The organism is Allonocardiopsis opalescens, from assembly GCF_003002095.1.
Lineage (GTDB): Bacteria > Actinomycetota > Actinomycetes > Streptosporangiales > Streptosporangiaceae > Allonocardiopsis > Allonocardiopsis opalescens.
The window spans coordinates 286,473-401,815 of sequence record NZ_PVZC01000001.1 but is presented as its reverse complement, the minus strand read 5'-3'; the positions used below and the strand labels follow the sequence as shown (position 1 = coordinate 401,815).

General features: G+C 74.5%; 91 protein-coding genes (1 of these 91 only partly in view). 52 read left to right on the top strand and 39 right to left on the bottom strand.

All coding sequences use genetic code 11. The annotated features are described in order from the left end of the window. From CLV72_RS01680 to CLV72_RS01665, 4 genes are all read right to left on the bottom strand, one after another. Positions 1-669 carry the 5' portion of an ACP S-malonyltransferase gene (locus CLV72_RS01680; protein ID WP_146159313.1) on the bottom strand. It extends 279 nt beyond the left edge of the window, so only the first 669 of its 948 coding nucleotides appear in the window; its start codon is at positions 667-669; its stop codon lies beyond the left edge, outside the window. A gap of 162 nt (positions 670-831) precedes the next feature. Then, positions 832-2,157, bottom strand: a complete 1,326-nt coding sequence (locus CLV72_RS01675; RefSeq protein ID WP_245929808.1) for a methylaspartate mutase — start codon at positions 2,155-2,157, stop codon at positions 832-834. After that, positions 2,154-2,675 carry a cobalamin B12-binding domain-containing protein gene (locus CLV72_RS01670; RefSeq protein WP_170140841.1) on the bottom strand — a complete coding sequence of 174 codons (522 nt, stop codon included), beginning with the start codon at positions 2,673-2,675 and terminating at the stop codon, positions 2,154-2,156. Before CLV72_RS01670 ends, CLV72_RS01675 begins: the two co-directional genes overlap by 4 nt. Further along, positions 2,676-3,596 carry a proline iminopeptidase-family hydrolase gene (locus CLV72_RS01665; RefSeq protein ID WP_245929807.1) on the bottom strand — a complete coding sequence of 307 codons (921 nt, stop codon included), beginning with the start codon at positions 3,594-3,596 and terminating at the stop codon, positions 2,676-2,678. A 348-nt stretch (positions 3,597-3,944) separates the two neighbouring features. Here CLV72_RS01665 and CLV72_RS01660 point away from each other — a divergent pair, with 348 nt between their 5' ends. Together CLV72_RS01660 and CLV72_RS01655 are read left to right on the top strand one after the other, a co-directional pair. Beyond that, entirely contained in the window at positions 3,945-4,574 is a 630-nt protein-coding gene (locus CLV72_RS01660) for a dTDP-4-dehydrorhamnose 3,5-epimerase family protein (RefSeq protein WP_106237990.1), read from the top strand. A gap of 23 nt (positions 4,575-4,597) precedes the next feature. Next, positions 4,598-5,731 (top strand): DegT/DnrJ/EryC1/StrS family aminotransferase, encoded by a 1,134-nt coding sequence (locus CLV72_RS01655; RefSeq protein WP_106237986.1) that lies wholly within the window; start codon positions 4,598-4,600, stop codon positions 5,729-5,731. 81 nt (positions 5,732-5,812) lie between these two features. Here CLV72_RS01655 and CLV72_RS01650 read toward each other — a convergent pair whose 3' ends face one another. From CLV72_RS01650 to CLV72_RS01640, 3 genes are read right to left on the bottom strand one after another with little or no spacing between them, the layout of a single operon-like run. After that, positions 5,813-6,532 carry a class I SAM-dependent methyltransferase gene (locus tag CLV72_RS01650; protein ID WP_106237982.1) on the bottom strand — a complete coding sequence of 240 codons (720 nt, stop codon included), beginning with the start codon at positions 6,530-6,532 and terminating at the stop codon, positions 5,813-5,815. Positions 6,533-6,541: 9 nt separating this feature from the next. Continuing rightward, positions 6,542-7,816 (bottom strand): activator-dependent family glycosyltransferase, encoded by a 1,275-nt coding sequence (locus CLV72_RS01645; protein ID WP_106237979.1) that lies wholly within the window; start codon positions 7,814-7,816, stop codon positions 6,542-6,544. Between the two features lie 37 nt (positions 7,817-7,853). Further along, complete coding sequence (locus CLV72_RS01640) at positions 7,854-9,104, bottom strand: cytochrome P450 family protein (RefSeq protein ID WP_106237975.1); 1,251 nt, start codon at positions 9,102-9,104, stop codon at positions 7,854-7,856. Between the two features lie 780 nt (positions 9,105-9,884). Here CLV72_RS01640 and CLV72_RS01635 point away from each other — a divergent pair. The 9 genes from CLV72_RS01635 to CLV72_RS01595 all read left to right on the top strand — a co-directional run bounded on the left by CLV72_RS01635 (position 9,885) and on the right by CLV72_RS01595 (position 31,722). Next, positions 9,885-11,327: a sensor histidine kinase gene (locus CLV72_RS01635; protein ID WP_146159312.1), complete on the top strand. Its 1,443-nt coding sequence runs from the start codon at positions 9,885-9,887 to the stop codon at positions 11,325-11,327. Between the two features lie 116 nt (positions 11,328-11,443). Beyond that, positions 11,444-11,857, top strand: a complete 414-nt coding sequence (locus CLV72_RS01630) for a roadblock/LC7 domain-containing protein (protein ID WP_106237966.1) — start codon at positions 11,444-11,446, stop codon at positions 11,855-11,857. A 52-nt stretch (positions 11,858-11,909) separates the two neighbouring features. Beyond that, positions 11,910-12,269 carry a DUF742 domain-containing protein gene (locus tag CLV72_RS01625; protein ID WP_106237964.1) on the top strand — a complete coding sequence of 120 codons (360 nt, stop codon included), beginning with the start codon at positions 11,910-11,912 and terminating at the stop codon, positions 12,267-12,269. 7 nt (positions 12,270-12,276) lie between these two features. Further along, a complete protein-coding gene (locus tag CLV72_RS01620; RefSeq protein WP_106237961.1) occupies positions 12,277-12,840 on the top strand; it encodes a GTP-binding protein in 564 nt (187 codons plus the stop codon). A 94-nt stretch (positions 12,841-12,934) separates the two neighbouring features. Next, complete coding sequence (locus tag CLV72_RS01615) at positions 12,935-14,179, top strand: styrene monooxygenase/indole monooxygenase family protein (RefSeq protein WP_106237959.1); 1,245 nt, start codon at positions 12,935-12,937, stop codon at positions 14,177-14,179. A gap of 555 nt (positions 14,180-14,734) precedes the next feature. Beyond that, entirely contained in the window at positions 14,735-21,868 is a 7,134-nt protein-coding gene (locus tag CLV72_RS01610) for a type I polyketide synthase (RefSeq protein WP_146159311.1), read from the top strand. Then, complete coding sequence (locus CLV72_RS01605; protein ID WP_106237952.1) at positions 21,865-25,230, top strand: type I polyketide synthase; 3,366 nt, start codon at positions 21,865-21,867, stop codon at positions 25,228-25,230. Before CLV72_RS01610 ends, CLV72_RS01605 begins: the two co-directional genes overlap by 4 nt. Before the next feature lie 71 nt (positions 25,231-25,301). Beyond that, the gene (locus tag CLV72_RS01600; RefSeq protein ID WP_245929806.1) at positions 25,302-31,481 is read left to right on the top strand and encodes a type I polyketide synthase; all 6,180 of its coding nucleotides are present in this window, start codon (positions 25,302-25,304) and stop codon (positions 31,479-31,481) included. Positions 31,482-31,530: 49 nt separating this feature from the next. Then, positions 31,531-31,722 (top strand): hypothetical protein, encoded by a 192-nt coding sequence (locus tag CLV72_RS01595; protein ID WP_106237947.1) that lies wholly within the window; start codon positions 31,531-31,533, stop codon positions 31,720-31,722. A gap of 123 nt (positions 31,723-31,845) precedes the next feature. On the opposite strand, the gene CLV72_RS01590 is transcribed toward CLV72_RS01595, so the two are convergent. Genes CLV72_RS01590 through CLV72_RS01550 form a run of 9 tightly spaced genes read right to left on the bottom strand, consistent with a single transcriptional unit; the run spans position 31,846 to position 41,252 of the window. Then, the gene (locus CLV72_RS01590) at positions 31,846-33,228 is read right to left on the bottom strand and encodes an alkaline phosphatase family protein (RefSeq protein ID WP_106237943.1); all 1,383 of its coding nucleotides are present in this window, start codon (positions 33,226-33,228) and stop codon (positions 31,846-31,848) included. Continuing rightward, positions 33,228-34,403 carry a metabolite traffic protein EboE gene (eboE, locus tag CLV72_RS01585; protein WP_106237940.1) on the bottom strand — a complete coding sequence of 392 codons (1,176 nt, stop codon included), beginning with the start codon at positions 34,401-34,403 and terminating at the stop codon, positions 33,228-33,230. Before eboE ends, CLV72_RS01590 begins: the two co-directional genes overlap by 1 nt. Positions 34,404-34,406: 3 nt before the next feature. Beyond that, positions 34,407-35,318 (bottom strand): TatD family hydrolase, encoded by a 912-nt coding sequence (locus CLV72_RS01580; RefSeq protein ID WP_106237937.1) that lies wholly within the window; start codon positions 35,316-35,318, stop codon positions 34,407-34,409. Continuing rightward, positions 35,318-36,202, bottom strand: coding sequence for an EboA domain-containing protein (locus CLV72_RS01575; protein ID WP_245929805.1), 885 nt, complete (start codon positions 36,200-36,202; stop codon positions 35,318-35,320). The genes CLV72_RS01580 and CLV72_RS01575 overlap by 1 nt, the downstream gene beginning before the upstream one ends. After that, positions 36,199-37,089: a sugar phosphate isomerase/epimerase family protein gene (locus CLV72_RS01570; RefSeq protein ID WP_106237934.1), complete on the bottom strand. Its 891-nt coding sequence runs from the start codon at positions 37,087-37,089 to the stop codon at positions 36,199-36,201. The genes CLV72_RS01575 and CLV72_RS01570 overlap by 4 nt, the downstream gene beginning before the upstream one ends. Next, positions 37,086-37,988 (bottom strand): SCO3242 family prenyltransferase, encoded by a 903-nt coding sequence (locus CLV72_RS01565; RefSeq protein ID WP_106237930.1) that lies wholly within the window; start codon positions 37,986-37,988, stop codon positions 37,086-37,088. The genes CLV72_RS01570 and CLV72_RS01565 overlap by 4 nt, the downstream gene beginning before the upstream one ends. Continuing rightward, entirely contained in the window at positions 37,985-39,157 is a 1,173-nt protein-coding gene (locus CLV72_RS01560; RefSeq protein WP_106237926.1) for an inositol-3-phosphate synthase, read from the bottom strand. Before CLV72_RS01560 ends, CLV72_RS01565 begins: the two co-directional genes overlap by 4 nt. After that, entirely contained in the window at positions 39,154-39,960 is an 807-nt protein-coding gene (locus CLV72_RS01555) for a hypothetical protein (protein ID WP_211302656.1), read from the bottom strand. The genes CLV72_RS01560 and CLV72_RS01555 overlap by 4 nt, the downstream gene beginning before the upstream one ends. Beyond that, positions 39,957-41,252, bottom strand: coding sequence for an ROK family transcriptional regulator (locus CLV72_RS01550; protein WP_211302655.1), 1,296 nt, complete (start codon positions 41,250-41,252; stop codon positions 39,957-39,959). The genes CLV72_RS01555 and CLV72_RS01550 overlap by 4 nt, the downstream gene beginning before the upstream one ends. A gap of 647 nt (positions 41,253-41,899) precedes the next feature. Between CLV72_RS01550 and CLV72_RS01545 the strand changes: the two genes are divergently transcribed. The 3 genes from CLV72_RS01545 to CLV72_RS01535 all read left to right on the top strand — a co-directional run bounded on the left by CLV72_RS01545 (position 41,900) and on the right by CLV72_RS01535 (position 47,052). Beyond that, the gene (locus CLV72_RS01545; protein WP_106237922.1) at positions 41,900-42,880 is read left to right on the top strand and encodes a sugar phosphate isomerase/epimerase family protein; all 981 of its coding nucleotides are present in this window, start codon (positions 41,900-41,902) and stop codon (positions 42,878-42,880) included. Between the two features lie 157 nt (positions 42,881-43,037). Beyond that, entirely contained in the window at positions 43,038-45,857 is a 2,820-nt protein-coding gene (locus CLV72_RS01540; protein WP_211302654.1) for a PQQ-dependent sugar dehydrogenase, read from the top strand. Between the two features lie 217 nt (positions 45,858-46,074). Further along, positions 46,075-47,052, top strand: coding sequence for a hypothetical protein (locus tag CLV72_RS01535; protein ID WP_106237919.1), 978 nt, complete (start codon positions 46,075-46,077; stop codon positions 47,050-47,052). 90 nt (positions 47,053-47,142) lie between these two features. On the opposite strand, the gene CLV72_RS01530 is transcribed toward CLV72_RS01535, so the two are convergent. The 9 genes from CLV72_RS01530 to CLV72_RS01490 all read right to left on the bottom strand — a co-directional run bounded on the left by CLV72_RS01530 (position 47,143) and on the right by CLV72_RS01490 (position 61,925). After that, positions 47,143-48,663: an AAA family ATPase gene (locus tag CLV72_RS01530; protein ID WP_106237915.1), complete on the bottom strand. Its 1,521-nt coding sequence runs from the start codon at positions 48,661-48,663 to the stop codon at positions 47,143-47,145. 50 nt (positions 48,664-48,713) lie between these two features. Next, complete coding sequence (locus tag CLV72_RS01525) at positions 48,714-50,195, bottom strand: ATP-binding protein (RefSeq protein WP_106237911.1); 1,482 nt, start codon at positions 50,193-50,195, stop codon at positions 48,714-48,716. Positions 50,196-50,225: 30 nt separating this feature from the next. Then, positions 50,226-51,419, bottom strand: coding sequence for an ROK family transcriptional regulator (locus CLV72_RS01520; protein ID WP_106237908.1), 1,194 nt, complete (start codon positions 51,417-51,419; stop codon positions 50,226-50,228). Between the two features lie 231 nt (positions 51,420-51,650). Then, positions 51,651-55,973 (bottom strand): ThuA domain-containing protein, encoded by a 4,323-nt coding sequence (locus CLV72_RS01515; protein ID WP_170140839.1) that lies wholly within the window; start codon positions 55,971-55,973, stop codon positions 51,651-51,653. A gap of 184 nt (positions 55,974-56,157) precedes the next feature. Continuing rightward, entirely contained in the window at positions 56,158-57,060 is a 903-nt protein-coding gene (locus CLV72_RS01510; protein WP_245929804.1) for a sugar phosphate isomerase/epimerase family protein, read from the bottom strand. Continuing rightward, positions 57,057-58,268, bottom strand: a complete 1,212-nt coding sequence (locus CLV72_RS01505) for a substrate-binding domain-containing protein (RefSeq protein ID WP_106237905.1) — start codon at positions 58,266-58,268, stop codon at positions 57,057-57,059. The genes CLV72_RS01510 and CLV72_RS01505 overlap by 4 nt, the downstream gene beginning before the upstream one ends. A 2-nt stretch (positions 58,269-58,270) precedes the next feature. Then, positions 58,271-59,266 carry an ABC transporter permease gene (locus tag CLV72_RS01500; RefSeq protein WP_245929899.1) on the bottom strand — a complete coding sequence of 332 codons (996 nt, stop codon included), beginning with the start codon at positions 59,264-59,266 and terminating at the stop codon, positions 58,271-58,273. 77 nt (positions 59,267-59,343) lie between these two features. Next, positions 59,344-60,357 carry an ABC transporter permease gene (locus tag CLV72_RS01495; protein ID WP_245929898.1) on the bottom strand — a complete coding sequence of 338 codons (1,014 nt, stop codon included), beginning with the start codon at positions 60,355-60,357 and terminating at the stop codon, positions 59,344-59,346. A gap of 92 nt (positions 60,358-60,449) precedes the next feature. Beyond that, entirely contained in the window at positions 60,450-61,925 is a 1,476-nt protein-coding gene (locus CLV72_RS01490; protein ID WP_106237900.1) for a sugar ABC transporter ATP-binding protein, read from the bottom strand. Between the two features lie 594 nt (positions 61,926-62,519). Between CLV72_RS01490 and CLV72_RS01485 the strand changes: the two genes are divergently transcribed. From CLV72_RS01485 to CLV72_RS01465, 5 genes are all read left to right on the top strand, one after another. Further along, positions 62,520-64,262, top strand: a complete 1,743-nt coding sequence (locus CLV72_RS01485) for an ABC transporter substrate-binding protein (protein WP_106237897.1) — start codon at positions 62,520-62,522, stop codon at positions 64,260-64,262. Between the two features lie 72 nt (positions 64,263-64,334). After that, a complete protein-coding gene (locus CLV72_RS01480) occupies positions 64,335-65,330 on the top strand; it encodes an ABC transporter permease (protein ID WP_106237894.1) in 996 nt (331 codons plus the stop codon). After that, entirely contained in the window at positions 65,327-66,295 is a 969-nt protein-coding gene (locus CLV72_RS01475) for an ABC transporter permease (protein WP_106237890.1), read from the top strand. Before CLV72_RS01480 ends, CLV72_RS01475 begins: the two co-directional genes overlap by 4 nt. A gap of 4 nt (positions 66,296-66,299) precedes the next feature. Further along, a complete protein-coding gene (locus CLV72_RS01470; RefSeq protein ID WP_106237886.1) occupies positions 66,300-67,247 on the top strand; it encodes an ABC transporter ATP-binding protein in 948 nt (315 codons plus the stop codon). Positions 67,248-67,249: 2 nt separating this feature from the next. Then, on the top strand, positions 67,250-68,212 hold the full coding sequence (locus CLV72_RS01465; RefSeq protein WP_106237882.1) for an ATP-binding cassette domain-containing protein: 963 nt from the start codon (positions 67,250-67,252) through the stop codon (positions 68,210-68,212). Here CLV72_RS01465 and CLV72_RS01460 read toward each other — a convergent pair. From CLV72_RS01460 to CLV72_RS01445, 4 genes are all read right to left on the bottom strand, one after another. Next, positions 68,209-68,580 (bottom strand): hypothetical protein, encoded by a 372-nt coding sequence (locus CLV72_RS01460; RefSeq protein WP_106237878.1) that lies wholly within the window; start codon positions 68,578-68,580, stop codon positions 68,209-68,211. The two genes, CLV72_RS01465 and CLV72_RS01460, sit on opposite strands and share 4 nt — an antisense overlap. Further along, the gene (locus CLV72_RS33850; RefSeq protein ID WP_425428004.1) at positions 68,577-68,978 is read right to left on the bottom strand and encodes a BldC family transcriptional regulator; all 402 of its coding nucleotides are present in this window, start codon (positions 68,976-68,978) and stop codon (positions 68,577-68,579) included. The genes CLV72_RS01460 and CLV72_RS33850 overlap by 4 nt, the downstream gene beginning before the upstream one ends. A 163-nt stretch (positions 68,979-69,141) precedes the next feature. Continuing rightward, complete coding sequence (locus CLV72_RS01450; RefSeq protein WP_170140838.1) at positions 69,142-69,540, bottom strand: ATP-binding protein; 399 nt, start codon at positions 69,538-69,540, stop codon at positions 69,142-69,144. A 71-nt stretch (positions 69,541-69,611) separates the two neighbouring features. After that, positions 69,612-69,905, bottom strand: coding sequence for a hypothetical protein (locus CLV72_RS01445; protein ID WP_106237871.1), 294 nt, complete (start codon positions 69,903-69,905; stop codon positions 69,612-69,614). Between the two features lie 225 nt (positions 69,906-70,130). Here CLV72_RS01445 and CLV72_RS01440 point away from each other — a divergent pair, with 225 nt between their 5' ends. From CLV72_RS01440 to CLV72_RS01430, 3 genes are all read left to right on the top strand, one after another. Beyond that, positions 70,131-70,946 (top strand): helix-turn-helix domain-containing protein, encoded by an 816-nt coding sequence (locus tag CLV72_RS01440; RefSeq protein ID WP_106237868.1) that lies wholly within the window; start codon positions 70,131-70,133, stop codon positions 70,944-70,946. Further along, entirely contained in the window at positions 70,939-71,115 is a 177-nt protein-coding gene (locus tag CLV72_RS01435; RefSeq protein ID WP_106237865.1) for a DUF397 domain-containing protein, read from the top strand. Before CLV72_RS01440 ends, CLV72_RS01435 begins: the two co-directional genes overlap by 8 nt. Positions 71,116-71,251: 136 nt before the next feature. After that, complete coding sequence (locus CLV72_RS01430; protein ID WP_342755645.1) at positions 71,252-71,446, top strand: DUF397 domain-containing protein; 195 nt, start codon at positions 71,252-71,254, stop codon at positions 71,444-71,446. A gap of 76 nt (positions 71,447-71,522) precedes the next feature. Here CLV72_RS01430 and CLV72_RS01425 read toward each other — a convergent pair whose 3' ends face one another. Further along, positions 71,523-72,008 (bottom strand): helix-turn-helix domain-containing protein, encoded by a 486-nt coding sequence (locus tag CLV72_RS01425; RefSeq protein ID WP_106237861.1) that lies wholly within the window; start codon positions 72,006-72,008, stop codon positions 71,523-71,525. 135 nt (positions 72,009-72,143) lie between these two features. Between CLV72_RS01425 and CLV72_RS01420 the strand changes: the two genes are divergently transcribed. Then, complete coding sequence (locus CLV72_RS01420; RefSeq protein ID WP_106237857.1) at positions 72,144-73,247, top strand: serine hydrolase domain-containing protein; 1,104 nt, start codon at positions 72,144-72,146, stop codon at positions 73,245-73,247. A gap of 312 nt (positions 73,248-73,559) precedes the next feature. Next, entirely contained in the window at positions 73,560-73,784 is a 225-nt protein-coding gene (locus tag CLV72_RS01415; protein WP_106237853.1) for a hypothetical protein, read from the top strand. Positions 73,785-73,821: 37 nt separating this feature from the next. Here the strand turns inward: CLV72_RS01415 and CLV72_RS01410 are convergent, their stop codons facing one another. Next, positions 73,822-74,823 carry a LacI family DNA-binding transcriptional regulator gene (locus CLV72_RS01410; RefSeq protein WP_106237849.1) on the bottom strand — a complete coding sequence of 334 codons (1,002 nt, stop codon included), beginning with the start codon at positions 74,821-74,823 and terminating at the stop codon, positions 73,822-73,824. A gap of 337 nt (positions 74,824-75,160) precedes the next feature. Between CLV72_RS01410 and CLV72_RS01405 the strand changes: the two genes are divergently transcribed. From CLV72_RS01405 to CLV72_RS01360, 10 genes are all read left to right on the top strand, one after another. Beyond that, a complete protein-coding gene (locus CLV72_RS01405) occupies positions 75,161-76,648 on the top strand; it encodes a sugar ABC transporter ATP-binding protein (RefSeq protein ID WP_106241014.1) in 1,488 nt (495 codons plus the stop codon). A 173-nt stretch (positions 76,649-76,821) separates the two neighbouring features. Next, positions 76,822-77,874, top strand: coding sequence for an ABC transporter permease (locus CLV72_RS01400; protein WP_245929803.1), 1,053 nt, complete (start codon positions 76,822-76,824; stop codon positions 77,872-77,874). Further along, on the top strand, positions 77,864-78,910 hold the full coding sequence (locus CLV72_RS01395; RefSeq protein ID WP_245929802.1) for an ABC transporter permease: 1,047 nt from the start codon (positions 77,864-77,866) through the stop codon (positions 78,908-78,910). Before CLV72_RS01400 ends, CLV72_RS01395 begins: the two co-directional genes overlap by 11 nt. Then, positions 78,907-79,980, top strand: coding sequence for a rhamnose ABC transporter substrate-binding protein (gene rhaS / locus CLV72_RS01390; protein WP_106237841.1), 1,074 nt, complete (start codon positions 78,907-78,909; stop codon positions 79,978-79,980). The genes CLV72_RS01395 and rhaS overlap by 4 nt, the downstream gene beginning before the upstream one ends. Before the next feature lie 19 nt (positions 79,981-79,999). Further along, positions 80,000-80,314 carry an L-rhamnose mutarotase gene (locus CLV72_RS01385; protein WP_106237835.1) on the top strand — a complete coding sequence of 105 codons (315 nt, stop codon included), beginning with the start codon at positions 80,000-80,002 and terminating at the stop codon, positions 80,312-80,314. A 67-nt stretch (positions 80,315-80,381) separates the two neighbouring features. After that, positions 80,382-81,587, top strand: coding sequence for an L-rhamnose isomerase (rhaI, locus tag CLV72_RS01380; RefSeq protein ID WP_106237832.1), 1,206 nt, complete (start codon positions 80,382-80,384; stop codon positions 81,585-81,587). Positions 81,588-81,591: 4 nt separating this feature from the next. Continuing rightward, on the top strand, positions 81,592-83,049 hold the full coding sequence (locus CLV72_RS01375) for a BNR repeat-containing protein (protein WP_106237830.1): 1,458 nt from the start codon (positions 81,592-81,594) through the stop codon (positions 83,047-83,049). 102 nt (positions 83,050-83,151) lie between these two features. Then, a complete protein-coding gene (locus CLV72_RS01370; protein ID WP_106237827.1) occupies positions 83,152-85,224 on the top strand; it encodes a bifunctional aldolase/short-chain dehydrogenase in 2,073 nt (690 codons plus the stop codon). Then, positions 85,221-86,687 (top strand): rhamnulokinase, encoded by a 1,467-nt coding sequence (locus tag CLV72_RS01365; protein ID WP_106237824.1) that lies wholly within the window; start codon positions 85,221-85,223, stop codon positions 86,685-86,687. Before CLV72_RS01370 ends, CLV72_RS01365 begins: the two co-directional genes overlap by 4 nt. Before the next feature lie 659 nt (positions 86,688-87,346). After that, complete coding sequence (locus CLV72_RS01360; RefSeq protein ID WP_106237820.1) at positions 87,347-88,081, top strand: (Fe-S)-binding protein; 735 nt, start codon at positions 87,347-87,349, stop codon at positions 88,079-88,081. 56 nt (positions 88,082-88,137) lie between these two features. On the opposite strand, the gene CLV72_RS01355 is transcribed toward CLV72_RS01360, so the two are convergent. After that, on the bottom strand, positions 88,138-88,815 hold the full coding sequence (locus CLV72_RS01355; RefSeq protein ID WP_245929801.1) for an AAA family ATPase: 678 nt from the start codon (positions 88,813-88,815) through the stop codon (positions 88,138-88,140). A 365-nt stretch (positions 88,816-89,180) separates the two neighbouring features. Between CLV72_RS01355 and CLV72_RS01345 the strand changes: the two genes are divergently transcribed. Beyond that, positions 89,181-90,005, top strand: a complete 825-nt coding sequence (locus tag CLV72_RS01345) for an alpha/beta hydrolase (RefSeq protein WP_106237813.1) — start codon at positions 89,181-89,183, stop codon at positions 90,003-90,005. Between the two features lie 6 nt (positions 90,006-90,011). Here CLV72_RS01345 and CLV72_RS01340 read toward each other — a convergent pair whose 3' ends face one another. Next, the gene (locus CLV72_RS01340; RefSeq protein ID WP_106237809.1) at positions 90,012-91,394 is read right to left on the bottom strand and encodes a helix-turn-helix domain-containing protein; all 1,383 of its coding nucleotides are present in this window, start codon (positions 91,392-91,394) and stop codon (positions 90,012-90,014) included. A 253-nt stretch (positions 91,395-91,647) separates the two neighbouring features. Here CLV72_RS01340 and CLV72_RS01335 point away from each other — a divergent pair, with 253 nt between their 5' ends. The 9 genes from CLV72_RS01335 (at position 91,648) to mgtE (ending at position 102,271) form a co-directional block, all read left to right on the top strand. Then, a complete protein-coding gene (locus CLV72_RS01335) occupies positions 91,648-93,090 on the top strand; it encodes a lactate utilization protein B (protein ID WP_106237806.1) in 1,443 nt (480 codons plus the stop codon). Continuing rightward, entirely contained in the window at positions 93,087-93,761 is a 675-nt protein-coding gene (locus CLV72_RS01330; protein ID WP_245929800.1) for a LutC/YkgG family protein, read from the top strand. Before CLV72_RS01335 ends, CLV72_RS01330 begins: the two co-directional genes overlap by 4 nt. Positions 93,762-93,877: 116 nt before the next feature. After that, on the top strand, positions 93,878-94,702 hold the full coding sequence (locus tag CLV72_RS01325; protein ID WP_106237799.1) for a hypothetical protein: 825 nt from the start codon (positions 93,878-93,880) through the stop codon (positions 94,700-94,702). Between the two features lie 510 nt (positions 94,703-95,212). Continuing rightward, a complete protein-coding gene (locus tag CLV72_RS01320) occupies positions 95,213-96,217 on the top strand; it encodes a chitinase (protein ID WP_106237796.1) in 1,005 nt (334 codons plus the stop codon). 126 nt (positions 96,218-96,343) lie between these two features. Then, entirely contained in the window at positions 96,344-97,366 is a 1,023-nt protein-coding gene (locus tag CLV72_RS01315; RefSeq protein ID WP_106237792.1) for a polyprenyl synthetase family protein, read from the top strand. Continuing rightward, complete coding sequence (locus CLV72_RS01310; protein WP_106237789.1) at positions 97,356-98,252, top strand: deoxyribonuclease IV; 897 nt, start codon at positions 97,356-97,358, stop codon at positions 98,250-98,252. Before CLV72_RS01315 ends, CLV72_RS01310 begins: the two co-directional genes overlap by 11 nt. 301 nt (positions 98,253-98,553) lie before the next feature. Further along, positions 98,554-99,642: an adenosine deaminase gene (add, locus tag CLV72_RS01305; protein ID WP_106237786.1), complete on the top strand. Its 1,089-nt coding sequence runs from the start codon at positions 98,554-98,556 to the stop codon at positions 99,640-99,642. Between the two features lie 182 nt (positions 99,643-99,824). Then, on the top strand, positions 99,825-100,838 hold the full coding sequence (locus CLV72_RS01300) for a hypothetical protein (RefSeq protein ID WP_106237783.1): 1,014 nt from the start codon (positions 99,825-99,827) through the stop codon (positions 100,836-100,838). Between the two features lie 152 nt (positions 100,839-100,990). Continuing rightward, positions 100,991-102,271, top strand: coding sequence for a magnesium transporter (gene mgtE, locus CLV72_RS01295; RefSeq protein ID WP_211302736.1), 1,281 nt, complete (start codon positions 100,991-100,993; stop codon positions 102,269-102,271). Positions 102,272-102,290: 19 nt separating this feature from the next. On the opposite strand, the gene CLV72_RS01290 is transcribed toward mgtE, so the two are convergent. After that, positions 102,291-103,256, bottom strand: coding sequence for a glycerophosphodiester phosphodiesterase family protein (locus CLV72_RS01290; protein ID WP_211302653.1), 966 nt, complete (start codon positions 103,254-103,256; stop codon positions 102,291-102,293). A gap of 39 nt (positions 103,257-103,295) precedes the next feature. Then, the gene (locus CLV72_RS32575) at positions 103,296-103,466 is read right to left on the bottom strand and encodes a hypothetical protein (protein WP_211302652.1); all 171 of its coding nucleotides are present in this window, start codon (positions 103,464-103,466) and stop codon (positions 103,296-103,298) included. Positions 103,467-103,491: 25 nt separating this feature from the next. On the opposite strand from CLV72_RS32575, the gene CLV72_RS01285 reads away from it, so the two are divergent. Next, positions 103,492-104,025, top strand: coding sequence for a CGNR zinc finger domain-containing protein (locus tag CLV72_RS01285; protein WP_106237778.1), 534 nt, complete (start codon positions 103,492-103,494; stop codon positions 104,023-104,025). An 11-nt stretch (positions 104,026-104,036) separates the two neighbouring features. Here CLV72_RS01285 and paaN read toward each other — a convergent pair whose 3' ends face one another. Beyond that, positions 104,037-105,728: a phenylacetic acid degradation protein PaaN gene (paaN, locus tag CLV72_RS01280; protein WP_106237775.1), complete on the bottom strand. Its 1,692-nt coding sequence runs from the start codon at positions 105,726-105,728 to the stop codon at positions 104,037-104,039. A 120-nt stretch (positions 105,729-105,848) separates the two neighbouring features. On the opposite strand from paaN, the gene CLV72_RS01275 reads away from it, so the two are divergent. Then, positions 105,849-106,457 (top strand): TetR/AcrR family transcriptional regulator, encoded by a 609-nt coding sequence (locus CLV72_RS01275; protein ID WP_211302651.1) that lies wholly within the window; start codon positions 105,849-105,851, stop codon positions 106,455-106,457. Positions 106,458-106,464: 7 nt separating this feature from the next. On the opposite strand, the gene CLV72_RS01270 is transcribed toward CLV72_RS01275, so the two are convergent. Then, positions 106,465-107,442 (bottom strand): SDR family NAD(P)-dependent oxidoreductase, encoded by a 978-nt coding sequence (locus CLV72_RS01270; RefSeq protein WP_106237773.1) that lies wholly within the window; start codon positions 107,440-107,442, stop codon positions 106,465-106,467. A 122-nt stretch (positions 107,443-107,564) separates the two neighbouring features. Here CLV72_RS01270 and CLV72_RS01265 point away from each other — a divergent pair, with 122 nt between their 5' ends. Further along, positions 107,565-108,191, top strand: coding sequence for a TetR family transcriptional regulator (locus CLV72_RS01265; RefSeq protein WP_106237770.1), 627 nt, complete (start codon positions 107,565-107,567; stop codon positions 108,189-108,191). 29 nt (positions 108,192-108,220) lie between these two features. Here the strand turns inward: CLV72_RS01265 and CLV72_RS01260 are convergent, their stop codons facing one another. Further along, a complete protein-coding gene (locus CLV72_RS01260; RefSeq protein ID WP_106237768.1) occupies positions 108,221-108,904 on the bottom strand; it encodes an endonuclease V in 684 nt (227 codons plus the stop codon). A gap of 230 nt (positions 108,905-109,134) precedes the next feature. Between CLV72_RS01260 and CLV72_RS01255 the strand changes: the two genes are divergently transcribed. Together CLV72_RS01255 and CLV72_RS01250 are read left to right on the top strand one after the other, a co-directional pair. Next, the gene (locus tag CLV72_RS01255) at positions 109,135-111,459 is read left to right on the top strand and encodes a fused MFS transporter/spermidine synthase family protein (protein WP_211302650.1); all 2,325 of its coding nucleotides are present in this window, start codon (positions 109,135-109,137) and stop codon (positions 111,457-111,459) included. A 21-nt stretch (positions 111,460-111,480) separates the two neighbouring features. Beyond that, positions 111,481-112,143, top strand: coding sequence for a hypothetical protein (locus CLV72_RS01250; RefSeq protein WP_106237765.1), 663 nt, complete (start codon positions 111,481-111,483; stop codon positions 112,141-112,143). 16 nt (positions 112,144-112,159) lie between these two features. Here the strand turns inward: CLV72_RS01250 and CLV72_RS01245 are convergent, their stop codons facing one another. Beyond that, on the bottom strand, positions 112,160-113,227 hold the full coding sequence (locus tag CLV72_RS01245) for an SGNH/GDSL hydrolase family protein (RefSeq protein ID WP_106237762.1): 1,068 nt from the start codon (positions 113,225-113,227) through the stop codon (positions 112,160-112,162). Positions 113,228-113,482: 255 nt separating this feature from the next. Between CLV72_RS01245 and uraD the strand changes: the two genes are divergently transcribed. From uraD to pucL, 3 genes are read left to right on the top strand one after another with little or no spacing between them, the layout of a single operon-like run. Then, positions 113,483-114,034, top strand: a complete 552-nt coding sequence (uraD, locus tag CLV72_RS01240; protein WP_245929799.1) for a 2-oxo-4-hydroxy-4-carboxy-5-ureidoimidazoline decarboxylase — start codon at positions 113,483-113,485, stop codon at positions 114,032-114,034. Continuing rightward, positions 114,031-114,369, top strand: a complete 339-nt coding sequence (gene uraH / locus CLV72_RS01235) for a hydroxyisourate hydrolase (protein ID WP_106237758.1) — start codon at positions 114,031-114,033, stop codon at positions 114,367-114,369. The genes uraD and uraH overlap by 4 nt, the downstream gene beginning before the upstream one ends. 2 nt (positions 114,370-114,371) lie before the next feature. Then, positions 114,372-115,265: a factor-independent urate hydroxylase gene (gene pucL, locus CLV72_RS01230; RefSeq protein ID WP_106237755.1), complete on the top strand. Its 894-nt coding sequence runs from the start codon at positions 114,372-114,374 to the stop codon at positions 115,263-115,265. Positions 115,266-115,343 lie beyond the last annotated feature (78 nt).

Below are 115,343 nucleotides of genomic sequence, written 5' to 3'. Positions count from 1 at the left end.
GAAGTCCGCGAAGACCTCCTCCTCGGCCCGGCGCCGCAGCCCGGCGAAGGCGGCGGAGTGCAGCGGCGGGCGCATCGAGTACAGCGGCAGGCCGCCGACGGCGCGCAGCCGCGCCTGCATCCGCTCCAGCCCGCCCTCCCGCAGCGTGACCATGTGGAAGTCCTCGTCGATGCGGCAGGCGATGTCGTACCACTCGCCGCGCTCGTCCATCTCGGCCAGGATCTCCGCCAGCGCCGGCTCCGGAGTGCGGACGAAGGAGAGCGTCACCGCGTCGCGGTGCTCGCGGCCGAAGTAGTCCTCCATCAGCCGGGCGAGCCGCGCGGTCAGCCGCACCGCGTCCGGGAAGGCCAGCGTGCCCGCGTGGGCGGCGGCCGCCTTGCCGCCGAAGCTCGGCCCCGCGCACAGCTCGGGTTCGACGCCGAGCGCGTCGCGGGCCCACTCGGCCAGGGCGAGGCAGTTGACCAGGAAGGCCACCTGGGCGTACTCGCTGTAGTCCCCCTCGGCCTCGCGGTAGCGGTCGACCAGTGAGTAGCCCAGCGCCTCGCCGGCGGCCGCGACCAGGCGGCGGGCCACCGGGTTGACCAGCATGAACCTGCTGACGTCGGCGTACTGCGAGGGGCCCATCCCGGGAAAGACCACGGCCGTGCGGGGCCGGGCGTCGGTCTCCATGTCTGCGCTGTCCCCTCGCCTGTCTGCGTGTCGTCCGCCGCGGCCGCTCGCGCCTGCCCGCGTCGCCGCCCGCACGGCCCGCGGCCGCTCCGGCGCGGTGCGGCGGGTGCGGCGGCCCGGCTCGATCCGGAATCTAGTTCGCGGCCACCGGCCGCAGAACCCCTAGCGATCCCCTACACCGCCGGGCCGCGCCGGGTCCCCGGCCAGCCGCCCCCGCCGGTCTTCCGGCCCGGCCAGGGCGTCGAAGCTGCGCTGCATGTAGGACAGCGCGTGCAGCAGGTCGGCGGAGGAGACCGAGCGGCGCCCGCGCCCGCGCACCGAGCCGAGCGGGAGTGAGCCGGTGTCGGCCCAGCGCAGCCGGCCGTCGGTGTCGATGTAGCTGCGGGCGCGCCCCATGTTGTCGGGGTGCAGGCAGTAGGGGATGTCCAGGTAGCCGTGCTGGAAGGCCAGGAACAGCGCCCGGCCGATGTCGCCGTCGAGGTTCAGCACCGCCTCCACCAGGGCGCGGGCCTCGGCGTAGGTCTCGGTGCCGGCGTCCGGGCGCACCGCGTCCGCCGCGGTGCGGCGGGCCACCGCGGCGGCGCGCTCCAGGGCCGCGACGTTCTCGGCGATGGTGGGGATCCGCACCGACTCGGCGACCGTCTTGACGATCAGCCGCTCCGAGCCGGTCGCCACCGCCAGCTCGGCCGCCTGGTCGAGCAGCCGGGTGGCGCCCTCGCGGGTGCTCGGGTACACGCCCATATAGGCGTAGACCACGACGTGCCAGTCCGTGTCGGGCAGCAGTTCGGCGCACAGGTGCCGCAGCGCCGCGATCGCCTCCCGGTCCTGGCCCGGGTGGGTCTGCTGGGCGTAGCTGACCGAGACGCTGCGGATGCCGTGGTGGCGGAAGAAGAGGGCCTCCAGCACGCTGATGGCGACCAGCTGGCTCGGCGGGCACAGCTGGCCCAGCATGCAGCCGCCGAAGGTCTCCAGGTGGGGGTCCAGGCCCGCCTCGCGCAGCAGCGCGAAGTGCCGGCAGGACCTGGCCCAGTTCTCCACCGACTCGTGCAGCGGGATGCGCCCATACGGCAGGCAGTAGGAGACGGGGCCGCCCTCGGTCGCGTCGATCCCCACCGACATGGCCGCGGCGAAGATGTCGAACGGGGTCGCCGAGCCGTGCCTGACCTGCACCGGAAAGCCCTCGCCGCGCACCCCCTCCAGCACCGTCCGGGTGGTGTCGGCGCTGTGGCTGACGATCGGGTAGCCGTTGAGCCGGGTGCCCTCGCGCAGCGCCTCGGCCACCGCCGCCAGATCGCCGACCCGGGTGTAGCTGTCCAGGGTGATGGTGCCGACCGTGGTGGCCGCGGCCTCGCGGGTGGCCAGCAGCCCGGCGCGCATCTCCTCGGGCGGGCTGAAGCCCATCCGGGGCTGCACCACCAGCGAGCCGGCCCGCCCGGCCGCGCGGACGAAGGCGCCGAAGCCGGCCGGGCGCGGTGTCAGCGCGCTCACGAGAGCGCGTCGCGCGGCGGTGCGGGAGTGCCGGGCAGCGAGGCCAGCAGCCGGTGGAAGGAGCCCATCTCGTCGGCGCCGTCCTGGAAGACGGCGGTGAAGCCGGCCGCGACCAGGTCGTGGCCGCGCTCCAGGTCGGCGGAGCCGGAGACGCCGAGCTTGCCGCCGATCACCACCGGGGTGCGGGCCAGCTCGGGGCGGGCGCGCAGCTTCCCGATCACCCGCAGGCCGTCCTGGTGGCCGTGGCCGTTCACACTGCTGATCACCACCAGCGCCGGGCGGTGCTCCCGGCACTCGGCCACCAGCAGCTCGTCGGGCACGCACGGGCCGAGGTTGACGACCTCGTAGCCCAGTTCCTCGATCAGCAGCTGGAGGTAGACCAGGTTCCAGGTGTGGGAGTCCGACGCCACGCTGCTGACGATGACCGTCGGGCGGCGGCGGGACGGGGGCGGCGCCCCGGCCGGCCCGGCGGGCCGGCGGTCGCGTACGGGGGACAGGCCGGTCGGGCGATCTGCCACTTATCCCTCCGGTGCTTCGAGGCCGCCGAGGAACTCCGCCATGACCGCGTGGAAGCGCTCCGGCTCCTCCAGGTGCGGGACGTGGCTGGACTCCTCGAACACGGTCCACCGCGCGCCGGGGATGCGGTCCTGGTACGGCCGCACCGTGGCGGGCGTCGCCTCGTCGTGGCGGCCCGACAGCAGCAGGGTGGGCACGGCGATGTCGGGGAGCAGGTCCTCGACGGACCAGTCGCGGAGGGTCCCGGTCACGTGGAACTCGGTGGGCCCGTTCATGGTGGCGTAGACGGTGGAGTCGTTGTAGATCTCCATGAAGGTGGCCGCGTAGTCGCGCGGCCAGGGCACGACCCGGCACACGTGCCGGTCGTAGAAGACGCGCAGCGCGGTGTAGTACTCCTCGCTGTCGGTGGTGCCGGCCGCCTCGTGCCGGCGCAGCACCGCGTCGACCTCGGGCGGCAGCTCGGCCCGCAGCACCTCCATCTGCTCCCGCCACAGCGGCATCGAGGCCGGGGAGTTGGCGATGACGAGCCCGCGCAGGCCGGGCGGGCGGCGGGCGGCGTGGGCGGCCGAGAGCATGCCGCCCCAGGAGTGCCCGAACAGCACGTAGTCGCCGGCGATGCCGAGGTGCCGCAGCAGGTTGTCCAGCTCGGCCAGGAAGAGGTCCACGGTCCAGAAGTCGGCGCCGCGGTCCGGCAGGTGCGTGGAGCCGCCGTTGCCGATCTGGTCGTAGTGCACCACCGGCCAGCCCTCGTCCGCGAGGGAGGTGAGCGCGAGCAGGTAGTCGTGGGTGCTGCCGGGCCCGCCGTGCACCACGACGACGGGCGGCCGGCCGGCGTGCAGCCGGCCGGTGACCCGGTGCCAGGTCTGGTGGGCGCCGAAGGGGATAGGGCCCTTCGCACTCGGGGCTTGCGGAATCGGAACCACCTCAACGGATCGGCGCGCCGGGCCCGCACCCCGGGGGTGCGGCGGCGGAGGGCCAGGGGTGCCGGGTGTGCGTCCTGGGGGTCCCGGCGGTGCGCGGCGCCGTCCATCGTCCGGCCGGGCCGAGGAGCACGGTGCGAACACTAGGCGAGGGCCCGCCGGCCGAAGACCCCTAAATATGGGCGGCCGCCCCCAGGCCGCCGCGGCGCCGCGGCCCGGTCCGGCCGCCCGCCGGGGCCGCCAAGCTAGGGGTTGTCCGCCCGCCCGGCCCTTGGCACCGTCGTGCACTGGCGGCACCGGGTCCGCGGGCCGCCCCACGTCGAATGCGGCTGCCGGGAAAGGGCGCGAGACATGCGGATCGACCCGCTCAAGCTGGACGGCTCCTACCTGGTCACCCCGAAGATCCATCCCGACGACCGTGGCTCCTTCCTGGAGCTGTTCAACGGGCCCGCCTTCGAGGCGGCCGTCGGGCACCCGCTGGTGGTGCGGCAGGCCAACTGCACCTCCACCCGCCGCGACGCGATCCGCGGCATCCACGCCTTCGCCCTCCCGCCCAGCCAGGCCCGGTACGTGGCCTGCCCGCGCGGGGCCGTCAGCGCGGTGGTGGTCGACACCCGGACGGGCTCGCCGACCTTCGGCGAGTCGGTGCCGGTGGAGCTGGACGACCAGGGCCGCCAGGCCCTCTACGTGGCGGAGGGGCTGGGACTGGCCTACATGCCGACCAGCGAGGACGCGACCGTCGTCTACCTGTGCTCCAGCACCTACGCGCCGCAGCGGGAGATCCTGGTCAATCCGCTGGACCCCGACCTGGAGCTGCCCTGGCCGCGCGACCGCGAGTACGTCCTGTCGGCCAAGGACCGCGCCGCGCCGACGCTGCGCGAGGCCGAGAAGGCCGGGCTGCTGCCCGACTACGCCGCCTGCCAGGAGTGGTACGCGCGGCTGCGCGAGCCCGGCGCGGGCCGCGACGACACGCACGACTGAGCCCTGACCCGAGGAGACCAGCGGTGATCCCGATTCTCAAAGTGCCCATGTCCGACGAGGCGACCGCGGCGGTGGGCAAGGTGCTGGCCAGCGGGATGGTCGGTCAGGGGCCGGTGGTCGACGAGTTCGAGGCGGCGCTGGCCGAGCGCGTCGGCAACCCCCGGGTGGCCACCGTCAACAGCGCCACCTCGGGGCTGCACCTGGCGCTGCACATGGTGGCCGGCACGGAGCCCGAGGGCGGCCCCGGCGGGCAGCCCGGCGAGGTGCTGACCACCCCGCTGACCATGGTGGCCACCAACTGGGCGATCCTGGCCAACCGGGTGCGGCTGCGCTGGGTCGACGTCGACCCGGGCACCCTCAACGTCGACCTGGACGACCTGGCCCGCAAGATCTCCCCGGCCACCCGCGCGATCGTGATCGTGCACTTCACCGGCTACCCGGTGGACCTGGCCCGGCTGAGCGGGATCCTGGACGAGGCCGAGCGGCGCTTCGGCTTCCGGCCGATGGTGATCGAGGACTGCGCGCACGCCTGGGGGGCCCGCTACCGGGGCGAGCCGCTGGGCAACCACGGCAATGTCTCCGTCTTCAGCTTCCAGGCGGTCAAGCACCTGACCTGCGGTGACGGCGGGCTGATGGTGCTGCCCGACGACGAGCTGCACCGCCGCGCCAAGCTGCTGCGCTGGTTCGGCATCGACCGGGAGGCCAAGGGGCGCGGCCTGGTGCGCGACGACGTCGCGGAGTGGGGCTTCAAGTTCCACATGAACGACATCAACGCCGCCATCGGCCTGGCGAACCTGGACCACGCCGACGAGGTGGTGCGGCGGCACCAGGACAACGCCGCCTTCTTCGACCGCGAGCTGGCCGGCGTCCCCGGGCTGGAGCTGACCGAGCGCGCCGAGGACCGTACCTCCTCCTTCTGGGTGTACCCGGTGAAGGTCGACGACATGGCGGGCTTCATGGCCCGGATGAAGGAGGCCGGGATCACCGCGGGCCCGGTGCAAGAGCGCAACGACCGGCACAGCTGCGTGCGCCAGTACGCCGCGCTGCTGCCGGGCATGGACGAGGTGTCCGAGCGCCTGGTCTGCCTCCCGGTGGGCTGGTGGGTGACGGAGCAGGACCGCCAGCACATCGTGGACACGGTCAAGGCGGGCTGGTGAGCGGCCGGGCGCGCCGCCCCTGAACGAGGGGCCGGGCCCGGGTGGCGGCCACCCGGGCCCGGCCTCGGCCCGCGCCGCGGCTCAGCTCTTGACGCCGACGAAGAGGCCGCGCCCGGACAGCCTCCCCGGCAGGAACTCCGCCGGGCAGCCGGCGTCGGCGAAGGCGGCCAGGTACTCGTCCCGGGTGAACAGCGACAGCACCTCGAACTCGGTGAAGGACTCGATGCCCTCGGGCCGGCCCACCAGGAAGCGCACCTCCATGTGGGTGGCGCCCTCCCGGCGCACCGAGTGCGACATCCGCACCACGGTGAGGTCGTCCTCGCGGGCCGTGTCGCAGGCGACGTAGCCGTCCAGGAAGTTCTCCGGGAACCACCACGGCTCGATGACGAGCACGCCGCCGGGTTCGAGGTGGCGGACCATGGCCGCCACGGCCCGCCGCATCTCCGCCAGGGCGCCCACATAGGCGATCGAGCAGAACATGCAGGTGACGACGGCGAAGCGGCGGCCGAGCTCGAAGTCGCGCATATCGCCCTCGTGCACCGCCGTGCCCGGCAGCCGGCGCCGGGCCAGCTCGCGCATCGGCTTCGCCATCTCCAGGCCCTCGACCCGGTCGAACAGCGTGCCGAAGACCTCCAGGTGCGCGCCGGTGCCGCAGGCGACGTCCAGCAGCGAGCGCGCGGGCGCCGCGCCCGCGTACCGCTCCCGCACCAGCCGCGCGACCTCGTCCGCCTCCGCGGCCCAGTCCTTCCCGCGCCCCCGGTAGATGAACTCGTAGACGCGGCTCAGCTGCTCGGTGTACATCGGCGCCGGTCACTCGCCCCGGTCGGCGGAGCGGCCGCGGTGCCGTTCGACCAGCCGTTCCAGCTCGGGCACCAGCTGCGCCGGGGTGGGCAGCGCGTGCAGCTCCTCGCGCAGCCGGGCCGCCTCCTCGGTGAACGAGCTTTCCGCCAGCATCCGCACCACACCGGCGCGGACCTGCTCGACGTCCAGCCCCTCCGGGTGGAAGGCCAGGCCGGCGCCGCGCTCGGCGAGCCCCCGCGCCTTGAGCGGGGCGTCCAGCAGGTCGGCGATGAGCAGCTGGGGCACCCCGTTGTACAGGGCGGTGTTGAAGCTCCCCGCGCCCGCGTGGCTGATCACCAGCGAGCAGCTGGGCAGCAGCGCGTGCAGCGGGACGAAGTCCACGATGCGCGTGTTGTCGGGCACCCGCTCCAGGGAGCCGCGCTGCGACTCGTCCAGGGTGGCGATCAGCTCGATGTCGAGATCGGCCAGCGCCTCCACCAGCAGCGGCGGGCTGAAGGAGTCGCCGGGCAGCGTGGTGCGGCCCGTCTCCCCCAGCGTGAGGCAGACGCGGGGCCGCTTGGCCGGCTCGCGCAGCCAGTCCGGCACCACGGCGGCGCCGTTGTAGGGGATGTAGCGCATGTCCAGCACGGGCAGGTCCACCGGCAGCCGCAGGCTCGGCGGCATGGTGCTGATCGTCCACTGGCCGGTGACCAGCTCCTCGTCGAAGTCGCCCCCGTAGCGCTCCACCGTCCAGGTGAGCCATTCGGCCAGCGGGTCCTCGCGGTGCGCCTCGGGCTGGCGGTCGCGCAGGGTGGTGAAGGTCTGCCTGGCCATGCCGAGGAAGTCCAGCGACCACAGCATCCGGGCGTGCGCGGCGCCGGTGACCCGCGCCGCCACGGCGCCGGCCGGCGTCCACGGCTCCCACAGCACCAGGTCGGGCCGCCACTGTCGGGCGTAGGAGACCACGTCGTCGATGAAGCGGTCGTCGTTGAAGAGGGTGGGGAAGGCGATCATGATGTTCTCCAGCCCCAGCGCCCCCTCCCAGGTCGCCTCGTCCGGGGTGGCCCCGTACAGCCGCGCCTCGGGCGGCAGGGCGGCGCCGCCCTGCATCTGCGCCTCAGCGATGGCGAGGAAGTCGTCGGTGCCGACCGGGACGGCGGTCAGGCCCGCGCCGGTGACGGCGGCGGTCAGCGCGGGCTGGCTGAGCACCTGCACCTCGTGCCCGGCCGCGCGCAGCGCCCAGGCCGGCGGCACCATGCAGCCGAAGTGGGAGGAATGGGCGAACGACGTCACCAGGACGCGCATCGGGTCGTTCTCCTTTGCCGGAAGTGCGGGGGCTCGGTCAGGGACGGGCGGCGGCGGGCAGTTCGAGCGGCCCGCGGGTGACGGGCGCGCGCCTGCGGTACAGCGGCGGCCCGTCGAGCCGCAGCCCGGGCAGCCGGGCGGCCAGGGTGCGCAGCGCCACTTCGGCTTGCAGCCGCACCAGGCGGGCGAGCAGTTCGTAGTGCAGCCCGCGCAGGGCCAGGTGCCGGGCGGCGTCGGGCCGCTCCAGGTCGAAGCGGTCCGGATCGGCGTGGACGCGGGCGTCGCGCCCCACGGCGGCGACCACCGCGGCGACCTGCCCGCCGGCGGGCACCGGCATGCCGCCCAGCTCGGTCGCCTCCCGGGCCACCCGCGCCTCGATCTGCACCGGCGGGTCGTAGCGCAGGGTCTCCTCGACGGCGGCGGCGGCCAGGTCGGGGGCGTCCACCAGCGCCTCCCACTGCTTGGCCTCGCCGAGCAGCGCGAGGACGGCGTTGCCGATGAGGTTGGCGGCGAGCGCGGTGCCCAGGGCGGACACGAGGGTGCGCACGGTGCGCACCGCCCGCGGGTCGCCGTCCGCGGGCGCGGGCAGCGCCGCCAGCAGCCCGTCCAGTTCGGCCATCGCGGCGTCCAGTTCGCGGACGCGGGTGATCTGCTGGCCGGCCAGCATGGCGTCGGGCAGCACCGCCAGCCGCCGGCAGCAGTCCGCGAAGGCGGGACGGGCGGATTCGGGCAGCCCGAGCAGTTCGGCGGTGACCGAGGCGGCGGCCGGCCAGGCGAAGCCGGCCATCAGCTCGAAGCCGCCGTCCGGGTCGCCTACGGCGTCCAGCGCGGCGGCGTGCAGCCGTTCGGCCGCCGCCCGGTGGTCCGCCGCGGCCCCCGGCCCGAAGGCGGGCTCCCACACCGGGCGGAGCCGGTCGACGTCGGCCCGCCCCAGACCGGGCAGCCCGTCGAAGAAGGGCAGCAGCTGCGGCGGCGCGGGGGCGCCGTCCGCGGTCGCGGTGCCGAAGCCGGGGCCGTCCACCACCGCGGCGGCCACCGCCTCCTCGGCTGTGACGAAAGCGCCGGTGGCGCTCGGCATCAGCGGACCGACGTGCCGCAGCGGCTCGTAGAAGGGGTAGGGGTCGTCCGCCTGCCCGCGCAGGATCCGCGCGTAGGGCTCGCCGAAGCTGCCCATCACCCACTGCACGCCGCGGGCGTTGAGCAGGTGCATCCCCAGTTCGGTATCGGTCGCCTCGGCGATCGGACGGTCCAGCGGCCCCAGCCGCATCGCTTCTTCGCGACTCTTCATCCGTCTTGCGGCGCGCAGCCCGGCCCTCGGGGCGGAGCTGAGGACGCCTTCCTCCCTACGTGAACCAGGTGCGGCCAGCGCCCTGCCCGCCCGCCGTTTCCTGGATGCTAGGGAGCCGCCCCCGCCCGTCCCACCCCTATCCGGCCCTATTCGGCGGCCGGCGCCCCGGGAGAGCGGCGGCCCGCCGCCGCCCGGCTAGGGGTCCGCGGCCCGGGGCGGCGGCGAGCCACTCTGTTCCCAATCTCACAGCGCCGGCCCCGGCGGGGCCGGCGGCCGTCCGGCGGACTCGGCCTTGTTCTCAATGCGCACACTTCGGCGTGCGAACGGGCTACCGGAAATCGCCCACATTGCCTCACTGCTTACAAATGTTATATTTCGGCCTCGGCCCGGCCTCGTGGCGCGCACCTGCGCAGGCCCGAACGGGTCGGTTACCTTTGCTCGGATTTCCGCCGATGTGCTGAACCCCCTGCCCAGTACGGGCCGCTGCGCTAGGCTGGCCGCCGGAATCGCCGTTTCCCGCGACTCTGCCGACAATCCATTGAGTTGCGCGTGCGGACATTTCCCGTGATCGGCGGCGCACCCGGTCGCCCACGAAGGCGGGTCGCGCGGTACCCCTGAGAGCGGGCCGCGGCAGGCCGCCGTCGGACTTGTCCACCGCCCCGGTTCCCCGGCACGGCGCCGCCCGCGGGCGCGTCGTGATCGATCGCCAACCTGACGAGGAGACGTGTTGTGGCACAGGCGCCGTCACCGGATGGTCGCAATGGCTACCCGCTGGCGCAGATGATGACATCCGATCAGTCCCGTCCCCCGCAGCAGGGACGGTTCCGCCGCTTCCTGAGCCGCATCGGGCTCGCCCGGCGGCCCGAGCCGCAGCGGCAGGTCACGATGCCGCATCCCACCCAGCAGGCGCACCCCCAGCAGGCCCCCGCCTGGCCGGGCCAGCCGGCGCCGCAGCAGCAGCTGCACCACCAGTACGCGCAGCCGGTCGCGCCCCATCCGGCCGCGCCCTACCCCCACCCCAACCAGCTCCAGCAGCCGCAGTACCAGCCGGTCCCGCCGCAGCACTACGCGCCGGCCCCCCAGCCCGCGCAGCAGCCGGCGCAGGTCCAGCAGGCCCCCGCGCCGCAGCCCGAGCAGCGGCCGCAGCCCGTCGCCGCCGCGCAGCCGGTCGCCGAGCAGCCCCCGGTACCGGTGCCCGCCGAGCAGCGGCCGCTGACGGACGCGCTGGCCAGCCTGGCCATCCGCGACCTCACCCTGGTCGACTCGATGCTGGCCATCGTGGAGGACCTGGAGGAGACCACCGACGACCCCGGGCTCCTGGACCAGCTGTTCAAGATCGACAACCTCGCCACCCGGATGCGGCGCAACGGCGAGAACCTTCTGGTCCTGGCCGACCAGGAGACCGGCGACCCCCGGAGCGGCCCGGTGCCGCTGCTCGACGTGGCCCGCGCGGCCGTGTCCGAGATCAAGGACTACAACCGGGTCAACGTCGGCCGGCTGCCGGAGACCTTCCTGTCCGGCATGGCCGCCGACGACATCAGCCACCTGCTGGCGGAGCTGCTGGACAACGCCACCGCCAAGTCCCCCGACCACGCCCAGGTGGTGATCAGCGGGCAGCCGATGGACGACGGGCGGCTGCTGCTGGTGGTCGAGGACGAGGGCATCGGCATCCCCAAGGACCAGCTCACCAACCTCAACTCGCGGCTCTCGGGCACCCCCGAGCTCGACGAGGACGTGATCCGGCACATGGGCATCTACGTGGTCAGCCGGATCGCGCACCGCCACGGGCTGGAGGTCCAGCTGGAGCCGCGGGCCTTCCGCGGCACCAGCGCCTTCGTCGTGGTCCCCGCCGATCTGCTGCACGCGACCGGACCGGCCCCCGAGCCGGAGCCCGTGCCCGCGGCGTCGATGTCCACGATGCCGACGGTCAGCCGGTCCACCCCTCCCCCCGTCTCCCGAGCAGCGTCGACTATGAGCTCTTCCCTCCCGGACCGGCAGGGTCCGCGTCCACACGACTCGTCGGGCTCCGCCGTCACCGCGGCCGGACTCCCCCGGCGCAGCGCCAACAGATCCACCACCCCGCTGCCAATGGCCGACCAGCAGACCGAGCAGGCCGACGAGCGGCCGCAGGAGTCGGCGGAGGACCGCGCGGAGCGGATCCGCGCCGACCTCGACGGCTTCCTGGAAGGCGAGCGCGCGGCGCTGGAGAAGGACGACGGCTAGGCCGACCGGTCGGCGGCCGGCCAGCGGTCCGGCGACCCGTCCCTCCTGTGCCGTCCCTGAGCTCAACCGTCCTGCACAACGCCTAGCAAGAAGCTGGAAACCCCATGAATCACCAGATGAGTGATAGCGCGGAGAACTTCACCTGGCTCATCTCGAACTTCGTCAACGAGGTCCCCGGGGTCGAGCACGCGATCGTGGTGTCCTCCGACGGGCTGCTGCTCACCGCGTCCCGCGACTTCCCCGAGGAGCACGCCGAGCAGTTGGCCGCCATCACCAGCGGCCTGCACAGCCTGGCCCTGGGCGGGGCGCGGCTGTTCAACAAGGGCGACTGCGAGCAGCTGATCGTCCGGATGAAGCGCGGGCACCTGTTCGTGATGTCGATCAGCGACGGTTCCTGCCTCGGGGTGCTGAGCTCCAGCGAGGCGGACATGAAGATCGTCGCCTACCAGATGGCGCTGCTGGTGGAGAACGCGGGCCACGTGCTCACCCCGCAGCTGCGCTCCCGGCTCCGCGAAGTGATCGGAAACTGACCGTGGCCGTCCCGAAAGCCTTGAGCCAACGGATGAAGAGGTTGCCCCACTGATGAGCTACCGAAGGCGCAGGAGCACCCGCATCCGGCCGTACACCTTCACGGGTGGGCGGACGCGGTCGCGGCACCCGCTCATGGTGCAGACGCTCGTTTCGGTCGCGGACCCCATGGCGAGTCCGCCCCGGAACATGATGCCGGAGTCGCGCGACATCTACGAGCTGTGCCGGGAGGCGCGGTCCGTGGCCGAGGTGTCGGCCGAGCTGAAGATCCCCCTCGGCGTCACCCAGGTCCTGCTGAGCGATCTCGCCGACCAGGGCATCGTGTTCATCCACCCGACAATCACGGGTCACAGTCCATCGGAAAACCAGGTTCTCGAGAGGGCGCTTCGTGGTCTCGAACGACTCTTCCAGTGACGCCAACATGAAGGTCTCGACCAAGATCGTGATCGCCGGCGGCTTCGGCGCCGGCAAGACGACCCTGGTCGGCTCGGTCTCCGAGATCCCCCCGGTGACGACCGAGGCCATCATGACCGCGGCGAGCAACGACGTCGACGACACTTCGGCCACGCCGAACAAGACGACCACCACGGTGGCGATGGACTTCGGCCGGATCACCATCGACCAGCAGCTGATCATGTACATGTTCGGCACGCCGGGGCAGTCCCGGTTCTGGTTCATGTGGGACGACCTGGTCAGGGGCGCGGTCGGCGCCGTCGTGGTGGTCGACTGCAACCGCCTCGCCGAGAGCTTCGACGCGGTCGACTACTTCGAGAACAAGCAGATCCCCTACGTCGTCGCCCTGAACCGCTTCGACGGACAGCTCGCGTACACCGTCGACCAGGTCAGGGAGGCGCTCGAAATCCCCGAGAGCGTCCCGGTCATCGACTTCGACGCACGCGACCGCCGCTCCTCCGGGCGGGTGCTCGTCACGATGCTGGAGTACGCCATGGCCAGCGGGAAGCGAGACGCCGAGCTCGTCGGCTGACCGAGTCTCCGGCCGCACCCCGCTCGCCGGCGGTCGTGCCGCCAGCGGCGGCTCCGTCCCACTCCCTCCGACCGTTCCCGGGAAAGTCATCAGGATGCGCAAAATCCTCATCGTCGGCGCGGGTCAGTCCGGTCTGCACCTGGCCCACGGGCTGCTGAGCCACGGCTACGACGTCACCCTGATCACAGGGCAGACGTCCATCGAGATCCGCACCGGACGGCCCTCGATCACCCAGTTCACCCTGCCGACCGTGCTGGGCTACGAGCGCGAACTCCAACTGGACTTCTGGAGCTCGGTCGCGCCGCACATGGAGAAGTTCAACGTCCACATGTACCCGCCGGGCTCGCCGCCGATGGTGATCCAGGGGCGCAACGACGGCTACATCCTCTCGGTCGACCGGCGGGTCAAGATGGCCGACTGGCTGGAGTACTTCGAGGACCGCGGCGGCAAGGTCGTGATCCACGGCGTCACCCTGAGCGACCTCGACTACTTCTCGCGCATGTTCGACCTGGTCGTGGTGGCGGTCGGCGCCGGCGAGCTCGGCGCGCTCTTCGACCGCGACCCGAGCCGGATCAGCGCCGCCCGCGAGCGCGTGCTGGCGCAGGTGTACATCGACGGTGTGGCGTCGACCGGCGACTCCGACGACACGACCGGCTGGGTCGCCACCACCCCGGCGGGCAACGTCTTCCTGGTGCCGGTGCTCACCGCGCAGGGCCCGTGCCACTCCCTCTTCCTGGTGGGCGAGCCGGGCGGCGCGGTCGACACCTGGCACGACAAGCCGAGTCCGCAGCAGCAGCTGGACCGGATGAAGGACCACCTCAGGCAGCACATGCCGGAGTACTACGAGCGGTGCAGGAACGCGGTGCTCATCGACGGCAAGAGCCGGCTGATCGAGCGGCTGCACCCGCAGGTGCGGCAGCCGGTGGGGCGGCTGCCCTCCGGCGGCCTCGTCCTGGGCATCGCCGACGTGGTCGTCACCACCGACCCGTTCGGCGGCCAGGGCTGGAACAACTCCACACGCTGCGCGAAAAGCTATCTCACCAGCATTCTGGACCGCGGCGACCGACCCTTCGACGAAGCCTACCTCCGGCGGATGTTCGAGGATTTCTGGTCCTACGGGCAGAGTGCCGAAATGTGGGCGCAGATGATCTCCACGATGTGGGACACGGAACTGCCCGAGCACCTGCAGGAGGTCATGGGCGCCGCCATGGTCTACCCCGAGGTCGCGGACCGGTGGATCCAGGGCTGGGACTACCCGCCCGACTACCAGAACTGGCTGCTGGACCCGGTGCTGGCCCGCAAGTACCTCGCGGAGGTGGCCGCGACCCGCGGGCGGTGAGGCCGCCGCGGCGCGCGGGCGCGCGGCGACGGAGAGTAATTGGGATGGCCCCGAAGTGCCGGAGCGCACTTCGGGGCCATACGCTTTTAAAACGCGAATTTGTGCGCCATACGCACGACCGTATTGATTGCGGAGAGTGCGCAAAAATGCAGGATCTTGCTGCTTTCACCCGGTGGAGTTAGACTATTCGGGATGATCGTTCCCATCAGTCACACATATGCCCTTATGTAACTAATGTTACGAGTATGCCGTCTCCTGATGTCGTCGCCCGGCCAGTGACCCTCCGACCAGATCCTGGACACAGCATGCAAGGCATCGGGAGCAGCCGCCTCCCCCTTCCCTTCGCCCTTCCGCGACCTCTTCGCAGTCCGGCCACGCGGGCCGCCACCGGCCGGACTCCGCGCTCGGGGTGAGCCCGCCCGGTGCTCCTGCGTACCGGCGCCGCCGTCCCGATCCCGGCTTCCGGTATGCCGCGCACCGATCGACGTTCACGGCAGATCCGGCATCCGCGCCCCACGGGTAGCGCCGCGCCATGAGGTAGAGCCAGGAGAGCTTGTGCGAGGGAATGACGTGCGGGCGGATTCCGTCCCGCCCGCCGGCGACGCTCCGACCGCCCTGACCCCGCTGTCCTCGATCATCCGCGCCCTCCCCGCCTGGGGCGGCCCGTCGCTCCCCGGGGTGGTGCCGTGCGTGCTGTCGGGCGCGAGCCCCGGCGAGCTGCGGGAGCGCGCCGGGCGGCTGCGCGAGCACATTGCCACCGCGGCCGGCGGCCCGCCGGCCGCGGTGGCCGACACCGCCCACGCGGTCACCTCCGCCGACGACGGCCGCGCGCACCGCGCCGTGGTGCCGGCGGCCGACCGCGCCGGCCTCCTGGACGGGCTCTCCGCGCTGGCCGAGGGGCGCGACGCCGCCCACATCCTGCGCGGCCGCGCCGGCACCGCGCCCGGGGCGGTGTTCGTCTTCCCCGGGCAGGGCTCGCAGTGGCCCCGGATGGCGGCCGACCTGCTCGACTCCTCCCCCGTCTACGCCGCCGCGATCGCCGCGTGTGAGCGGGAGCTGGCCCCCTACGCCGACTGGTCGCTCACGGAGCTGCTGCGCGGCGCCCCCGGCTCGCCCGCGCTGGAGCGGGCCGATGTGGTGCAGCCGGCGCTGTTCGCGGTCATGGTCGGGCTGGCGGCGCTCTGGGAGGCGAGCGGGGTCCGGCCGCGCGCCGTGCTCGGCCACAGCCTGGGCGAGGTCGCGGCGGCCTACGTCTCCGGCGCGCTCTCCCTCGCCGACGCGACGCGGGTGGTCGCCCTGTGGAGCAGGGCGCAGGCCACCCTGGCCGGACGCGGCGACATGGCGATGGTCGCGCTGGATCCCGAGCGGCTGGCGCCGGTACTGGAGCGCTGGTCGGGCCGGATCTCGCTGGCGGCGGTGAACGGGCCGCGCTCGTCGGTCGTCTCCGGCGACGCCGGCGCCGTCGCCGAGGCCGTGGCGGCGCTGACCGCCGAGGGGGTGACGGCGCGGGTGATCCCGGTCGGCCTCGCCGCGCACTCCCCGCACATCGACGCGCTGCGCGAGCGGCTGGCGGCGGAACTGGCCCCGGTCGAGCCGCGCCGGCCGCTGCTGCCGTACTACTCGGGACTGGCGGGCGGCCTGCTCGACGAGCCGGCCGACGCCGGATACTGGACCCGCAATCTGCGGTCCACCGTCCGCTTCGCCGACGCGACCCGCGCCGCGCTCGCCGCGGGCGAACGGGTGTTCATCGAGGTCAGCCCGCATCCCGTCCTCACCATGGCCGTCGAGGAGACCGCGGAGGCGACGGCAGCGGGCGACGCCACCGCCCTGGGCACGCTGCGGCGCCGGAGCGCGGGCGGCGAGCAGTTCCTCACCGCGCTGGCCGCCGCGCACGTCCAGGGCGTCCCGGTCGACTGGGAGTCCGCCTTCGCGGGCCGCGCGACCCGGCCGGTGCGGGTTCCCGCGCCGGCCCCCGCCGCCGGGGCGGCCGCCTCGCCGGACTCCTCGCCCGCCGACGCGCTGCGCGAGCGGCTGGCGGCGCTGCCGCCGGCCGAGGCCGACGGCCTGCTGGTCGAACTGGTGCGGACGGGCCTCGCCTCGGTACTCGGTGAGGCCGCGGCCGGGGAACTCGGCGCCGACAGCGCCTTCCGGGACCTGGGCCTCGACTCGGCCGGTTCGGTGGAGCTGCGCAACCGGCTGCGGGCGACGACCGGGCTGCGGCTCAGCGCCACGATGGTCTTCGACCATCCGACGCCGGGCGCGCTGGCGCGGCTGCTGCGGACCGAACTGCTCGGCGGCGCCCCGGCTCCCGCGCCCGTCCCGGCCCGCCGGGCCGTGGCCGAGGAGCCGGTCGCCGTGGTGGGCATGGCCTGCCACTTCCCCGGCGGAGTGGCGAGCCCAGAGGACCTGTGGCGGCTGCTGATCGAGGAGCGCGACGCCATCACCCCCTTCCCCACCAATCGCGGCTGGGACCTCGACCGGCTCCACCACCCCGACCCCGACCACCCCGCCACCACCTACGTGCGCGAGGGCGGCTTCCTGCACGACGCCGACCGCTTCGACAACGCCTTCTTCGGCATCAGCCCCCGCGAAGCCCTCGCGATGGACCCCCAGCAGCGCCTGCTGCTGGAGACCACCTACCACGCGCTCGAACACGCCCGGATCGACCCCGGCTCCCTCACCGCGACACCCACCGGGGTGTTCGTCGGCGGGATGGCGACCGACTACGGCCCGCGCCTGCACGAGGCGCCCGCGGAACTCCAGGGCTTCGTCCTCACCGGCACCCACAACAGCGTGCTCTCGGGGCGGATCGCCTACGCCTTCGGCGCGGAGGGGCCCGCGGTCTCGGTGGACACGGCCTGCTCCTCCTCGCTGGTCGCCATGCACCTGGCCCGCCAGGCGCTGCGCGACGGCGAGTGCGGCCTGGCGCTGGCCGGCGGCGTCACCGTGGTGCCCAATCCCGGCATCTTCGTGGAGTTCGCCCGGCAGCGCGGCCTGGCCCCCGACGGCCGCTGCAAGCCCTTCGCCGCCGCCGCCGACGGCACCTCCTGGGCCGAGGGCGTCGGCATGCTGGTGCTGGAGCGGCTGTCGGACGCGCGCCGCAACGGGCACCGGGTGCTGGCGCTGCTGACCGGCTCGGCCATCAACCAGGACGGCACCTCCAACGGGCTGACCGCGCCCAACGGCCCCGCCCAGCAGCGCGTCATCCGCGCCGCGCTCGACAGCGCCGGACTCGTGCCCGGCGACATCGACGCCGTGGAGGCGCACGGCACCGGCACCCGGCTGGGCGACCCCATCGAGGCCCAGGCCATCCTGGCCGCCTACGGCGCCGACCGGCCCGCCGGCCGGCCGCTGTACCTGGGCTCGCTGAAGTCCAATGTCGGGCACACCCAGGCCGCCGCGGGCGTCGGCGGCGTGATCAAGATGGTGCAGGCGATGCGGCACGGCGTCCTGCCGGCGAGCCTGCACATCGACGCGCCCAGCCCGCACGTCGACTGGCACGACGGCGTCCGCCTCCTGGACCGCGCCCACCCCTGGCCCGCCACCGGCCGGCCCCGCCGCGCCGCCGTCTCCGGCTTCGGCATCAGCGGCACCAACGCCCACGTCATCGTGGAGCAGGCGCCCGAGGCCGACCGGGAGCCACCCGCCGCGGCGGACCCGCAGGCGCCGCAGGTGCCGGTGCCGGTCCCGCTCTCGGCCAAGGACCCGTCGGCCCTGCGCGCGCAGGCGGCCGGGCTGGCCGCGCACCTGCGCGCCCACCCGGACCACCGGCCCGCCGACCTCGCGCTCGCCCGCGGCGCCCGGGCGGCGCTGCAGGAGCGGGCCGCGGTGGTGGCGGCGGACCGCACCGAACTGCTGCGGGGGCTGGACGCCCTGGCCGCGGGCGGGTCCGACCCGGCCGCGGTGCGCACCGAACAGGACCCGCCGGGCGGCCTGGCCTTCGTCTTCTCCGGCCAGGGCAGCCAGCGCCCGGGCATGGGCCGCGAGCTGTACGACGCCCACCCGGTCTACGCCGCCGCGCTGGACGAGGTGTGCGCGCAGCTCGATCCGCACCTGGACCGGCCGCTGCGCCCGATCATGCACGCCCCCGACGAGCACCCCGACGCGCGGCTCGTGCACCGCACCGCCTACACCCAGCCCGCCCTCTTCGCCCACCAGACCGCGCTCGTCAGCCTGCTCCGCCACTGGGGGATCACCCCCGACCAGCTCGTCGGGCACTCCGTCGGCGAGATCACCGCCGCGCACATCGCCGGCGCCCTGGCGCTCCCCGACGCCGCCGCGCTGGTCGCCGCCCGCGGCCGGCTGATGGACGCCCTCCCCGCCACCGGCGCGATGGCCGCCGTCGCGCTCTCCCCCGAGGACCTGGCCCCCCACCTCGCCGCCCACCCGGGCGTCTCCGTCGCGGCGGTCAACGGCCCGGCCGCCACGGTCGTCTCCGGCGACCGCGAGGCCGTGCGCGCGCTGGCCGACGCCCTCAAGGCGCAGGGGCACCGGACCACGGCGCTGCGCACCAGCCACGCCTTCCACTCCGCGCACATGGACCCCGTGCTCGACCCGCTGGCCGCGGCGGTGCGCGGCCTGCGGCCCGGCCGCCCGTCGGTCCCGGTCGTCTCCGCCCTGACCGGGCGGGAGGTCGGCGCCGAACTGGCCACGCCCGAGTACTGGGTGGACCAGGCCAGGAACACCGTCCGCTTCGCCGACGCGGTGGCCGGCCTGCTCGCGGCCGGAGCGCGCACCTTCCTGGAAGTGGGGCCGGACGCGGCGCTCAGCCCGATGGTCGGCGCCTGCCTGCCCGAGGGCGTCCAGGCCGCCGTGGTGGCCGCCCAGCGGCGCGGCCGGCCGGAGGCGGGCGCGCTCGCTGCGGCGCTCGCCCGGCTGCACACCGGCGGGCGCGACCCGGACTGGGCGGCCGTGCTCGCCGGGCGCGGCGCCCGCCGCGTCGACCTGCCCGGCTACCCCTTCCAGCGGCGCCGCTTCTGGGCCGCCCCGGCGCGCTCGACCGATCTCGCCGCGGCCGGACTGCGCGGCGCCGACCACCCGCTGCTGAGCGTCTCCGTCCCGCTCCCCGACGGCGGGCTGCTGCTCACCGGCCGGCTCTCCGCCCAGGCCGGCGGCTGGCTCGCCGACCACGCCGTACTGGGCGAGGTGCTGCTGCCGGGCGCCGCCTTCGCCGAACTGGCCGCCGCGGCCGGCGCCCGCACCGGCTGCCCGAGGGTGGCGGAGCTGACCCTCGCCGCCCCGCTCACCCTTCCCGCGGGCGGCGCGGCCGCCGTGCAGATCGCGGTCGCGGCGCCCGGGGCGGACGGAGCCCGCGCCTTCACCGTCCACTCCCGCCCCGAGGACGCCTCCGACACCGATCCCGGCGCCTGGACGCGGCACGCCGCCGGGGTGCTCGCGCCCGGCGCGGACGCGGACGCGGCCGAGACGGCGGCCGAGCAGGCGTGGCCGCCGCCGGACGCCGCGGCCGTCGACCTGGCCGGCGGATACGAGCGGCTGGCCCGCCTCGGCTACCGCTACGGCCCGGCCTTCAGGGGCCTGCGCGCGCTGTGGCGGCGCGGCCCCGAGATCCTGGCCGAGGTGGCGCTGCCCGAGCCGGTGCGGGCGGGCGCCGGCCTCTTCTCCCTGCACCCCGCCCTGCTGGACGCCGCCCTGCACGCCCTGCTGCTGGCCGGGGACGCCGCCGACGACGGCGTCGTCCTGCCCTTCGCCTGGACCGACGTGCGGATATGGGCGCCCGGCGCCGCCAGCGCCCGGGTGCGGATCGCCCCGGCCGGGCCCGGCGCGGTCTCGGTCCTGCTGAGCGACGCGGCCGGCGAGCCGATCGCGTCCGTGGCGGAACTGGCGCTGCGCCCGGCGGCACGGGGGGCGCGCGACCTGTACGCGCTGGACTGGCCGGAGGCCGCGGCGCCCGGCGGTGCCGCGCCGGTGCGCCTGGCGGTCGTGGGCCCGCGGCGGGCGGCCGCCGCCGTGTTCGGCCCCGGCGGGCCGCCCGCCGACCGCCACCCGTCCCTCGCCGCGCTCGCCGCGGCCGTGGCGGCCGGCGCCCCCGCCCCCGATGTGGTGATCGCGCCGGTCGCCGGCGCGCACGGGCCGCTGCCCGGCGCGGTGCGCTCGACCCTGCACGAAGCGCTCGGCCTGGTGCGGTCCTGGGCCCTCGGGGCGGCGCCGGCCGGAACACGCCTGGTGGTGGCCACCCGGGGCGCCGTGGCGGCCGGGCCCGGCGAGGAGGTGCCCGATCCGGCGGCGGCGCCGGTGTGGGGCCTGCTGCGGACCGCGCAGACCGAGCATCCGGGCCGCTTCGGCCTGGTCGACCTGGACGGCACCGACGCCTCGGCCCGCGCGCTGCCCTCGGCCCTGGCGGGCGGCGAGCCGCAGCTCGCGCTCAGGAACGGGAGGGCGCGGGTCCCCCGGCTGAGCCCGGTGCGGGGCGGCGGCGCCGCTCCGGTGCTGGACCCGGACGGCACCGTGCTGGTCACCGGCGGCACCGGCGCCCTCGGCCGCCTGCTGGCCGAGCACCTGGCCCGAGCACACGGCGTGCGGCGGCTGCTGCTGGTGAGCCGCCGCGGCGCCCAGGCGCCGGGCGCGGCCGCGTTCGCCGCCGAACTGGCGGCTCTCGGCGCGGAGGCGAGCCTGGCCGCCTGCGATCTCGGCGACCGCGCCGAGCTGGCCGCGCTGCTCGCGGGCGTGCCCGCCGAGCACCCGCTCACCGCGGTGGTGCACGCCGCCGGGGTGGTGGACGACGCCGTCCTCACCGCGCTGACGGACGAGCACGCCGACCGGGTGCTGCGCGCGAAGGCCGACGCCGCGGTCCACCTGGACGAGCTGACGGCCGGGGCGGACCTGGCCGCCTTCGTGCTGTTCTCCTCGGTCGCCGGTGTGCTGGGCAGCGCGGGCCAGGGCAACTACGCGGCGGCCAACGCCTTCCTGGACGCGCTGGCCCACCGGCGCCGGGCGTCCGGCCGGCCGGCCGTCTCGCTGGCGTGGGGCCCCTGGGCCGAGGACGGTATGGCGGCCCGCCTGGGTGGCGCCGACCGCGCCAGGCTGGCGCGCGGCGGCCTGCTGCCGCTGGCGGCCGAGGACGGCCTCGCCCTCTTCGACGCGGCGCTCCGCCAGGACCTGGCCCTGGCCGTCCCGGCCAGGATCGACCCGGCGTCGGTGCGCACCGGCGGCGTGGAGCCGCCCGCCGTGCTGCGCGGGCTGGTCCCCGCACCGGCGGCGCCGCCCGAGCGCGCGGGGCGGGCGCTGGTCGAGCGGCCCGCCGACCCGGTCGAACTTCAGCGGCGCCTGCTCGAACTGGTGCGCGAGCACACCGCCGCGGTGCTCGGCCACCCGTCGGTGCGCGATGTGGCGGCACGGCGGCCCTTCACCGAGATCGGTTTCGATTCCCTCACCGCCATCGAGTTGCGCAATCGATTGAACGGCGCCACCGGGCTTCGGCTGCCCGCCACACTGCTGTTCGACCGGCCCACCCCGCAGGCCGTGGCGGAACTGCTCGCCCGCGAGCTCCGGCCCGAGCCCGCGGCGGCGCCGGCCGGCGAGGCCGAGCGGCGCGGCCCCGCGACCGCCCCCGCGGCCGCGGCGGGCGGCCTCTCCGACTCGATCGACGCGATGGACGTCGACACCCTCGTCCACCTGGCCCTGGGCGGAGACGACGCCGGCGGACCGGCCGGCCCCGGAGGACCGAGATGACGACTGACGGCGAACGGCTGGTCGAGGCGCTGCGCTCCTCGCTGAAGGAGGCGGAGCGGCTGCGGCGGCAGAACCGGGAGCTGGCCGAGGAGCTGGCCGCCCGGTCCGCCGAGCCCATCGCGGTGGTCGGGATGGCGTGCCGCTTCCCCGGCGGGGTGGAGACCCCTGAGGACCTGTGGCGGCTGCTGATCGAGGAGCGCGACGCCATCGGCCCGTTCCCGGCCAACCGGGGCTGGGACCTGGAGGGCCTGCACCATCCCGACCCCGACCACCCGGGCACCACTTACGTGCGCGAGGGCGGCTTCCTGCACGACGCCGACCGCTTCGACCCCGAGTTCTTCGGCATCAGCCCCCACGAGGCCCTGGCCATGGACCCCCAGCAGCGCCTGCTGCTGGAGACCGCCTACCACGCGCTCGAACACGCCCGGATCGACCCCGCCGCCCTCGCCGCGACGCCCGCCGGGGTCTACACGGGGCTGATGTACCACGACTACGCCGCCGGCCCGACGAGCCGGCCCGACGAGCTGACCGGCTACTTCGGCAGCGGTACCGCGGGCAGCGTCGCCTCGGGCCGGATCGCCTACGCGCTCGGCCTGGAGGGCCCGGCCGTCACCCTGGACACCGCCTGCTCCTCCTCGCTGGTCGCCCTGCACCTGGCCTGCCAGGCGCTGCGGGCCGGCGAGTGCACGCTCGCCCTGGCCGGCGGCGCCACCGTGATGGCGACCCCCGACCCCTTCGTGGTCTTCGGGCGGCAGCGCGGCCTGGCCCCAGACGGCCGCTGCAAGCCCTTCGCCGCCGCCGCCGACGGCGCCGGCTGGGCCGAGGGCGTCGGCATGCTGGTCCTGCGCCGGCTCTCCGACGCCCAGCGCGAGGGCCACCCGATCCTCGCGGTGGTCCGGGGCAGCGCGGTGAACCAGGACGGCGCGTCCAACGGGCTGACCGCGCCCAACGGCCCCGCCCAGCAGCGCGTCATCCGCGCCGCGCTCGACACCGCCGGGCTCACCCCGGGCGACGTCGACGCGGTCGAGGCGCACGGCACCGGCACCCGGCTGGGCGACCCCATCGAGGCCCAGGCCATCCTCGCCACCTACGGCGCCGAGCGCCCCACCGGCCACCCGCTCTACCTGGGCTCGCTGAAGTCCAATGTCGGGCACACCCAGGCGGCGGCCGGGGTGGGCGGCGTCATCAAGACCGTGCTGGCGCTCCAGCACGGCGTCCTGCCGGCGAGCCTGCACATCGACGCCCCCACCCCGCACGTCGACTGGCACGACGGCGTCCGCCTCCTGGACCGCGCCCACCCCTGGCCCGACACCGGCCGGCCCCGCCGCGCCGCCGTCTCCGGCTTCGGCATCAGCGGCACCAACGCCCACGTCGTCCTGGAGCAGGCGCCCGAGCCGGCCCCCGCCGCGGCGGGGGGCCCGCCCGGGCCGGTCCCCGTACTGCTGTCCGGCCGCACCCCGCAGGCGCTGGCCGCCAAGGCGCGGCAGCTGCGGCTGCACGCCGAGGCCCGGCCTGACCACACCGCGGCCGACATCGGCTACGGGCAGGCCACCGGGCGGGCCCGCCTGGCGCACCAGGCCGTCCTGGTGGCCGGCGACCGCGCCGAGCTGCTGAGCGGACTGGACGCCCTGACGCCGGCCGATCCCGACCTGGTGCGCACCGATCCGGACGCGGCGGGCGGCCTGGCCTTCATGTTCTCCGGCCAGGGCGGCCAGCGCCCGGGGATGGGCCGCGAGCTGTACGACGCCCACCCGGTCTACGCCGCCGCGCTGGACGAGGTGTGCGTCCAGCTGGACCCGCACCTGGACCGGCCGCTGCTGGGTGTGCTGCACGCCCCCGACGAGCACCCCGACGCGCGGCTCGTGCACCGCACCGCCTACACCCAGCCCGCCCTCTTCGCCCACCAGACCGCGCTGGCCCGGCTGCTCCGCCACTGGGGGGTCGTCCCCACCCACGTCATCGGGCACTCCGTCGGCGAGATCACCGCCGCGCACATCGCCGGCGCCCTGGCGCTCCCCGACGCCGCCGCACTCGTCACCGCCCGCGGCCGGCTGATGGACGCCCTCCCCGCCACCGGCGCGATGATCGCCCTCGGCCTGCCCCACGAGCAGGTCGCCGCGCGGCTCGCCGAGTACCCCGGTGTGTCGGTGGCCGCCGTCAACGGCCCCGCCGCCACCGTCGTCTCCGGCGACCGCGACGCTGTGCACGCCCTGGCCGCCGAGCTCGCGGCGCGGCACCCGGGGCTGCGCAGCACGGTCCTGCGCACCGCGCACGCCTTCCATTCCGCGCACGTCGACCCCGTGCTCGGCGAGCTGCGCCGGGCCGCCGCGGCACTGCGGGCCGCCGAGCCCGCCGTGCCGCTGGTCGCCAACCTCACCGGCCGCCCGGCCGGCGCGGAGCGGCTGGGCTCGCCGGACCACTGGGCCGAGCACGCCCGCGAGCCGGTGCGCTTCGGCGAGGGCGTGCGGTGGCTGCGCGAGGAGGCCGGCGTCACCGCCTTCCTGGAGATCGGCCCCGACAGCGCGCTGACGGCCGCGGTGCGGGAGCGCTCGGCCGGCGACGCCGAACTGCTGGCCGTGCCCGCGCTGCGCCGCGACCGGTCCGAGCGGGCCGTCCTCGCCGCGGCCCTGGGACGGCTGCACGCCCACGGCGCGTCCGTCGACTGGGACGCCTACTTCACCGAGCACGGCGCCCGCCGGGTGGACCTGCCCGGCTACCCCTTCCAGCGGCGGAGCTTCTGGCTCGCCGAGCCGCCGCGCACCGCCCCGGAGCCCGCGCGGGGCGCCCACCCGCTCGCTGCGGAGCCGCCCGAGGCTCCGGCGGCGGCCGCGCCGGGCGCCGGACTGGCCGCCCTGCCCGAGTCCGAGCGCGGGCCCGCGCTGCTCGCCCTGGTACGCACCGAGACGGCCGCCCTGCTCGGGTACGCATCGGCGGACGCCGTCCACCCCGAGCAGGGCTTCCTGGCGGCCGGCGCCGACTCCCTCACCGCGATCCAGCTGCGCGACCGGCTGGCCGCGGCGACCGGGCTGGCCCTGCCGAGCACGGTCGTCTTCGACCACCCCTCCCCGGTCGCCCTCGGGCGCCACCTCGCCGAGCTGCTGGCGGCCGACTCCGCCGCGCAGGACCCGGCCGACCCGCTGGCGGAGCTGCGCCGGCTGGAGGAGGCCGTGACCGGCCGGGCGGCCGGCGTCCTGGACGGTCCCGCACGCGCGGAGCTGGCGGAGCGGCTGCGCGCCCTGCTGGCCTGCCTGGAGAGCGCACCGGCCGGGTCCGAGTCCGGGGCAGAGCCGGGCGGCGACTTGGAGGACGCCACCGACGACCAGCTCATCGACCTGATCAGCAGGGAGTTCGGGATCTCCTAGATCCCTCACCGCATCCGGTCCGACAATGTGAGGGGCAGGTCGCCGTGGACAGCGACGGCAGGATCCGCGATTTGCTGAAGAAGGTCACCGCCGACCTGCGCCGCGCCCGCGGCCAGGTGCGGGAGCTGACCGAGCGCGAGCACGAGCCGATCGCGGTGCTCGGCATCGGCTGCCGCTTCCCCGGCGGGGTGGAGTCGCCCGAGGACCTGTGGCGGCTGGTCGAGCAGGAGCGCGACGCCATCGGCCCCTTCCCGGGCGACCGGGGCTGGGAGCTCGACGACCTCTACGACGCGGACCCCGACCGGCCGGGCACCACCTACGTGCGCGAGGGCGGCTTCATCGAAGGGGCCGACCGCTTCGATCCGGCCTTCTTCGGGATCGGGCCGCGCGAGGCGCTGGCCGCCGACCCGCAGCAGCGGCTGCTGCTCGAAGTGGCCTGGGAGGCGGTGGAGCGGGCCGGGATCGACCCGGTGTCGCTGCGCGGCAGCGCGACCGGGGTGTTCGCCGGAGTGCAGACCCCCGAGTACGGGCCGCGCCTGCACGAGGCGCCCGACGGTGTCGAGAGCTACCTGCTCACCGGCACCGCCGCCAGTGTCGCGGCCGGGCGGATCTCCTACGCGCTCGGCCTGGAGGGACCGGCCGTCGCCCTGGACACGGCCTGCTCCTCCTCGCTGGTCGCCCTGCACCTGGCCAGTCGGGCGCTGCGCGCCGGCGAGTGCACGCTGGCGCTGGCCGGCGGCGCCGCCGTCCACGCCGGCCCCGGCGCCTTCGTCGGCTTCAGCAGGCAGCGCGGCCTGGCCCCCGACGGCCGCTGCAAGCCCTTCGCCGCCGCCGCCGACGGCACCGCCTGGAGCGAGGGCGTCGGGATGCTGCTGCTCGCCCGCCTCTCGGACGCGCGCCGGCTCGGCCTGCCCGTGCTGGCGCTGCTGCGCGGCGCCGCGGTGAACCAGGACGGCGCCAGCAGCGGCCTGACCGCGCCCAACGGCCCCGCGCAGCAGCGGGTGATCCGTGCGGCGCTGGCCGCCGCCCGGCTGGCCGCCGACGAGGTGGACGCGGTGGAGGCGCACGGCACCGGCACGCCGCTGGGCGACCCGATCGAGGCGCAGGCCGTCATCGCCGTCTACGGCCGGGACCGGCCCGCGGACCGCCCGCTCTACCTGGGCTCGCTGAAGTCCAACATCGGGCACGCCGTGGCGGCCGCCGGGATCGGCGGTGTGATCAAGACGATCCAGGCGCTGCGGCACGGCGTACTGCCGCGCACCCTGCACGTGAACGCGCCGACCCCGCACGTCGACTGGGGCGCGGGCGCCGTCGAGCTGCTGACGGAGGCCCGGCCGTGGCCGCGCACCGGGCGGCCGCGCCGCGCCGGGGTGTCGGCCTTCGGGATGAGCGGCACCAACGCGCACCTCATCGTCGAGGAGGCGCCGGCCGAGGAGGCGCCCGAGCCGGCCGACGACGTCCGGGCGCCGGACGGAGCGCCGCTGGTGTGGCCGCTGTCGGGCCGCGGCCCCGCCGCGCTGCGCGCGCAGGCGCGCCGGCTGCTGGAGCGCACCGGCGGCGAAGCCGCCCCCCGCCCCGCCGACATCGGCTTCTCACTGGCCACCACCCGCAGCGCCTTCGAGCACCGGGCCGTGGTCGTCGGCTCCGGCCGCGAAGAGCTGCGCGCGGGGCTGGCCGCGCTGGCCGACGGCGAGCCGCACCCCTCGGTATCGGTCGGCCGGGCGGGGGCGGCGGAGCGCCCCGTCTTCGTCTTCCCCGGCCAGGGCGGCCAGTGGGCCGGGATGGCGGCCGGGCTGCTGGAGTCGGCACCGGTGTTCGCCGAGCGGATCGCGGCCTGCGAGCGGGCGCTGGCGCCGCACGTGGACTGGTCGCTGGGCGCGGTGCTGCGCGGTGAGCCGGGAGCGCCGCCGCTGGAGCGGGCCGAGGTGGTGCAGCCGGCCCTGTTCGCGATGATGGTCGCGTTGGCGGAGCTGTGGCGGGCCCACGGGGTGCGCCCGGCCGCGGTGGTCGGCTCCTCGCAGGGCGAGGTGGCCGCCGCCTGCGTGGCCGGGGCGCTCTCGCTGGAGGACGCCGCCACGGTCGTGGCGGTGCGCAGCCGGCTGGCGGCCGCGCTGGCCGGGCCGGGCGGCATGCTGTCGGTGCCGCTGCCGGAGGGCGAGGCGGCCGGCCTGGTGGAGCGGTACGGCGGCGGGCGCGTGGAGATCGCCGCCGTCAACGGGCCGGAGTCGGTGGTGGTGGCCGGCGAGCCGGCCGCCCTGGCGGAGCTGGCCGCGCACTGCGCGGCCGAGGGGGTGCCCGCCCGGTCGATCCCGGTCGACTACGCCTCGCACTCCGCCCGCGTCGACCCGGTCGCCGGGCCGCTGCGCGCCGCGCTGGCCCGGCTGCGCCCGCGCGCCTCGGCGGTGCCGTTCTGGTCCTCGGTCACCGGGGCCCCGGTGGACGGCGCGCGGCTGGACGCCGGGCACTGGTTCGCCAACCTGCGCCGCCCGGTCCGCTTCGCCGACGCCGTCGCGGGGCTGGCCGCCGCCGGGCACACCGCCTTCGTGGAGGTGAGCCCGCACCCGGTGCTGACCGTGCCCGCCGAGCGGACCCTGGAGGAGGCGGGTGCGGCGGGCGCGGCCGTGCTCGGCACCCTGCGGCGCGGCGAGGGCGGGCCCGAGCACTTCCTGCGCGCACTGGCCGAGGCGCAGGTGCGCGGGGTGGCGGTGGACTGGCGCCCCGTCTTCGAGGGCACCGGCGCCCGCCGGGTGGACCTGCCCACCTACGCCTTCCAGCGGCGCCGCTTCTGGCTGGACACACCGCGCGGCGGACGCGCGGCCGCCGCGGACGCGCACGCCCTGCTCGACCCGCCGGTCCCGGTGGCGGAGACCGGCGGACAGCTGATCACCGGACAGGTCTCGCTGCGCGCCCAGCCGTGGCTGGCCGGCCACTCCGTGCGCGGCACCGTGCTGCTGCCCGGCACCGCCTTCCTCGACATGGCCCTGCACGCGGGCGACGGCGCCGGCTGCCCGCGCGTGGATGAACTGACCCTCGGCGCGCCGCTGGAGCTGCCCGCTGAGGGCGCGGTGCGGCTCCAGGTCGGCATCGGCCCGGCCGGTGCGGACGGGCGGCGCCCCTTCACCGTGCACGCCCGGCCCGACCGGGCCGAGGGGGCGCCGTGGACCCGGCACGCCTGGGGCGTCCTGGCCGAGGACGCGGCCGAGCAGCGGACCGGGGCCGGCGCCTGGCCGCCCGCCGGGGCCGAACCCGTCGACCTGTCCGGCGTCTACGCCGAGCTGGCGGAGCGCGGCTACGAGTACGGCCCCGACTTCCAGGGGCTGCGCGCCGTATGGCGGCGCGGCGGCGAGGTGTACGGCGAGGTCGAGCTGGCCGAGGCGCGGCAGGCGGAGGCCGCCCGCTTCGCGCTGCACCCCGCGCTGCTGGACGCCGCCCTGCACACCGCGGCCTTCGGGCCGGACGCCGGCGGGGCCGGCACGCTGCTGCCCTTCTCCTTCGCCGGGGTGGAGCTGCACGCCTCGGCCGCCACCCGGCTGCGGGTGCGGCTGCGCCCGCTCGGCGGCGGCGCGGTCGCGCTCACCGCCGAGGACAGCGAAGGGGCGCCGGTCGCCGCGGTGCGCGAACTGGTGCTGCGGCCGCTGCCCGACGCCCCCGCCGAGGCGCCCGCCCCCGCCGCCGACGACCTATACACCGTCGGGTGGACACCGGTGCCGCCCGGCCGGAGCGCTCCCGGCGCGGCCTGGGCCGTGATCGGCCCCGACCCGCTGGGAGTCGGGGCCGCGCTCGCGGCCGCCGGGCATCCGGCCGCCTCCTATCCCGACCTGGCCGCGCTGCGCGCCGCCGTCGCGGCCGGCGCCCCCGCGCCCGCCTTCGCGGTGGCGCCGTGGGGCACCCCGCCCGGCACCGCGCCCGCGGAGGGGCCGGCGCTGGCGGAGGCGGCCCGGGCCGCCACGGTCGCCGCCACCGCCCAGTTGTGCGAATGGCTGGCCGACGACGCGCTCGACGGCTCACAGCTGCTGGTGCTGACCCGGGGAGCGGTGGCCGCGCTGCCCGACGACGGCGCGCCCGACCTCTCCTACGCGGCGCTGTGGGGCCTGGTCCGCTCGGCGCAGAGCGAGCACGACGGGCGCTTCGTCATCGTCGACACCGACACCGCCCCCGCCTCGGCGGCCGCGCTGCCCTCGGCGGCCGCCACCGGCGAGCCGCAGCTGGTGCTCAGGGACGGCGCCGCCCTGGTGCCCCGGCTGGCCCGGCTGCCCGCGCCCGCGCCCGGCTTCGAGCCGGACGCCATACCGGCCGCCGGCGGCGGCACCGTCCTGGTCGTCGGCGCGAGCGGGACCCTGGGCGGGCTGGTCGCCCTGCACCTCGCCGAGCGGCTGCGGCCGCGCCGACTCGTCCTGGTCGGCCGGACCGGGATGAGCGGCCCGGACGCGTCGAAGCTGGCGGCGCGGCTGGCCGAGCTGGCCGGGCCCGACGGAGAACCGCCGGCCCTCTCCATCACGGCCTGCGACGCGGCCGACCGGGCGGCGCTGGCCGAACTGGTGGCCGCCATCCCCGGCGACGTGCCGCTGACCGCCGTCGCGCACGTGGCCGGGGTGCTGGACGACGCCGTGCTGACCGCGCTCGGCCCGGACCGGATCGAGCGGGCGATGCGGCCCAAGGTCGACGCGGCCGTGCATCTGCACGAGCTGACCCAGCCGCTGAAACCCGAGGCGTTCATCCTGTTCTCCTCCGTCTCCGGCGTCCTCGGCAGCCCCGGCCAGGCCAACTACGCGGCGGCCAATGCCTTCCTGGACGGGCTCGCCCGCTACCGCCGGGCGCACGGCCTGCCGGCCACCGCCGTCTCCTGGGGCATGTGGGAGCGGCGCAGCAGTATGACCGGACACCTGACCGCGGCCGACCTCGCCCGGATGGCCAGGTCCGGCATCGTCCCCGTCCCCACCGAACGGGCCCTGCAGCTGCTGGACGCCTCCGTCGGCTCCGGCGAGCCGCACCTGGTGGCGCTGCCGCTGGACCGCGCGGCCGTGCGCGCCGCGGCGGCGCGCACCGGCGCGGTGCCGCCGCTGCTGCGCGGCCTGGTCCGGCCGCCGCGCCGCCGGGCGGCCGCCGGGGAGCGGCCGGCGGGCGAGGCGCTGCGGCGCCGGCTCGCCGGGCTGGCGCCCGCCGAGCGGACGGCCGCGCTGGCCGACCTGGTGCGCGAGCACGCCGCCGAGGTGCTGGGCCGGGCCGACCTGGCGGCGGAGCCGCCCGGGCGCGCCTTCCTAGAACTCGGCTTCGACTCGCTCACCGCCATCGAGCTGCGCAACCGGCTCGCCGCCGCCACCGGGCTGCGGCTGTCGGCCGGCCTGCTCTTCGCCCACCCCGACGCCGCCGCGCTCGCCGCCCACCTGGCCGCGCGGCTGGCCGACGCGCCCGACGCCCCGCCCTCCGCGGCCGGCGCCGCGGCCGAGGACGGCGTGGTCGCGCTGTTCCGCGACGCCTGCCGGCAGGGCAGGATCGGCGCGGGCCTCGCCCTGGCCGCGGCGGCCGCCCAGGTCCGCCCGGTGTTCGGCTCGGCCGCCGAACTGGCCGCCCCGCCCGCACCCGTCCCGCTGGCCGCCGGCCCCCGCGCCCCCGCCCTCGTCTGCCTCCCGTCCCTGGTCATGGTCTCCGGCCCCCAGGAGTACGCCCGCTTCGCCGCCGGCCTGCGCGGCGAGCGCGACGTGGTGGTGCTCCCCCACCCCGGCTTCGGCGCCGGCGAACCCCTGCCCGCCACGGTCGCCGCCGCCGTCGACGCCCAGACCGAAGCGGCCGTACGCGCGGCGGGCGGCACTCCGTTCGCCCTGGTCGGCCGCTCGTCGGGCGCCTGGCTCGCCCACGCCGTGGCCGCCCGCCTGGAGGCGCGCGGCCAGGGCCCGCAGGCGCTCGTCCTGCTCGACCCGCCCTCACCCGACGACGAGGTCACCCTCCAGGTCATCGAAGCCGGCGTCGCCGCCAGAGAACAGGACATCGGCCTCACCGACACCGCCCGCCTGACCGCCATGGGCGGCTACGTCCGCCTGTTCGAGACCTGGCGCCCGGAGCCCGTCGCGGCCGCGACCCTGCTGCTGCGCCCCGAGCACCCGGTCCGCGACCGCTCCGGCACCGAACTGGCCCCCTTCACCTGGCACCCCCCGCACACGGAGGTCCGGGTCCCCGGCGACCACTTCACCATGCTGGAGGAGCACGCGGCGGACGCGGCGCGGGCGGTGGCCGGGTGGTTGGCGGAGGCATGAGCGCCGGCGAAGGGTCGGCACACGATCCGCACTTTGCCAGAATGGCACCATGAAGCCGAACGGTCCCGACGGGACGCACGAGCCGCCGAACGCCTTCGCCGCGGGCCGGTCGCCGGAAGCCACCGAGGTGGCCGATATGGCGGCGTACCTCGACGGCTACACGCCGCCGACCGGAACCGGGCTCAGCGTCGGCGACGCCGTCGCGGCCGTACGCGCGGCGCGGGAGGACCGGGCGCGGTGACGCGGACGCGAGTGTGATCGTGCCGCCAGACGGTTCCCCGACCTGGCGGATGGGAAAGAGCCGGGACGGCGGGGGCCTCGGCCGGGGGCGTGCGCTCGGCGCGCCTCCGGCCGGGCCCCGCCGTCAGGCCGACCTCGCCGGCGCCGGCACGCCGGCGAGGTCGAGCATGAGGTCGCGGACCTCGGCGGCCGCGAGGCGGTCGCGGGCGAGGGAGCGGTCGGTGCAGATGAGCACCGGTCCGTCGGCCGGGTCGGCGGGGAGCCGGCCGTGGGTGCCGCGGACCCAGCGGGGGTCGAGCGGGACCACGTCCATCGCGTAGCGCAGGCCGACGGCCTTGCGGGCCAGGTTGAGTCCCGCGCGGAGCTTGGCGGTGCGGTCGGCGGGGTCCATGAACAGCTCGGCCGGGTCGTAGCCGGGCTTCTTGTGGATCTCCACGCCGCGGGCGAAGTCGGGGGCGCGGGCGTCGTCCAGCCAGTAGTAGTAGGTGAACCACGCCTCGGTACCGGCCACCAGCACCAGCTCGCCGGCCCGCTCGTGGTCCAGGCCGTACTCCGCCTGGCCCGCGCGGTCGAGCACCTGGTCGACGCCGGGGAGGGCGGCGCACAGCTCGGCCACCCTGGGCACGTCGGCCGGGTCGGCGACGTAGACGTGCGCGACCTGGTGGTCGGCGACCGCGAAGGCGCGCGAGGTCCACGGGTCCAGCAGCTCGCGGCCGTCCTGCACGTACACCTCCAGCAAGCCCGCCTCGCGCAGCGCCCGGTTGACGTGCACGGGCTCGCTGGCGCGGGTGATGCCGTACTCGCTGAGCACCACCACCTCGGCGCCCAGCCGCCGGGCGTCGTCCAGCAGCGGGGCGAGCGCGGCGTCGACATCGCGGACCGCCGCCGCGGCCTGCGGGGCGTCGGGGCCGTAGCGCTGGAGGTCGTAGTCCAGGTGCGGGACGTAGCACAGGGTGAGGTCGGCCTGGGGCAGCAGCCGGCGGGTGGCGGCCACGATCCACTCGGTGGACTTGATGGAGGCGGTGGGGCCCCAGTACTGGAAGAGCGGGAAGGGGCCGAGCGCGCTGGTCAGCTCGTCGTGCAGCTCGGGCGGGCGGGTGTAGCAGTCGGGCGACTTGCGGCCGTCGGCGTGGTAGACGGGGCGCGGGGTGACGGTCCAGTCGGTGCCGGCGCCCATCGCGTACCACCAGCAGACGTTGGCGGTGCGGAAGTCCGGGCGGTGCCGCCGCGCCGTCTCCCACACCTTCTCGCCGCCGACCAGCCGGTTGTGCTGGCGCCAGAGGAAGACCTCCCCCAGCTCGCGGAAGTACCAGCCGTTGCCGACGATGCCGTGCTCGCGCGGCGCGGCGCCGGTGAGGAAGGTGGACTGCACCGAGCAGGTCACGGCGGGCAGCACGGTCGACAGCTCCGCCTGCCAGCCCTCGGCCGCCAGCGCGCGCAGCCGCGGCGCGTGCCGCAGCAGCGCCGGGGTCAGGCCGACGACGTCGACCACCAGGAGCCTCGGCATCACACCACCTCCAGTCCGAGGGCGGTCAGCCGGTCGCGCACCCAGGCCAGCTCGTCCGCCAGTCCGGCCACCAGGCCGGCGTCGTCGGCCGGCCGCCGCCCCTCGGGCAGCACCGACCAGGTGTAGGTCTCGACCTCGATGTGGTCGGTGAGCGGCGCCGGGCCGCCGAACAGCGCGCCGAGCGCGTCGGCCAGGTGCCGCTGGGTGCCCAGCAGCGGCGCGGCGGGCGGGGCGTGCACGGGCACGTGGAAGTGCACCCGCCACGGCCCCTTGCCGGGCAGCGCGCCCGGCCCGTCCAGCGCGTCCGGCAGGTCGTCGCGGGAGGCGAGGACGGCGGCGTCGGGCTCGGACTCGCGCACCTGGTGCAGGAAGCGGTCCTCGGCGAAGGCGCCGAGCGCGGCGCGCACCGCCGGGTCCGACGGGTCGGCCGCCTCGATCGCCGCCGACGCCTGCACCTTGACCACCGGCAGCCCGGCATCGGCCAGCCGCCGCAGCGCGGGCCCCGGCTCCTCGAAGCCGACCGCCAGGTGGCAGGTGTCCAGGCAGACGCCGATGTGCTCGCCGCCGAGGCCGGCCAGCCGCCGGGCGGCGTCGTAGGTGTTCTCCACCACGCAGCCGGGCTCGGGCTCCAGCGCCACCCGGATCGGCCGGCCCTCGTGCACGGCCAGCTCGGCGAGGCGGTCGGCCAGCCGGCGCAGCTGGTCGCGGGCGATGGCGGCGCGGGCGCCGTCCCAGGGCTCCCGCCAGGCCAGCGGGAGGGTGGAGATGCTGCCGCGGCGGGCGTCGTCGGGCAGCAGCCGGGCCAGCACCCGGGCGCAGTCGAGGGTGTAGTCCAGCCGCTCGGGCCGGGTCCAGTCGGGGTGGTACACGTCCTTCTTGACGCGCGGCGCGTGGAAGCCGGTGTAGGGGAAGGCGTTGAGGGTGACCACCTCCAGGCCGTGCGCCTCCAGCGCGGTGCGCAGCCGGTCGACCTCGGCCGGCTCCTCGGCCAGCCGGGCGGCGGCGGGCGCGGGCAGCCAGAGTCCGAGCCCGGCCCTGGCGGTGCCGAGCGCGGCGCGCACCGCGCCGCCGTAGCGGCGCAGCTGGTCGATCAGCCCGTCGACGGTCTCGGCGGGGTGGACGTTGGTGCAGTAGGCGAGGTGGACGGTGCTGCCGTCGGGGTGCCGCAGTCGCACTGCTCAGCCCTCCCGCGCGGCGGAGTCGGGGCGGGCGCCGCGCAGCACCGAGTTGCCGGCGAAGGTCGCCGCCGGGTCGAGCGGGGCGGGCGCGCCTGGAGCGGCGGCGCCCGTGTCGACGCCGTCCAGCAGCAGCCGCCCGCTCTGGCCGTAGAAGGCGATCGGGTTGCGCCACAGCACCTGGTCGACGTCGTCCTCGGTGAAGCCGTGGGCGAGCATGGCCGCGCCGGTCTTGGCGGTCTTCAGCGGGTCGCTGCGCCCCCAGTCGGCGGCGGAGTTCACCAGCACCCGGTCCAGGCCGCGCTCGGCCAGGATCCGCACCATGCGGTGCTCGTCCATCTTGGTGTCGGGGTAGATCGAGAAGCCGAGCCAGCAGCCGGAGCCGTCGACCATCTCCACGGTGGTCTCGTTGAGGTGGTCGACCACCACCCGGTGCTCGGGCACACCGGAGGCGGCGACCAGCTCCAGGGTCCTGCGGGTGCCCTCGGCCTTGTCGCGGTGCGGGGTGTGCACCAGCACCGGCAGCTCGTGCTCGGCGGCCAGGGCGAGCTGGTGCCGGAAGGCCTTCTCCTCGTCGGAGGTCATCGAGTCGAAGCCGACCTCACCGACGGCCACCACGCCGTCCTTGGCCAGGTAGCGCGGCAGCACGTCCAGCACGCCCGTGCAGCGGGGGTCGTTGGCCTCCTTGGGGTTGAGCGCGATGGTGCAGTGGTGGCTGATGCCGAACTGGGCGGCGCGGAAGCGCTCCCAGCCGACGAGGCCGTCGAAGTAGTCGCAGAAGGAGCCCGTGCCGGTGCGCGGCTGGCCGAGCCAGAAGGCGGGCTCGACCAGGGCGCGCACCCCGGCCGCGTACATCGCCTCGTAGTCGTCGGTGGTGCGCGAGGTCATATGGATGTGGGGGTCGAAGATGCGCATCAGTCCAGGTCCTCCTTGCGGGAAACGCTGGCGGGGCGGTGCGAGGACGCGAGGGCCTGCTCGGCCGCCGCGCGCTGGTCGGGGTGCGGCGCCCGCAGCAGTTCGACCAGGCCGGAGGCGTCGACGGCGGCGGGGTGGCGGTCCAGCACCCGCCAGACGTCGGCGGGCACGTCGCGGCCGGCCGCCGCGCGCTCGACGGCGTAGCCGGCCAGCATGCGGGCCAGCTCGGCGTCGGCCCTGCGGTCCAGGCCGGCCACCGCGTCCAGCGGTACGCCGACGAACAGGCACTTGAGCACGCCCTGCCGCCAGGCGTCGGCGTCCAGATGGCGGGCGGCGTAGGGGCCGAGCGCGGCCGCGACCAGCCGCACGTCGTTGGTGCGCAGCGCGTCGGCCACCAGGGGCAGCGCGGCCGGCCCGATGGCGTCGGCCGGGTCGACGGTGTCCGCCGTGTCCGCCGCCTCGGCGGCCGATCCGGCGTCGAGCACGGGCAGCGCCCGCAGCACGGCGCGCTTCTCGTCGGCGTCGCCGAAGCGGTACAGCGCGGCCACCTCGGCGGCCAGCGGCGGCAGCGGCCCGCCGCCCACCAGCGGGTCGGCGTCGGCCGCGCCGGTGTGCGGGCCGCGTGCGGCCAGGCCGTGCCGGAGCGCGGCGAGCAGCACGGCGCGGGCCTGGTCGTCCAGGGTGGGCCCGGCCAGGCCGCCGGGGTCGGCGGGGTCGGCGGGCCCCCGCGCCACCGTGCGGGCGGCGGCCGGGAAGCGGACCGCCACCCGGGAGGGCTCGGCGGCGATCTCGGCGGCCTGCCCGGCCAGCCGCTCGCGGGCGTCCAGGGCGAGGTCGGGGGCGAGTTCGGCGATGCGCTCGTCGATCCAGCCGGGGCGGGTCACGGCGCCGCCTCCCGTCCGGCCGGGGCGGCGCCGGCCGGGCGGCGCGCCTCGGCGCGGGCGGCCGCGGCGCGCAGCGCGTCCAGCGAGCGGGCCGCCACGGCGGGGGCGGCGTGGCCGTGCCGGGGCAGCTCGACGGCGGCCAGGCCCCGGTACCCGGCCTCGGTGAGCGCGGCCAGGGTGCCGACCAGGTCGACCTCGCCGGTGCCCAGCTCCAGGTGCTCGTGCACACCGGGCCGCATGTCGTCGACCTGCACATTGGCCAGCAGCGGGCCGGCCAGCCGCACCGTGTCGGGGCCGCTCCTGGGCTCGTTGCAGACGATGTGGCCGATGTCGAGGGTGATCCGCAGCCACTCGGGCCCGCCCAGGCGGCGGCGCAGTTCGAGCACGTCGTCCAGGGTGGCCGCGAACATGCCGGGCTCGGGCTCGAAGGCGCAGACCACTCCGGCGCGCTCGGCCTCGGCCAGCACGGGCGCCACCCCCTCGACCAGCCGGCGCCAGCCCTCCTCGGCGGGGGTGCCGCCGGGCAGCACGCCCGACCAGAAGGAGACGGCCTCGGCGCCGAGGTCGGCGGCGACGCGCACCGCCCGGACCAGGAAGTCCACCCGGCGCTCCCGGCCCGACTCCGACACCAGGGTCGGCTCGTGCTTGCGCCAGGGGTCGAGCAGGTAGCGGGCGCCGGTCTCGACCACCACGGCCAGGCCCAGCTCGCCGAGCCGCTTGGCCACGGCGGCGGTGCGGGCGGCCAGGCCGGGCGCGAAGGGGTCCAGCCGGGAGTGGTCCAGGGTGAGGGCGACGCCGTCGTAGCCCAGGCCAGCGATGACGGCGAGGGCGTCGTCCAGGCTGTGGTCGCCGAAGCCGTTGGTGCCGTAGCCGAAGCGCAGGGTCATGTCGGCGACACCGCCTTGGAGGCGGCGCGCGCCACCGGGGCGGCGGCCACCAGCGCGCAGGCGGGGCCGACGGCGCCGGAGCGGGCCAGCAGCGCCGCCTGCAGCGGGATCAGCCCGCGCACGCCGGTGCCGGTGGCGGCGCGCACCGTGGCGGCGTCGGGTGTGGCGGCGGCGGCCGCCTGGGCGCCGCCCACCGTCGCGGCGTAGTAGCCGGCGAGGGCGCCCGCCGCCAGGGAGGGCAGCACGGCGGCCCGGGTGCGGTCGGGCCGCCGTGCTGGTATCGCGGCCAGCAGTGCGCTGGCGATGGTGCCGGCCAGGGCGGCGCGGCCGGTGGCGGGCGAGCCGCCGTGCACCTCGCCGCGGCTGAGGGTGGTGACCCCCGCGGTGTGCACGGCGACGGCCAGCGCGGGCAGCGCCGCGGCGCGCGGCCGGTGCGCGGCGCCGAGCAGGACGTCGAGCCCCCGGGTGGCGGCCATCGCGGCCGGGCCCAGCGGGGTGTTCTTGGCGACGAGGTCGTAGGCCCAGACGGTGGCCGCCAGCGGCACGGCCACCCGCAGCCCGGCCCGGCCCGCGCCGAGCCCGGCCGCCGCCACCCCGGCGCCGGTGAGCCCGGCGGCGAGGCCGAGCGCGGTGCCGGGGCTGACCCGCCCGGACGGGATGGGGCGCTCGGGGCGCTCCTTGGCGTCCAGCTCGCGGTCGGCGTAGTCGTTGAGGGCCATGCCCGCCCAGTACAGGAAGGTGGAGGCGACCGGCAGCAGCCAGGCGCGCCGCCCGCCGGACCAGCCGGCCGCGGCCGCGCCGGCGAGGGTGTCGCCGGGCACGGTCAGCACGGCGGGCAGCCGCACCAGTTCGGCCAGGTCGCGCGGGGAGGGCGGCCCCGGGCGGGCGGGCGCGCTCACGCGGCGCCCTCGGCGCCGAGCCGCGCGCACCACGCGGTGAGCGCGTCCCACTGGGCGGGCAGCCGGTGCTCGTCGCTGCCCGCGGGGTCCTTGAAGAAGAAGCCGAGGGCGGCGAGCGGGCCGGTCTCCCCCGCCTCCTGGGCGCGGGCGGTCAGCCGGACCAGGTCGAGCACGAGCGGGGCGGCGAGCGCGGAGTCGCAGCCGGCCCAGGTGAACTGGAGCGACATCCGCACGCCCAGGAAGCCCTCGAAGGAGACGTGGTCCCAGGCGGTCTTCCAGTCGCCCAGGTCGGGCACGTAGTCGATGTGCAGCGGGCCGTCGACGGGGTGGCCCAGCATGGACTCCAGGCCGCGCGCCTTCGAGACGGTCTTGCTGGCGGCGCTGGCCGGGTCGGCGAGGGTCTGGCCGTCGCCGCCGCCGAGCAGGTTGGTGGACGACCACGAGCGCACCCGCAGCGCGCGCATGGTGAACAGCGGGGCCAGCATGGACTTGAGCAGGGTCTCACCGGTCTTGCCGTCGGAGCCGGCCCACGGCAGCCCGCGTTCGCGCGCCAGCTCCGCCACCGCGGGAACCCGCGGGCCGGGGCTGGGGGTGAAGGCGACCACCGGGCAGCCGGCCCGGAAGGCGGCGTAGGCGTACAGGGAGCTGGGCGGCAGCGGCGCCTCGCCCGCGTCCAGCGCCCGCTCCAGGGCGGCCAGGGAGTCGAGCCGGGGGTCCTCGGCCAGCGGCGGCTCGGTGCTGGAGACGTCGACGACGATCACCCGCCGCAGGCGGTGCTCGGCCTGGAAGGCGCGCAGGTCGGCCTCGATCCGGTCGGCCGCCTCGCGCTGGGTGGCGTCGGTGGCGGGGCCGGCGCCGGGGCGCAGCCGGGCGTCCACCTCGGCCAGCTCGCCGGCCAGCACCTCGGGGAGCCTGGCCGGGAGCACGCCGCCCTGCGCCAGCATCTCGGCCCGCTTGGGCAGCGAGGTGCCGCTGACGTCGTGGCCGCCGATCAGCAGCTCGCCGACGTCGGGCAGCCGCGCGGCGGCCACCTCGGGCAGCTCGGCGACGCAGCCGGTGCCGCCGCCCGGGCCCGCTATCCCGTCGCGCAGCGCGAGCGCGCCCACCGTGGCGGTGGTCGCGACCGATCCGCGCGCGCCCACGAACCAGACGCCGGTGGTGGGGGTCATTGGCGCTCTCCCTCGGGGTTGGTGGTCGCACCGCCGCCGGGGGCGGCGGGCATGCTCTGCGGCTCGCCGCCGTCGCCGCCGTCGAGGGCACCGCTGCCCTCGGGGGCGGAGTCGGCGGACATGGCGCCGGACTCGGGGTCCGCGGGCAGGTAGATGTGGACGTGGCCGTGGCCGGTGTCGATGCTGGCCTGGTCGAGCTGGGTGGCCCCCACCGACCAGGCGCGCAGCGCCTGGTCGCGCAGGTCGGCGGCGAGCAGGACCAGCCGCTCGCGCCGCTCGCCCTCGGCGGCCAGCGCCTCGTCGTAGGCGCTGACGGATGAGGCCAGCAGCTCCACGCCCGAGCGCAGGCCGCCCCAGGCGACGTTGTGGGCGGTGGAGCCGGACGGCGGGGTGGCGAAGGGCTCGGCGGCGGCGTCGACCGCCTCCTGCCAGCCCGCCACCTCGTCGGCGCCGGCCGGCTCGCCCGCGGGGGCGGCGCCGTCGCCGCCGGGGGCGGGCAGCACCCGGCCCAGGCCCTCGAGGACCGGCAGCAGGTCCTCGCGGGTGCCGGCGGCCAGTTCGCCCAGCGCGCCGACCTGGGCGCGGTCGCGCTCGGCCTCGGCCGCCTCCAGTTCGGCGACGCGCTCGGGGTCGGGTCCCGCGGTCTGCGCGGCGCCGTCCAGCCCGACCAGCGCCGCGATCAGCCCGGCCAGCACGATCGCGCCGGCCACGGCGGCCAGGGCGACCCTGCGGCGGCGGGCGGCGGGGGCGGCGGTCCGGACGGCGGTGCGCCGGGGGCGGACGGGTCGCTGTGCGGTGCTCATGACGGACCTCCGGGGGCGAGTACGGCGCGGCCGTCGGGCGAGGGCTCGGGAGCGGTCTTGGGGACCAGGGTGGGATCGTCGAAGACGGCGTCGAGCGCGGTGCGGGCGCCGCCGAGCACGGCGGCGCCGGAGCCGAGCGTGGACAGCTGCACCCGGCAGCCGCCCGCGCCGGGCGCGAGCACCCGGGCGTGCAGTTCGCGGGTGAGGGGGCCGGTGAGCCAGCGGCCCACCGCGCTGAAGTAGCCGCCGAGCACGAGGACGTGCGGATTGAGCATGCTGACCAGGATCGCGGCTCCGGTGCCCAGCCAGGCGCCGACGCGCTCGATCGCGCCGATCGTGCGCGCGTCGCCCGCCTCGGCGCGGCGGACCAGCTCCGCCACCCGCTCGTCGCGGCCCAGCGCGGGGTCGCAGACGGGGTCGTCGGGGTCGGCGGCGGCGGTGAGCAGCGCCTTCATGCCGACCACCGTCTGCCAGCAGCCGCGCGCCCCGCAGGCGCACGGGAGCCCGGCCGGGTCGAGCGGGAGGTGGCCGACCTCGCCGCTGAAGCCGCGGGCCCCGCGCAGCAGCCGGCCGCCGGTGACGGCGCCGCCGCCGATGCCGGTGTCGCCGGTGAGCAGCAGCAGTTCGTCGCGGTCGGCCGGGTCGGCGACGGAGTACTCGGCGAGGGCGGCGAGGTTGGCGGCGTTGCCGACGCGCAGCGGGTAGGTGGGCTGGCCGAGCCGGCCGGACAGCTCGTCGGCGAGCGGGACGGAGCGCCAGCCGAGGTTGGGGGCGACGGCGACCACGCCGGTGTGCGACTCGACCAGGCCGGGGACGGCGATGGTGAGCCCGGCCGGCACGCCGGGTCCTGCGGCCACCCGGTCGTGGCACTCGGCCACCAGTTCGGCCAGCCGGTCGAGCACGCCGTCGGGGCCGAGCGAGCGGGCCGGCAGCGGCACCCGGCTGCGGGAGACCTCGTCGCCGCGGAAGTTCAGCACCAGGGCGGTCAGCGCGTCGGCGTCGACGGCGATGCCGATCCCGCAGACGTGCCGGCCGTCCAGCTCCACCGGCTGGCCGGGGCGGCCCATCGAGCTGCGCTCGGCGGTGCCGTCGCGGACGAGGGCGCGATCGGTGAGTTCGGCGACCAGGCTGGAGACGGTCGCCTTGTTCAGCCCGGTCTCGGCGGCGATGCCGGCCCGCGAGCGGGGGCCCTCGTCGCGCAGCCGGCGGAGCACCATGGAGAGGTTGTGCCGGCGGACCCCGAGCTGGTCGGCCGCTGAGAGACGCCGGCCGGGCTGCGCATCGTATCCCACGCGGCACCTCCCCCAGACCGGACCGGGTGTGCGGACACGCACCGTGGTTATGGCGCGGGTCACAACACTTTGTCGGTTGGCTCAACAAACTAGAGAGGGCCCGAGCCGCGGTCAAGGTTTCCACCGAATCTCATCCCGGTTGCGCGGCGGTGACGGTGTCCGCGCCCTTCGCCCGCTATGCCAGGACGTGCGGGTACATCCATCCTGACCTGTGCTGACCTGCGCGGCCCAGCCGTGCGCCCGGACGGCGGGCCGACTCGTCACCGTCCGCGACCGACTCGGCGCGCTCAGAACCCGCCCCTGGAATGACCGGTCAACTTTGGCAAGCCTGTGAACAAAGATTGAATCCGTCCCGCGAAAGACATTCCCTATCCGGGGCTGTGTGGGTAATCTCCTGCTTGCACTCAACGACTCCGTCACATCGGAGTCTCAGCCCGTGGTATAGGCCGTCTCCCGACACCGACGTTCTCGCCGATCCGCAGCTCTCGCCACTCTCGCCGATCCGTCGCTCTCGCCGCCTCCACCGTCCGGCCCGCCCGCGCGGGCCAGGACCCGCACGCGTCCCGTCCCGCACGGCGCCCGCCCGCTCCGGCGCGTCCTCCCGCTCGCCCGTCCGCCCTGTTCCCACCCGTCGCCCAGGAGTAGCCATGGCCCGCAGCGCACGCACCCCGAGCTCCAAGAGCCTTGAGTTCGACCGCCGCGCCTTCCTCAAGACCGTCACCGCGAGCACGGTCGCCGTCAGCGCAGGAGCAGCACTCACCGCGGCCGCGGCCGGACCCGCCCACGCGGGCGGCCGGCTGCTGCCCCCGGGCAAGATCGGCATCCAGCTCTACAGCATCCGCGACAAGGTGAACTCCCTCGGCTTCCGCGCCGTCTTCGAGGAGCTGGCCCAGATGGGCTACGCCGAGGTGGAGTTCGCCGGATACACCCAGGGCGGCGTCGGTCCGATCACCGTCCCGGAGATCAGGCGGCTCCTCGACGACAACGGCCTGCGCGCGGTCGGCAGCCACGTGACGATCAACGGCCTGCGCAACAATCTGGACGCCGAGCTGGACAACGCCGAGATCCTCGGGATGCGCCACATCGGCACCCCCCAGGCCCCCACCGACGTCAACACCGTGGACGGCTACCGGGCGGCGGCCGAGGAGTTCAACGCCTGGGGCGAGGTGGCCGCGGCGCGCGGCCTCAAGCTCTACCAGCACAACCACGCCGGCGAGTTCGCCTTCGCGCAGGACCAGCCGCAGGTGCGCCTCTACGACGTGTTCCTGGAGAACACCGACCCCAGAGCCGTCTTCCTGGAGATGGACATCTACTGGGCCTTCGTCGGCCGGCACCTGTACCCCGGCTTCGAGCCGATCGACTACGTGACGGCCCACCCGCGCCGCTACCCGCTGTTCCACGTCAAGGACGGCGACACCAACCCGAGCAACCCCAACGGCTACGACATCATCGAGTTCGGCGCCGGCGACCTCCCCTACCAGGAGTTCTTCAGCACCATCCGGGCCCGCGGCTTCCACCCCATCTGGGAGCAGGACAACGCCGGCTCCACCGCCGTGCCGCCGCACCCCGTCAACTCGCTCGGCAACGCCGAGCGCAGCTACGACGCGATGGTCCGGCTGCGCGGCTGACCCTCCCGCTCCCTCCGCCTCACCCGTTCCTCCCAGGCGGCGCGCCCGGCGCGCCGCCGCGCGGCCGGTCCACCGTGCCCGCGGCGGCCGCCGCGGCCGCCGCCCGGCCCGCAGCCGGAACGGACTCGTCCCGTATGCCGACAGAAGGAGACCACCGGTGAAACCCACTGCCAGGCCGCGCCGGGCGGGGTGGGCCAGGCGCCTGACCGCCCTGGCCGTGACCCTGCTGATACCGCTGGCCGGCCTGTCCGCCACGGCCGCCCCGGCGAGCGCGCACGACGAGGCGCTGCACTGGGAGAACTACGAGCGGGTGCTGCTGAGCGAGAGCGTCGGCGAGCCCATCGACCTGGCCGTCATGCCCGACCTCAGGGTGCTGCACACCGCGCGCAACGGCGACGTGCGGCTGACGGACCCGTCCACCGGCATCACCCGGGTCATCAACCGCATCCCGGTCTATGCCAACTCCGAGGACGGGCTCCAGACCATCGCGCTGGACCCCGACTTCGCCGAGAACGGCTGGGTGTACATCTACTACGCGCCGCCGCTGGACACCCCGCAGGGCAGCGCGCCGCAGACCCTGCCGGCCGGTGAGGACGAGTCGTACTGGGACCGGTGGCTCGGCTACAACCAGCTGTCCCGCTTCCAGTGGGACGAGGAGACCGACTCCCTCGACCTGTCCACCGAGCAGGAGATCATCCAGGTCGAGGTGCAGCGCGGCCAGTGCTGCCACGTCGGCGGCGACGTCGGCTGGGACGCCGAGGGCAACCTCTACCTGGCGACCGGCGACAACACCCCGGCCAGCACCCCGGGCGCCAACGGCTTCGCGCCCAACAACGACGCGCCGAACATGAACCCGGGCTTCGACGCCCGCCGCGGCGCCGGCAGCACCGCCGACCTGCGCGGCAAGATCCTGCGCATCACCGTGCAGGAGGACGGCAGCTACACCATCCCCGAGGGCAACCTCTTCCCGGCCGGCGAGTACGACCCGGAGCAGGCCCGCCCCGAGATCTTCGTGATGGGCGTGCGCAACCCGTTCCGGATGGACGTCGACCCGCAGACCGGCGGCGTGTACTGGGGCGACTACGGCCCCGACAGCGGGGTCGCCAACGACCAGCGCGGCCCGATGGGCTACGTCGAGTGGCAGAGCACCAGCACCGACCGGCCGCTCAACGCGGGCTGGCCCTACTGCCACGGCCCCAATGCCAACTACAACGAGTGGGACTTCGCGACCGGCACCCCGGGCGAGTTCTTCGACTGCGAGGCCGGGGCCGAGAACAACTCGCGGCACAACACCGGCCTGGACGTGGTCCCGCCGGCCACCGCGCCGCAGCTGTACTACGGCGACCAGGACACCCACCAGCCGTGGCCCGAGCTGACCGCCTTCGGCGCCGGCACCGGCCAGGGCCCGATGGGCGGCCCCGTCTACCACTACGACACCGAGAGCGACAACCCGTACCGGTTCCCCGCGTACTGGGACGGCAAGGTCTTCTTCAGCGAGTTCTCCCAGGACTACGTCGCGGCCTTCACCCAGGCCGGGCCCAATGCCGAGGTGACCGCGATCGAGGACGTCTTCCCGCGCGCCGAGCAGCTGTCCCAGGGCCTGCCGCCGTGGGAGAACCCGATGGACATCGAGTTCGGCCCCGACGGCTCGCTGTACGTGCTGGAGTACGGCAACGGCTTCTTCCGGGAGAACCCCGAGGCCGGGCTGTACCGGATTGACTACGTCGAGGGCAACCAGTCGCCCCGCCCGTCGCTGACCGCCACGCCCACCGGCGGGCCCGTCCCGCTGGAGGTCGCCTTCGACGCGAGCGGGTCGACCGACCCCGAGGGCGCCGAGCTGACCTACGAGTGGGACTTCGACGGCGACGGCACCTTCGACGCCACCGGCCCCACGGCCAGCCACACCTACACCGAGGAGGGCCTGTTCAACGCGATCCTGCGGGTGAGGGACCCCGAGGGGCGGATCGGGCTGGCCTCCCGGGCGATCACGCCGGGCAACACCGCGCCGACCGTCACCATCGAGACACCGCCGGCCGGCGGATTCTTCGAGTGGGGCCAGGAGGTGCCCTACGAGGTGACCGTCACCGACCCCGAGGACGGCGACGCGATCGACTGCGCACGGGTCACCTGGCAGCTCGGCCTGGGCCACAACAACGACCACGCCCACCCCGGCCCCACGGGCAGCGGCTGCACGGGCGTCTTCCCGACCAGCACCGACTCCGACCACGGCCCGACGGAGAACGTCTACGCCGCGATCGTGGTCCGCTACACCGACAGCGGCGCGGGCGACGTCCCGCCGGCCACCACCGAGGTGAGCCTGCGGCTGCTGCCCAAGTACCGGGAGGCCGAGCACGCCGCGCCGACCAGCGGGGTGGAGGTCGTCAACGACGACGACGCCAGCGGCTTCCGGGCCGTCACCTCGCTGGACCCCGGTGACTGGATCGCCTACGACGACGTGAACCTCACCGGGATCGACGGGGTCACCCTGGCCGCCTCCTCGGCGGCCGGCGGCACCGTCGAACTGCGCTGGAACGCGCCGGACGGGCCGGTGGTCGGCACCGTCGAGGTCGGCGCGAGCACCGGCTACGAGAGCGTGTCGGCCGAGTTCACCGACCCGCCGACGGAGACCGGCACGCTCTACGCCACCTCCACCGGCGGCGTCGACCTGGACGCGTTCACCTTCCGCGGCAACGGGGTGGTGCCGGCCGCCTCGGCCGCCGACGCCCTGGCCGACCTGACCGCGGAGTTCGGCGAGCACGTCGCGGCCGGCCACGTCGACCGCGCCACCGCCAACCCGCTCAGCACCCACCTGTCCACCGCGCAGCGGCACCTGGACCGGGGCGAGACCGCCCTGGCCGAGCGCTCGCTGCGGCGGTTCCAGGAGGGCATCCGCGGCGGCGGGATCGCCGACTCGGCCATGGCCGAGGACCTGTACTGGGCCGCCGACCAGGTCATCGACGGTCTGTCCGAGCAGTAACCCATGGTGACGGGCTTGCCACGCCCGCGTCCTCGCGGCCTCGCGGGCGTTGGCAAGCCTTCACCGAAGCGCTATGGCGCACCGGCCGAAGCATCCACCACAATGGCCGCATCACTGTTCTCGCCTGCCGTACGGGCCTCCCCGCCGACCCGTCCGGCCCCCCTCGGACTGCCATCCGGCCGTCCGTCCTTTCTCACCAACAAAGGAAAGATGCTCGATGCGCAGACGCACCACGATCGTGACCGCCGCGATGCTCGCGGCCAGCGGCTTCGCCTTCGCGGCGCCGGCCAGTGCGGACCTCGACACCCGGTGCATCGGTACGGCGGGGGCCGTGACGGTGCCGGGTGACCTCTTCGTCCCGGCCGGCCGCTCCTGCGACCTCACCGGAACCACCATCCAGGGTGACGTCCGCGTCCAGGCCGGGGCCGACCTCCTCATCACCGGCGGCACCATCGAGGGCGCGGTCACCGTGCAGCAGGACGGCTACTTCGACGCGGTCGAGACCGCCGTCGGCGGCGCGGTCACCCTGCGCGCCGGCTTCGGCGCCTACCTGGAGTCCAGCGAGTTCGCCGGCAACGTGCGCTCGGTGACCGTCGACGGCGCCGCGGTCGAGGGCTTCCTGATCTCCGACGGCTCCGCCGTGGGCGGCAACCTCGACGCCCGCACCGGCGACCTCTTCGCCGAGTCCTCCACCGTCGGCGGCAACCTCATCGCCGACGGCACCGTCTACGCCGACGTCTTCGACGTGGTGGTCGAGGGCAACCTCACCGTGCGCAACGGCAACGAGTACGGCAGCGTCGTGTGCGGCAGCGAGGTGTACGGCAACGGCACCTTCTCCGCCAACACCGGCGCCCTGCAGATCGGCGCCGCCACCCCGCTGGCCGAGTGCGACGCCACCAGCTACTGGAACCGCAGCGTCACCGTCACCGGCAACACCGGCGGCGTGACCATCGACCAGAACATCATCCGCAACAACCTCACCGCCACGGGCAACGACCCGGTGGCCGCCGTCGGCTCCGACAACCGCGTCCGCGGCGAGATCATCGGCGACACCACCCCCCTGCGCGGCTCGATGACCGGCGTCCGCGCCCTGCGCGCCACCGCCGACCGCGACGCCGCCGCCCTGGCCGACGCGGAGACCCGCCGCACCGACGCCGAGGCCGCCGCCGCCCAGGCCGGCCCCGCCGCCCTGTAGCGGACCCCCGCACCGAGTAACACCCCGGCCGGGTGGGACGGCGCGAGCCGCCCCACCCGGCCGCCGGCGTTCACCAGGTTCGTTCGGCCGTCAGGCCCGCTCGACCGGAGCGTCCCCGTACAGGTGCTCCATGCCTATGAGCAGCACGTCCTGGCGGTGGAGCGCTTCGGCCCGGACCTCGTCGGTGAACCCGTTCGCGCTGAACAGCCCGAGCGGGGCGTCGGCGGCGTCGTGACCCGAACGATTGAGCAGCTCGCGGATGTGCTCGAGCCGACGCAGCTGCTCGATTCCCGGCGGCCGGTCACGCGCCTTGGCCTCGGCGACGAACGCCACACCGGCGCCCGCGGTTCGCGGCCGGGCGCCGCGAACCAGCCCCAAGACGTCGATCTCATGGCTGGTCCGGTGCTCCTTGCAGGGCAGTGTCGCCGGACCGGCCCCGCCCGTTTCCAAGCCGGCCTCGCGACGCCCGTAGCGCACCGTCCACTCGGCGGCGATCGCCTCCAGATGAGGACCGAGAATCTTGGACTTGACCGTGTGCTGAGCGTCATGCCAGACGTCCGCCGCCCGTCCGGCCTCCAACTCGGCCAGATACGGCTCGATGACGAGGTGGTGCAGCCGCATCACCGGATCGGCCACCGCGATCGCAGGTCGCCGGTCGAGCAGAAGGTCGTGCCGACGCTCGATGAAGCCCGCCGACTCCAGCATCCGGAGCTGGTAGCTCAGCGAGCTGGTCGGCCGGCCGAGCAGTCCGCCGATCTTCGCCGGGGCGCTCTCGCCCGCGGCGACCGCGGCCAGCAGTGAACTGTAGACGGCGGTGTCCCGTATCCGCGGATCTTCATGGATCACGCGGTTGGCCTCGTCGAAGAGCGGGACGGTCGGCCGGAGGACGTTGCGGACCATCCATCGGCCGATGCCCTCCGGGTCCTCAGGGATCCGCGGTACGGGGACCAGTTCGCGGTAGCCGGGCGTCCCGCCGATGAGCGCGTTGTGGGTGAAGGCCGTGTTCGGGTCGGTGATCCCCCAGTAGGAGCGGGCGTCCCGGAAACCGAACGGCGTCACCCGCATCTCGAGCGCGCCGCGCCCGCGCAGCGCCTTGGTCCCGGACAGCAGATCCGCCATCACCGAGATCGCCGAGCCGCACAGCACGAGGCGCAGCGGGGTCCGCCCGCCCGTCCCTCCCGGGCCGATCTCGTCATAGAGCGCCTGCACGATCGAGGGGAGGCCCGGGGTCGTGTGAGCGAGGTAGGGGAACTCGTCGAGTACCAGCATGGGGGCGCCGACGCCCTCATGCCGCCTGTCCGCCATCACCCGGGTGGCGTAGGTGAGCGCGTGCTCCCAGTCGTTGAAGGCCAAGGCGCCCGTCGGCTGCCCCAGCCAGGTGGCGAACGAGTCGGCGAACCGGCGTAGCGCTATGGATTCCGTCTGCTCCGTCGCGAGGTGGTAGAGGCCGCCGGCCGCTTCGGCGAGGCGTCGCAGCAGGTACGACTTCCCCTGGCGCCGCCGTCCGTACACGATCGCGATCCGCAGCCCGGGAAGGTCGGAGGCGGTGAAGTCGGCCAGGTCCGCCCATTCATCGTCTCGGTCGAAGACGTCATCAGGTTTCGAGAGCAAGCGACCTCTTAGCGTTAACGTACTTAATATAAGTACGTTAACGCTAACAGCTACCAGGCGCCGACCACCTCGTCCGGCCCCCAGACGAGGTCCACCGCGTCCGCGCCGTCCCGCAGGTCCGTTCCGGACAGCGAGACGACCGCCAGGCCGGTCTTGCCCGGCACCGCCCCCGGCACCTGGGCCGACACCTTCACCAGCTCGGCCAGGTCGTGCCGGTCGAAGGGCTTGCGCAGCCATGTGATCGAGCCGGTGGCCAGGACCCTGCGGGCCACCGGCGCCCGGTCGGCCGCCACCACATCGATCTCAGGGTCGAAGTGCCGGTTCCACCAGCCGCCGACCGCTTCGACGCCGTCCCACGGCAGCGCCCCCGACAGCGCCGCCAACTCCAGGGACTCGCGGACCAGCGGCTCCACCGCGCGGCCGCGCCAACTCGACCAGCGCCGCTCGACCAGCTTGAAGGCCGCGTCCGGCCGCCCGCGCCGCGCCTGCTCCTGCGCACGCCGGGTGGCGGCCAGGTACAGCCGCAGCCCGCTGTCGGCCACCCGGTACAGGGCCGGCTTGCCCGCGGCGGTGGACAAGGGCTCCTCCACGGCCAGCACCCGCTTGTCGGCCACCAGGCGGCGCAGCAGCGGTGAGAGCGTCCCCGAGGGCAGCGCCCCCTGCCGGCTGCCCGCGGTCGCCGCGATGGCGGCGTGGGTGCGGTCGCCCTCCCCCACGGCCTCCAGCACCCGACGCGCGTGGTCGGGAGCGGGGAACTCCGCCGCCAGCACGGACTCGGGCACGCTGAACAGCGGTGAGGCCGGATCGGCGCACTCGGACTCCAGGTAGGCGAGCGCGGGCGTGCCCTGCGGCCAGCCGCGCAGCATCCCCGGCAGGCCGCCCGTGACGAGATGGGCGTCGATCGCGTCGGCGGCCGCCAGCCCGGTCGCCCGCGCCGTCTCGGCCGGGTTGAGCGGGCCGAGCACCATGGTGTCGGCGCGGCCGAAGAACGGCCGGTCGTAGGCGGTCAGCCGCTCCATCATGTGGATGTCGCTGCCGAGGAGCAGCAGCAGTACCGGGCGCCGCGACAGCAGCCGGTCCCAGGCCGTCTGGAGGGCGCCGTCGAAGATGTCGTCCTGCTCGGCCAGCCAGGGCAGCTCGTCCAGCACCACGACGGCGGGTGATTCGGGCAGCGCGGCCGCCAGGACCCGGAAGGCGTCCGGCCAACTGCCGGCCGCGGAGTCGGGCACCCGTTCCCGGTCGGCGAGCCCGGATTCCCGCAGTTCGGCCAGGAAGGCGGCGACGGACTCCACCGGCGAGGCGCCCTTGGTGGCGGTGAAGTACAGGTAGGGAACCCGGCTCCGGTCGCAGAACTCCTGGACCAGCCGCGACTTGCCCACCTGGCGGCGACCGCGGATGGTGACGGCGGTACCGGCTCCCGAGGCGGCGATCCGGTCCAGGCGCTTGCGCAGCGCGTTCAGCTCGGCTGAGCGTCCGACGAACTCGGTGGCGACAGTGCACCCCTCAGGTAGATCGGATCTACGTAGATTCAATCTACCAAAATGGCGGTGGGCGGAGCGGCCTCACCGCACCGCGTACAGCACGTCGCTGATCAGCCGGGCCGCGCCGATGACGCCGGCCTCCTCGCCGAGTTCGCTGAGCACCACGGGGAGGTTGCTGGTGGCCAGGGGCAGGGAGCGGCGGTAGACGCCGCCGCGGATCTCGGCGAGCAGCAGGTGGCCGAGCATGGCGACGCGGCCGCCGATGACGATCAGGCCGGGGTTGAAGAAGGAGACCAGGCCGGCCAGGACCTGGCCGATGCGGCGGCCGCCGTCGCGGACCATCTGGATGGCCTGGGGGTCGCCGTGGGCGGCGGCGATGCCGACGTCCTCGGCGGTGAGGGTGCCCTGCTCGCGCAGCCGCTCCTCCAGGACCGGCGAGCGGCCGCCCCGGGCGGCCGACATGGCGTCGCGGGCCAGGGCGGAGCCGCTGAAGAAGGCTTCGAGGCAGCCGGTGTTGCCGCAGGCGCAGATGGGGCCGAAGTCCTCGACCCGCATGTGGCCGATGTCGCCGGCGCAGCCGTCGACGCCCCGGTAGAGCTGGCCGTCGATGACGATGCCGCAGCCGATGCCGGTGCCGATCTTGACGAAGAGGAAGCCGGGGGCGGTCTTGGCCACCCCGGCGTGCTGCTCGCCCATGGCCATCAGGTTCACGTCGTTGTCGAGCAGCACGGGGCAGCCCAGTTCGCGGGCCATGGTGTCGCGCACCGGGTAGCCGTCCCAGCCGGGCATGATCGGCGGCGAGACCGGCAGGCCGCCGTTGAAGTCGACCGGCCCGGGCACCCCGATGCCGGCGCCGGCCAGCTTGGCGACCTCCTGGCGGGCGGCCAGCTTGCGGGTCAGCTCCAGGGCGAGGGCCAGCACCCGCTCGGGGCCGACCTTGACGTCGATCTCCTCCGACGCCCGCGACAGCACGGTGAGCCGGCCGTCGGTGATGGCGACGTTCACGGAGGTGGCGCCGATGTCGATGCCGGCGAAGCGCAGCCCGGAGCCGAGGTCGACCAGGGTGGAGCGGCGCCCGCCGCGCGAGGCGGCCGGGCCCGCGTCGCTGACCAGGCCCAGTTCGGCGAGCCTGGCCGTCTCGGCCGCCACGGTGGTGCGCGAGACCACCAGCCGGTCGGCCAGCTCGGCACGCGACAGCGGGCCCTCGTCGCGGAGGAGGCCGAGGATCTTCGCCTGGGTGCGGCTCTCGGCCCGGCCCGCGAGTGACGTCACCATGCCCGAATTCTGCCACCAAGCTGCAGTCTTTTCACTATCACTGGACAAAGTGCCGGATCCGTCCGGTTCGGGCTGGTGGGAAGGGCCCTGCGGCGGCGGCGCCGCGCGCCGCCGCCGGCGCGCGGGCGCGCACGGCCAGGCCCCGGTGCCGGGGAGGGGCCGGCACCGGGGCCCGGGGAGGCCGGGGGGCGGCGGGCCGACCGCCCCCCGGTGGGAGGGGAACCGCCGGGATCAGTCGCCGCCGGCCGGCTCCTCAGGGCTTCCGAGTGCGCGCAGCGCTTCGGCCGTGGCCAGCAGCGCGGCGCGTGCGTCGGGGTCGCTCACCTCCTCGGCGACCTCGGCGAAGCGGTCCAGGGCGTCACCGGCCGCGTCGGCGGTGGCGGCGTCCCCGGACAGCCGCTCGGCGGTCTCCAGCTGGGTGAGCATCCGCCGCTCCTGGGACCGGGTGACCAGCCCCTCCTCGGCGAAGGCGGCCACCTGGGCGGCGGCGCTCGCGTAGCTGACCGGCTGCTCCAGGGTGAAGTCGGCGAACTCCACCCGGCTGGTGGCGGTGGCGCTGTGCGCGGTCACCGCCATGCCGATGTCCTGGGCGGCCGCCGCCGACTCCACCGTCACCTGGCCGACCTCGGTGAAGGTCTCGCCGTCGGTGCTGTAGGAGCCGGTGTAGACCGAACCGGACCGCTCCAGCCGCAGCCAGGTGGGGTGCTCGGTGCTCACCCCGGCGAAGATGGAGTTGTCCAGCTGCCCGTTCCCGTCGGCGTCCCACAGCAGCTCGGGACCCTCCGACGCGGTCAGCGTCATCGCGACGTACCCGCCCGAGGCGCCGGGCGCGGTGGCGTCGTTGCGGACCAGGATGCCGCCCTTGGCCCGGGCGTTGGAGACGGTCTGGGAGTCGACGCGGACGGTGGCGGTGAACTCCTCGCCGACCGCGCCGGGCTGGTAGATCGCCCCGTACTCGTCGACGCCCTGCCACATGTTGCCGCCGCCGGAGTCGATCACCCAGTTGCTGTCGCCGTACTGCTCGAAGGACGCGTCGGTGTTGCTGAACGTCGTCCAGGGCGCCCTGACCTCGTTCGAGCCGACCTGGATGTCCACCCCGCGCGAGTGCGCCTCCGCGCCGGACCCGCTGGTGGCGTGCGCCTCCAGCGTGTGCCGGCCGTCGGGGGCCTCCCAGGCCACCTCGTAGGGCGCCTCGGTGTCCTCGCCGATCAGGGTGTCGCCGGCGTAGAACTCCACCGACGTGATCCCGTTCAGCGCGTCGCTCGCCTCGGCCGCGACCGCGACGGTCTCGCCCGACTCGAACACGGCGCCCGGCTCGGGGCTGGTCAGCGAGACGTGCGGACGGGTGTCGTCCGCGACGCCCTGCCCGACGAACTCCACGAAGTTGAGGTGGAAGGAGTCCCCCTCCGCTCCGCGGAACACCAGGTAGAGGTCGATGGTCTCCTGGGTCGCCTCGCTCAGGTCGACGCTGACGTCGCGCCAGGCGTCCCAGCCGCCGGTGGACGGCACCTCGGCGGTGCCGAGCAGCTCGCCGTCCACACCGTTCGCGCGCAGCTCGATCTGGCCGCCGCCCGCGCCGGAGGCGACCCGGAACACCGCCTGGTCGATACCGGTCAGGTTGACGGGCGAGTACGAGACCCACTCGCCGCCGGTGATCCCGCTGATGTGCCTGCCGCCGCCGGCGGGGTCGTTGGTGTCGGCGGTGGCGATGCCCTCGGAGTCGGTGAAGTACTCCGCCTGCTTCAGCTTGGGCTGCAGCAGGACGGTGGCCTGGCCGGTCAGCGGGTCCACGGCGCCGTCGGCGCCGCCGGAGTCGGTGTACTCGGCGGACAGGATGTAGAAGAGGTTGGCGTCGGCGCCGTGCCCGTCGTCGGCCAGCGTCTCCACCCCGGCCGAGCATCCGGTGTACTGCCCGGTCTCGTGGCCGTGGGCGTCGTGGCCGAGTTCGGAGACGATGGTCACGCCCGAGCAGTCGATCGTGCCGTCGGCGGTGGATCCGTCCTCGGCGTCGGTCACCGTCACCTCGGTGGGCACGGTGTCGCCGAAGGCGAAGAAGCCTCCGTCCGGCGGCAGGTCGAAGACCACCTCCGGCTCGGTGTTGCCGACCGAGATCGGCACATTGGCCGTCGAGGTCCGCCCGGCCGAGTCGGTCGCGGTGAGGTGCGCGGTGTAGTTGCCGGCCTCGGTGTAGGTGTGCGCCGGGTTCGCCTCGGTGGAGGTGGCGCCGTCGCCGAAGGCCCACGAGAGCGTCAGCGTCTCGCCGGGATCCGGGTGAGCGGTGCCCTCCGAGGAGAACTGCACCTCCAGCGGCACGCCGCCGCTGTCCGGTTCGGCCGAGGCTCGCGCCACCGGGTACTGCTCGCCGCCGGTGTAGTCGATCCGGTAGAGGCCGGACTCGCCGCCGGTGCCGAAGCCCGCGCCCCACTCCAGCAGGTAGAGCGCGCCGTCAGGACCGAACTCCATGTCCATCGGGTAGTTGAACGGCATCTCGGGCACGAAGCCGGTGATGTCGCGGACGTTGAACTCGTCGTCGAGGCTGATCTCCTTGATGTAGTGCCGGCTCCACTCGTAGAGGAACGCCTGTCCGTCGAAGTACTCGGGGAACTGGCGTCCGGACTCCACTTCGGGGTCGTAGCGGTAGACGGGGCCGGCCATCGGCGCCGCACCGCCGGTGCCCAGCTCGGGCCACTCCTCCGACTCCCCGTACCCGTAGTGGAAGCCGGGCGCCACCGAGGGCGGCAGCTGGGTGAGGCCGGTGTTGTTGGGCGACTCGTTGACCGGGTTGGCGCAGTCGAAGGGCTCGCCTGAGGTGCCGGTGGCGAAGTCGAAATCGTTGTAGGGGATGTTCGGGCCGTGGCAGTAGGGCCAGCCGTAGTTGCCCGGCTCCTGGATGGCCTCCCACTCCACCAGCCCCTCGGGACCCCGGTCGGGGTTGGTGGTGCGCGCGTCGGGCCCGTAGTCGGCCATCAGCACGGTGCCGGTCTCCGGGTCGACGTCGAAGCGGAACGGGTTGCGGAAGCCCATCGCGTAGATCTCGGGCAGTGCCAGCTCGGGATCGTAGGTGCCGCCCGGGAACAGCTCGTCGTAGGCGCCGCCGTTGAACAGGTTGTCCTCGGGGACGGTGTAGCCGCCGTCGGCGGTCGGGGTGATCCGCAGCAGCTTGCCGCGCAGGTCGGCGGTGTTGGCCGAGGTGCGCTGCGCGTCCCAGGGCTCGCGGCCCTCCCGCTCGTCGATGGGCGAGTAGCCGTCGGAGGCGAAGGGGTTGGTGTCGTCGCCGACGCCGATGTAGAGGTCGCCCTCGGGCCCGAAGGCCAGCCCGCCGCCGGTGTGGCCGGGCTCCGCGGTGACCCGCGTCGCCGGGATCTCCATCAGCACCGACTCCGACTCCGGGTCCATCTCGCCGTCGGTGACGGTGAAGCGCGACACCCGGCTGAACCAGTTCTCCGGGTTCGCGTCGTCCTCGCTGGCCGGGGCGTAGTAGAGGTAGACCCAGCCGTTGTGCAGGAAGTGCGGGTCCAGGGCGAGGCCGACCAGGCCGTCCTCACCGCCGGTGTAGACGTCCACGGTGCCCACCTCGGAGCTGAGGTTGGTCGTGGGGTCGAAGACCCGCAGCTGCCCCTGGCGCTGGATGTAGAACACCCGGCCGTCGTCGGCCACGTCCAGCTGGACGGGGTCGTAGGTGTCGTCGTCGAGGGTGACCTTCTCGTAGTTGTCCCAGACGGTGCCGCCGCAGTCGGCCGGCACCACGCCGGCCGCGCTGCGCACCCCGCCCAGCAGGTGCTCGGCGAACAGCGGCTCGGCGTAGGCCGCGGTGGGGTGCCCCATCGAGGTCGCCCAGACCCGCGCCTCGCCGACCTCCCGGCACCAGGAGATGGGGTGGTCGTGCCCCATCGCGTCGGGTCCCGGGTTGTAGGTGGTCTCGTCCGCGGTGACCAGGACGTGCACGTCGCCGCGCATGTTGAAGTCGAAGTTGTACCACTCCTCGCTGCGCTCCCAGACCTCGGGGAGGCCGGCGGTGGAGGGGTGCGCGTTGTCGGGCACCAGCGCGGTGCCGGGCAGCACGCCCGGGGAGTGGCTGGGCATGTGGGCGCCCGCGTTCACCAGGTCGTCCCACCAGGGGAACTCGTTCTCGATGCCCATGTCGGTGGCGTTGTGCACGGCCGCGATGCCGCCGCCGTTCTCGACATAGGTCTGGATGGCCTGGCGCTGCTCCTCGGTGTCCCAGACCATGCCGGAGGTCTGGAACATGATCACCACGTCGTAGCCGGCCAGGTCCTCGTCGTTGAAGACGGCGGCGTCCTCGGTGTGCTGGACCTCGAAGTTGTGCTCCTCGGCCAGCTGCTCGAAGAGCGCGACTCCGGCCGGGATGGAGTCGTGGCGGTAGCCGGAGGTCTTGGTGAACAGCAGTGCGCTGAACTCCGGGTCAGCGGGTTCGGCGTTCGCGGGGACCGCGGTGAAGGCGGTCATCATCAGCAGGGAGATCAGGAGGGCGCCGAGTCTTCGCAGCGGCGCGGAGCGCCGTGGACGAGTCGGCCGGACTCGCGATGCAGGCATGGGAGAACCTCAACCGGTCGGGTGGGACAGGGGCGGTTCGTGCGGCGTGCCGGCGCCGGCGGGTGGGCGGGGAGTCGGAGGCGGCGAGAGGGATCGGGCGCGGGTGGCTTCGCGCCAGGCGGGTCGGTGTCGGTTGCGGGATGGAGTGGGTGCGGGATGGCCGGGAGCGGGGATCAGGGGGCGGTCAGCCGGTCCGGGCCGGAGTGCGGGCGGTCCCGGTGAGGCGGCGCAGGTGGGCGAGGCCGTCCACGGCGATGGCGTCCTGGCTGGCGGCCAGCGGCCGCCAGATGGAGGCGGCCGTGGCGATGGTGGCGTTGTCGGCGGTGAAGGACTCGATGACCAGCGGCCCGGTGTAGCCGGCGCCGTCCAGCGCGCGCAGGATGGCCGGCCAGTCCAGGTGGTCGGCGCCGGGCGCGCCCCGGTCGTTGGCGCAGACCTGCACATGGGCGATGCGCCCGGCGGCGCGGGCGATGGCCGCCGGGATGTCGGTCTCCTCGATGTTCATGTGGTAGACGTCCAGCAGCAGCCCGCAGCCGTCCTCCGGCAGGCCGCGCAGGGCCTCAAGCGCCTGGTCCACGGTGTTGAGCAGGCTGGTCTCGTAGCGGTTGAGCGGCTCCACCGCCACCCGCACCCCGGCCGCCCGCGCGTGCTCGACGACGGGGGCGAGCCCGTCGGCCAGCTCCGCGTAGCGGTCCCGCCGCTCCGCCGCCGCGATCCGCCAGGTGCGGCCGACGGAGGCGTAGGCGGGGCCGGCGATCACCGGCGCACCGACGGTCGCGGCGGCGTCGACCACCCGGCGCAGGTAGTCGCGGGTGCGGTCCACCGTCGCCGGGTCGGTGGCGACCAGCTCGCGGCCCTCGCCCATCACGAGGGTCACGGTGGCGGCCAGGCCGAGCCCGTCGAGCAGCCGCGCGGCGCGCGCCGGGTCCCAGTCACCCGGGTTCTCCACCGGCAGCTCGATCACGTCGAAGCCCCAGTCGCGGACCCGCGGCGCCAGCCGCTCCAGCTCGGCGTCGGTCAGCGGCGAGACCCAGACCCAGGTGTTGACGCCGATCGGGTGCCCGGCGGGGGTGTCGGGGGCGCTCACCGGTCCTGCCAGGCTTCCGGGTAGCCCGGCAGGTCCTCGCCGCCGAACTGGGCGTAGTGCAGGCTGGGCATGTCGGCATTGCGCTCCAGGTAGTCGGGCAGCGTCTCCTCGGTGACCGGCTCCTGCGGCAGCACCCACTCCGAGGGCACCTGCTCGCCGTCCAGGATCCGCATCGCGGCCACGATCGGGGTGCGCCACTGGAAGTTGGAGTAGACCGGGGCGATCGCGGTCATGCCGGTCTCCTCCCACTTGCGCAGGAAGCCCAACTCGTCCTCGCCGGCGAAGACCGGGTAGGGGTTGCCGGTGTCCTCGAAGGCCTCCACGGCGGCCACGGCGCCGTCGCCGGCGTCCATCCAGATCCCGTCGACCTCGCCGCGCTGCAGGTACTGCTCCACGGTGTCCCTGATCTGGGCGGCGTCGCCGCCGGTGAACTCGAAGCCGAGCACCTCCAGCTCGCTGGCGCCGAAAATCTGCTGGGCGGCGGCCCAGCGGTGCTCCAGCACGTCCACCCCAGGCAGGATGCGCAGCGCCAGCACGGTGGAGCCGGGTTCGAGGTTGTCCACCAGGAACTCCGCCGCGTCCGCGCCGTAGGCGTAGCCGCCGATCGGGTGGATGAAGGTGACCGCGCAGTCGGTGTTAACGCCGCGGTCGAAGACGATCACCGGCACCCCGCTGTCGCAGGCGGCCTCCACGGCCGGCGTCAGCGTGGCGGTGGTGGACGGCGAGATGATGATGGCCGCGCAGTCGCCGGATTCCACGAAGGCCTGGATGTCGGAGATCTGCTGGTTGTCGTCGTCGCCGGCGTCCGACACCCGGAACTCGCCGATGTCGCCGCTCTCCTCGTACACCGCCACCTGCTGCTGCATGGTGATGAAGCCGGTGACCCGCCAGGGGTTGGAGACCGAGGCGTTGGAGAAGCAGACCGTGTGGTCGCCGCCCTCCACGGCGTACTCCTCGGTGTCCACCCACTCGGGCTCGATGGCCTGCAGCCAGGGCTGGTCGGCCGGGCCCTCCGGCTCGATGTCGCGCTGGGCGAGCTGGCGATCGTACTCCGCCTGGTCGAACCAGTCCCCCTCGGAGGCGGCGGCCGACTCCTCGGGGGAGGCGTCGATCGTGTCGGTGGGGGCGTCGGTGGTGCAGGCGGCGAGCATGAGGGCCGCGGCGGCGAGGCCGGCGGCCGCGGCGAGCGGGGTACGGGCCGAACGCATCGTTACCTCCTGGTGGGCTGGACAGTGCGCGGGGCGCGCGGACGGGTCCGCTGCCAGGGCAGCGAGCCCTGCCGCGCGGCGTAGGCGACGGCGGCGATGATGATCAGGCCCTGTACCGAAGGGCGGATGGTCGACGGCAGGCTGAGCTGGTTGAACAGGGTGAACAGACCCTCCACGGCGAGCGCGCCCGCCATGGCCGCCACGACGGTGCCCCGGCCCCCGCCGAGCACCACGCCGCCCAGCACCACGGCGGTGATGGCGGCGAACTCCAGGCCGTCGCCGACCTGCGCGGTGACGCCCGCGTAGCCGCCGATCAGCACGCCGGCCAGCGTGGCCAGCAGGGCGGAGAGCACGAAGGCGCCGGTGCGCACCAGCCACACCCGGGCGCCGGCGAAGGCGGCCGCCGTCTCGTTGTCGCCGACGGAGACCAAAGTGCGCCCGTAGGAGGAGCGCATCAGCACCAGCGCGGCCAGGGCCACCGCCACCAGGATGAGCAGCGCCCACGGCAGCTGGCCGAGCACCGGCACGTCCTCGATACCGAACCGGCCCGCCACCCGGAAGGACTCCGACAGCGCGCCGGTGGGCGCCCCGCCGGTCCACAGCTGGATCGCGCCCGACAGCACCAGCATGGTGCCGAGGGTGGTGATGATCGACGGCACCTTCAGCAGCGTGGTGATCAGCCCGTTGACCAGCCCCACCATCAGGCCGAAGACCAGCATCACCCCCAGCACCGGCAGGGTGCGGGCCTCCTCGCCGTCGATCAGCGCCGCCGCGATCACCACCTGCGCGCCGACCAGCGCGCCGACCGAGAGGTCGAACTCACCCGAGACGATCACCAGGTACTGGCCGATGGCGAGCACGATCAGCGGCGCCGCCTGCCGGAGGAAGAACATCATCGAGGGCGGCTCGGCGAAGCTCGGGTTGAGGGTGAAGATCCCGGCGAAGATCAGGATGAGCAGCACGAACACGGGTCCGCTCGCGCCGCCGAGGAAGCGCAGCGCGGGCGGCGCCGCCGGCCGCTCGGCCGGGGGCGTGGGCGCGCCGGGCGGCGGCCCGGCCGGTGCCTGGTCGACCGTCACTGCCGGACCTCCTGCTCCTGCTCGGCGCGGGTGGGCGCCCGCCCGGCCGCCCGGTCCCCCGGACCGGCCTTGGGGAAGCGGACCCGGCTGGCCCGCTTGGCGAACTGGCTGCGGGCGTACAGCGCGACGGCGGCGATGATGATCACGCCGCGCAGCACGTCCCGGAAGAAGGGGTCGATGGCCAGCACGTTGAAGACCGTGTCGAGCACCGCCAGGATCAGCACCCCGGCGACCGTGCCGGCGATCCCGCCGCTGCCGCCCATCAGGTAGGTGCCGCCGAGCACCACCGCCGCGATGGACTCCAGGTCGTAGCCGGAGTCGTAGACCAGCGCGCTGCCGGTGCCGAAGCGCGAGGCGAGCAGCAGCCCGGCCAGCCCGGCCGCGACCGAGCAGAGCACGTGCGCGATGATCATGGTGCGGTCGGTGCGGATGCCCGACAGCCGCGCCACCTCGGGATCGCCGCCGACGGCGAACATGTGGTAGCCGAGCCGGGTGCGGCGCAGCAGCAGGATCCCGGCGACCGCGACGCCCAGCATCACCGCCGTCGACACCGGCACGAAGCCGATCCTGCTGTAGCCGAAGACCTGGAAGGCGGCCGGCACCTCGCCCGCGGGCCCCTGGTACCGCGTGTCCAGGTAGCCGCGGATGATCAGCCCGGTGCCCAGGGTGGCGATGAAGGCGTTCACCCGCAGCTTGGTGACGACCAGGCCGTTGGCCAGCCCGACCAGCGCCGCCACCGCGAGCGCGGCCGCGATGCCCAGCGGGATGCGCGCCGGGTCGCCCGCCATCGTGGTCGCCGCGACCAGGCTGGACAGCGCCACCACATAGCCGACGGACAGGTCCAGGGAGCGGCAGAGGATGACCAGCGTCTGCCCGATCGCGACGAAGCCAAGCAGGCTGGACCTGGTGAGCATGTCGACCAGGTTGCCGGTGCTGAACAGGTTCCCGCCGCGCATCGCCAGCAGCACCGCGCCGACCACCAGGATGATGCCCAGCGCCAGGTAGACCAGCTGCGTGCTGCTCGGCCCGCGGCGCCGCGGCCGCGCGGCCGCGGCGGGCCGCGGCGGCTCGGGCCGCGGCGGCGCGGCGGTGCCCTGTGCGCTCACCGCGCCGCCCCTCGGGCGGCGCGGCCGGTCGCCAGTGCCATCACGGCCTCCTCCTCCGCCCCGGCGGGCAGCTCTCCGGCGATCCGGCCGTCGTACAGGACGAGGATCCGGTCGGCCATGCCCAGCACCTCCGACAGCTCCGACGAGATCAGCAGCACGGCCACTCCTGCGTCGGCCAGCTCGCGCACCCGGGTGTAGAGCGCCTGGCGGGCGCCGACGTCCACGCCCCTGGTGGGCTCGTCCAGCACCATCACGGCCGGCTCGGTCGCCAGCCACTTGGCCATGACGACCTTCTGCTGGTTGCCGCCGGACAGGAAGCGCACCTCCTGGTCCAGCCCGCGGGCGACCAGCTCCAGCGAGCTCAGGATCTCGGGCACCCGCCGGGCCCGGCGGCCGGCCGAGCCGGGCAGCACCGCGTCCAGCACCATCCGGGCGTTGGCCAGCACCGGCTGGTTCAGCGCCAGCCCCTCGGCCTTGCGGTCCTCGCTGACCAGGGCCAGCCCGGCCCGCACCGCCTGGCGCGGCGAGCGGGGCAGTACCGGCCGCCCGTCGACCCACATCCGGCCGCGGGTGAAGCGGCCGATGCCGAACAGCGCCTGCGCCAGCTCGGTGCGGCCGCTGCCCTGGAGCCCGGCCAGGCCGACGATCTCGCCGCCGCGCAGCTCCAGGTCGATGCCGTCCAGCTGCTCGTTGCCGCCGCCCTCGACCCGCAGCCGCACCGGTCCGGGCGCGGCCCCGGCCGCCCGGTCGGGGAAGAAGGCCGACATCGGGCGGCCGACCATCTTCCTGACCAGCTCGTCGGGGGTGCTGGCCGCGACGTCGGCGGTGTCGACCAGCCGGCCGTCCTTCAGCACGGTGATCCGGTCGCCCAGCTCGAAGATCTCCTTCAGCCGGTGCGACACGTACAGCACGGCGACGCCGCGCTCGCGCAGCCGCCGCACCAGCCGGTACAGCAGCTCGACCTCGGCCCCGGCCAGCGCGGCGGTGGGCTCGTCCATCGAGATGATGCGGGCGTCGCGGGAGACCGCCTTCACGATCTCCACCACCTGCTGCTCGGCGACGGACAGGTTCCGCACCCTGGCCCCGGGGTCCAGCCGCTCGATGCCGAGCTCGCCCAGCAGCGCCTCGGTGTCGGCGGTCATCCGGCGCCCGTCGACCAGCCCGCGCCTGCGCGGCTCACGGCCGAGGAATACGTTTTCCGCGACGCTGCGCTCGGGCAGCAGGTTGAACTCCTGGAAGACGGTGGAGACCCCGGCCCGCTGGGCCTGGAGCGGGTGCTCGAAGCGCACCGGCGCGCCGTCCAGCTCGATCCGGCCGGCGTCGGGCCGGTGCACGCCGGCCAGCACCTTCATCAGGGTGGACTTGCCCGCCCCGTTCTCGCCGACCAGGGCGTGCACCTCGCCCGCGCGCAGGTCGAGGCCGACGCCGTGCAGCACCCGCACGCCGAGGAAGGACTTCTCGATGCCCGTCATCCGCAGCAGCGGCGCGGGCTCGGAGGTTTGGGGGGCCTGCGGACGATGGGAGGAACGGGATTGGCCGGAGCCGCCGGCGCCGGCCGGGTCGGACGGGGCAGCACCGCCGGTCGGGGCGGTGCCGCGTCCCGGGCCCGGCTCTGTGACCTCGTTCACTCCCATGGTGGGGACGGTAAACGGGCTTTCGGCGGTCGTCAATCATAAGTTCAGCTTTCAAGTTCGTTAGTCAGCCTCTTTAGGGCGACGGTCCTCGGAAGCCCACGAGCATGTCCGGCAGAAGCGCGACCGAGCGCCCGGCGCCCGGCCGCCCGGGCGCGGCCCGGCCGGGACCTGCGCCGCCGCCCGCCGCCCCCGCGGAACCCGGACCGCCGCCCCCACCGCCGGACCGCTGCCGCCCCAACCGCCCCTCTTGACACTGAACCGGTTTAGTGATGGGCTGTCCCCCACTCGGGGTGATCTGTATCACTGCTGCCTGCGCATGCGGAGCAGGGACACTCGTCGGTACGGAGCGCAGCCGACCGGAACCGACGCCAGGAACGCGAACATTCGCACGGACGGCCGGGCGCAGCGGTGTGGGCCCGGTGGGAGGCAAGGATGAGACGAGCGCGGGCAGTGCGCGGACGGCGCACCGCGAAGGCCGGGTTGGCGGTGGCGGCCGCGGCCGCCCTGGTGGCGGCCGGCTGCACCGGCGGCAGCGGGGGCGCCGGCGGCACCCCCGGCTCCTACCCCCGTGAGGAGACCCTGTTCGTCAGCGGCTCCCTGTGGGGACCGCCGGCCAACTGGAACCCTCTGATGACCTGGGAGCACGCGGCCGGTACCAAGGGCCTCGTGTACGAGACGCTGTTCCTGTACGACCCCCAGGCCGACGAGTACATCCCGTGGCTGGCCGAGTCGGGCGAGTGGACCGACGACGACACCTACCAGATCACCGTGCGCGAGGGCGTGCAGTGGACCGACGGCGAGCCGCTCACCGCCGACGACGTCGCCTTCACCATCGGCCTCGGCGAGCTGGAGTCGATCCCGTACCACAACGTCTGGCAGACGATCGAGAACGTCGAGGCGACCGACGACCGCACCGTGGTGGTCGACTTCTCCGAGCCCCGCTACCAGCAGTGGGCCTTCTGGCTCTACGGCAACGCCATCGTGCCGCAGCACCTGTGGGCGGAGCGGACCGAGGAGGAGATCAGCGCGGGCGCCAACGAGACCCCCGTCGGCACCGGCGCCTACGTCTACGAGACCCACGGCCAGGACCGCCAGGTCTGGTCGCGCAACGAGGAGTGGTGGGCGCAGGAGGCGCTGGACCTGCGGGTCGGCCCGAGCTACATCGTCGACATCGTCAACCCCAGCAACGAGGCCGCGCTGGGCCAGGTGCTCCAGGGCAGCCTGGACCTCAGCAACAACTTCCTGCCCGGCATCGCGCAGGTGCTGGAGAGCAACGACGACGTCGCCTCGTACTACCCCGAAGCCCCGTACATGCTGTCGGCCAACACCGCCTGGCTGGTGCCCAACACCACCAGGGAGCCGATGGACGACCCCGAGTTCCGCCGGGCGCTGGCCTTCTCCATCGACACCGAGCAGATCGTCAGCGGGGTCTACGGCGACATCGTGCAGGCGGCCGACCCCACCGGCCTGCTGCCCAACTGGGAGCAGTACGTCGACGCCGACGTGGTGGCCGAGCACGGCTTCTCCTTCGACACCCAGGAGGCGGCGTCCATCCTGGCCGACGCCGGCTACGAGGACACCGACGGCGACGGCTTCGTGGAGACGCCCGAGGGCGAGCCGATCGAGCTGACCCTGGCGGTGCCCAGCGGCTGGACCGACTGGATGGAGGCCAGCCGGGTGATCGCCGACAGCGCCCAGCAGGCCGGCATCAACATCACCGCGGACTTCCCCGACGAGAACGCCATCGTCGACCAGCGCGTCAGCGGCGACTTCGACCTGATCCTCAACAACGAGCGGCAGATCAGCAGCACGCCCTGGACGTACTACGACTACATCTTCCAGCTGCCGGTCCGCGAGTCGCAGAGCACCGTCAACTTCGGCCGCTACGAGAACGAGGAGGCCTGGGCGCTGGTCGAGGAGCTGGCCACCACCCCGGTGGAGGACCCCGAGGCGATGACCGACATCATCGCGGAGATCCAGGAGATCCAGCTCCAGGAGATGCCGATCATCCCGCTCTGGTACAACGGCATGTGGTCGCAGGTCAACACGTCCGTCTGGACGAACTGGCCCTCCGCGGAGACCGAGAACAACTACGTCCCCACCCTGTGGGCGAACTACCACGAACTCGGCGGCATCCTGATGCTGACCGAACTCCAGCCCGCCTCCGGCGGCTAGCCGCGACGGACCGCTCCCGGCCGCCCGCCACGGGCGGCCGGGCCTGTCCCGACCGGCCCGCTAGGAGGACCGTTGCGCCGCTACTTCGGCAGGAAACTCTTCGTCTACGCGCTGACCTTCTTCATCGCGATGACCGTCAACTGGATCATCCCGCGCTTCATGCCGGGCGACCCCGTGCAGAGCAGGCTGGCGCGGGCCTCGCTCCAGTCGCCCGAGGCGTCGGCCGCCATGCAGGCGTACTACGAGCGGCTGTTCGGCCTCGACGTGCCGCTCTGGCAGCAGTACCTGAACTTCTGGGCCTCGCTGGCCCGGGGCGACCTGGGCATCAGCATCTGGCTCTTCCCGCAGCCGGTGGGCGACATCATCCTCGGCGCGGTGCCCTACAGCCTGGCGCTGCTGCTGCCGGCCATCCTGCTCAGCTGGGTGGTGGGCAACTGGTTCGGCGCCTACGCCGCCCGCAACCGCTGGCTGGACAACACCGTGCTGCCGGTCGGCTACGTGCTGACCGCCACCCCGTACATGTGGCTGGCGCTGCTGCTGGCCTGGGGGCTGGGCATCGTGGCCGGGCTCTTCCCGGTGGGCGGCGCCTACAGCTTCGCGCTGACGCCCTCGGCCACCCCCGAGTTCGTCGGCAGCCTGCTCCAGCACTGGTTCCTGCCGTTCCTGTCGCTCTTCCTGGTCGCGCTGGGCGGCTGGGCGATCGGCATGCGGAACATGATCATCTACGAGCTGGAGTCGGACTACTCCAACTACCTGGAGGCGCTGGGCGCGCCGCGCCGGCTGGTGCGCAGGTACGCCTTCCGCAACGCGATGCTGCCGCAGCTGACCGGGCTCGCGCTCCAACTGGGCACCCTGGTGGCCGGCTCGCTGCTGACCGAGATCGTGTTCTCCTATCCCGGGCTCGGCTACCTGATCCTGCAGGCGATCAGGAACCAGGACTTCTTCCTGCTGCAGGGCGCCTTCATGTTCATCGTCGTCGGCGTGCTGATCGCCAACTTCATCATCGACATCGTCTACGTGCTGGTCGACCCGCGCACGCGGATCCAGATGCAGGGAGGCGCCGCATGAGCACCGAGCAGGCCGGGCCGCCGACCGGGGCGGGCCCGGCGCCCGGCGGGGGCGGCGCCCCGCCCGACGCGGCGGTCCCGGCCGGGGCGCCGCTCGCGGCGGCCGCGCCGGCCGGCCGCCGGGGCGGCGAGCTGGCCTACTTCGCGCTGCGCAACGGCAAGCTCGTCGCCGGCCTGGTGATCGTGCTGTTCTTCCTGCTGGTCGGCCTGTTCGCGCCGATGCTGCTGCCGCACGGGCCCAACGAGTACGACATCGGCCCGCAGGGGGCGCCGCCCTCGGCGGAGCTGTGGCTGGGCACCACCCGCTTCGGCCAGGACGTCTACGCGCAGTTCGTGCACGGCCTGCGCTCCACCTTCCTGGTCGGGCTGCTGGGCGGCGGGGTGGCCTTCGCGGTCGGCATGGTGGTCGGCTTCGTGGCCGGCTACCGGGGCGGCTGGGTGGACGAGGTGCTCAACATGATCACCAACGTGGTGCTGGTGCTGCCCACCCTGGCGGTGCTGATCATCGTCGCCGCCTACCTCCAGGCGCGCGGGGTGGCGGTGCAGTCGCTGTTCATCGGGCTCACCTCCTGGCCGTGGGCGGCCCGGTCCATCCGGGCGCAGACCTTCTCGCTCAGCTCGCGCGACTTCGTCGACCTGGCCCGGCTCAGCGGCCGGAGCAGCTGGAAGATCATCTTCCGGGACATCGCGCCTAACATGAGCTCCTACCTGTTCATGACCTTCATCCTGCTGTTCGGCGGCGCGGTGCTGATCGCGGCCGGGCTCGACTTCATCGGCCTGGGCCCCACCGACGGCACCTCGCTCGGGCTGATGATGAACCAGGCCGTCAACTGGGGCGCGCTGCAGCTGGGCATGTGGTGGTGGTTCGTCCCGCCCGGCCTCGGCATCACCGCGATCGTCGGCGCCCTGTACGTGATGAACGTGGGCCTGGACGAGGTCTTCAACCCCAAGCTCAGGGAGACGTGACCCGATGAGCCTCAAGGTGCGCGACCTGCGCGTGTACTACCGGACGCTCGCCGGCGACGTGAAGGCCCTGGACGGCGCCGACTTCGAGCTGGCCGACGGCGAGATCACCGGGCTGGTCGGCGAGTCGGGCAGCGGCAAGTCCACCCTGGGCAAGAGCCTGATCAAGCTGGACGGGCGGATGCGCTACGTCAGCGGCACGGTCGAGCTGGACGGCGCCGAGCTGCCGGTGCGCGACTCCGCCCGGATGAACGACTTCCGCTTCCGGGAGGTCTCGCTCATCCCGCAGTACGCCATGAGCGCGATGAACCCCACCCGCAAGGTCGGCCGGATGATCGCCGACCTGCTGGAGTCGCGCGGCGAGCGCTTCCGCGCGCTCCGGCCCGAGCTGGTGCGCCGGCTGGAGCTGGTCGGGCTGGGCGAGCAGGTGCTCGGCCGCTACCCGATCGAGCTGTCCGGCGGGATGAAGCAGCGCACGGTGATGGTGCTGTCCACCCTGCTGGACCCCTCGCTGCTGATCGCCGACGAGGTCACCTCGGCGCTGGACGTGTCCAACCAGCGGGCGGTGGCCGAGACGCTGGCCGGCTTCCGCGACCGGGGCTTCGTGAAGAGCATGATCTTCGTGACCCATGACGTCGCCCTGGTGAACCAGATCGCCGACACGATCACGGTGATGTACGCCGGGCGGCTGGCCGAGAAGGGGCCGGCCAAGACCGTAGTGAACTCCCCGCGGCACCCCTACACCCGGATGCTGATCTCAGCGCTGCCCGAGGTGGGCGTCAGCCACGGCGAGCGGCGGCTGTCGGGCATCCCCGGCAGCCCCCCGGCCCTGCTCGACCCGCCCGCGGGCTGCCGCTTCCGCGACCGCTGCCCGCTCGCCTTCGACAAGTGCGAGCAGGAGCCGCCCTTCGCCGAGGTCGAACCGGACCACTCCGTCGCCTGCTGGAAGGCCTGAGCATGCTGAAACTCGACCGGGTCTCCAAGGTCTACCGGGTCGGCTCCTTCGGCGGCGAGCAGCTGCGCGCCGTCGGCGACGTCAGCTTCGAGGTGCGCCCCGGCCAGGTGGTCTCGCTGATCGGCGAGAGCGGCAGCGGCAAGAGCACCATCGGCAAGATGGTGCTGCGCACCTCGCGGATCACCTCGGGCACCATCAGCTTCGACGGCGCCGACATCTCCCGGTACCGGCGCACCGGCGAGCTGAAGGAGTACTACCGGCGGGTGCAGGGGGTCTTCCAGGACCCGTTCAGCTCCTACAACCCGGTGTTCAAGGCCGACCGCGTCTTCGAGATGATCCGCACCGAGTACTTCGCCGCCGTCCCGGCCGCCGAGTGGCGGGCCAAGCTCGACGCCGCGCTGCGCACGGTGCGGCTGGACCCGGCCCAGGTGCTGGGCAAGTACCCGCACCAGCTCAGCGGCGGCCAGCTGCAGCGGCTGCTGATCGCCCGCGCGCTGCTGCTGGACATCGAGCTGCTGGTGGCCGACGAGATCATCAGCATGCTGGACGCCTCCACCCGCATCGACGTGCTGAACCTGCTGGCCGACCTCAAGGAGCGCGGCCTGGGCATCCTGTTCATCACGCACGACCTCTCGCTGGGCAACTACGTCAGCGACCAGACGGTGATCCTGCGCGGCGGCTCCGTGGTGGAGCGCGGCGCCACCCGGCGCGTCTTCGCGAACCCGCTGCACCCCTACACCCGGCGGCTGCTCAGCTCCGTCCCGCAACTGCACAAGACCTGGGCGGAGGTCGACGCCGAGCTGCGCGCCCGCGACGCCGGCGCCGAGCGCCGCTGCGCCTACCACGAGCGCCTTCCCGACGGCGGCCCCGACCCGCTGGCCGCCGTCGATGAGGACCACCACGTCGCCTGCTTCGCCCTGGACGGCGCCCCCTGCCCCGACGCCGCCCGGACGCCGGTCGGCTAGGGGATGACGATCTCCGACAACCGGGGGATGGCCAGGGTGAATCCGTGGAACCGGTGGGTGTCGGGGTGGTCGGTGGGGGTGAGGTGCTGGAGGTGGAGCCAGGCGTGGCCGGTGGGGTGGGCCTCGCCGTGGGCCAGCAGCCAGGTGCGGAACTGGTCGGTGACGGCCTGGATGGTGAGTTCGGTGGTGTAGAGCATCCGATCGGGATCGGTGGTGATGCCGACGGGTTCGGTGCCCGGGTAGCCGTCCGGTGGGGTGGTGGCGATCCACATCAAAAAGCACTGTTCGGGGGGCGCGGGCAGCGCCGAGACGATCTCCGGGCCGTGATAGGCGGGCTGGTGGCCGTGGGGCGGGGTCGGTTCGGTCACGGTTCGCCGTCCTTCTGGGTGTCGGGGGTGTGTTCTTCTCGCGGATCGTGGACGTGCTGCTCATCGAGGAGCCTGCGGACGCTTTCGGCCGCGTAGCGGCGGTGGCCGCCCAGGGTGCGGATGTAGGGCAGGACTCCTTGGCGGGCCCAGGCGGTGACGGTCTTCGGGTGCACCCGGAACAGCCGGGCGACCTCCTGGGCGGTCATCAGCTCGGGCAGCTCGCCCGGTGGTTCCTCCGGGAGCGGCGGCCGCTCCGGCAACCGTTCGGGATCGAACCAGTAGTGGCCGCTGATGAAGGCGGCGAACACCTCATCGGCGTCGGCCATCGCCTTGAGCGCCTGCGGAGAGCGGCCGGACAGCCGGGCGGCCTCCCCCAGCGGGATGTAGGCGGCGGGCATCGGTGCGGTTCCTTCGTTGCCAGGGCGCCCGCGGGCGCGGCCAGGACAGGACTGAGTGGTGTGGTGGTCCCGGCCGCCGGAGGAGCCTCCCCCTGTCGGCCGTGCGCCCCACCGGGGCAGGACGAGGGCGCACGGCTCGCTCGACCCCGGCGGCCGGGACGTTTCAGGGCGCGCCGCGCTGGACGGGCGGCCGGGGCGAACGTTCGGGTGGCCGGTGGAGTTCGAAGTACACGGTGCGGCCGGTGGCGGTGGTCCGGTCGCCGTAGGCGTCGGCCAGTTCCGCCAGCAGCGCCAGTCCTCGGCCGCCGATGGCGCATGGGTCGCTCATGGTGTAGCCGAGGCGGGTTCCGATCGGGGCGCCCTGGTCCTCGCACTCCACCCGCACGCCCCACTCGGTGCGCTCGACACGGAGCCGGAACCGGCCGCCAGGGGTGCCCGAGGCGGTGTGCACACACGCGTTGGTGGCCACTTCGGACACGAGCAGTACCGCCGTGTCGGCCATATCACCGGCGATCCCCTCAGCCGCGAGCCGCTGACGCGTCCAATGCCGCGCTTCGGCCACGGAAGCGGCCACCCCCGGGAACGAGTGGACGGCTACGCCCGGAGCCGGGGACCTGGTGCCGCTGATGGTGATCACCGCACGGCCATCCCGGCCAGCGCTGCCGAACTGTCGTGCTGGTACTGCGCGATCGCACGCTCATGGGCGACCAGGTATGGGCGCACCATCGCCGGACAGCCGTGCGGGACGTACTGGTCCAGCGGAAGCAACTCGGTCGACTCACCAGCCGACACGCGCCGTGTGACCGGCGGCCAGGACGGCGCCCGGTCCGGCACCGCCGGGCGAGCGTGCCGCCCGCTCTCCAGCGGATCGCCCGTGTGATGGCGCCCTTGTGCCCGCCGCATCCATGCCCGGATAAGCTTCCTCATGTCATCAGCTCCCTATCGCTTCAGCTGGTGGCCATGCCCCGGGCGGGTGCCAAACCGCTCGGGGTTTCTTGTGTTCGCCACGCGAAAATTTCCGGTGCTGAGCAGCGTGCCACGTAGAGTTTGAAAACTGGATAGGGAGTGATCTTCCGAGCGTATGAGTGGGGACCAAGTCAGAACTTGAAAGGAGCTGTTGCGAATGGTTGCAAGCTGTGATCTCATCTGCGCATGAGCACGAAGCGGCCCACCGCATCCAGACTTTTCGGACAAGAGTTGCGTAGACGGCGAGACGATGCCGGACTGTCACAAGAACAGTTAGGCAAGGCCGTCCGTGTCACCTCATCCCACATATCGAACATGGAGACCGGAAAACGATCTCCCACCAAGGCCATGCTGTCCGCATTGGACAATGCTCTCGATGCGGACGGCGAGCTTAGGACGTTTTGGGAGAGATTGACCGGATCGGGACGTCCGGCGTACATCGAAGAGATCGCCACCACAATTCTGCACGCCGAGGCCGTGTATGAATACCAAGTGCTCACCTGGCCCGCTCACCTACAGTCCCAGGTTTATGTGGAAGCCTGCATGCGACTCGGAACGCCGTGGATCAGCGCTGAGGAGCGGTCGCGTCGCGCTGCGGAGCGGGCCGCGTACGCGGAAGCCGTGACATCGTCTTCCACCCCGCACTTGTGGCTGGTCGTGGACAGCTCCCTGCTCGAACGGCGCTACGGTGGTGACGAGGTGGCTCTGAAGCAGCTGTCTTTCATCCTGGACCTGGTAGACCGCGACCGACTGACCTTCCAGGTCATCCCGGCGGGATCTCCGCGCCACCCAGGCGACAGCGGAGTGTTTAAACTGATCACCACTGATACAGGCCAGGAGGTGGGGTACGTCGAGTCCCGCCTTGAGGGGCAGGTCACGAGTTCACCTCAGCACGTAGCACACTGGCGTATGCTCTTCGCGGCCCTCCAGAGCGCGGCGCTCACCCCTGAGGCGTCCCGCGATGCGCTTAGGAAAGAAATACAGGTGATCAGCAGTGAATGAGTGGCACAAGTCCTCCTACAGCGACGGCTCCGAGAACTGCGTCGAGATCCGCGAGCACGCCGACCGTGCCGACGTACGGGACACCAAGAACCGCGCGGCCGGTCACATCACCGTCGACGCGGCGGCATGGAACGCGTTCGTGCGCGCGGTGAAGACCGACGCCCTGTAACACTCGTCCGGTCCCGGAGCCCCTGGCCTTGTTGGCCGGGGGCTCTTGTTACAGCCTGGAGGTCGGTGTTCACAGCCCTCCAAGAGTTCGCCCCGACTCCAGCGGCATCGCTGGATGCGCTCCGGAACGAGACGGATTGGACCTGACCATGAACAACAGGCAGTGGCACAAATCGGCCTACAGCAGCGGCGCGTCGAACTGCGTTGAGGTCCGCGGGCACGCCGACCGTGCCGACGTGCGGGACACCAAGAACCGCGCGGCCGGTCACATCACCGTCGACGCCGCGGAGTGGAACGCGTTCGTGCGCGCCGTGAAGACCGACGCGCTGTAGTCAGGCCTTGCTGTGAGCCCTCGGCCTTGTCGGCTGAGGGCGGCACGCGCTCGGGTGACGGGTGAGGGTCGGCGGCTCACGGGGAGAGGACGACGGTCTCCTCGTTGACGATCGAGTCGGCTCCGGCGTTCGCGGTGAGGACCGCACCGGCGGCGAAGGCGAGGGCGAGTGCCGCTGCCGCGATCGCCGGGCGCCACCGGGACGCCGGTCGCGGCGGGGGCGTCGGGTGGTGGACTGGCGCGCTGACCGCGGCCGGAGTGGCCGGGGTTCCGGCGGCGATCAGGGCGCGAGTGATCACCCACTGCTTCAGGTCGTCGCCGTCGAGGCCGCAGGCCCGGACGTAGGTCACGAGCAGGTCTTCACGGGGGAGGCGGTTCTTGCCGAGCATGGTGGCGGCGGTCGAGGAGGGCAGCACGTCCCCGGCGGTGGACGCCCGACGCTCAAGCTGCCGGAAACTCAGGCCGGACCAGGTTCTCAGCCGCCGCAGCTCGGCGACGAACGACGCTTCGTCGATGGCCGCCGACGGCGACGGCGGCGGGGTGATCGGTGGCGTAGTGGTCATCAGAAGCTCCTGTGGTGGACGCGGTGAGCTGGTTGTACAGCGTTCCGCACGAACCCGAACAGCCGAACCTGTTGATCAGCCCGGCTGACCGGGATCAGTGTGTGACCGCTCGACAGCCACTGCTGAGGAGGTCACATGTGCCGGGTCCGCGCCGGCGTGCTGCTGGTCGTGCTCGGGATCACCGCGTGCTCACCCGCACCGCCCGAGCCCGCCGCTGAACCCACCACCGAATCCGTTGCCGATTTCCTCGCCCGCACGCTACCGGAAGGGCCGGGCGGCACGGTCATCGCCGCACGCGGCGACCAGATCCTCTACTGCGAGGGCTTCGGCATGGCCGACCGCGAGGAGAGGATTCCGGCGAGCTGCGACACCGCCTACGACATCATGTCGATCACCAAGCAGTTCACCGCGGCCGCGATCCTGCGGCTGGAGGCGATGGGCGAGCTGCGGGTCACCGACCCGATCAGCACCTACCTCGGCCCGGTCCCCGACGACAAGCGGGACATCACCGTGCACCACCTGCTCACCCACACGGCGGGACTGGTCGAGGGACTCGGCGACGACTACGACGTCATGTCCCGCGACGCCATGCTCACCCAGGCGCTCTCCTCCGAACTGCGGTCACGACCGGGAGAGGAGTTCCACTACTCCAACGTGGGCTACAGCATGCTCGCCGCGATCGTGGAGACGGCCTCCGGTATCGGCTACGAGCGGTTCCTGGAGCGGCACCTGTTCGCGCCGGCCGGTATGACGAGCACCGGATACGTACTGCCCGAATGGGACCGCGGCCAGGTCGCTGTGGAGTACGACGCCCAAGGGCGGAGCCAGGGCCGGCCGTACGACCATCCGTGGGCGGAGGACGGCCCGCACTGGAACCTGCGCGGCAACGGCGGCATGGTGTCCACCGCCCGCGACATGTTCCGCTGGCACCGCGCCCTGACCGGCGGCACCGTCCTCCCGGAGAGCGCCAGAGCCGAACTCTTCGCCCCGCACGCCCCGATCCCCGAGCTGGGTGAGTCCTACGCCTACGGCTGGGTCGTCCGCGACACCGAGGACGGCCGGATCGCCTGGCACGACGGCGGCAACGGGTGGTCACTGGCGAACTACGCCATGGCCCCGGACGACGGCGCGATGGCGTTCTGGGTCAGCAACCACGCCCACCGGGATGACGCATGGAACCTCGAAGACCTCGAACCCGACCTGACTCTGGGCATCCTCGACCGCGCCCGCACGCAGTGATCCCGCAGACCGAAGGCTGCCGCGGACCTGGCGGAGTCCGGGATGGGTTCGGCGGGGCCGCCCTGCGTCCGATCCAGCCCCGTCCGCCCTCACCCCCGGCACTGACGGACGACCGGCGCGAGGGGCCGACATGAGGGAACACGACCGACCCCGCCACCCTCGTCACCTGGACTCGCAGCCACGCCTGAGCCGGGGCACCGCGCCGTACATCCTTCGACCCAGGCCGGATTACCTCTCCGGCCTGACGCGCTGGGCGGGCGCGTCCGGCAGCCTGGAAGGGTGGTCCGAAGGGGCCGCGGAGGGGGGACCGCCATGGTGGAGATCGCCGGAATCGTGCTGCTGATCCAGGGAGTGCTCGGCTTCGCCGGGCCGGCCTTCTGGGACCGGGACATGGGAGTGGTCCACCTGGTGGCCGATCTGCCGCCCGTCGCCTATCTGGCGATGGCCGCGGTCGGCGCCGTGCTCACCGTGGTGGGCGGCCGGCGGCGCAAGGCCAAGGAGCGCCGCGCGCACAGCGGGGAGCGCCGCGAGCCGTGAGGCGCCGGGTGCGGGACGGGCGGCCGCGGGCCGCCCGTCAGCCCGTGGAGTCGCGCGCCACCAGCTCGGGCTGGAAGACGACCTGCTGGTGGGCGTGGCCGTCGGGGTTCTCGCACTCGTCCAGCAGCAGCTCGGTGCCGAGGCGGCCCAGCTGGTAGGTGGGCTGGCGCACCGAGCTGAGCGGTACGGCGGCGGCCGCGGCGAACTCGATGTCGTCGTAGCCGAGCACGGCGACGTCGTCGGGCACCCGGGCGCCGGCCCGCAGCAGGGCGCGCATGACGCCCAGGGCGAGCAGGTCGTTGGCGCAGAACACCGCGTCGGGAGTGCGCCGGCCGGCCAGCAGCCGCTGGCCGGCGTCCAGGCCGCCGCGCACGTTCATGCCCTCGGCGGCGAACTCGCGCAGCCGGGCGCCGTCGGCGCCGTCCAGGGCCCTGCGGGCGCCTTCGCGGCGGTCGTCGCACTGGCGGATGCCGGGCGGCCCCGAGACGTAGGCGATGTCGCGGCGGCCGAGCCGCAGCAGGTGCTCCACGGCCAGCCGGCCGCCGGCCACGTCGTCAACGGCCACCGAGCACTGGTCGGGGCGGGCGCCGGGCCGGTCGAGCAGCACCACGGAGACGCCGCGCTCGCGCAGCGCGAGCAGTTCGGGCGCCTCGTCGTCCACCGGGGTGACCAGCAGGCCCTGCACCCGCTGCTCGGCCAGCATCCGCAGGTTGCGGCGCTCCTTGACGGCGTCTTCGTCGGAGTTGGACAGCATCAGGGCGTAGCCGCGCTCGCTGATGACGTCCTCGACGCCGCGCGCCGCCTCGGTGAAGAAGGGGTTGGCGATGTCCAGCACCATCAGGCCGACGGCGCGGCTGTGCCCGGCGCGCAGGGTGCTGGCGGAGCCGTTGCGGACGAAGCCGAGTTCGTCGATGGCGGCCAGGACGCGGGCGCGGGTGGGTGCGGCGACCCGCTCGGGCCGGTTCAGCACATTGGACACGGTGCCCGGGGACACCGACGCGCGCTCGGCGACCTCCCTGATGCCGACCGTGGGGCGCATCGGCCGCCTCCCCTCTCGTGACCGGTCGGCCGGCCGGCTGGCGCGGTCGGGTATCGGCGGCGTACCGGGGCGCCACCGTGATTAAAACGTATCAATCGGCTGTGACCGGCGGCCACCGGCGCTCCGGCCGCCGCGACCAGTTTAATCGCCCGTTCACACCGGACCGGCTCGCGTAACACGACCTCAACCCGGGCGCAAGCCCTTGACGTCCCCGGGCGCACCGATCTATGGTCCCCTCAACTTAAAACGTTTTTAATACTCTCAGCAGCGGGAGGGAGCCGTGGCCGAACCCCGGCCGACCGCCGCACCGGCGCCTCCGCCGGTCGCGCTGGTCTCGGTGGGCAAGTCCTTCGGGCGGCTGCACGCGCTGCGCGACGTGACGCTCCGGCTGCGCGCCGGCGAGGTGCACGCCCTGGTGGGCGAGAACGGCGCCGGCAAGTCCACCCTGGTCAAGACGCTCGCCGGAGTGCACCGCCCCGACACCGGCCACGTCGAGGTGGACGGGCGCCCGGTGCGCTTCACCGGTCCGGCCGACGCGCGAGCCGCGGGTGTCGCCGTCATCTACCAGGAGCCCACGCTCTTCCCCGACCTGTCGGTGGCCGAGAACATCTTCATGGGCCGCCAGCCGCTGGGGCGGCTGCGCCGCATCGACCGGGCCGCCACCCGGGCGGCCGCCGCCGCCCTCTTCGACCGGCTCGGCGTGCGCATCGACCCCGACCGGCCCGCACGCGGCCTGTCCATCGCCGACCAGCAGCTCGTGGAGATCGCCAAGGCGCTGTCGCTGGACGCGCGGGTGCTGGTCATGGACGAGCCGACCGCCGCGCTGTCGGGGGTGGAGGTGGAGCGGCTGTTCGCGGTGGTCCGCTCGCTGCGCGACGGCGGCGCGGCCGTGCTGTTCATCTCGCACCGCTTCGACGAGGTCTTCGCGCTGTGCGACCGGATCACCGTGCTGCGCGACGGCGCGCACGTGTCCACCGACCCGGTCGAACGCCTGGACACCGACACGGTGGTGCGCGCGATGGTGGGGCGCGAGGTCGCCGCGCTCTTCCCCAAGGAGGAGACCGAGCCCGGCGAGGTGCTGCTGGAGGTCGAGGGGCTGAGCCGCGCCGGGGTCTTCTCCGACGTCGGCTTCACCGTGCGGGCGGGCGAGATCGTGGCGCTGGCCGGGCTGATCGGCGCCGGGCGCAGCGAGGTGGTGCGCGCCGTCTTCGGCATCGACCGCTACGACTCCGGCACCGTGCGGGTGGCCGGGCGGCCGCTGCCGCCGGGGCGCCCGGCGGCCGCGATGGCGGCGGGCCTGGCTCTGGTGCCCGAGGACCGCCGCCAGCAGGGCCTGGTGATGGACCTGTCGGTGCAGCGCAACGCCGCGCTGACCCGGCGCTGGGCGCTCAGCCGCCTCGGCTGGCTGAGCGGCCGCGCCGAACGCGCCTTCGCCCGCACCTGGACCGAGCGGCTGCGTGTCAAGGCGCCGGACCCCGCCGACCCCGTCGCCACCCTGTCCGGCGGCAACCAGCAGAAGGTCGTGCTGGCCAAGTGGCTGGCCACCGAGCCGAAAGTGCTGATCGTGGACGAGCCCACCCGGGGCATCGACGTGGGCACCAAGGCCGAGGTGCACCGGCTGCTGTCGGAGCTGGCCGGACGCGGCCTGGCCGTGCTGATGGTCTCCAGCGAGCTGCCGGAGGTGCTGGGCATGGCCGACCGGGTGCTCGTCATGCACGAGGGCCGCCTGGCCGCCGACATCCCCCGCAGCGAGGCCGACGAGGAGAGCGTCATGCGCGCGGCCACCGCATCGCCCGTCCGCGAAGGGAGCGGCCGCGATGCCTGAGCCGAGCACCGGCCCCGAGCCACCCCCCACCCAGGACCGAGCCCCCTCCCGCCCAGGGGGGCGACCCCACATCCATCTTCCCGCACTTCCGTGCGCCGGGGCGAGGGCTACCCACCGGTTGTGGACAACACCGCTGGAGCGCATCCGCCCTGTGGACAACGGAGGTGGACCGCGTGGCTGAGCCGACCGCCCCCGCGGCCGCGCCACCCGCCGCGCCCGCCGCCAACGGCCGCGCGGCCACCAAGGTGCGGCGCGTCCGGCAGGTGCGCGAGCTGGGCATCCTGTTGGCGCTGGTGCTGCTGGTCGCGGTCACCGCGGCCGCCAACCCGCGCTTCCTGACGGCGCAGAGCGTCCGCGACCTGCTGCTGGGCGCGACGGTGCTGACGATCCTGGCCGTCGGGCAGACGATCGTGATCATCACCAGGAACGTCGACCTGTCGGTCGGCTCGGTGCTGGGGCTGTCGGCCTTCGCCACCGGATCGCTGTTCGTCGCCTTCCCGGACCTCCCGGTACTCGTCGCCGTGGCCGCCGGCACCGCGCTCGGCGCGGTGTGCGGGGCGCTCAACGGGGCGCTGGTGGCGGCGGCTCGGGTGCCGGCCCTGGTGGTCACGCTCGGCACCCTCTACGTCTTCCGCGGCGTCGACCACTCCTGGGCGTCGGGCGCGCAGATCAACGCCGCCGACCTGCCCGACGCCTTCCTCGGCCTGAGCACCGCGACCGTGCTCGGCGTGCCGGTGCTGGCCTTCGCCGCGCTGGCCGTGGTGCTGGCGGCCGGCTGGTACCTCGGCTCCTACCGCAGCGGACGGGAGCTGTACGCGATCGGCTCCGAGCCGGCCGCGGCGCTGCTGTCGGGCATCCCCGTCGGCCGCAGGGTCTTCGCCGCCTTCGTCGTCAACGGCGCCCTCGCCGGGCTGGCCGGGGTGATCTACGCGGCCCGCTTCGGCACGGTGGACGCCACCGCCGGCACCGGCCTGGAACTCCAGGTGGTGGCGGCCGCCGTGGTCGGCGGCGTCGCCATCTTCGGCGGCAGCGGCACCGTGTACGGCGCGGCGCTGGGCGCCGCGCTGCTGACCACCATCGGCACCTCGCTCGCGGTGCTGCGGATCAACCCGTTCTGGCAGCAGGCCGTCGTCGGCCTGCTGATCCTCGCCGCCATCGGCCTGGACCGGCTGCTCGCGGTCCGCACCGCGCGGCGGCTGAGGGGAGGTGCGCCCCGTGGCGCTTGACCGCCGCCTGTTCGCCCGCTGGGACACCGCCGTCATCGCCGCGCTCGCGGTCTCGGTGCTGGCGGCGAGCCTCGCCGTCGAGGGCTTCGCCAGCGGCCGCAACGCCGGCTTCCTGGTGCTGGACATCGCCGCCGTCGCGCTGATCGCGCTGCCGATGACGCTGATCATCATCACCGGTGAGATCGACCTGTCGGTGGCGAGCACCCTCGGCCTCACCAGCGCGGTCATGGGGCACCTGTGGGTGGCCGGGCTGCCGCTGGAGCTGATCGTGGTGCTGTGCGTGGTGCTCGGGGCCGTGCTCGGCGCGGTCAACGGCCTGCTCGTGACGGTGGCCGGGCTGCCCTCCCTGGCTGTCACGATCGGCACGATGGCGCTGTACCGGGGCCTGGCCTACGTCGTGCTCGGCGACCGCGCCGTCGCCGACTTCCCCTTCTCCTGGACCGGCGCCGCCACGACGCCGATCCCCGGCACCCCGATCCCGTGGATCGCCGCGGCCATCGCGCTGCTCGCCGTCGCCTTCGGAGTGGTGCTGCACGCCACCCCGGTCGGCCGTGCCCTGTACGCGATCGGCGCGGGCGGCCAGGCCGCCGCCTTCGCCGGGATCGCGGTGCTGCGCACCAAGTTCTGGCTCTTCGTCACCGCCGGAGCGGTGTCCGGGCTGGCCGGCGTCTTCTGGACGCTCCAGTACGCCAGCGCCCGCGCCGACAACGGCTACGGCCTGGAGCTGTCGGTGGTGGCCGCCGTCCTGCTGGGCGGCGTGTCCATCTTCGGCGGCCGGGGCGCCCTGCCCGGGGTGCTCGCCGGGGTGGTGCTGCTGGGCACCATCCGCAACGCGCTGCGCCTGGCCGACGTGGCCGAGGACGCGCTGACCGTCGTCACCGGCGCGCTGCTGATCGCGTCGGTGCTCGCGCCCAACGCGCTCGCCGCCCTGCGCGGCCGGCGGCGCCCCGCGGACCGACCCGCCCCCGGGGCGGCCGCAGACCCGCCCGTCCCGACCCAGCCGTCCACCTCCGGCCCGACCAGGGAGCTCTCATGACCATCGACCGCGTGCGCACCGGAGCGACCGCCGCCACCGCACTGGTGCTGCTGCTGGCGAGCGCGGCCTGCGGCGGCACCACCCGAGGCGACGCCGAGGACCAGGCCGCACCGCAGGCCACCGGCCAGGCCGACCCGAACGCCGAGATCCCGGCCGGGCTGTCCGTCGCCTTCCTGCCCAAGCAGCTCAACAACCCGTACTTCACGGTGGCCGACGCCGGCGGCGAGGCCGCCGTCACCGAGTACGCCGGGGAGTACCGCGAGGTCGGCCCCTCAGAGGCGACCGCGTCCTCCCAGGTCAGCTACATCAACACCCTCAGCCAGCAGCAGACCGACGTGATCGTCACCGCCGCCAACGACCCCAACGCGATCTGCGGCGCGCTGAACCAGGCCCGCCAGGCGGGCGCCACCGTGGTGACCTTCGACTCCGACACCGACCCCGCCTGCCGCGACCTCTTCGTCAACCAGGCGTCGGCCGAGGGCATCGCGCAGACCCAGATCGAGCTGATCAGCGAGCAGATCGGCGGCGAGGGCCAGATCGCCATCCTGTCGGCCACCCCCAACGCCACCAACCAGAACGCCTGGATCGAGCTGATGGAGGCGGAGCTGGAGCGGCCCGAGTACGAGGGCATCGAGCTGGTCACCGTCGCCTACGGCAACGACGACGACCAGGACTCCTTCCAGGAGACCCAGGGCCTGCTCCAGTCCTACCCGGACCTGGCCGGCATCGTCTCCCCCACCACCGTGGGCATCGCCGCGGCCGCCCGCTACCTCAGCGGCTCGGAGTACCGGGGCGAGGTCGCGCTGACCGGCCTGGGCACGCCCAACCAGATGCGCGAGTACGTCGAGGACGGCACCGTCGAGGCCTTCGCGCTGTGGAACCCCGAGGACCTGGGCTACCTGGCCGCGTGGGCCGGCGCCGCCCTGTCGGCCGGGCAGATCACCGGCGCCGAGGGCGAGACCTTCACCGCCGGGCGGCTCGGCGAGTACGAGGTCGGCGCGAACGGCGAGGTCGTGCTCGGCCCGCCGACCGTGTTCGACGCCGACAACATCGACGACTTCGACTTCTAGCCGAGAGGGGCGGGGCGGCGTGCGACGCGTGTGCTTCCTGCTGCAGGTCAGGCCGGACCGGCTCGCCGAGTACCGGGACCGGCACGAGCGGGTCTGGCCGGAGATGCGCGCCGCCCTGCGCGAGGCGGGCTGGCGCAACTACTCCCTCTTCCTCAGGGACGACGGGCTGCTCGTCGGCTACCTGGAGACCGAGGACTTCGCGGCGGCGCAGGCCGCCATGGCCGCCACCGAGGTCAACGCGCGCTGGCAGGCCGAGATGGCCGAGTTCTTCGTGCACGGCGGCCGCGCCGACGAGGCGATGGTCCCACTGGACGAGGTCTTCCACCTGGACTGAAGCGGCCGCCGCCGCGCGGCCGACCCGACGCACCACCACCAAGCATCGAGGAGCGGGGACCCGAGCGATGCCCGACACCACATCCGAGCGCGCCGCCGCCGTCAAGGCCGCGCTGCGCACCCAGAGCATCGAGCTGCCCTCGTGGGCGTTCGGCAACTCCGGCACCAGATTCAAGGTCTTCGCCCAGCCGGGTGTGCCGCGCACCCCGGAGGAGAAGATCGAGGACGCCGCCCAGGTGCACCGGTACACCGGCATCGCGCCGAGCGTCGCCCTGCACATCCCGTGGGACGAGGTGGACGACTACGCGGCGCTGGCCGCGCACGCCGCCTCGGCGGGCGTGCGGATCGGCACCATCAACGCCAACGTCTTCCAGGACGACGACTACCGGCTCGGCAGCGTCACCAACCCCGACCCCCGGGTGCGGCGCAAGGCCGTCGACCACCTGCTCGAGTGCGTCGACGTGATGGACGCGACCGGCTCGCGCGACCTCAAGCTGTGGTTCGCCGACGGCACCAACTACCCGGGCCAGGACGACATCGCCGCCCGCCAGGACCGGCTGGCCGACGCGCTGGACGAGGTCTATGCCCGGCTCGCCCCGCACCAGCGGATGGTGCTGGAGTACAAGCTGTTCGAACCGGCCTTCTACACCACCGACGTGCCGGACTGGGGCACCGCCTACGCGCACTGCCTGCGGCTGGGCGAGCGCGCCAAAGTGGTGGTCGACACCGGCCACCACGCCCCCGGCACCAATATCGAGTTCATCGTCGCCTTCCTGCTGCGCGCCGGGAAGCTCGGCGCCTTCGACTTCAACAGCCGCTTCTACGCCGACGACGACCTGATGGCCGGGGCGGCCGACCCCTTCCAGCTGTTCCGCATCATGCACGAGGTGGTGCGCGGCGGCGCCTTCCCCGAAGGGCCCGGCCCCGACGGCTCCCCCGGCGCCGGGGTGTGCTTCATGCTCGACCAGTGCCACAACATCGAGCCGAAGATCCCCGGCCAGATCCGCTCGGTGCTCAACGTGCAGGAGGCGACGGCCAAGGCGCTGCTGGTGGACGCCGCCGCCCTGGCCAAGGCCCAGGCGGCCGGGGACGTGCTCGGCGCCAACTCCGTGCTGATGGACGCCTACAACACCGATGTGCGCCCGCTGCTGGCAGAGCTGCGGGCCGAGGACGGGCTCGACCCGGACCCGATGGCGGCCTACGCCCGCTCCGGGTACGGCGAGCGGATCGCGGCCGAGCGCGTCGGCGGCGCGCAGGCCGGATGGGGAGCGTGAACCGATGAACGGCACGACCTTCGCACGCCTGCGCCGGCCGGCCGCGGCCGCCGCGCTCGCGGCGGCGCTGCTCGCACCGGCAGGGGTGCCCGCCGCGGCGGACACCGCGTCCACGGGCGCGGCCGCCGTGGGGGTGACCCCGCTGGGTTCGACCACCCTGGACCAGCGGGCACTGTACTTCGTCTCCTACGACGGGCTGGTCAACAACGCCTCCTACCAGCAGGAGGGCATCCTCACCCACGGCGGCCGCCAGTACGCCGCCTGGTACACCGCCGACCGCACCGCCGTGGTGGCCCGCCGCGACCTGCGCGCGCCCGGATCGCCGTGGACCACCGTCCGGCTGCCGCACCGCCTCAGCGCCGACGACTCCCACAACAGCATCTCGCTCGGGATCTCCGAGAGCGACGGCCGGCTGCACGTGGCGATGGACACCCACAACACCCCGATCTACTACCTGCGCTCCAGCGCCGGCCTGGTGGACCGGCCCGGTAACTCCGGCTGGAACGCCGCCGCCTTCGGGCCGGTCCGCCGCGACCTGGGCGGCGTCGACCTGGGCGGCATCAGCTACCCGCGCTTCATCCCCACCCCGTCCGGCGACCTCCAGTTCAGCTACCGCACCGGCGGCTCCGGTGACGGCACCCTGGAGCTGGCCGAGTACCGCGGCGGCTCCTGGCGGCACCTGGGCGCCTGGACCTCGCCGGACGGCGACTACCACGCCAACGGCAGCGTCAGCGCCAACCGCAACATGTACCTGCACGGCATCGGCTACGACGGCGCCGGGCGGCTGCACGCCTCCTTCACCTGGCGGGAGACCGCCGCCGGCGGCGACATCCTGTGCCACCCCGGCGGGCTGTCCAACCACGACACCGGCTACGTCTACAGCGACGACGCGGGCCGCACCTGGCGTACGGACAACGGTGCCGTCGCCGCGGTCACCGGCACGAACCGCCGGGTCTCGGTGAACACCCCCGGGCACGTCGTGGACCCGCTCGACATCGACCAGGCCCTGATGAACCAGGAGTCGCAGGCCGTGGACTCCGCCGGCCGCCCGCACGTCATGATCAGCTACGTGCCCGGCCGGTTCACCCACTGCGTCACCGACTTCGCCGCCCAGCGCCGCCAGTGGGCGCACGCCTTCCACCTGTTCCGCGACGCCGCCGGCGACTGGCACAAGACCGAGCTGCCGGTCCCCGTCGCCGCCTTCGGCCGGACCCGGCTGGTGCTCACACCCGACGACGACGCCTACGCGGTGCTGCCGGGCGGCCGGATCCTGGCCGCCACGGCCGCGAGCGGCTGGAGCGACTGGCGGCAGGTCTACGACGGCTCGGGCATCGACGCCTTCGGCGAGGTCCTGGTGGACACCGCCCGGGTGGACGACGGCGTCCTGTCGATCCTCTACCAGGAGCCCAGCCAGGGGCGCACCCCCTCGCCGATCCGGGTCGCGGACTTCGCGCTCGGCTAGCGCGCCGACGGCCATGGCAGCAGACCACGACGCGCCCGGCACCGGCACGGCCGGACCGGCGCACCCACCGACACGGCACCGAAGCACACGGGGGAAGAAGCGATGACCGATCAGACCCATCCCGAGGTCGCGGCGCTGCTGGAGCGCTCGCACCGGCTGGGGTCCGATCCGCGCAACACCAACTACGCGGGCGGGAACGCCTCCGCCAAGGGCACCGCCACCGATCCCGTCACCGGCGGCGAGGTGCCGCTGATGTGGGTGAAGGGCTCCGGCGGCGACCTCGGCACCCTGCGCGCCGAGGGCCTGGCCGTGCTGCGGCTGGACCGGCTGCGCGCACTGCCCGAGGTCTACCCGGGGGTGGAGCGCGAGGACGAGATGGTCGCCGCCTTCGACTACTGCCTGCACGGCAAGGGCGGCGCGGCCCCGTCCATCGACACCGCCATGCACGGCCTGGTGGAGGCGGCGCACGTCGACCACCTGCACCCCGACTCCGGTATCGCGCTGGCCTGCGCCGCCGACGGGCAGGCGCGCACCGCCGAGTGCTTCGGCGAGCGCGTCGCCTGGGTGCCGTGGCGGCGGCCCGGCTTCCAGCTCGGCCTGGACATCGCCGCCGTCAAGGCGGCGAACCCGCAGGCCATCGGGGTGGTGCTCGGCGGCCACGGCATCACCGCCTGGGGCGACACGGCGGCCGAGTGCGAGGCCAACTCGCTGGAGATCATCCGCACGGCCGAGCGGTACATCGCCGACTACGCCGAGCGGACCGGGGCGCAGCCCTTCGGCGCCGTGGTGGACGCCTTCCGGCCGCTGCCCGAGCAGGCGCGGCGCGAGCGGGCCGCCGCGCTCGCCCCCGTGCTGCGCGGGCTGGCCGCCACCGACCGGCCGCAGGTCGGGCACTTCACCGACAGCCGGGTGGTGCTGGACTTCCTGGCCGGGGCCGAGCACCCCAGGCTGGCCGCGCTGGGCACCTCCTGCCCGGACCACTTCCTGCGCACCAAGGTGCGCCCGATGGTGCTCGACCTGCCGCCGGACGCGCCGATCGAGGACACCGTCACCCGGCTGCGCGAGCTGCACGCCGCCTACCGCGAGGAGTACCGGGCCTACTACGAGCGCCACGCCGAGCCCGACTCCCCGCCGATGCGCGGCGCGGACCCGGCGATCGTGCTGGTCCCCGGCGTGGGCATGTTCTCCTTCGGCAAGGACAAGCAGACGGCCCGGGTGGCCGGGGAGTTCTACGTCAACGCGATCAACGTGATGCGCGGCGCCGAGACCGTCTCCGCCTACGCGCCCATCCCCGAGTCGGAGAAGTTCCGGATCGAGTACTGGGCGCTGGAGGAGGCGAAGCTGGCCCGGATGCCCAAGCCCCGGCCGCTGGCGTCCCGGGTCGCGTTCGTGACCGGCGGGGGCTCCGGCATCGGGCGGGCCACGGCGCAGCGGCTGGCCGCCGAGGGCGCCTGCGTGGTGGTGGCCGACCGCGACGCCGACGCGGCCAAGGCGGTCGCCGAGGGCATCGGCGCGGCGGCGGGCGGCCGGGAGGCCGACACGGCGGTGGCCGTGGCCGTCGACGTGACCGACGAGGAGCAGATCGCCGCGGCGCTGCGCGCCGCCGTGCTGGCCTTCGGCGGGGTGGACCTGGTGGTCAACAACGCCGGGCTGTCCATCTCCAAGCCGCTGCTGGAGACGACCGCCGCCGACTGGGACGTCCAGCACCGGGTGATGGCGCGCGGCTCCTTCCTGGTGGCCAGGGAGGCGGCCCGGATCATGGCGGCGCAGGGCACCGGCGGCGACATCGTCTACATCTCCAGCAAGAACGGGGTCTTCGCCGGGCCCAACAACATCGCCTACGGCGCCGCAAAGGCCGACCAGGCGCACCAGGTGCGGCTGCTCGCCGCCGAGCTGGGCGGGCACGGCATCCGGGTGAACGGCATCAACCCCGACGGGGTGGTGCGCGGCTCGGGCATCTTCGCGGGAGGCTGGGGCGCGCAGCGCGCCGCCGTGTACGGGGTGCCCGAGTCGGAGCTGGGCGCCTTCTACGCGCAGCGCACCCTGCTCAAGCGCGAGGTGCTGCCCGAGCACGTGGCCGCCGCCGTCGTGGCGCTGACCACCGGGGAGCTGAGCCGCACCACCGGGCTGCACGTGCCCGTCGACGCGGGCGTCGCGGCCGCGTTCCTGCGGTGAGCGCCGCCCGTTACGCGGCCGTCGACCTCGGCGCCTCCAGCGGGCGGGTGGTGGTCGGCGCCGTCGGGCCCGGCGAGCTGTCCCTCACCGAGGCGCACCGCTTCGCCAACCGGCCGGTGCGGCTGCCCACCGGGCTGCACTGGGACGTGCTGGACCTGTACGCCGGGGTGCTCGACGGGCTGCGCGCCGCCGCCGAGGCGGCGCCGGTCTCCGTCGGCGTCGACGGGTGGGCCGTCGACTACGGGCTGCTGGACTCCGGCGGCGCACTGCTGGGCAACCCGCACCACTACCGCGACGCCCGCACCGAGGGCGTGGCCGAGGCGGTGCGCGACCGGATCGGGGCGCGGCGGCTGTACGAGCTGACCGGGCTCCAGTTCCTGCCGTTCAACACCGTCTTCCAGCTGGCCGCGGAGCGCGGCGCGGCGCTCGGCGCGGCGGACCGGCTGCTGCTCGTCCCCGACCTGGTGAACCACTGGCTGACCGGGGCGGTCGGGGCCGAGCTGACCAACGCCTCCACCACCGGGCTGCTGGACGTGCGCACCCGCACCTGGTCGGCGGAGCTGGCGGCGGCCGTCGGGCTCCCCCTCGGCCTGCTGCCCGAGCCGCACGCCCCCGGGCACCGGCTCGGCCCGCTCACCGGCCCGGCCGCCGAGCACACCGGCCTGGGCGCGGCCGAGGTCGTCGCGGTCGCCTCGCACGACACCGCGTCCGCCGTCGTCGGCGTGCCCGCGACCACTGCGTCCTTCGGCTACCTGTCCTGCGGCACCTGGTCGCTGGCCGGACTCGAACTGCCCGCGCCGGTGCTCACCGACGCGGCCCGCGAGGCCAACTTCACCAATGAGCTGGGCCTGGACGGCACCACCCGCTTCCTGCGCAACATCGCCGGGCTGTGGCCGCTCCAGGAGTCGCTGCGCACCTGGGCGGCGGCCGGGACCCCGGCCGACCTGACCGCGCTGCTGCGCGCCGCCGCCCGGGCCGAGCCCTTCGCCGCCCTGCTCGACCTGGACGACCCCGTCTTCCTGCCGCCCGGCGACATGCCCGCCCGCATCGCCGACTACTGCCGCCGCACCGGCCAGCGCCCGCCCCCCGACCGCCCCGCCCTGGTGCGCTGCGTCCTGGAGAGCCTGGCCCTCGCGCACCGCGCCGCCCTGCGCCAGGCCGCGGACCTGGCCGGACGGGACCTCGACGTGGTACACCTCGTCGGCGGCGGCGCACACAACGCGCTGCTGTGCCGCCTCACCTGCGACGCCCTCGGCCTCCCCCTGGTCGCGGGCCCGGTGGAGGCGACCGCCCTGGGCAACGTCCTGGTCCAGGCCCGCGCCGACGACCGGCTCGGCGACCTGGCCGGGATGCGCCGACTCATCGCCGAAACCCAGCCGCTGCGCCGCTACGAACCCGAGGGCGACGCCGGGGCGTGGACGGCGGCGGAGCGGCGGGTGGCCGAGCTGCGGGAGGCGGGCTGAGGCGGGAGGACTCGTGACGGCGGCACTGGACGCGGAGCCGCCGGAAAGACCCGGGACTTCGAGAGAGGGATGGTCCGGATATGCGCAGCTTGGAGGCGGTCGGCGTGGCGGCTTCACCCTTCCTGTGGATAACTCGTGGTGCCCGCGGCGTTATCCACAGGCTGGTCCGGTCGCGCTGGCGCGCCGCTTCCCGCCCGGGCATGCTTTGTGGCGTGGCGGTCACGTTGCCGCCGCTCCAGGTTCCGTCAGGGGAGGAGAGGCCGATGCGCGCTGGCCCCTCCGCACGCACCCGCGAACCCGGGCGCCCAGTGTGCCGTCGACGAACAGTCGGCGGGCTTCACGGGAAGCACGGCCCCGCCAACGGGGCCGTTCCGACACGCATACGAACGGCCGCTGGTGAACCACGGCAACGTGACCGTCACCCCAGCCGACAACACCACGAAAGGAAATCCACACCCCACCCCACAGAAAGGAGTCGAAACGAACACGGACAGCGGACACGAGGAAACCTCGTACACCGGGAGAACAGGCGTGGCCGGGAGGCGAAGGTACACGGCACACTGAAAGGGCCGGCGAGGCCGGGAAGGCGGAGCGATCAGATCCACCGATAGACGCTAGAGGCGCCAGGAATCACAGAACAGGAAACGGAAAGGTACACCGTGCGGATCGCCCTGTTCATCACCTGCGTCAACGACACGCTCTTCCCCGGCACCGGCCAGGCGGTGGTGCGGCTGCTGGAGCGGCTCGGCCACGAGGTTGTCTTCCCCGAGGACCAGACCTGCTGCGGCCAGATGCACTACAACACCGGCTACCGCCGGGGCGGTCAGCGGCTTGCGCTGGAGTTCGTCCGCACCTTCGCCGACTGCGACGTGGTCGTGGCCCCGTCCGGCTCGTGCGTCGGCATGATCCGCGACAACTACCCCCGGCTGGCCGACCCCGGCTCCCGGCTGGGCCGCGCCGTCGCCCAGGTCGCCCCCCGCGTGTACGACCTCAGCGAGCTGCTCGTCGACGTCCTCGACACCACCGACGTGGGCGCCTACTTCCCGCACACCGTCACCTACCACCCCACCTGCCACTCCCTGCGCCTCCTGCACGTCGGCGACCGTCCCCGCCGCCTCCTGGAGAACGTCCGCGGCCTCACCCTCCTCGACCTCCCCCAGGCCGCCGAGTGCTGCGGCTTCGGCGGCACCTTCGCCGTCAAGAACCCCGTCGTCTCCGCCGCCATGGGCTCCGACAAGGCCCGCAACGTCACGTCGACGGGCGCCGAGGTCCTGTGCGCCGCCGACAACTCCTGCCTCATGCACATCGGCGGCACCCTGTCCCGCCAACAGGCCGGCGTCCGCGTCATGCACCTGGCCGAGATCCTGGCATCGACGGAGGAGGAACCGGCGTGAGGGCGTGCTGACGGCGTATCGGACTCGTTCCTCAGCCGTTCCGGGCGCGTCCGCCGTCATTCCCCCACGAGATGGCGCAGATACCGGTCCGGCCGGGCGAGGTAGCGGCGCCAGTGGTCCACGAGTTCGAGGCGGTCCCAAGTGGTGTGGTGGGCTCCTTCGGAGTCGAGTTCGATGATGTCGGCGTCGGGGGTGGCGGCGAGGATGGGTGAGTGGGTGGCGCAGATGATCTGGGCTCCGGCCGCGGCGGCGTCGTGCAGCAGCGCGACCAGCCGCAGGCAGGAGTTGAAGGACAGCGCCGCCTCCGGCTCGTCCAGCAGGTAGAGCCCCGGCTCGCTGATGACGGAGCCAAGCACCGTCAGGTATCCCTCGCCGTGGCTGCGCACCCGCAGGTCCTCCTGCCAGTAGCCGGGCACGATGACGCCGATCGAGCTGATGTACTCGATGAAGTCGAAGGCCGTCTCGGCGCGCAGGAAGAAGCTGCGCCGCTTCAACCTCTTACTGGCCGCGTACGCGGCGCCCTGCGCGGTGAGGTCCAGTTGCAGGTGCTGCCCGAGCGGCGAGCACTCGTGCACGGACACCTTCCGCTCCCGGCTCCCCCGCCCGGTACGGACGTTGATCCCGTACGCCTCCGCGATCGCCTCCACCAGCGTGGACTTGCCCGAGCCGTTCTCCCCCACCAGGAAGGTCACCGGTCGGCGCAGCTCCAGCCCCGACTCCGCGAGCTGCCGCACGGCCGGGACGGTGAAGGGCCATTCATCCAGGTCCGGACCGCCCCCGACCGAGTCGGGACCTCGGACGTAAAGGCGCTGGACGAGCATGTCACCCCTCCATCAGCGGGTCGGCCGACCGGTGCGGAGGCGGCACGAGTCTGGAGCGGTGGCCGTCGATGCCGCCGCTTCTCACTCTTTCACGGTCCCGCTCGCAGCCAAGACCCGGCCGCTGGGAGTCGAGGGCACTCAGCACGGCTTCGCGGTGCACGACGATCCCGATCGGCAGCCGCAGACGCCGACGCTGATCGGGCCGTCCCCCGGTGGGATAGCTCCCAGCGGCCCTAGAGGTGTGGCATGGTCACAGCGGAGATCCTAGGGAGGTCGAGATGGCTGATGCCGCGGTCCGGGCTACCTCGTTCGCCAGTCGTGACGGTCTGCGGCTGGCAGGAACCCTGGTAAGCCCCGGCGTCGTCTCCGGACCGGGTGCGGTGCTGGTGCACGGCGGTGGTGTGACACGGGAGGAGGGCGGCTTCTTCGCGCGACTGGCCGAAGGGCTTGCCGCGGCCGGGGTTCCGTCGCTCCGCTTTGATCTGCGCGGCCACGGCGAGAGTGAGGGGCGCCCCGAAGACGTCACCCTTTCCGGCATCCTCAACGACATCCATGCGGCGATCGAGCAGCTGCGCGACCGGACCGCCCGGGGACCCGTGCACCTGTACGGCACCAGCTTCAGCGGTGGGCTCTGCGCCTTCCTGGCCGCACGCCATCCGGAACTCGTACGCGGCTTGGTGCTCGGGAATCCGCTGCTGAATTACCGGAAGCGGTTCATCGACGACAAGCCGTACTGGCATGACGGCCGGATCAGCCACGAAGCGGGGCGTGAACTGGCGGCCAACGGATTCGTACCGCATTCACCGACGTTCCGGTTGGGGCGGGCGCTGCTGAACGAAGTCTTTTACCTGGAGCCGCACAAGGCGCTGGCGGACGTACACGCGCCGACGCTGTTCATCCATGGCACCGGTGACACCTTCATCCCGGTCGAAAGTTCCCGACAGGCGGTCTCGCGGCTCGCAGGTGAAACCCGGCTGCTGGAGATCGAGGGTGCTCAGCACGGCTTCGCGGTGCACGACGATCCCGAGTACCGACAGCCACAGACACGGAAGTGGCAGGCCGAGGTGATCCGTGCGGCCGCGGAGTGGTTCACCGACCACTAGGGAGGCTCAGACCTCGCTGAGGGCTCCGACGAACTGCCGGACAGTCGGCCGGTTGCTCCATGGCCGCAACTGCGACCGCAGGCGGTGAAGTTCGCCGGTGGTGCGTACCGAGTCGGTCTCGGCGGCCACGGCCAAGGCCTCTAGACCAGAGGCGCACGCTTCGTCGGGCTCGTCCGCCATGGCCAAGGCGTTGCCCTTCAACGCCAGGAAATAGCCGTGGTCGCGACGAGAGAAAGCGCCTTCTGCCAATTCCGCCGCGTATATCGCCACGGCCCTTTCGGGCCGACCGGCCTCGCACTGCGCGATAGCGGTCTGCATGGCCAGCAGTCCGGCGTTGTAGTGCGAGCCAAGAGCGACCTCGCCGCCGTCGCCACCGCCGTCGGCTTCGGCCATCAGACGACGCGCGTCCTCGAGTTTGCGCTCCATGGCGTGGAAATCCTCACCGAGCATGGCGTGCCCTCGGGCTTCCTGCTGAGCCGCCTCCGCACGGATCCGAAGGGGAAGCCGCCAATGGCTCTCCTGGGCTGCTTGGGCAAGCGTGAGCATGCGTAGTCCGTCACGCTGGTCCCATGCGGCTTGGCTTTTCTTCAGCAGCACGTAGCCCTGCATGGCGTGGTAACCGGATTCCTGCGCCCATTCGATGGCCCGGTCATGCCAGTACGTCGCCATTTCCGCCATGCCGACATCCCGATACAGCCAGCCGACGAACTCAGCTCCCCGCGCACCGACCTTCAGCAGGTCGCGGCGGACCGCGGGCTTGACGTTCCGGGCTGAGCGCTCAATAGCGGCGACGATGCCGAGCATGGGCGGCAGGGTCGTCCTGGGGCCGTTCTCCCCGTCGCGACCGGTGTTCGCGGTGATCTGTTGAGCGAAGTAGTCGACAACAGAGCGGTCCAGGTAGCGGCCCGCGTTTTCGAGCGCTGCGGCGACGTGGCGCAACTGGTCCATGTCGATGGCGGGCAAGGACATCAGGCCCATGGCTTTCCCCATGAATTCGCGCCGTTGCACGGCCTCGTCCTCCCATGGCCGCTGGATCGCGGAGATCGTGTCCGCTGGTCTGGACGCCCGCTGAGAAGCTGCGTCGGCCTGTGGCGGATTTCGAGGAGCCAGCCCAAGGGCCATCCGGCATTCGTCCGGCATGGTGAGCCCGTCGGCGATGCGCTCGATGACGTCGAACAAAGTCACGACCTTCTTGCCGTTGGCGATCTCGCTGATGCGGCCCTGCGCCATGCCGGTGGCGGCGGCGATCCGGCTCTGGCTCGCGCCGCCATACTGCTGGGCGAAGCGGAGCAGGGCCGCGATGTCGCGACCGCGCAGCATCCGGCGCGTCGCCTCCCTGTTCCAGGCCCACGCCGGGATCTCGATCGGCCCGAACGCTCCCGGTGGCATGTGCCGACTCCCCTGCCTCGTCCGCTGGCTCTCCCCGCCGCCATGGTGACGCACCGTGGCGGATCGGGCCATCCCCCGGTGGGATTGGCCCGCCGCAGGACGCGCCCCGCGTGCCGGTGCCGCCGCGGCTGCGGAGGGCGGCCGAGACACGCCCCTGGCAGGGCGAGTCCGGCTCCGGGCCGGAGCGGGGCCGACCGATACGATGTCCGCACCGCCGGACCCGTACGGCCGAGCCGAGGCGCTGGGAGATGGTATGACCGCCACCTTCGTCGGAATCCCGCCCTTCCCCGAGGCGGCTCGGGAGGCGGCGGGGAACGCGCAGCTGCGGCACAATCTGCGGCGGGCCACGCACACGATCCGGGACCGGCGGGCCGCCGTCGTCGGGGAGTTGGACGACTGGGGGCGGTTGCGGGCGGCCGGGAAGGCGATCAAGGAGCGCACGCTCCGCCATCTGGATGTGCACCTGGAGCGGCTTGAGGCGGCGGTGACGGCGGCGGGCGGGCACGTCCACTGGGCGGCCGACGCGGCCGAGGCGAACGCGATCGTGACGCGGCTGGTGAAGGCCACCGGGGAGACCGAGGTGGTCAAGGTCAAGTCGATGGCCACCCAGGAGATCGGGCTGAACGAGGCGCTGGCCGAGGCCGGGATCAGCGCGTACGAGACCGACCTGGCCGAGCTGATCGTGCAGCTGGGCGACGACCTCCCGTCGCACATCCTGGTTCCGGCCATCCACCGCAACCGGGCCGAGATCCGCGAGATCTTCCTGCGCACCATGGCCGACTGGGGGCGTCCGGCGCCCGCCGACCTCACCGACGAGCCCGCCGCGCTGGCCGAGGCGGCGCGGCTGCACCTGCGCGAGCGCTTCCTGCGGGCGAAGGTGGGGATCTCCGGCGCGAACTTCGCGGTGGCCGAGACCGGCACCCTGGTGGTGCTGGAGTCCGAGGGCAACGGGCGGATGTGCCTGACCCTGCCCGAGACGCTGATCAGCGTGGTCGGCATCGAGAAGCTGGTGCCCACCTGGGACGACCTGGAGGTCTTCCTCCAGCTGCTGCCGCGCTCCTCCACCGGGGAGCGGATGAACCCCTACACCTCCACCTGGACAGGCGTCAGCCCCGGCGACGGCCCGCAGGAGTTCCACCTGGTGCTGCTGGACAACGGCCGCACCGACGTGCTCGCCGACTCCGTCGGCCGCCAGGCGCTGCGCTGCATCCGCTGCTCGGCCTGCCTGAACATCTGCCCCGTCTACGAGCGGGCCGGGGGCCACGCCTACGGTTCGGTGTACCCGGGGCCGATCGGCGCGATCCTGACCCCGCAGTTGCACGGCGCGGGCGGGATGTCGGCGGCCGACGCCGCGCTGCCCTACGCCTCGTCGCTGTGCGGCGCCTGCTACGAGGTGTGCCCGGTGGCCATCGACATCCCCGAGGTGCTGGTGCACCTGCGCTCGCGGGTGGTCGAGGGACCGGGCCACCGCGCCGAGAAGGCGGCGATGGGCGCGGCGGGCTGGGCCCTGCGCGACCACCGCAGGCTGACCCGCCTGCAGCGGGCCGCCTCGCGGATGCGCGACTTGGTCCCGCGCCACCTCCCCGGCCCCGGCGCGGCATGGACCAGCACCCGCGAGGTGCCCGAGATCCCGCCCGAGCCCTTCCGCGACTGGTGGCGGCGCACCCGGGGCGCGGCGGCTGGAGGTGCGCGGTGACCGGCTCACGTGAGCGTGTGCTGGCACGGGTGCGGGCCGCGCTGGCCGACGTTCCCGCCGACGAGCGGCCCGAGGACGTCGCCGTCGTGCGCGACTACGACCGTGCGCACGCCGGTGGCGGTGAAGCCGAACTGTTCGAGCTGCTGGCCGACCGGCTGGTCGACTACCGCGCGTCGGTGCGCGAGGTGGCGGTGGAGCCCGGGGGCGACGCGGGCGCCGCGGTCGGGGCGGCCGTGGCCGAGTTGCTGGCCGGGCGGGGCGCCGGCCGGTTGCTGCTGCCGCCTGGTGTTCCGGCGGACTGGACCGGTGCGCTGCCCGACGGCGCGCCCGCGCTGCTGCGCGACGACGGGCTCGCCGTGGCCGAGTTGGACCGTGCCGACGCGGTGCTGACCGGCTGCGCCGTCGCGATCGCCGAGACCGGCACGATCGTGCTGGACGGCGGCCCGGCGCAGGGGCGGCGGGCGCTCTCGCTGGTCCCCGACCGCCACCTGTGCGTGGTGCTGGCCGATCAGGTGGTCGCGTCGGTGCCGCAGGCGCTGGCCCGGCTCGACCCGTCCAGGCCGCTGACCTGGATCAGCGGCCCCTCGGCCACCAGCGATATCGAGCTGGACCGGGTGGAGGGCGTGCACGGTCCGCGGACGCTCGACGTGCTGCTGGTCCGGACCGGTTGAGCCGATGAGCGCCACGGACGCCTCGCGGGCGGGCGCGGCCCCGCTTGCCGCCGCGCCGCCTCCCCCGTACCGAGACCACCGGCGGGGCGGCCCGTCGCTCGCCCGGTAGCGGCGGCGTGGCCGTCCTCCGGTACCGGGCCGAGCTGGCCGAACTGCCCCGGGCGTGGTTCGAGCGGGCCGTCGCCGTGGTCTTCGAGACCGTCGAGGACCTGCGGTTCCGTGATGGCGCGCTGCTCGCCCCCGACGGCTCCGACAGCGGCGTGCGGCTGGTCGCGGGCCGGCACATCGCGCCGGGCGCCCGGTACCTGCTGCCGCCCGAGCAGGCGCCCGAGGGCGCGGTCCCGGCCAGCGCCGAGGTGGAGGTGGTGGCCTGGGACCGGGGGCGGGAGAGCACGGTCCGGCTGCGGCAGAGTTCGGCCACCGACGAGCTGGCCGCCACGCTCGCGCTGCGCTCGGTGGCCCGGCCCAGCAGCCTGAGGCTCCAGGGGCGCTTCGGCGCCACCGGCGCGGCGGGTCCGGCCGGGCGGCTGTCGAACGTCGCCTTCCGCGCCGATGCGGACCTGGACGGCTGGTGGGCGCAGGCGGCCGGGCGGGCGCTGGGGCTGCCGCGGGGTCCGTCGGCGCCGGTCACCGCCTCGGCGGTCCACCGGCTCGGCCGGGCCGACGCGGCGGTGTCGGTCGCGCCTGGCGCGGCCGGCACCTGGCGGGTGGAGATCACGGTGCGGCTGCGCGGCCGGTCCTGGGTGCGGCCGCTGGCCTGGGCGCTGCTGCCGTTCTTCCGGCGCCGGATCGACGGCTGGATCCGCGGCGCCCTGGTGGAGGCGGGCCGCGGCTGGAACCGTGCGGTGCCTGAGCTGGTGCGGCACGGGCCCGACCGTCAGCGCGAGCGGATCGCGGCCGCGCTGACCAGCGGCGCTGACCGCGGCTCCACCGAGGGCTGAGGCACCAGCCCCTCGGCCGCCACGCCGCCGCCCCGCCCACCGGCCGGGCGCGCGGTCCACCGACATGGCGGGGGCTGGGGGTGGCGGGGGGAGGGCTCGGACCAGGGCCGGAGAAGTCGGGAGTTGATGCCCCGCCCGCCCAGGGGGCCACCCTCCCTTCAATTCTTCCGCCTCGCGGGCCGCCGCGCCAGGTGGCGGGGCGGGGTTGTGGACAACTTCGGATCGGCCCCGGTCGGCTGTGGATAAGGGGTGGTGGCGCCGCCTCGGAGCGTCCGGGCCGGGGAGCGCGAACCGGTGCGGGTGAAGGGAGTGCGCGGCCCCGCCGTGCCGCTCGCCATTGACGCGGCGAAACCGGATCATTACACTGCGGCAACCAGTAGGAAAGTTTCCTATTTAATTCGTTCACCTCGTCACCGCCTGCGCGGCCGCCGCACGCGCGCCGCCGGGCGGCTCACCGGACCGCCGCGTCCGGACGTCCTCCGCTGTCCCCGCTCACACCGAGGAACGACCGTGAACAAGCCCCTCACCCGAAGACTCGCCGCGCTGCTCGCCGCCGGAACGGCCGCTCTGGCGCTCTCGGCGTCCACCCTGACCGGCACCGCGGCGGCCGACCCCGCCCCGGCCGCCGACGACCCTGTGCCGCTGGCCGGCCAGGCCGCCGCCCCCTACCTCTACTACGGCTGGGGCAGCCCGCCCAACGCCACCCAGATCATGGCCGAGACCGGCGTCACCTGGTTCACCCTCGCCTTCATCCTGTCCGACGGCAGCTGCAACCCCGCCTGGGACGGCAACCGCCCGCTGAACGGCGCCGACGCCCAGCGCATCAACGAGATCCGCGCGGCCGGCGGCGACGTGATCCCGTCCTTCGGCGGCTGGGCCGGCAACAAGCTCGGCGAGTTCTGCTCCACCCCCGAGGCGCTGGCCGGCGCCTACCAGCGGGTGATCGACGCCTACGACCTGCGCGCGATCGACATCGACATCGAGGCGTCGGAGTTCGAGAACGAGGCCGTGCAGGACCGGGTGCTCAACGCGCTGCGCATCGTCAAGGAGCGCAACCCGGGCATCCAGACCATCGTGACGATGGGCACCGGCGCCAGCGGCCCGAACTGGTGGGGTCAGCGCCTGGTGCGGCGCGGCGCCGAACTCAACGCGCAGGTCGACGTCTGGACGCTGATGCCGTTCAACTTCGGCGGCGGCTCCGACATGGGCCAGGCGACCATCACCGCGATGGAGGGCCTGAAGAACCAGCTGATGAGCACGCACGGCTACTCCGAGGCCGAGGCATACCGGCACATGGGCATCTCCTCGATGAACGGCGTCACCGACGTCGGCGAGACCATCACCCAGGCGCACTTCCAGACCATGCTGAACTACGTGCGCACCAACAGCCTGGGCCGCTTCACCTTCTGGTCGCTCAACCGCGACCGCCCCTGCGCCGGCGACCCCAGCGCGTGCAGCGGCATCGGCCAGCAGCCCTGGGAGTTCACCCGCATCATCGCGCAGTACAACGGCTGATCCCTCCCTCATCTCCCGTTCTCATCCCCTGTGTCCCCGCGCCCCGGCACCACTGCCGGGGCGCGGGCGTTGTTGTGGTACGAACACCGGGGGATAAAACCACGGGGGACCCGAGGAGGACGACGGATGCCCATACCCACCGCGCACCGGGGCCAGGCGCCGCTGACGCGCATCGAGGCGGTGGACGGCGCGCTCACCGCCGCGCTGCGCGCGGGTCTGGAGAGGGTCGAGCGGGAGCTGCGCAGCAGCCTGACCGACCCCGACGACCCCTTCCTGTCGGCGGCGGCCGTGCACCTGATCGACGCCGGCGGCAAGCGCTTGCGCCCGCTGATCGTGCTGCTCGGCGCGGAGTTCGGCGACCCGCGCCGGCCGGGGGTGGTGCAGGCGGGGGTGCTGGTGGAGCTGGTGCACGTCGCCTCGCTCTACCACGACGACGTGATGGACGAGGCGCCGGTGCGCCACGGCGTGTCCAGCGCCAACAAGCGGTGGAACAACAGCGTCGCCGTGCTGGTCGGCGACTTCCTGCTGGCCCGGGCCGCCGAGATCGGGGTGGGCCTGGGCGACGAGACCATGCGCATGCAGGCGCAGGCCATCAACCGGCTGGTGCGCGGCCAGATCCTGGAGACGGTCGGCCCCGGCGAGGGCGACACGGTGGCGCACTGCATCGAGGTGATGCGGGACAAGTCGGCGGCGCTGCTCGCGCTGGCGGCCCGGCTCGGCGGCGTGGTCGGCGGCGCCCCGCCGGAGGTCTGCCAGGCGCTGGCCACCACGGGCGAGCAGCTGGGCATCGCCTTCCAGATCTCCGACGACCTGATCGACATCCTGACCGCCTCCCCGGCGTCGGGGAAGACCCCCGGCACCGACCTGCGGCAGGGGGTGCTGACCATCCCGGTGCTGTACGCGATGCAGGGCGAGGGGCCCGGACCGCGGCGGCTGCGCGAGATCCTGGCCGCCGGCCCGGTGACCGACGACGCCCTGGTGGCGGAGGCGCTGGAGCTGCTGCGCGGCTCCGAGGGCCTGGAGCGGGCAGCGGCCGACGTCACCGCCTACGCCGACCGGGCCCGCCAGGCGCTGTCCCTGCTGCCGGCCATCCCGGCCCGCCAGGCGCTGGAGGAGCTGTGCGACTACATCGTCTCCCGTGACCGCTGAGCCCGCCGCCCCGGTCTCCCCGGTCGGCGCGCACGTCCCGGTGGCCGGCGGGCTGGCCCGCGCCGGGCTCTCCTACGCCGAGGAGGTCGGCGCCGAGGCCGTGCAGGTCTTCGTGGGCAATCCGCGCGGCTGGGCCGCCTCGCCCGGCCGCCCCGACCAGGACACCGCGCTGCTGGCCCGCATCGCACTGGACGGCCTGCCGGTGTTCGTGCACGCGCCGTACCTGGTGAACCCGGGCACGCCCCGCGACGACCTGCGCGAGCGCTCCCGCGCCTCGCTGGCGCACGCGCTGGCGCGCGGGGCGGCGATCGGCGCCCGCGGCGTGGTGGTGCACACCGGATCGGCGGTCGGCGGCACCCGCGAGGAGGGGCTGGCCCGCACCCGCGAGACCCTGCTGCCGCTGCTGGACGCGCTGCCGCCCGACGGCCCCGACCTGCTGCTCGAACCGATGGCCGGGCAGGGCCAGGTGCTGTGCGCCCGCGTCGGCGAACTGGTGCCCTACCTCGACGCGCTGGACCGGCACCCCAAGGCGGGCGTCTGCCTGGACGCCTGCCACGCCTTCGCCGCCGGCCACGACATCGGCACACCCGGGGGCATGGCCGCCCTGCTGGACGAACTGGTGGCCGCGGTCGGCCCGGGCCGGCTGCGACTGGTGCACGCCAACGACGCCAAGGACGACTGCGGCAGCCGCCGCGACCGGCACGAGAACATCGGCGCCGGCCGCATCGGCGCCGAGCCCTTCGCCACCCTGTTCCGCCACCCCGCCTCGGCGGGCGTGCCGATCGTGGTGGAGACCCCGGGCCCGGCCGGCCCGCACGCCGCCGACATCGCCACCCTCAAGCGGCTGCGGGACACCGCCCCGGCCCCGGCCTTCCGGAGGGCCTGACAGGACCGGAGCCGCGGCACCCGGCCGTACCGTCCGAGTGCGGCCGCACGTCGGGGAGCCGTCCGCCACAGCGGGCGCCGACCCGCTTGCCGCCGCGGCCCCCGCCCGGCTAGCGTCGTGTCCATGGCACACAAGGACCTCACCTCGGCGCTCGCCTGGTGGGTCGTGCCGCCCCTTCCCCTGTACGGCCAGGACCACGAGCGCGGCGACCTCGCGCCCTGAAGCAGCGGCCCGTACCGGCCGGCGCCCCGCGCCGCCCGGTCTCCCGCCGCCCCTTCCACGTCCAGCCCAGGGAACCGCCATGTCCGCACGCCCGTACGCCGCCGCGCCCGCCGACCCCCTCGCCGCCTTCGCCGCCGCACTCCCCAAGGCCGAACTCCACCTGCACCTGGTCGGCTCCGCCGCGCCCGCCACCGTCGCCCGGCTGGCCGCCCGCCACCCGGCCGCCGGGGTGCCCGCCGACACCGGCGCGCTGCGCGAGTTCTTCCGCTTCCGCGACTTCCCGCACTTCATCGAGGTGTACCAGGCGGTGCACTCGCTGGTGCGCTCCGCCGAGGACGTGCGCACCCTCGTCACCGGCCTCGCCCGCGACCTGGCCGCACACCAGGTCCGCTACGCGGAGGTGACGGTCACCCCCTACACCCACCTGCGCGACGGCCTGGACGGCGACGACCTGCTCGACGGGCTGGCCAGGGGCCGCGCCGAGGCGGCGGCCGAGCACGGCGTCGACCTGGCCTGGTGCTTCGACATCCCCGGCGAGCGCGGTCCGCGGGCCGGGCTGGAGACCGCGGTCTTCGCACTGCGCAACCGGCCCGAGGGCCTGGTCAGCCTGGGCCTGGGCGGCCCGGAGCTGGGCGTGGGCCGGGCCCTGTTCACCGAGGCGTTCACCCTCGCCAGGGAGGCGGGGCTGCACAGCGTGCCGCACGCGGGCGAGACGACGGGTCCGGCCACGATCTGGTCCGCCCTGCACGACCTGGGCGCCGAGCGGATCGGCCACGGCACCAGCTGCGTGCACGACCCCCGCCTGCTCGACCATCTGGCCGAGCACCGGGTGCCGGTGGAGGTCTGCCCCACCTCCAATGTGCGCACCCGCCAGGTCGGCTCGATCGACGCCCACCCGGTGCGCCGGATGCTCGACCACGGCCTGCTGGTCACCCTCAACACCGACGACCCGCCCATGTTCGGCGCGACGCTGACCGGCGAGTACCTGGCGGTGGCGCGCAGCCTCGGCCTCGGCCGCGACGAGCTGGCCGCGCTGGCCCGCAACGCCGCGCGGGCCGCGTTCATGGCCGAGCCCGCCCGCGCCCGGCTGCTGGCGGAGATCGACGGGTTGGTGGCCGCGACCCCGTGGACCTACCCGCCCGCCCCGGACGAGGCCGCGGAGGCGTGACGTCGGCGGCGCACGGCCCACCCGGCACGGCCCCCGGCCCGCGTCAGACGGAACGGGCCGAACCGGACCGGCCACGGCACCGACGCGGAGGCCCGTCGGTGGCACCGCACGACGCACCCCGCACCGCACCACGGCCCACCCCCGCCCGGACCGGATACGACACCCACGAGGAAGGCGCGACGATGACGACCCACGACGCACCGGAGACCCTGGACGCGGCCGACCGCGCCGAGCTGGCCGGACTCAACGAGGCGCGGCTGGCCGGCGCGGGCCCCGCCGCGGCCGAGCCGCTGGCGCGCGGCGCGGCCGGCTGGTTCTACCTGGCGCTGTGGGCCTTCGGCGCCGGGCGCACCGCGGACGCGGCCGGCCACGCCGCACGGGCGGCGCGGCTGGCCCCCGGCCACACCGTGTACCCGCACGCCGCCGCCCACCTGGCCGAGCGACGCGACGCGGGCCCCGCCGAGGTCTACACCTCCCCCGACGCCTTCGCCGCCTACATCAGGGGCGGCGGCAACGTGCCGCTGTACGCGGCCGCCACCGCCGCGCTGGCCGGGCGGTACCGGCGGCTGCGCCCGTCCCGGCTGCTGGACGTCGGCACCGGCGACGGCCGGGCGCTGCTGCCCGCGCTGGACGCCGCCGCCGAGGGCGGCGCGGTCCCGGTCGGCCGCGTCGACGTGCTGGAGCCGTCGGAGGCGATGCGGACCGCGACCGAGGCGGAGCTGGCGCGGCGCGGGGTGCCGTTCCGCTCCTTCGGCACCACCGCGCAGCGCTTCGCCGCCGAGAACGGCGCCGAGCGCTGGGAGCTCACCCAGTCCACCTTCGCGCTCCAGTCGCTGCCCCCGGCCGACCGCCGCGAGCTGCTGGCCTGGCTGCGGCCCAGGACCGAGCGGCTGCTGGTGGTGGACTTCGACAGCGCCGTGCCCGCCGACCCGCTGGAGCCGGAGTACTTCGCGGGCCTGCTGGCCCGGCTGGCCCGCGGCATCGCCGAGTACGGCGACGACCGCGCGCTGATCGCCCGCGGCTTCGTGCTGCCGGTGGTGCTCGGCCCCTTCGGCGCCGACGCCGAGCGGACCAACTACGAGCTGTCCCTGCCGGAGTGGACCGCCGAGCTGCGCGCGGCCGGCTTCGAGGTGGCCGAGCCCGAGCTGCTGGACCGCTACTGGTGGAGCCCGGCGTACCTCATCGAAGCGGCCTGAGAGCGACACTCCGGGCCGCCCGGGGCCCCCGTCCCCGCCGCTCCCGCACCCCTGCGCCATGCTCGAAGGGGTGTGATCACGCGACGGACAGGGGGTGAACCGTGCCGGACGAGCCGCTGCAGGAACTCGTGGAGCGGGAGGACCTGCCGGCGATGCGGGCCTGGCTGGCCGAGCGGCCGCCGTACCTGATCGCCGACGAGCTGACCCGTACCGGCAGTCCCGGGGCCGCCGTCGCCTTCCGGCTGCTGGACAAGGACCGCCAGCTGGAGGTCTTCGAGGAGCTGGACCCGGCCCACCAGCAGGAGATCCTGCTGGGGCTGCGCGACTCCGCCTTCCGCGAGGTCGTGGAGCGGATGGACCCCGACGACCGGGCCAGGCTGCTCGGCGAGGCGCCCGCCACGGTGGCCCGGAGGGTGCTGGCCGGGCTGAGCCCGGGCGAGCGGCGGATGACGGCCGCGCTGCTGGGCTACCCGGAGGGCTCCGTCGGCCGGTACATGACGCCGGAGACGGTGGCGCTGCGGCGCGGGCTGACGGTGGCCGAGGCGCTGGAGGTGATCCGCGAGCGCGGACCCGACGCCGAGACCGTCTACACGCTGCCGGTCGTCACCGACAGCCGCCGGCTGGTCGGGGTGGTCTCGCTGCGCGCCCTGGTCACCAGCGAGCCCTCGGCGGCGGTGGCGGAGCTGCTGGCCGGCGACGCGCTCAGCGTGCACGCCACCGACGACGCCGAGGAGGCGGCCCGGCTGATGCAGGAGGCGAACCTGCTCGGCCTGCCGGTGGTGGACAGCGAGGAGCGGCTGGTCGGCCTGCTCACCATCGACGACGCCGTGGAGCTGATCGAGGCGGCCGACACCGAGGACATCGCCCGCCAGTCCGGTGCCAGCCCGCTGAGCGGCCACTACATCAGGGCGACCGTGTTCGCGCTGGCCCGAGCGCGGGCGCCGTGGCTGCTGCTGCTGATCGTGGCCGCCACCCTGACGGTGAACGTGCTGCAGTTCTTCGAGGCGACGCTGGCGCAGGTCACCGCGCTGGCGCTGTTCATCCCGCTGCTCGGCGGCACCGGCGGCAACACCGGCTCCCAGGCGGCCACGGCCGTGGTGCGGGCGCTGGCCGTCGGGGAGGTGCGGGCGGCCGACCTGCCCCGGGTGATCTGGCGCGAGGCGCGGGTGGGGCTGGTGCTGGGCGCGATGCTGGCCGTGGTCGGGCTGCTGGTCGGGACGCTGCTGGTCGGGGCGGAGATCGCGGTGGTGGTCGCGATCTCCATCGTGGCGATCTGCTGCTGGGCGTCGGCGATCGGCGGCACCATGCCGCTGCTGGCCAAGAAACTGCGGGTGGACCCCGCGGTGATCTCGGCGCCGCTGGTCACCACGCTGGTGGACGCGACCGGGCTGGTGATCTACTTCCTGGTGGCCAGGGCCGTGCTGGGGGTCTGAGCGGCCGGGGCGGCGGTCGTCAGCAGGCGGCCATCCGGGCCCGCGCGGCGTAGAGGTGGTCGGGCTGGTCGGCGAAGGCGCCGTCGATCCCGGTGGCCAGCACCGCCTGGTAGAAGCCGAGGAAGTCGCCGAGCACGGCCGGCTCCGCGCCGTTGCGGAAGGCGGCCGGCAGGTGCGCGTTCTCGCTGCGCAGGGTGTAGGGGGTGACGAGCAGGCCGCGGGCGTGCGCCTCGGCGACCAGCGGGGTGGGTTCGCCGGGCACGCCGTCGGACTCGATCGGCAGCACCAGGCCGAGGTCCGGGCCGATGATCTCGGCGTAGCCGGCCACCTCGTCCAGGCCCTCAGGGGTGGCCAACTCCGGGTGACGGGAGCCGATCAGCTGCACCAGCGGCACGGCCGTGCGCGCGTCGAGCCGGCGCAGGCTGTCGGGCTCGAAGGACTGCACCGCGACGGGCGCGTCCGGGCGGTTCCAGCCGCGCGCCTCGATGGCGGCGGCGACCCGGTCGACCAGGTCCAGGCCGATGGCGGCGAAGTAGCCGGGGTGCTTGATCTCGGGCATGACGTGCACGGTGCGGCCCAGGTGCGCCGACATCTCCTCGGCGAGGTCGCAGATCTCGCCGAAAGTGGGCACCGTCTCGACGCCGTCCAGCAGGGCGTTGCCGGGCCGCAGGCCGGGGATGCGCTCGACCGCGCGCAGGGTCCTGATCTCGGCGAGGGTGAGGTCCTCGCTGAACCAGCCGGTGGCCTCGCGGCCGTCGACGGTCTTGGTGGTGCGCCGGGCGGCGAACTCCGGGCGCGCGGCGATGTCGGTGCTGCCGCTCAGCTCGTTCTCGTGCCGGGACACCAGGTGGCCGTCCCTGGTGGCGACCAGGTCGGGCTCGATGTAGTCGGCGCCCAGCAGGGCGCCGAGCCGGTAGGCGGCCAGGGTGTGCTCGGGCCGGTGCCCTGAGGCACCGCGGTGGGCGATGATCGCGGGTCGGCGCACGCCCCAACCTTAGGGGGACGGCGGCCGCGCGTCACCGGCTCAGCCGTGCGCGGCCGGGGCGGGCCGCTCGGTGCCGGGGAGGGGGTGCCCGGCCAGCTCCACCTGCCAGCGCCCGCAGGCGCAGCGCAGGTATCTGACGATGCCCTGGCTGGTGTAGTGCGAGGACACGAGGGTCTGCCGGTGGCCTTCCAGGAGGCAGCGCTCATCCATGCCTCCAGCGTGCTGTAATAGCCTTATGCAGTTCAACACTTACGGCGGCAATGGCGCCTCCCTGGCCGTGGCGCTGGTGAACACGGCCGACCACCGCCCGGCGGCACTGGAGGGGCTGCTGGCCGCGCACGAGATCCAGCGGCCGGAGCTGGACGCGCCGCAGGCCGCCGAGCTGGCCGCCTGGGCGCGGCGGCTGGCGCCCGTCTTCGGCGAGCGCGACCCCCACCGCCAGGCGCAGCTGGTGAACGCGATGCTGGCCGAGGCGGCGTCGCGGCCGCAGGTCTCGCTGCACGACGGCCGCCCGGCCCACCTGCACTACATCAGCGACCACGCCGACACCGCCGCCCGGGTGCGCGCGGTCACCGCCAGCGGGGTGGCGCACGCCATCTGCCAGGCCGGCGGCGAGCGGCTGAACCGCTGCGAGCGCGAGGGCTGCGCGGTCGTCTTCCTGGACACCTCGCGCAACGGCCGCCGCCGCTTCTGCTCGGTGCGCTGCGCCAACCGGGTGAACGTGGCCGCGCACCGGGCCCGCCGCGCGGACCCGGCGGGCGGCCGCTGATACACCGCCGGTCAGGCGTGCCTGCGCACCTGCACGAAGGTGAAGCGCCCGGCCACGAAGCCGGGGTCGGTCAGCGCGGCGGTGGCCGCCGGATTGGCGCCGCTGCCGTGGTAGTCGCTGAAGGCGGCCGACTGGTTGACGAAGACCGGGCCGGTGAGGTTCTCCGACAGGTTCACCCCGGCGTCCAGTGCGGCCGACCGCGCCGCCGCCAGCACCTCGGGATCGGTGGAGTACACCGACGCCGTCAGCGCGCCGCGCTCGGCCACGGTCTCGCGCAGCAGCCGCAGCGCGTGCGCGGTGTCGTCGGTGGTGATCACGAAGGAGATCGGGCCGAAGTGCTCGCGGCCGTACACCTCGCTCGCGTCGGCGTCCAGGGCGACCACGGTAGGCGTGCGCACGACGGCGTCGGGGAACTCGGGGTGCGCGAGCGCCCGCGAGGCCAGCACCACCTTGCCGAGCGCGGCCGCGCCGTCGAGCCGGTCCACCACGCCCTGGTTGGCCAGGGCGCCGAGGGTGCCCGCCGCCTTCGCCGGGTCGGCCAGCAGCCGGTCCAGCGCGGCGGCGAGGTCGGCGGCGAACTCGCCGGGGCCACGGCGGCCGTCGTCGGTGGCCACGCCCTCGCGCGGGACGTAGATGTTCTGCGGGGTGGTGCACATCTGCCCGCTGTAGAGGGCCAGCGAGAAGGCCAGATTGCCCAGCAGGCCCCGGTAGTCGTCGGTGGAGTCCACCACCACGGTGTTGACGCCCGACTTCTCCGTGCTGACGAAGGCCTGCACGGCGCTGCGCTCCAGCCAGTCGCCGAACTCGGTGGAGCCGGTGAAGTCCACCACCCGCACCTCGGGCCGCAGCGCCAGTTCGGCGGCCAGCCGCTCGCCGTGCTCCTCGGCGGCCAGCAGCACCGCGTTCGGGTCCATACCCGCCTCGGCCAGCACCTCGCGGGCGATGGAGACGGTGAGGGCCAGCGGCAGCACCGCGCCGGGGTGCGGCTTGACGATCACCGGGTTGCCGGTGACCAGGTCGGCGAAGATCGCCGGATAGGCGTTCCAGGTCGGGAAGGTGGTGCAGCCGATGACCAGGGCGACGCCGCGCGGCACCGGGGTGAAGCTCTTCTCCATCACCAGCGGCTCGCCCTTGCGCTGCGGCTTCTCCCAGCGGACCGACGCGGCGTAGCGGGTCTGCGCCTCGTAGGCGTAGGCCGCGGCCTCCAGCCCCCGGTCCTGGGCGTGCGGGCCGCCGGCCTGGAAGGCCATCACGAAGGACTGCCCGGTGGTGTGCTGCACGGCGTGCGCCAGCTCGAAGGAGCGCGCGTTGATCCGGCGCAAAATCTCCACCGCGATCCCGGCGCGGGTGTCGGGCCCGGCGTCGCGCCAGCCGGGCAGCGCCGCGGTGGCGGCGGCGATCAGGGCGTCGGGATCGGCGCGCGGGTAGCTCACGCCCAACTCGATCCCGTAGGGCGAGCGCTCGGTGGCGACCCGGCCGCGCTCTCCGGGCTGGTCGAGCGGGAAGGGACCGCCGAGCAGCCGCTCGAAGGCGGCCTTGCCCTCGGCCGCCGCCGTCTCGCCGTACACGCGCGGGCTCGGCGACTCCGGATAGGCCGAGAAGTACGCGCGCTCGCGGACCGCGGCGACCGCCCGCTCCAGCAGCTCGCGGTGGACGGCGTGGAAGTCCGGGCGCCCGCCCGGTGTGCTGCTCGGCTCGCCCATGGATCCTCGCCCTCCTCGTCGCCCGACCGGTCCGCTAGGGCATTACTAACCGAACATTCGGTCGGTTTCAAGGGCGGCCGGGTGCGCGCCCGCCCCGGGGTGCGGCCATAATCAGGGGATATGTCATCCTCTGCGGCCACGGGACCGCGCCGCCTCGGCCGGCCCGGCCACGACTCCGCGTCGGTGCTCGCGGTGGCGGTGCGCGTCTTCAACGAGCGCGGCTACGACGGCACCAGCATGGAGGACCTGGCCCGCGCGCTCGGCCTGAGCAAGTCGGCCATCTACCACCACGTCTCGGGCAAGCAGGAGCTGCTGCGCCGCTCGCTGGACCGGGCGCTCGACGCGCTCTTCGCCGTCACCGAGGAGGAGCCGGCCCGCACCGGGCCGGCCGTCGACCGGCTGGAGCACGTGCTGCGCGGCAGCGTGCGGGTGCTGGTGGCCGAGCTGCCGCACGTCACCCTGCTGCTGCGGGTGCGCGGCAACACGGAGGTGGAGCGCGAGGCGCTGCGGCGCCGCCGCGCCTTCGACCGCTTCGTGGCCGAGCTGGTGCGGCGCGGGGTCGAGGAGGGCGACGTGCGCCCCGACATCGACCCCGCGCTGACCAGCAGGCTGCTGTTCGGGATGGTGAACTCGATCGCCGAGTGGTACCGGCCCGGCGGGCGCACCGGAACCGAGCAGTTGGTCGCGGGCGCCACCACCCTCGCCTTCGCCGGGCTGCGCCGCGGTTAGCCCGCGCTCAGCCGCGCATGCCGTCGACCATCGCCCAGACCTGGTCCGCGGTCGCCCCCTCGGGCAGCACGCCGGAGGCGCGCAGCGTCCGGAGCAGCCGCTCGGCCGGGTCCTGGTAGGGCAGCGCCCGCACCGCCCCGGCCACCCCCTCCACCGTCCACCGCCCCTCGGCGGCGGCGGTCTCGCCCGGCTCCCAGGGGCGCAGTGAGGTGACGGTGCCGCCGAATGCGCTGAACACCTGGCCGGTCAGCGGGCAGCCGGCGCTGACCAGGTAGGCGGCGAGCGGCGCGATATTGGCGGGGTCGTAGGGGTCGAAGCCCTCGGCCGCCGGCTCGTCCCCGACGGCGGGCACCGACGCCGTCATCCGGGTGCGGGTGCGCGAGGGCGCCACGCAGTTCACCCGCACGCCGTAGCGCCGCAGCTCCAGGGCGGCGACGGTGGTCATCGCCGCGATCCCGGCCTTGGCGGCGGCGTAGTTGCTCTGGCTGGGCAGCGGGTTGAACAGCCCCGAGCCCGACGAGGTGTTCAGGATCGCGCGGTCCGCCGCCGCACCGGCCCCGTGCCGCTCCCGCCAGTAGGCGGCCGCCCACCTGTTCACCGCGAAGGTGCCCTTGAGGTGCACCGCGACGACCGAGTCGAACTCCTCCTCGGTCATGTCGGGCAGCATCCGGCCGCGCTCGATCCCGGCGTTGTTCACCACGGCGTGCAGCTCGCCGAAGGCGTCCACCGCCGCCCGGACCATCCGGCGGGCGGCCGCCCAGTCGGCGACGCTGCCGGTGTCGGCCACCGCGCGCCCGCCCGCCGCGGTGATCTCGGCGGCGACCCGCTCGGCCGCCCCGGCGTCCTCCGGCCCGCCGTCGACGGCGCCGCCGGTGTCGTTGACGACGACCGCCGCCCCCTCGGCCGCGAACAGCAGGGCGTAGGCGCGCCCGATGCCCCGGCCCGCCCCGGTGACCAGCACCACCCGCCCGTCCAGGCTTCCCATCCCGTCCTCCTGTCGCCGCGGTGCCGCGGCACCGGCTCGAAAACTGCATTGAGTGCAAGTTAGCATCATCTGCCGATCAGCATGATGTGCGGGATGGCAGCGGACGCACTAGGCTGCCGGCCATGGCCGAGGGCATGCGCGAGCGCAAGAAGCAGCGGACCCGCAGGGAACTGGTCGAGGCGGCGATCCGGCTCTTCGACCGGCAGGGCTACGAGCAGACCACCGTGGCGCAGATCGCCGCCGCCGCCGACGTCGGCACCCGCACCTTCTTCGGCTACTTCCCGAGCAAGGAGGACGTGCTCTTCGCCGACGCCGCGGCCTTCACCGAGGCCGCGCTGGCCGCCGTCGCCGACCGCCGCCCCGGCGAGCACTACAGCGAACTGCTGGTCCGCGTGGTGCGCCAGGCCCTCGCCTTCGACGCCTCCGCCGTAGGACTGGCCGGCGAACTGCCGGCCGTCCGCGTCCGGCTGGTGCTGTCGGTCCCCGCCCTCCAGGCGCGCGCCCTGCGGCAGCTCTTCGCCATCCAGGCCCGGCTCGCCGAGGCGCTGCACCGCGCCTACCCAGCCGAACTGGACGAGTACGCCGCCGCGGCGGCCGTCGGCGCCCTGGTCGGCGCGGTCGTCAGCGCCGGGCTCGCCGTGCGCTCCGCCGACCCGGACGCCGACCACGCCGAGATCGAGCGCGTCGTCGGGATCGGCCTCGCCACCGCGCTGGCGGGCATCGGCCCCGACCGGCGGCCGGCGGGCTGACCGCCCGGGCTCCTCGGCCGCGCGGTGCCTCAGCCGCCCAGGCGCGCCCTGAGCACCGAGCGGCACAGCCGGTCGGCCTGGCGGGTGGTCTCCGGCAGCCGGTAGCGGGGTGTCAGCGCGAGCACCTGGTCCACGGCCGCGTCCAGCTCGACGCGGTGGCCGGTGGAGACGTACACGGGCTTGACGCCCGAGCGGGTGCGCAGCACCGCCCCGACGGTCTCGCCCGCGTCGACCAGCGGGCTCCGGTCGCCGCGGGCCGGGCCGGGCGGTGCGTGCGTGCCGACGAAGGCGGTCTTGGCCACGCCGATGGAGGCCAGGCCGGTCAGCACGCCCAGGTGGCAGGCGAGGCCGAACCTGCGGGGATGGGCGCGGCCGTGGCCGTCGCAGACCAGCAGCTCGGGCACGGCCGTCAGCCGCTCCAGCGCGTCCAGCAGGGTCGGCACCTCGCGGAAGGCGAACAGCCCGGGCACGTAGCCGAAGGCGGGCCGGCCCAGGGCGTGCGCGCTGTCGACCACCTCCAGGGTGACGGCGTCGAGCACCACCACCGCCGCGGCCAGCACGGAGTCGTCGGGCGCGTAGGCGACGTCCAGGCCCGCCACCCGGGCGGGCCGCACCGGGCGCGCCGGACCGGGGCGGACCAGTTCGCGCAGCCGCAGCTGCTCCCGCTCCGCCTCGGCCGGCGTGGCCGGCCGGCCGGATCTCGCGTCGGGCATGGCCCCATTCTGCCGGTGCCCGGCGCCGCTCCGGCCGCGCCGGCCGGGCGTCGCGGAGCCATCACGGAACGGCGACGCCCGGCCCGACCGTTCGTTTACCGACCGGCCCCACCGGTAGCGTCGGGACGGACCCCGTGCGCGGACCGGCCGGACGGGCGGGTCCGGCCCCCGCCGGGGAGCTGCCGGGGCGGCCGAAGCAGGCGGCCGAGGACGAGGGAACGAGGGAATCCGTGTCGCGTCGTGTCTGGCTCACCCGGATCGCCGTGGTGCTGGGTGTGGTCTTCGGCGCACCGTCGCTGCTGGTGGCCTCGGCTCCGCCCGGCGCCGAGCCGGCCGCCGACGGCGCCATCGCCGCGGCCACGGCCGAGCCGGCTTTGGGCGCCCCCCAGGTGGTGGTGATCGGCGTGCCCGGCGTGCGCTGGGACGACATCACCCCCGAGGGCACCCCCACCCTGTGGGGCATGGTGGGCGACGCCGCACTGGCCAACCTCTCCATCCGCACGGTCACCTCGCGCACCTGCCCCGTGGACGGCTGGCTGAGCCTGTCGGCCGGGCAGCGCGCCACCTGGCCGCGCGCCGACCACAGCGTCTGCGAGCTGCCCGAGGACCCCGACATCGACGGGTCGAGCGCGAGCTACCCCGGCTTCGGCAAGATCGCCGCCTACAACGCCGACGAGACCCAGTACGGGGCGTCCATCGGCCTGCTCGGCGAGGCGGTGCAGGACGCGGGCGGCCGCACCCTCGCCGTCGGCTCCGGCGCGGTGCTGGGCGCCGCCGACGCCGACGGCCGGGTCGACTACTACGCCACCCGCCCCACCAGCGTGCCCGAGGACGAGTGGGCCCGCGCCTCGCTCGCCGCCGTCGAGATCGACGACCTGGTCCGCGCCTACCTGCCGCCCGAGCCGGTCGACGAGGAGGACGGCGAGGAGCCCTCAGAGCCGGCCGAGGTCGAGGAGCAGGACCGCGACACCCTGATGACGGAGGTGGACGAGGCCGTCGCCGAGACCATGGCCGAGGTGCCGCCCAACGCCACCGTCATCGTGGCCGGGATCTCGATGGACCGGGGCGCCTCGGAGCTGACCTCCCTGCTGGTCTCCGGCCCGGGCGCCGACGGCGGCTACACGCACGCCTTCCTCACCTCCGAGTCCACCCGCCGCGAGGGCCTGGTCACCCTCACCGACATGACCACCGCGGTCCTGCGCGAACTGGAGCTGGGCCCGGTGCCGGGCACGGTCGGCCGGCAGTGGACGCAGGTGGCCGCGCCGGCCGAGGCCGAGGCGGTGGCCGACCTGCGGGCCGTCAACACGGCCTCCAGCGTGGTCGGCACGATGATGGCGCCCTTCTTCACCGGCCTGGTCACCGTCCAGCTGGTCATCTACGCGGCCGCCGCCGTGGTGCTGCGCCGGGAGTGGGGCGAGCAGCGCCGGCCCAAGGTGCTCGCCGTCACCAAGGTGGTGGCGCTGGCCGGCGCGGCCGCCCCGGTCGCCGCCTACCTGGCCAACCTGGTGCCGTGGTGGCGCTCCGACCTGGCCGCCCTGGCCATGATCGCCACGGTGCTGGTGGCCGACGGGATCGTGGTGGCGATCGCGCTGGCCGGGCCGTGGCGGCGGTCGATCATCGGCCCGGTCACCATCGTGGCCGGGATCACCGCGGGCGTGCTCTTCACCGACATCGCCACCGGCGCCCGCCTCCAGCTCAACAGCCTGACCGGCTACTCCCCCGTGGTCGCGGGCCGCTTCTACGGCCTGGGCAACATCGCCTTCGCCACCTTCGCCACCGGTGTGCTGATCCTGGCCGCCGGACTCGCCCACTTCCTGATCAGGTCCGGGCACCGCCGCTGGGCGGTGGCGCTCACCCTCGCCGTCGGGCTGGCCGCCATCGGCCTCACCGGCTGGCCCGGCCTGGGCACCGACTTCGGCGGCGTCATCGCCCTGGTGCCCGGCATCGCCGTCACGGCGCTGATGGTGGCCGGGCGCCGGGTCACCGTGCTGCGCTTCGTGCTGATCGGCGGCGCGGGGCTGGTGCTGGTCTTCGGGCTGGCCTTCCTCGACTACCTGCGCCCGCCCGACGAGCGCAGCCACTTCGGCGCCTTCATCGGCCAGGTGCTCAACGGCGAGGCCGTCAGCGTGGTGCTGCGCAAGCTGGAGGCGACGCTGGGCACCCTCGGCAACTGGCCGCTCACCCTGCTGGCCGCCTGCGCGCTGCTGTTCCTGTTCGGGGTGCTCAACCGGCCGCTGAACTGGAAGGCCGGCGCGCTGCAGCTCGCCTACGAGCGGGTGCCCGCGCTGCGAGCCGGGCTGACCGGCGCGCTGGTCACGGCCATGGTCGGCTTCGCCGTGAACGACTCCGGCATCGCGATCCCGGCACTGGCCCTGACCATCGCCACCCCGCTCGCGCTGTACGCGAGCGTGCGCGCGATGGAGCTGGGCAAGCCCGCCGCGACGGACCCCGGCCCGTCCGGCGGCGGCCCGAACGGGGGCACGCTGGGTCCGATGCAACGGATGATCGCGCTGCGGCGTCTCAGGGAGGTCGGGCAGCGGCCCGGAACTTCCTGACGAGGAGCGTGAGCAGACCCGTTGAACGCCGAGGGTGCCCAGCCCGCCGACCAGCTCCGGCCCGAGGGGCCGCAGAACCCCGAAGGCACCCGGCGGCGCAGGCGCCACTGGCTGCGGCTGGCCTGGCCGCTGCTGGTCCTGCCGGCCGCGGGCGGCTTCGTCGCCGCCGACACCTGGCTGGTGCGGCCGAGCGACGAGGTGCTCGCCGCGGAGACCGACATGTCGTCCATGTGCGAGCGGCCCTTCTACTTCCCCGAGGCGCCGGCCTACGGCGGTGAGGGGCCGCACCCGGTGCGGGTCTTCGCCGAGGCGCCCGGCGGCGGTGACGACGGCTTCCCCGTGGTGCCGCTGCACGTCAACGACCGCCCCGAGGCGGCCCAGCCCGGCTGGGCGGGCCAGGACGCCACCGCCGTCCAACTGGTGGCCTGCGCCGAGCTGACCGGCGAGACCAAGACGCCGCGACTGTGCGCGGAGTTCGGGGCGGGCCTGCCGCTGGCGGTGCCGGAGTACACCGTCACGCTGATGGAGGCGAGCACCCGCGCCGAGGTGGCGACGGTGGTGCTGGAGCCCGAGGCGGTCTGCCCGACGGAGGCCGAGGCGGACGTGGCGCTGGAGGCCGAGCAGGTGTACGCGCCCGTGCCGGCCGCCGCCTACGTCGAGGCGCTCGCACCCTACGTGGAGTAGCCGGGCGGCCGGTGCGCTAGCGCGGCGAGGGCGCGGCGGCCGCGCGGGCGTAGGCGGCCCTGCTCACCAGCAGCGGCCGGCCCGGGCCCAGCTCGACCTGCGCGGAGATGACCTGGCCGACGATGCGGTGGCCGACCGCGTTGGGGTGGAAGCTGCTGCGGTCCACCGTGATGCCGCCCTCCTCGCGGGAGGCGAGCACCACGCCGTTCAGCCACGGCTCGTCGGTGCCGACCTCGTGGCCGTCGAAGGCGTCGTAGGTGTCGACGAACTCCACGCTGCCCACGCCGTCGCCGGAGGTGCGCAGCTCGTCGGCCCGGCGCGCGGCCGCGCGCAGCCGCTCGTTGAACTCAGCGGCCATGGTGTTCATCCAGCGCTGGTCCTCGGGCGGCAGGGTGTAGTACCAGCCCTCGGGCTCGGGCGGGAACAGCCGCGGGTAGCCCACCAGCAGCACCCGCGCGTCCGGCGCCCGCTCGGCGACGACCGCCAGGATCTCGGCGAGCACCCCGTCCAGCACGTCCATCCGCTCGATGATCTCCGCCTCCTGGGCGGCGCAGGCGTCGGCGTCCACGAAGGGCAGCCGCACCATGCAGGTGCGCAGCACCGGGACGAAGCCGAGGTCGTTGCCGCCCACGCCCAGGGTGACCAGGCTGGTGCCGGCCTCCAGCCGGTCGAGCTGGGAGTCGGCGCCGCCGAGCTGGTCCAGCATCCCCTGCCCGCGCTGGCCGCTGCAGGCCCAGAAGCCCAGGCCGCCGGCGAAGGCGTGCACCTCGGCGACCCGGTGCGGATAGGCGTTGTCGGAGCGCCAGCAGCCGCCGTCGCGCGCGGTGCCCGGGGCGTAGGAGTCGGCGCCGTCGCCGGAGGAGTAGGAGTCGCCCAGGGCGAGGTAGCCGCCCCAGACGGCCGCCTCGGCCGGCGCCAGCTCGATCCGCCAGTCGGGCGGCGAGCCGCTCGCCTCGGGCTCCGGCGGGCGGAGCACCGGCGCCTCGCCCGGCAGGGTCAGCAGCACCGCGACGAGGGCCAGCACGAGCGCCACCGACGCCCCGGCGATGACGTACACCCTCATGCCGAGGCCAGGCAGCCGCACCGTCGCCCTCCCCGATCGATCGTGCCCGCGAACCGCTTCCACGGTACCGGCCGGGGGCGGTGGCGGACGGGCACGTTTCGCGGTGGGCGCGGCGCGGTACGGCACGCACATGTCACCACACCGGGATTTACCAGACCGAAACCTGGCGGAAAGCGCGATTTCGTCCCGGGTCGGGGACAGTCATGTCATGCGATCAGGCACCGCTCCCGGCCCCCGCCGCGCCATTGCGCCGCCCGCCGACGGCTGGAGGACCGCTTGACCTTCCCGTCCGCCGACTCCGCCGACGTCCTGCCGCTGCCCGCGTTCAACGGCCTGCCGGACGACGAGTGCGAGCGGGAGCTGCTGGCCTGCTGCGCCTCCCCGCCGTGGGCGGCGCGGGTGGCCGCCGGCCGCCCCTACGGCACCGCCGGCGCGCTGGCCGCCGCCTCCGACGCCGCGCTGGCCGAACTCGACTGGGAGCAGGTCGAGGCGGCGCTGGCCGCCCACCCCCGCATCGGCGAGCGCGCGGCCGGCGCCGACCGCGCCGCGGCGTGGTCCCGGCGCGAGCAGAGCGGCGCCGACGACGCCGGCTCCCGCCTCCAGGCCGAACTGGTCGAGGGCAACCGCGCCTACGAGGAGCGCTTCGGCCACGTCTTCCTGATCTGCGCCACCGGCCGCAGCGCCGCCGAGATGCTGGCCGCGCTGCGCGAGCGCCTCGGCAACGACCCCGCGGCCGAGCGGCCCGTGGTCCGCGAGGAACTGCGCCGGATCACCCGCATCCGCCTCGGCCGGCTGGTCGGGCCGACACCCCCGGAGGAGGGCCGGTGAGCGCCACCGTCTCCACCCACGTCCTGGACGCCCGGGTGGGCGCCCCCGCCCGCGGGCTGGCGGTCCGGCTGGAGCCGTGCGGTCCCGGCGGGGCGCCGCTGGCCGAGGGCCGCACCGACGGCGACGGGCGGCTGCGCGACTGGCACGACCCCGCCGCGGTGGACCCCGGCGACTTCCGGCTGGTCTTCGACACCGGCGGCTACTTCGCCGCCCTCGGCGTCGCCGCCTTCTACCCGGAGGTCGCGGTCGCCTTCACCGTCACCGAGGCAGGCGGCCACTACCACGTGCCGCTGCTGCTGAGCCCGTTCGCGTACTCCACCTACCGAGGGAGCTGAGCTTGGGCATCGTGCTGGGGCCGAACCGCTACGGCAAGGCCGAGGTGCGGCTGGTGCACGTCGAGCGGGGCGCGGAGCGGCACCGGGTCACCGACCTCACCGTGGGCATCGCCCTGTCCGGCGAACTCACCGAGACCCACCTGACCGGCGACAACTCCCGGGTGCTGCCGACGGACTCGCAGAAGAACACCGTGTACGCCTTCGCCCGCGAGTTCGGCGTCGGCACGCCCGAGACCTTCGCGCTCCGGCTGGCCCGGCACTTCACCGACACGGTCGAGGCGGTGCGGCAGGCGCGGGTGTCGGTGGAGCAGCACGCCTGGCAGCGCACCGGCGGGCGGCCGCACTCCTTCTCCCGCGCCGGCGGCGAGGCGCGCACCGCGACCGTCACCTGCCGGCGCGAGCCGGGCGGGCCGCCCGCGGCCTGGACCGTGTCGGGGCTGAGCGGGCTGACCGTCCTGAACACCAGCGGCTCGGAGTTCCGCGGCTTCCCGCGCGACCGCTACACCACCCTCGCAGAGACCGGTGACCGGCTGCTCGCCACCTCGGTGGACGCCCGCTGGCGGCACACCGCCACCGAGCCCGACCCCGACGCGGCCCCCGACTGGGACGCCTCCCACACCGCGGCCCGCGAGCTGCTGCTGGCCGCCTTCGCCGACACCTACAGCCGCTCCCTCCAGCAGACCCTGTACGCGATGGGCCAGACCCTGCTGCGCGAGCGGCCCGAACTCGCCGAGGTGCGGCTCTCGCTGCCCAACCGGCACCACTTCCTGGTCGACCTGGACCCCTTCGGTCTCGACAACCCCGGCGAGGTCTTCTACGCGGCCGACCGCCCCTACGGGCTGATCGAGGGCACCGTGCTGCGCGACGAGCTTCCCACCGTGGATTTCTGCTGGTGAGGGCAGCGGTGGGATATGACGGGCCGGACCCGGCCGGCGGGGCGGGTGCGGGACACGGGGATCGGAACGGGACGCGCC

Coding starts and splice junctions, on each gene's coding strand:
- CLV72_RS32575 (WP_211302652.1), bottom strand. CDS start 103,466: ATGGATGAGCGCTGCCTCCTGGAAGGCCACCGGCAGACCCTCGTGTCC.
- CLV72_RS01425 (WP_106237861.1), bottom strand. CDS start 72,008: ATGACCACTACGCCACCGATCACCCCGCCGCCGTCGCCGTCGGCGGCC.
- CLV72_RS01285 (WP_106237778.1), top strand. CDS start 103,492: ATGCAGTTCAACACTTACGGCGGCAATGGCGCCTCCCTGGCCGTGGCG.
- CLV72_RS01420 (WP_106237857.1), top strand. CDS start 72,144: ATGTGCCGGGTCCGCGCCGGCGTGCTGCTGGTCGTGCTCGGGATCACC.
- CLV72_RS01570 (WP_106237934.1), bottom strand. CDS start 37,089: ATGACCCTGCGCTTCGGCTACGGCACCAACGGCTTCGGCGACCACAGC.
- CLV72_RS01615 (WP_106237959.1), top strand. CDS start 12,935: ATGCGCAAAATCCTCATCGTCGGCGCGGGTCAGTCCGGTCTGCACCTG.
- CLV72_RS01260 (WP_106237768.1), bottom strand. CDS start 108,904: ATGCCCGACGCGAGATCCGGCCGGCCGGCCACGCCGGCCGAGGCGGAG.
- add (WP_106237786.1), top strand. CDS start 98,554: ATGTCCGCACGCCCGTACGCCGCCGCGCCCGCCGACCCCCTCGCCGCC.
- CLV72_RS01520 (WP_106237908.1), bottom strand. CDS start 51,419: ATGGTGACGTCACTCGCGGGCCGGGCCGAGAGCCGCACCCAGGCGAAG.
- CLV72_RS01410 (WP_106237849.1), bottom strand. CDS start 74,823: ATGCGCCCCACGGTCGGCATCAGGGAGGTCGCCGAGCGCGCGTCGGTG.
- CLV72_RS01335 (WP_106237806.1), top strand. CDS start 91,648: ATGACCGCCACCTTCGTCGGAATCCCGCCCTTCCCCGAGGCGGCTCGG.
- CLV72_RS01660 (WP_106237990.1), top strand. CDS start 3,945: ATGCGGATCGACCCGCTCAAGCTGGACGGCTCCTACCTGGTCACCCCG.
- CLV72_RS01640 (WP_106237975.1), bottom strand. CDS start 9,104: ATGAAGAGTCGCGAAGAAGCGATGCGGCTGGGGCCGCTGGACCGTCCG.
- CLV72_RS01645 (WP_106237979.1), bottom strand. CDS start 7,816: ATGCGCGTCCTGGTGACGTCGTTCGCCCATTCCTCCCACTTCGGCTGC.
- CLV72_RS01625 (WP_106237964.1), top strand. CDS start 11,910: ATGAGCTACCGAAGGCGCAGGAGCACCCGCATCCGGCCGTACACCTTC.
- CLV72_RS01635 (WP_146159312.1), top strand. CDS start 9,885: ATGATGACATCCGATCAGTCCCGTCCCCCGCAGCAGGGACGGTTCCGC.
- CLV72_RS01485 (WP_106237897.1), top strand. CDS start 62,520: ATGAGACGAGCGCGGGCAGTGCGCGGACGGCGCACCGCGAAGGCCGGG.
- CLV72_RS01415 (WP_106237853.1), top strand. CDS start 73,560: ATGGTGGAGATCGCCGGAATCGTGCTGCTGATCCAGGGAGTGCTCGGC.
- CLV72_RS01515 (WP_170140839.1), bottom strand. CDS start 55,973: ATGCCTGCATCGCGAGTCCGGCCGACTCGTCCACGGCGCTCCGCGCCG.
- CLV72_RS01315 (WP_106237792.1), top strand. CDS start 96,344: ATGCCCATACCCACCGCGCACCGGGGCCAGGCGCCGCTGACGCGCATC.
- CLV72_RS01555 (WP_211302656.1), bottom strand. CDS start 39,960: ATGAGCACCGCACAGCGACCCGTCCGCCCCCGGCGCACCGCCGTCCGG.
- CLV72_RS01345 (WP_106237813.1), top strand. CDS start 89,181: ATGGCTGATGCCGCGGTCCGGGCTACCTCGTTCGCCAGTCGTGACGGT.
- CLV72_RS01375 (WP_106237830.1), top strand. CDS start 81,592: ATGAACGGCACGACCTTCGCACGCCTGCGCCGGCCGGCCGCGGCCGCC.
- CLV72_RS01620 (WP_106237961.1), top strand. CDS start 12,277: ATGAAGGTCTCGACCAAGATCGTGATCGCCGGCGGCTTCGGCGCCGGC.
- CLV72_RS01505 (WP_106237905.1), bottom strand. CDS start 58,268: ATGCGTTCGGCCCGTACCCCGCTCGCCGCGGCCGCCGGCCTCGCCGCC.
- CLV72_RS33850 (WP_425428004.1), bottom strand. CDS start 68,978: ATGCCCGCCGCCTACATCCCGCTGGGGGAGGCCGCCCGGCTGTCCGGC.
- CLV72_RS01490 (WP_106237900.1), bottom strand. CDS start 61,925: ATGACGGGCATCGAGAAGTCCTTCCTCGGCGTGCGGGTGCTGCACGGC.
- CLV72_RS01465 (WP_106237882.1), top strand. CDS start 67,250: ATGCTGAAACTCGACCGGGTCTCCAAGGTCTACCGGGTCGGCTCCTTC.
- CLV72_RS01605 (WP_106237952.1), top strand. CDS start 21,865: ATGACGACTGACGGCGAACGGCTGGTCGAGGCGCTGCGCTCCTCGCTG.
- CLV72_RS01590 (WP_106237943.1), bottom strand. CDS start 33,228: ATGCCGAGGCTCCTGGTGGTCGACGTCGTCGGCCTGACCCCGGCGCTG.
- CLV72_RS01370 (WP_106237827.1), top strand. CDS start 83,152: ATGACCGATCAGACCCATCCCGAGGTCGCGGCGCTGCTGGAGCGCTCG.
- mgtE (WP_211302736.1), top strand. CDS start 100,991: ATGCGGGCCTGGCTGGCCGAGCGGCCGCCGTACCTGATCGCCGACGAG.
- CLV72_RS01595 (WP_106237947.1), top strand. CDS start 31,531: ATGAAGCCGAACGGTCCCGACGGGACGCACGAGCCGCCGAACGCCTTC.
- CLV72_RS01630 (WP_106237966.1), top strand. CDS start 11,444: ATGAGTGATAGCGCGGAGAACTTCACCTGGCTCATCTCGAACTTCGTC.
- CLV72_RS01265 (WP_106237770.1), top strand. CDS start 107,565: ATGGCCGAGGGCATGCGCGAGCGCAAGAAGCAGCGGACCCGCAGGGAA.
- CLV72_RS01535 (WP_106237919.1), top strand. CDS start 46,075: ATGCGCAGACGCACCACGATCGTGACCGCCGCGATGCTCGCGGCCAGC.
- rhaI (WP_106237832.1), top strand. CDS start 80,382: ATGCCCGACACCACATCCGAGCGCGCCGCCGCCGTCAAGGCCGCGCTG.
- CLV72_RS01560 (WP_106237926.1), bottom strand. CDS start 39,157: ATGACCCCCACCACCGGCGTCTGGTTCGTGGGCGCGCGCGGATCGGTC.
- paaN (WP_106237775.1), bottom strand. CDS start 105,728: ATGGGCGAGCCGAGCAGCACACCGGGCGGGCGCCCGGACTTCCACGCC.
- CLV72_RS01340 (WP_106237809.1), bottom strand. CDS start 91,394: ATGCCACCGGGAGCGTTCGGGCCGATCGAGATCCCGGCGTGGGCCTGG.
- CLV72_RS01445 (WP_106237871.1), bottom strand. CDS start 69,905: ATGAGGAAGCTTATCCGGGCATGGATGCGGCGGGCACAAGGGCGCCAT.
- CLV72_RS01270 (WP_106237773.1), bottom strand. CDS start 107,442: ATGGGAAGCCTGGACGGGCGGGTGGTGCTGGTCACCGGGGCGGGCCGG.
- CLV72_RS01440 (WP_106237868.1), top strand. CDS start 70,131: ATGAGCACGAAGCGGCCCACCGCATCCAGACTTTTCGGACAAGAGTTG.
- CLV72_RS01580 (WP_106237937.1), bottom strand. CDS start 35,318: ATGCGCATCTTCGACCCCCACATCCATATGACCTCGCGCACCACCGAC.
- CLV72_RS01470 (WP_106237886.1), top strand. CDS start 66,300: ATGAGCCTCAAGGTGCGCGACCTGCGCGTGTACTACCGGACGCTCGCC.
- CLV72_RS01275 (WP_211302651.1), top strand. CDS start 105,849: ATGTCATCCTCTGCGGCCACGGGACCGCGCCGCCTCGGCCGGCCCGGC.
- CLV72_RS01300 (WP_106237783.1), top strand. CDS start 99,825: ATGACGACCCACGACGCACCGGAGACCCTGGACGCGGCCGACCGCGCC.
- rhaS (WP_106237841.1), top strand. CDS start 78,907: ATGACCATCGACCGCGTGCGCACCGGAGCGACCGCCGCCACCGCACTG.
- CLV72_RS01545 (WP_106237922.1), top strand. CDS start 41,900: ATGGCCCGCAGCGCACGCACCCCGAGCTCCAAGAGCCTTGAGTTCGAC.
- CLV72_RS01650 (WP_106237982.1), bottom strand. CDS start 6,532: ATGTACACCGAGCAGCTGAGCCGCGTCTACGAGTTCATCTACCGGGGG.
- CLV72_RS01475 (WP_106237890.1), top strand. CDS start 65,327: ATGAGCACCGAGCAGGCCGGGCCGCCGACCGGGGCGGGCCCGGCGCCC.